This window comes from Alistipes sp. AM16-43, assembly GCF_003435745.1.
GTDB lineage: Bacteria > Bacteroidota > Bacteroidia > Bacteroidales > Rikenellaceae > Alistipes > Alistipes onderdonkii.
On record NZ_QTUQ01000003.1, the window covers coordinates 397,617 to 512,959 of the forward strand.

Sequence of the window (115,343 nt, forward strand, 5' to 3'; positions counted from 1 at the left end):
CCTCTCGCTCGTGGCGCGGGCATTGACCTATGGCGAGCAGATTCCCTATTCGGGGCCCGTATACGAGGGTTACCGCATCGAGGGGAACACGATCCGTATCGACTTTTCGCACACGGACAAGGGGCTCAAGACCTCCGACGGCGGCCCCGTCAGGGGGTTCTATATCGCCGGCCCCGACCATAAGTTCCATGCCGCCAGGGCCGTTATCGAAGGCAGTACGGTCGTCGTCTCTTCGGACGGGGTACGCTTCCCCGTCGGGGTGCGCTATGCCTGGGCCAACAACCCGGTCTGCAACCTCTGTAACGGCGCCGGGCTTCCGGCCGGGCCGTTCCGCACCGACGACTGGACGGACGGCGCGAAACGCTATTAGGGAACCGTCCGTCGCCGCTTCCGGGCCGGATCCGGCCATTTGGGCGGCAAACTGCGCGGACGGAACCTACGCGGGGTCATGGCAGGGCGCGCCCTGCCATGACTTTCCCGTCTGGTAGCGGGGCGGATCATCCGCCCCGGCTTCCCGCTTTTTTCGGGAAACGGCCTGCCGATTGATTTTACGGTTCCGTATAAAAACATATCTTTGTGACAACATGCGAAGCGTTATGTCGAAAAAGTTGATTCTCCTGTTGCTGGCGGCGGTTTGGGTTGCCGCGCCTTCCGCCGTGGCCTCCCTCAAGTACGATACGCTGACCAGCGCGGACGGGTTGTCGAACAGTTCGGTCAACTGCATCTATCAGGATTCGACCCTGATGATGTGGTTCGGGACATGGGACGGCCTGAATGCCTACAACGGTTACGGCTTCAGGACTTACAAGTTCGCGCCGGACAATGCGAATACGATTTCGAACAACGTCATCCGCAACATCGTCGAGGAGGCGAAGGGCATCCTCTGGGTCGCCACCGACTACGGGATCAACCGCATCGACGTGAAAAACGACCGCATCGAACGCTTCTACCCCGGCTACGAGGACAACGGCCCCACGGCCGAGCAGGTGTTCTCGGTCGCGGCCGCGGCCGACGGCACCATCTTCTGTGCCGCCACGGGATGGGGCATCGCCTGCTACGACAAGGTGCTGGGCCGGCTTTCGGCGCTCAATGTCCCGCAGTTCAACTCTTCGGAGGTGCGTGCCGTTTACTACGGCGGGCAGAACACCCTGCTGCTGCATACCGTGCAGGAGGAGCTGGTTCGGATCCGTTACGAACTGTCCGCGACGGGAAGCATGGAGGTGCGGGAAAAGGCCGGGCTCTTCCCCGAAGGGGGTGTCAAGGCGGTGTTCGACAGCCGGACGGCGCTCTACCTGGTTACGGCGGATGCGGAAATTTACCGCTACGAGCGCCGCGACGGGGAGCTGGCTGCAGTGGGCAAATTCCCCCCCCCGGGTCGTGAGGTGCGCGCTATCGCCCAATATGGCGACGATTACCTGCTGGTAGCGACCGGGACGCCGGACATGTATGTCTGCGACATGCCCGGGCGGACGTTCCGCCGGATGTCGCAAATGCCCGGCATCAACATCCTTTCGTTTTGCTACGGCAGTCAGGACATCCTGTGGGTCGGCAGCGACGGGCAGGGCGTCTTCCAGGTATACAACGACGGCATCCAGTTCGACAAGGTTCCCAACAGCCGGATTTTCGGCGACAGGAACTGCCCCGTGCGCGCCTTCTGCGAGGACAGCCGCGGGAACGTCTATGTCGCCACGAAAGGCAACGGGATCGGCATGTTGCGTCCCGACGGGAGCCGGGGCGCGGTCTGCGACGTATCCGGGGGACTGGGTAATAATTCCGTCTACGCCCTCGCCGGGGGATTCGGCGACGACCTGTTCGTCGGCCACGATGGCGCCGGGCTCGATGTGCTTTCGTGTGCCACGGGGCGCATCTCGTCCATCAAGCCCGTCCCGGGCACCTATTTCGGTTCGGTGTATGCGATTTACCGCGATCCGTCGGACGGCTGCGTGTGGCTCGGGACGAACGGCTACGGGCTGATCGGGCTGCAGCTGGCCGAGGCGGGCGGGCATTACGAAATCAGACGGCAGCGGGTCTATGTCAACGACAAGAAGGACACCACCTCGCTGAGCAACAATACGGTGTTCGCGATCGTCCCGGCCGGCGGCGGAAAACTGTGGGTCGGAACGCGCGGCGGCGGGTTGAACCTCTTCGATACCCGCAGCGGCAAGTTTACCCATTACACGACCTCCTCGGGCGATTATCCGATCAGCAGCAACGACATCCTGTCGCTCTACGCCGGGCGCGACTCGACGCTCTGGATCGGGACGAGCTACGGTCTGAACCGGCTTAGCCCCACCGCAGAGGGACGGGGCGGTTTCCGCTGGTATATCGAAAAGGACGGGCTGCCGAACAACACCATCCACGGTATCCTGGAGGACGACTCGGGCAACCTTTGGCTCAGTACCAACAAGGGGCTGGCGCAGCTGAACCCTGCCGACAACCGGATAATCAGCTATTACAACAACGAGGAGTTGCAGAGCAACGAATTTTCCGACGGTGCCTATTACCGTTCGCGCGACGGCAGGATGTACTTCGGCGGCGTGGCCGGGTTCAACCGGTTCGATCCCCGCGACATCCGCGTGCGGACGTACGCCCCGGCCGTGCAGCTCAACGATTTCCTGATCAAGCAGACGCCCGTGCCCGGATTCCGTGCCGACCGCGAGATCGTCCTGTCGCACAGCGAAAACTTTTTCAGCATCCAGTTCTCTGCGCTGGAATACATCCGCAACGGCAACTGCGAATACGCCTACATCCTCAAGGGGTTCAACGACGACTGGGTGGAGATCGGCACCGACAACACGGCGGTGTTCACCAACGTGCCGCCCGGGGCCTATGAATTCTGCGTGCGATGTACCAACGGCGACAAAATCTGGAGCGACAATACCGCTTCGCTGCATATCCGGGTGCGTCCGCCGTGGTGGAACACGGTGTGGGCCTATATGGTCTACCTGCTGCTCTCGTTCGTGGTGCTGTACGTCGTCTGGTTCGTGGTCAACGACCGGATCGAGCAGCGGCGCAGGCTGCTGATGGAGTCGATGAGCCGGCAGCAGCAGAGCGACAACTACGAGGCGAAACTCCGCTTTTTCACCAGCATCGCCCACGAGTTCTGCACCCCCTTGACGCTGATCTACGGGTCGGGCGAGCAGCTGCTCGACAGTTACAGCCTCGCGCCCGACGTCGCCAAGCATGTCCGCATCGTGAAGAACAACGCGGCGCGCATGCAGCGCCTGATCGGCGAGTTGATGGAGTTCCGGCGGGTCGAGACCGGGCATTACACGCCCCGCTACGTCATGGTCAACGTCACGGAGCTGATTTCGACCATTGCCGACAATTTCAACGAAGTCAACGAGCAGCGGCGCATCGACCTGCGCATCGACTTCCCGGCGCAGGAGGTCATCCTCGTGAGCGACCAGGGGGCGCTGGAGAAGATCCTCTACAACCTGGTTTCCAATGCCTATAAATATACGCCCGCAGGCGGATACATCAGCATCGGGTTGCGGGTGGAGGCCGGCCGTACGACCGTGAGGGTCAGGAATTCGGGCAAGGGTATCAAGCCCGAGGACATCGGCAACGTCTTCAACCGCTTCGAGATACTCGACAATTTCGAACGGCAGGCCAACGAGGGCAAGGTCATGCGCAACGGCATCGGGCTGGCGCTCGCCAAGAGCCTGGCCGGCATGCTGTCGGGAAATATTACGGTGAGCAGCAACCCCGGCGAATATACCACCTTCACCCTGTCGCTGCCCGAGGTGAGCCGCGACCTGGTGACCGAACCCGAACAGAAGAGCGTGCCCGATTATCCGCTGCCCGACGTCGAGGACATGCGGACGGGGCAGGCCCGAGAGTCGCGTGCCGCGGGGGCCTCGATCCTGGTGGTGGACGACGAAAAGCAGATCCGCGACCTGATCGCCGAGATACTCTCCGACGAATATTCCGTCATCCAGGCCGCCGACGGGACGGAGGCCATCGAGATCCTCAAACACAAGCGCCCCGACCTGATTATCAGCGATGTCAGCATGCCGAACGTGGACGGGCTCGAATTGCTCAAATACCTCAAGGGCAACGAGATCACCAAATATATTCCGTTCGTGTTCCTCTCCTTCAAGAGCGACGTCGAACAGGAAATCCGCGGCTACGAACTGGGCGGCGACGCCTATATCTCCAAGCCGTTCCACCCCAAGCACCTGCTGGCCGTCGTGCATCAGATACTCAACAACCGCCTCTCGCTGAGGGATTACTACAATTCCGTGATCTCCTCGTCGGACGTCTACGAGGGGAATACGATTGACGCCGACGACAAGAAGTTCATCGTACAGCTGGCCGGGATTATCGAGCAGAACATGACCGACGAGAACCTGTCGCTGAATTTCCTGTGCGACAAGATGTGCGTGAGCCGCATGAGCCTCTACCGCAAGATCCGTGAGATCACGCAGATGACGCCGAGCGAATATATCCGCTCGGTGAAGATCAGCCATGCGACGCATCTGCTCCGGACGACCAACATGACCATCCAGGAAATCATGTTCTGCTCGGGTTTCAACAACAAGTCCTACTTCTACCGCGAGTTCGCCAAAATATACCACATGTCGCCTAGGGAGATGCGCGAAAAAGAGCGCTGAGCGGGCAAAAGTGCCGTTTCCCGGCGTGAAGATACGTTTCGGTTACAATAGTATACCTTGCAACGCCCCCGCGGGCTTAATTTTGCAAGGCAATACTAAACTACTGACATGAAAGAAACAACCGTCTCGACCTCGGGCAACGGCATTCTCGGCAGGGCTTTCTCGGAAATCCGGCATTTCGGAACCTATCCGTTCAACATGCGGATACTCCTGCTGACGAACATGCTGTATGCGTTCGTCCTCCCCGTCGTGGAACTTTTTGTCGGCACTTACATCATGCGCAACAGTTCGGAGCTGGCGTATGTGGTGGGCTACCAGCTGGCCGTCTACACGGGCATTCCGCTCACCTTCCTGGTGAACGGCTTTCTCATGCGCCGCATCCGGATTTCGCACCTCTATTCGTTCGGGATGCTGCTGAGCGGTGTTTCGATGGCCGTGATGATGTCGCTCGAAACGCTCGACCTGGCCGGGATCGTCGTGGCGGGACTTATCATGGGGCTATCGTACGGCTTTTTCTGGGCCAACCGCGATTTTCTCGCCCTGAATTCCACCGACGACGGCAACCGCAACTATTACTACGGTCTGGAAAGTTTCTTCAACACCGTCGCCGGCGTCGTCGTGCCCGGTATGATCGGGGCGTTCCTGGGCGCCACGGCCGACCACAACTGGCTCGGGGGAAATATCAACCTGGCCTATAAACTGGTGACCCTCTTCGTTTTCGCGCTTACGATCATCGCTTCGGCCGTCGTATTCCGCGGCAGGTTCTCCAATCCCCCGAAGGAGCGGTTCATCTATCTGCGCTTCGATGTGCTGTGGAACAAGATGATGCGCCTTGCCGTCCTGAAGGGGATCGCCCAGGGATACATCGTCACGGCGCCGTCGATGCTGGTCATGACGCTCGTCGGGAACGAATCCACGCTCGGGACGCTGCAATCGGTCAGCGCCATCGTCTCGGCCGTGCTGCTCTACCTGCTGGGGCGCTTCGCTTCGGCCAGGCACCGGGTGCTGATCTTCTCCTCGGGCCTGCTGCTCTTCGCACTGGGCGGGGCGTTCAATGCCGTGCTCTATTCGGCAACGGGCGCGATCGTATTCATGCTGTGCCTGGTGATGGGGCGTCCGCTGATGGATCTGGGCTATTTCCCGATCCAGCTGCGGGTCATCGACTACGTGAGCCGGAAGGAGAACCGCAACTCCTACGCCTATATTTTCGTCCACGAATTCGCCCTTTACCTCGGCCGTTTCTTCGGGTGCGGGCTGTTCATCGTCCTGACGATCTGCCTGTCGGATACCTTTGCGATCCGCTATGCGCTGCTCATCATCGGGATCATCCAGCTCGTCTCGATCGGCATCTCCCGGAACATCATCCGGGCGCTCGACAGGGCCGAGGCGGAATAGAATACCCGGCTCGGGGGCAAGAGGGACAGCCCCGGGCCGGGACGATGCGCGGAGGGGCTCCGCCGCTGCCGGAGGGTACAGGCCCGGCCTGTGCCCCCGGGTATGGGGCCCCGCCCGTATCGGGAATGCTGCCGCCGTGTGCGGCCATGTTTACCTTGCCTTGAAAAATCGACCGATATGGATAGGAGACAACTCATGCAGGGTGCCGGCGGCCTGTTGCTGGCCGGGGCACCTTCCGGCAGGGGAAGTCCGGGAGCAGGTGGCGATGAATATCGACTGGTTCCCGACGCTGCTCGACCTGTGCGGGCTGGATGCCTCGGGGATCGACATGGACGGGGCGAGCATCGTGCCGCTGATCCGCGACGGGGCAGCAGCTTCGCCACACGACGTGCTGCATTTCGATTTCGAGAAGCAGTGGGCCGTGCGCCGGGGCGACTGGAAGCTGATCTGCAATGCGATCGACGTGTTGCCCAACGACAGGAACAAGACACTCGAAGGGCTGTACCTGACCAACCTGAAGATCGACCACACCGAATCGGAGAACCTGATCGACAGGTTCCCCGAAAAGGCGCAGGATCTGCTCGCGCTGCGCAGGGCCTACGAGGCTTCGCTGGGGAAGGACAAGGAGTAAATCCCGCCCCGCCCTCGGTCGTGGGGCGGATGCATGCCGCCACCGGGAGCATCCGGATAAAACAAGGGGAGGCCGCATCGGCCTCCCCTTCACTTGTTTGCAGCCAGCCCCGATCAGTTCGGACGCAGTACGACCTTGCGCGTCTGCGGCTTGTTGATCTCGTAGATGGTCTCCACGAGCAGTTCCATCTGCTGCGCGCGTGCCTCGCGGACATGCGGGAGCATGAGTTTGGCGTAGTTTTCGCGGTGGATCTGGAGCCAGATGTTCTTTCCTTTTTCCGCGTCGAGCACGCTCACGGCATGTGCGTCGTTGGCGTCGAGCAGCCCCTTGTTCTGAAAGAAATCGTACTGCACCCAGGCGTAGTCGCGGAAGTTGCGTTCGATTTCCCAGCGGTATTCGTTCAGGTGCATCACCTCCATGGCCTGCCGGTACTGCGGCGTTTGCAGCTCGGCGAGGTTGATGCCTTCGCCCAGTTGTTTGCCGCTCCAGGTGCCGATCCGCTCGCCGTCGATGTAAAGCGTGTAGTCGCCTTTCAGCCCCTTGACGGTCAGCATTTCGCGGTTCATCTCCTCGATGAAGGGAACCAGCTTCGTGGCCTCGGCCTGGCTGCGCTTGGATCCCATCCCGTGCGTCAGGGTGTCGAGCGGGTAGGGCAGGGCTTCGGCCAGGTAGTCGAACGAGATTTCGCGGCCGTTCCTGCGCAGGCCGGTGATCTCGCAGTTGCCGGCCTTGAGAACCTTCGCTTTTGCAGCGTCGATTTGCACGTCGGCCACCTCCCTGCCGGCAAAACCCTGTGCCTTGAGGTAGAGGTAGGCCATCACCATGTGCCCGTCGTTGTCCGGGTGGATGCGGTCGCCCATCGACAGCGAGAACGAAGGTTGTCCGGCCTGCACGCGCCGGCCGATTTCGACCATCGGGGCGCTGAAATCCACGAACTCCCAGCCGTTGGCTGCGGCCGACTCCTTCTGGAACCCGACGACGCGATCCATCACGGCGTTCTTGCCCCGGAGCGGGGCGTTGTTCTCGATTTGGGCCGTTTCGTCGTAGGGCGAACCCCCGAGCATCACGACCCGCACGCCGTCGAGGGTTTGCAGGCGCTTCTCCATCTTCTTGAAGTTGTCGTAGCACTCCCGGTATTTCTTTTCTCCGAATGCCTCGGCATCGTCGCCGTTGTATTCCATGTAGCCCGTGTCGTTCATGCCGAAGGTCACGGTCAGCACCGTGGGGCGTTTGCTGAGAACGTCGCCGTCCAGGCGCTTGTACATGTCGCCTGCGGTTTCGCCGCCGATGCCGGCGTTCATCACCCGCAGATCCATGTACGGGAAGCGGGTCATGTAATAGAGCCAGATGTAGGAGTGGTAGTGGCCGCCGTCGGTGATGCTGTTGCCGAGGAATACGGCGCGGTCGCCGTCCTTGAACGGCGCTACGGTCTGCGCCGCGGCGGAGGCGCACATGCAGAGCGCCGCCGCAAGGGATAGAAGGATTTTTTTCATGGTTATGCGGTTTGTTGTGTTTTGGTGAGCCGATTTATTCGTACGAGGGCGGCAGTTGTGTCCGGCCCCAGTTCCCGGACGGTTTGGCCGAGGTCGTATATTCCAGCGTCGCACCGTTGCGGAGCGCATCCCAGCCGATCCATGTGCTGTCGTAGGGTTTTCCGTCGAGTTTGAGCGCCGTGGTGTAGATTTGTTTCTCCGAGCCCCCGGTGATGGTGATGTCGCCGTGCTTGAGGTGGATGACCACCTTGTCGAAGACCGGGGTGCTGAGCGTGAAGCCGCCTACGCCGGGGATCATGGGGTAGAGCCCCGTGCATGCGAAGACGTACCAGGCTCCCATCGTGCCCAGGTCGTCGTTGCCCGGCAGCCCGTCGGGAGCGCTCGTGTACTGCTCGTTGAGGATGCGGTTGATGACCTTCGAGGTCTTGTCCGGCCGTCCGAGCCAGTTGTAGACCCACGGGATATGGAAGCTCGGCTCGTTGCCCGAGGCGAACCATGGGTCGTTGTACCCCGCGTCGAGGCGCACGAAGAATTCGTCGAGCCGCTTTTCGGCCGCGGCCTTGCCGCCCATCGTTTCGATCAGCCCCGCCAGGTCGTAGGGCACCATCCAGAAATAGTTTTTATAGGTCGATTCGCGCCAGTCTTCGCCGAGCGGTTTCCACGACCCGTCGGCATTGCGCGACTGCAGCCAGCCGGTCTGGGGGTTGTAGAGGTTTTTCCACGAGCGGGCGTAGTGGAAATAGCGCCAGCTGGCGAATTCGTCGCCGCAGGCGTGCAGCGCGAACTGCCCGATGGCGAAGTCCGACGAGGTGTATTCGAGCTGCTCCGAAGCGTTGTAGTACCCCTTTTCGAGGTATTGCTTCAAGCCCGGGCGCTCCTCCACGTCCTGCGATTTGGCACCCGGCACCTCGGCGTTCCTGCGCATGATCTGGAACAGCGGGAAGGGGTCGTAGTCCTGTGCGCCGAACGCCCAGGCGTTTGCGATCAGGATCGGTGTGGGGTCGCCCTGCATGATGCCGGTCTCAATGTTGGCCATCACCCAGCGGGGAAAGGCACCGCCCGACTGCTCGGCGAAATGCTGGTGCGAGAGTACTACGTCGGACGCCACGTCGGGGGCCAGCATCGAGAGCAGCTGGATCTGCGTGCGGTAGGTATCCCAGTTGCTGAACGAGGTGTACTGCTTCGAACGGCTTCGGTGCACCCGGAAATCGGCGCCCATGTACTCGCCGTTCACGTCGCTGCATACGTTGGGGTGGATCAATACGCGGTAGAGGTGCGTGTAGAACTGGGTCGTGCGGTCGGGGTTGGTACCTTCGGCCTCGATCAGCCCCAGGTAGTCGTTCCACCTCCGTTCGGCGGCGTGCTGCACGGCCGCGAAATCCCACCCGGCGTTTTCGGCCGCGAGGTTTGCGCGGGCGTTCTCCACCGAGACGTACGAAACGCCGATCTTGTACTGTACGTTGCGGTTCTCGGTGAGGTCGAACGTGAAGTAGACGCCCGATTCGCTCCCCTCGGCGAAACGTCCGCCGGGGGTGAGCCGATCCTCTTTCCAGATGCCCGTCGTGACGGCCCGCGCGTCGAACTCGGCGACGAAGTAGACCTTGTACGGGGTGCGTACGCCGCAGAAGCTGCCGCCTTCGGCGTAGCCCTCGCAGCTGTTGGGGCCGGTGATGACGACGGCGGCCTGTTCGATCGGCGTGGCGGCGATGCCCGCGCCGATGATCACGGTGCCGAACGTCTCTCCCGCGGGGTATTCATAGTGGGCCATGCCCGTGCGCTCGGTGACGGTGAGCCGCGCCTTGACCGCCTCCTGCACGGTGGCTTCGTAGTAGCCGGCATGGCCCTGTTCGCCGCAGATGCCGACCCGGTAGTCGAGGATGTTTTCGGGCGAAGAGTCGAGTTTCCCCGTTACGGGGAAGGTCGGGAAATTACCCATGTGGCTGCACCCGCCGCCGCTCAACTGGTTGATGACGAACCCGCCCCGCTTGGCGAAATAGGTCGGCGTGAACTGTACCATGCCGAACGGGTAGGTCGCCCCGGGATAGAGGTAACCCGAGGTCAGACCGACGCCCCTGGTGCCGATCAGCGTGTTGACCTTGTGCGCGTAGCCGTCGCTTTGCTGCCCGCAGGCGCTGCCGGCCCCGAGTAAGAGGGCCGCCAGCGACAGGGATATTGTTTTCAGGGATTTGAACATGTCCTTCTGAATTTCGGTCGTCGATCGGTTCATTCGGGTCTGGAAAGCGAGAAGGGAGCCGCATCCTTGCCTGTGCCGCGCTCCTTGTTGGGCTCGGGGCCCATTACCAGGCGCATGACGCCGCCGTCGGCGATGTCCTTGTAGGTGATGTAATTCTTGTCGAGCGGCTTGCCGTTGAGCGTCGCGGACTGTATATAGACGTTCTGCTGCGAGTTGCCGTCGGCCTCGATGACGAACTTCCGGCCGTCCTCCATCGTGATGGTCGCCTTGCGGAACACGGGGCTGCCCAACACGTACTGGTCGGTACCGGGGCAGACGCTGTAAATGCCCAGCGAACTCAAAATATACCACGAGGACATGCCGCCCTGGTCTTCGTCGCCCGGGTATCCGCGCTCCGAGGAGTTGTAGAGCCGCCCGGTGATCTGCCGCGACCAGTATTGGGTCTTCCACGGCTGGCCGGCGTAGCTGTACAGGTAGATCATATGCTGGATGGGCTGGTTGCCGTGGGCGTACTGCCCCATATTGGCCAGTTCCATCTCCTTCATCTCGTGGATCATGCCGCCGTAGGTGCCCGGACGGATGACGTTCGGCACGGTGAATACCGAGTCGATCTTGGCGGTGAACGCCTCGTCGCTGCCGTAGAGGTTGATGAGCCCCTGCACGTCGTGGAATACCGACCAGTTGTAGTGCCAGGCGTTGCCTTCGCAGTAGGGGCCGCCCCACTCGTAGGGGTCGAAGGGTGCGACCCAGCTGCCGTCCTTGAGGCGGCCGCGCATGAAGCCCGACTCCTTGTCGAAGACGTTGCGGTAGTTATACATCACACGCGAGAAGATCTCCTCGTAGAACTTGTTGCCGGTCATGCGCGCCAGCTGGTAGCCGCAGAAATCGTCGTAGGCGTATTCGAGCGTCTGTGCCGTCGAGCCCATCGACTCGGGGTAGGAGACGTATCCCAGCTGCCAGTACTCCTTCCATCCCGCGCGGCCGTTGGCTCCGCCCCACGGGCCTTTGTTCATCGCCTCCTTGGCGTAGGCTTCCAGCGCCTTTTGGGGGTCGAACGTGCGGATGCCTTTGGCCCATGCGTCGGTCAGCAGCGAAATGGCGTGGTTGCCGATCATGCCGCCCGTCTCGCCGGGCGCCGACCACGATGGCAGCCAGCCGCACTGCTCCTGTGCCGCCAGCAGGGCGTTCATGTAGCGTCCTTGCATCGTCGGGTGCAGGATGTTGGTCAGCGGGAACTGCGAACGGAACGTATCCCAGAAACCGTTGTCGGTATACATGTAGCCGGCGTGTACCTTGCCGTCGTAGGGGCTGTAATAGTAGGGGTTGCCCTCGGCGTCGCGTTCGTAGAACTTGCGCGAGAAGAGGTTGGCGCGGAACAGGCACGAATAGAAGGTGCGGATCTCCTCGTCGGTGCCGCCTTCGACTGCGATGCGGCCCAGCAGGGCGTTCCACGTCTCGGCGCCGCGCTTTCGGGTCGCTTCGAGGTTCTTGTCGGCGCCCAGTTCGCGGTCGAGCGTGAGCAGCGCCTGCTCGGGGCTGATGTAGGACGAGGCGGCCTTGGCCTGCACTTTGGTGCCGGCCTTGAAGCGCACGTAGGCCCCGTAGCCCTTGCCCTCGCCCTCGGTCATGCCCGGGAAGCGTTCGTCATGCTCGTTCTCCCAGAGCCCGTACTCCTCGAACGGCCGGTCGAACTGGATGACGAAATAGTTGCGGAAGGTCTCCGGGTGGTTGACGAAACGCTGGTTGTTCACCCACCCCGAAATCTGCCGTTTGGCGGGGTCGATCTTCATTCCGCTCATGGCGAAATAGCCGTCCAGCACCAGGTAGGCGTCGCCTTTCCGGGGGTAGGTGAAGCGCAGGTGCACGCCGCGCGTGGTGGGTGCCATTTCGGTGGTGATGCCGTTGTCGAGCGTCACCCGGTAATAGTGCGGTTTGGCGATCTCGTTGGCGTGGCTGAATTTCGACGCACGCGCGTCCTCGTTTACGACCAGCTCCCCGACCTCGGGCATGAGCGAATAGACCGCATAGTCGCTCATCCACGGGCTGCACTGGTGCGCCTGTTGGAATCCGCGGATCTTGTCGACCGAGTACTGGTATTTCCAGCCTTCGCCGTTGGGGCCGGTCTGTGCGCTCCAGGTGTGCATCCCGTAGGGCATGCCGGTCGTAGCGTAGGTGTTGCCGTAGCTCAGTTCGAATTTCGAGTCGGTGCCCTGCAGCGTGTTCACGTATTGCACGTAGGCCTGTTTCTGTGCGAAGGCGGCCGGCAGCGAGCAGAGGCCGAAGAGGCCTGCCGCGGCGATCCGCCTGAGCGATGACCGCAGCCGGCTGCGGTCTTTGTTGACGGTGTTTTCCATAGGTTTGTCGTCTGTTATTAATGATATGATTAGGTTCGTCCTGTTGTTGCCTATATGCCCCACCGGGTGTTGGGGGTGTCGCCCATGTAGAGTTCGAGCGTCCCTCCGGCCGCAATGTCGGCGAAGTCGAGGTGCGATGCTGTGTGCTCCCTGCCGTTGAGCACCGCCCGCTGTATGTAGACGTTCGAGGGGCTGTTCCCGTGCGCCACGACGGTGAATGTCCCGCCCGGTGCGTAGGCCGGGTCGAGGCGCAGTTCGATGCGGTCGAAGACGGGGCTGGTGATCTCCATCCGCGTGTCGCCCGGGCAGGCGGGATGCAGGCCCGCGGCCGCAAGCACGTACCAGGCCGACATCTGTCCGGCGTCCTCGTTGCCCACGATCCCCTCGACCTTGTCGGCGTAGGCCTTTTCGCAGATATGGCGCGTCCATTTCTGGGTCTGCCACGGCTGCCCGAGCCGGTTGAAGAGGAACGGCACGAGGTGGACGGGTTCGTTGGCGTGGTTGTAGTAGTCGTTCCAGAGCATGTCCGACGGGGTTTTGTCGAAGAACTCGGTGAGGTCGCGCAGCACGGCTTCGCGCCCGCCCATCAGCTCGACCATGCCCTCGACGTCGTGCGGCACGAACCACCCCTGCTGATAGGGGTTCGACTCGATGCAGCCGTACCACTCGGTGGTGCGGGCGTTCTCGGGCCACGGCTCCCACCCTCCGTCGGCGCGGCGCGGGCGGAACCACCCCTTCTCCCGGTCGAAGATATTGCGGTAGGCCTGCCCTTTGGCGGCGTACAGGGCGGCGTCTTCCCGCTTGCCCAACTGCTCGGCCAGGCGCGAGATGCACCAGTCGGCATAGGCGTATTCGAGCGTGTGCGAAATGCACAGTTCCGAGGGGGTGTAGCCCAGCGGGTCGTTGCCGAAACGCTTCGAGGAGTTCACGGCATAGCGGTAGGCCTTCTCGACGTCGTAGCTGCGGATGCCCTTGGCATAGGCGTCGGCCAGTACCGACAGCGCCGGGTTGCCCAGCATGCAGCCCGAGTAGGCGTTGACGATCTCCCAGCGCTCGAAATAGTGGCGCCCGCTCTCGTCGGCCATCGTGACGAGCGAGTTCACCAGGTCGCTGACCAGTTGCGGGTTGATGATGGTCTGCAACGGCATCTGGCTGCGGAACACGTCCCAGCCGCTGAAGATCGTGCGTTTGGTGAACCTGCCTCCCGTGGTATGGATTCTGCCGTCCGCCCCCGGGTAGCGCCCGTCGGCGTCGGTGTAGATGCGGGGGTCGATCATCGTGTGGTAGAGCGCCGTGTAGAAGATCGTCTTTTGCCGGTCACTGCCCCCGTCGATGCGGATGCGCGCCAGTTCCCGGTTCCACAGCTCGCGCGCCTCGCGGGCAACCTGGTCGAACGCCTTGCCGGCGATCTCGGCCTCGAAATTCTTTCGGGCGCCCTCCATGTCGACGAACGAGATGCCCGCACGAAGGATGACCTGCTCGTCCTGCCGCGTCCCGAATTCGGTGTAGAAGCCGATGTGCCTGCCTTCGATGCGGTCGATGCCCGTGACGACGGGCGCCGCGGCTACGCGCTGCAGGTAGGGGACGCTGACCACCTCGTCGCGCTTGCGTACCCAGTCGTCGGGGATGTCGGCGCTCCAGAACCCGTAGTTTTCCATCGGCTTGTCCACCTGTGCGTAGAAATAGACCGTATAGTCGGCCTGTCCTTCGCCGTTGCCCCAGCCGCCCGTGGCGGGGGTGCATTTCATCCACCCGGCGATGGTGTGCTTGTCCACCACCTCGATGTATTGCCGCTCGGCCGTGCCGCCGACGCGGCGCGCCAGGTCGATCTGGATGCGCGACTGTTCGCCCTCGGGAAAGGTGAAGCGCAGGATGCCGCAGTGCGGGGTGGCCGAACTTTCGGCACGGATGCCGTAGTCGGTCAGCAGGGCGCTGTAATACCCCGCGCGCGCGGTTTCCGTGGCCTTGTCGTAGCGGGAGCGGTAACCCCCGATCGAGCCGTCCTCCCTGCCCGCGATCTTTTGCAGCGGGCCGGTCGTCGGCATGACCAGCAGGTTGCCCAGGTCGCCGAACCAGCCCACTCCGCTCATCTGCGTGAAGGCGAACCCTTCGATGGTCGTGTGCTCGTAGCTGTACCCGGGGCTGTTGTCCCCGCCCGTGATGGTGTTGGGGCTGACCTGCACCATGCCGTAGGGCGTCGTCGCCCCGGGGAAGGTCTTGCCCAGCCCGTGGTAGACGCCCGCGGCGCTCGTGCTGGTGCTCGCCCCGATGAAGGGGTTCACGTAGTCGGCCGGCGAAAAGCTGCCCGTGTCGCCCTGCGCGGCCGTGGAGCAGCCGGTGAGCCCCATGGACGGGCAGCATAATAAGAGGAAGAGTAAGGTCTTGGGAATGTTGCGGTAGTGCATGGCTTGGTCTTATTTTGTCAGTCGAAGGGTTTTCAGTCCGAAGCGGGGCATCGCCACCTCGATTTCCGATACGCCGCCCCGCTTGCGGATGGCGCAGGCGGCCGTCGCGTTCCCGTTCAGGTCGGTCTGCTCGACCTTCGAAAGCGGGAAGGCGAACCTGATTTTCTGCGGGGTGCCGTCGCCGTCGGCGTTGAACAGGCGCACGACGATCTGCTCTTCGTCGAGGTAGGCGGCCGATATTTCATAGCCCGTACCTGTCGCGTCGATCAGCGAGGCTTCGTCAGCGGCGGCCTGCGCCGCAAACGTGCAGAGCAGCGGTTCGTTCCAGCGCCGGTTCTCCTCCTGGATGCCTGCGGCGTCCCATGCCCTGCGGTGGGGTACGACGGCGAACCGGATGTGCGTCGGGCCGTCGATGGGGTAGTCGCGCCCCCAGAGCCCGTTGCCGGAGTATTGCACCGTAAGTCCCAGCGGGGCGTCTGCGCCGTAGGAATAGGAGGTCGTGTGGTCGGAGAGGAGCGCCAAGCCGTAGCCGCCGTCCCGCTCCGCGAGGTCTACCCAGTGCAGGATGACGTTGTGCTTGATGTTGTCCCAGGTGGTGAAGTGGGTGTTTTCCAGCGTGCTTTTGCAGACGTCGAAAGGTGCGTCCTTATACAGCGCGGGGGCGTCGAGGGCGACCGGGAAGAGGATGTTGAGGTTGAAACGGTCGTCGTAGAATGCCCTGTGGTTGTTGTTGAAGCCGTCCTTCTGGCGGAATGCCCCGATGCCGACATTGTGCTGCCAGTCGATCTTCAGGTCGAAACCGATCTTCCGTTCGCCCTTGCGGAGCGTGATCGTCTGCGTGAAGGGGTGCGTGTCGATCCGGCCGCTGATGCGGACGCTCTTTTCCAGCTCGTTGTCGCAGAGTACGGTCACGGTGGCCGGGGACTGTGCCGAGGAGTGGAACTGCCCCTGGTCGTAGAAGAATCCCCGCAACTCGCCGAATGCGAACCGGTGCTGCGGGTCGGCGAATTCCTTCCCGCCCTCCTTTTTTGCGACGAGGCTCGTGATGGTGCCTCCCCGTGCAGGGTCGATTACGATCCGGTACATGTCGTTCTCGAGGATGTATTCGTCCGCCCCTATCTGGCGGGGTGCGGCCGCGGCCGCGTTGCCGGATGTCTTTTTTACAGTGTAGGTCGTGTAACCGAATGCCGGGACGGAGGCTTCGAACAGGAGCCGCCGCCCGCCCGCCGTCGGGACGATGGCGTGCGGAACCCGTTTGCCTTTGGCATTTGTCACTGCCAGCTCCCCGTCGCCGAGGCCTTCGGGCAGCGTCGCCGACACCGTTTCGCGGCGGGGGCTGCCGAGCGTGTTGCAGACGCGCAGGTAGGTTGTCTGGCCGTCGCCGCCCGGTGCCGCGAAGCTTTGCAGCGCCTCGGCGATCACCCCGTCGCACAGCGAGTCGGTGGCGGCCGTCCAGCGGCGGATGTGCTGCGCCCATGTCCCCTGCCTGTTGAGCCCGTTGTAAGGTACGATCCACGAGTCGTGGTGCTGGGCGAGCATCAGCGTCCGCCAGCCCTCGTCGAGAGTCGCCTGCCCGTAGCGGTGGCCGTTCACGAGGTTGGCGATGACCCCCGCCTTTTCGGCCATGACAAGCTTGTTCTCCGATTCGCGCACCTGCTGCGCGATGCGCTGCAAGACCTGGCTGCCCCACATGAGGCTTACGCGGACATCTTCCTGCGGCATGCGGTAGTCGTCGGAACTCTTGCCGTCGGTTACCCGTTCGAAATACTCCCGCCACGTGACATAGATCGAGTTGTTGCGGATGCTGTCGCCCGACCCGATCCAGGGGCCGTATTTCCATCCCGCATCCTGGTAGCACATCCCCACGGGGTGGGCGATGCCGTATGCGATGCAGGCGTCGAGGTACTCCTTCTCATTGCCCCATGCCGTGGTCTGCCATACCGAGTTTTTCTGGAGCTCTTCGCAGGCGTGGCGCGGCGAAGTGAGGATCGAACTGCCGTCGGGGCCGACCCAGTTGACCAGTTCGCCGCCGTAGGGCGCCGTGTACCCGCCCCAGCAGGTATTCGGACATTTCAGGGAGGCGTATTTGAACCCGTAGAGTTTCAGGATTTGCGGCAGGCAGCTGGTGAAGCACGGCTCCTCGACGGAGTAGGTGACGAACTCCACGTCGGGGAAATGACTGCGGATCTTCCGCATGCCGTATCCGAACTGCCGGATGATGCTTTCGCCCGAGATGTTGTAGCAGTAGGGCTGGGCATAGGACGGGTTGGTGAATTCGACGCGCCTGTCGGCGGCGATCGCCTTGAAGCGGGCGTAGTCGGCCGGCGTACGCACCTCGACGGTGTCCCACGTCTCGGGTTCGATCTCCAGCCCGATCCTCCATTCGGGATGCGCGGCCATCTGGTCGGTGATGAAGCGGGTTTTCCAGGCGACCGGGTAGTGGCCGTAGACGCCCCCGTGGTATCCGTCGACGAAATAAACCCGTTGCTGGGAGCGGACGGGGGTGCCCGATGCGAGCAGGAGCAGGGCCAGGCACAGCGCCGTTATGACTTTCGGCTTCCGGCGGTACGATGTGCCGTGCCGCATATCCCCTGTCCTTCCGAAAATCGTCCGGGCTGCCTTGCACACGGATGCAAACCCGTTGTAAAATGAGTCCATGGTCGTATTTAAGTTTGGTTTGTAGGTTTCGGAACATTGCGTAATTCCACTTTTACAAAGTAACTTAATAAAAATGTAACCCGGGATTATATCCCGGGTATGTTAGAGGTAAAGTAAATATACTTTTTTGGAAAGATGCTTATAAACAGCGGTTTATGTGTTCGGATCCCGGCCGTTTTGGTAAACCGGATTGAAATCCGCCGGTCGGCATTCTGCCGTGGTTTTTGTCCGGTTTTGTGCCCGGGATGCTGCCCCGGCCTGTTTGTGGCCCGTTTGTGGCGTGTTGTTTTCTTTTGTTAATTTGTATGTTTGCCGCAATAGTGCGGACAACGTGGCCACACCTTGTTCGGTAAAAGCAAGCGGCAAAGATGATTTTTGCCGCTTTGTCCGGATGTCGTAAATCTAATTTTTGGATAACTGTTATTTCTATTGTTCGGGTTTGAGGGGCAGGGCGGTTTCGTTTATTGGGCTATTTTCTGTTTGTAGTAGTCGAATTGTTTCCGGCAAACATTTTCCACAACGTCGCGGAGCAGTTCGACTTTCGGCATAAGCGCGTCGATATCCTCTTTGGTGACGACGAAATCATCGGTATACCGGGCTTCGACGTAAGCGCTTCTTAAAAGTTCGAACAGGCGTTTTTCTTCCGGTGTGTCGCGGAGAAAGACTTTTGCCAATTCCATTGTGTAAATCTTGCATTTCTCAATCAGAAATTCAAGGTCATGTTCCTTATGACCCTAAAGAGCGAATACCAACGGGATAGTCTTTATAAAATATTCAGTCGCTTGGTGCAACATAAAAGAGGTCATTGGATAAGTTTTTCGATCATACGCAATTTTAGTATGGAATAAAAAATCCGTTGCACTCGCAAATTTCTTGTCGTAATACTTTTGCGCCTTTTTCTCAATCTCGCAAAAATTCAGTTCGCGCGGAGTGGCTAACTGATTCCCCCGAATCGTAAAGTACAACACCCTGTGTGAGAATATCCGCATAAAAATAATGGCCCTCCGAAAGCGCGTTGTTTAACTTTACAATTCCTTGCAAACTTTAAGGAATTATCACAACTCGGCATAGCCGACGGACATAACTATAAAGGGTAAACAACTCTTTATACCATCGAAAACTTGGAGACTTCTTCGGAAGATGTTTAGCGCGGTATAATGGTTGTCAGTCCTTGTTATGTCCTGCTTGCTTTTTGCGAGCAGGACGACAAGGGCGCAGGACAGCTTCCGCGCAATGGTTTCTCCAAGACCTTCGATGGAAAGTTGACACCGCGCCCCTTTTTTATGCCTGTCCGGGGCGCAAAATCCAGCTTCAAATTCATCCCCTGAATTTATGGAAACCCGTGGCGTCCTGCCGTCCTTGCGTACTGTCGCCGCACCTGCGGATTGCATCCGCCCCCAAACCGGGAGCGGACGGAATCGGTATGTTCCGGCGGCAAGCGCCTGCCGTGGTTCGGTGGTAAACAGGTATGCGCGCGCACCTGCGGGAGCAGCCGGGCGAGATGGATTGACTTGGCATGGTTTTTATCCGGCTGTTCTTTTTTCCGGTCTATTCAGCCAATTCCACGATTATAACCGAAATGTTATATCTTTACGCCGTCATTCAGCAAACGGCAAGGTACGTTTATTGCGTTCCTGTGAATTGATACGCCCAAAATTGTTACGCCCATTCGTCGAATTTCATAAGGCAATATTTTGGGTAGGGGGATGGGATCCGTACTCCCACCCCCGTTTTTCGAATCTTTTCCGCCCATCATATAAACTGTCCCCGCGTGCCGGCAAGGAAACTGTGGCTGATGTAGCCGCCGTATGGTCGCATGCGGCGGAGCATTCGCATGTCCCCGCGTTCGTTCGACCCTTCGTTACCGGGCGAAGTTTTCGATTGTCGCCGCGCGGGTCATGGGGGCAGTTTGTCCGTCCGGTTGGGCTATGACGGGTTCTTCTGCACTATTGCAGGCTGTAAATGTAAATGTGTATGCCGCTGCTGCGACAACATACACGTTATCATTGTCTTTTTCATGGCTGTTGTTTGTTTCGGATGAAAAACCGCGCACCACTTTCGCGGTGCGCGGACACTTTAATCACAACCTATTTCTTCTCATTTCGCGTAAAACATTAATTGCCATAGTCTTTCGAGTAGGTCTTTCCGGTGTGCGAAACGGTTTCCCCGAAAGCCTGGGCTGCCGCGTTAAACGACGAAAGGCGATAGGACGACATGGGCAGGTTGAAGAACGCGACACCGCGTGCATTGGCGTTCTTGGCCGCCGTCGTATAGGTCTTGATCTGGTTGTCCGACATCGGGCCGGTCAGGTTTACGAACAGGGGCAGGTATTGACCTTTTGCGAACGACGAATTGAACCCATAGCCGTTCAGCGAACCCTGGCAGCCCCAATCGAGATGGCTGATAGCCGTGGACGAGAGCGTACCGGTGTTACCCCAATCGAACACGCTGATCGACTTGTTGGTCTTGCCTGCCAGCGCGATAATCATGTTGCTGTACGAAGTGCTGTTAGCATAGGGATAGCCGCGGGTTCCATACTCCGCCCACTCGTCGTCAAAATCGTAGCCGTCTACGATATTGTCGTAGGCAACCAGATCATCCGTGTAAGTACCGATTTGTGCTGCGGTGAGATTTGCAAAGCCGGCACCGGTGTGGTCGCCGAGGTTGCCCATGATGACCTTGATACCTTTTGCCTGGAGCGGCGCGATGTACTTGGCGGGATTTGCGAGGATTGCGGCGTTGTTCGGGTTGTTGTAGTTGTGAACATTGCCCGATGCGTCGCCGCGGATGTTGGATGCGAAGAGAATGACGTGCGTAAAGAACGGAGTGCCGTCCGACAGGAGATATTCTCCTGCGTTGAGCGGATTGACGTCGTTTACTTCGACGTAAACAACGCGGTAGAAGTTGCCGAGCGTTGCCGCGCGGGTCATCGGGCCGGCCTGATCGGTCGGGTCGTTTGCGATGGGTTCCTCGGTCTGCTGGCACGAGGTCATCACCAATGCGGATGCAGCGAACAAGGTGCAGGCTGCAAATAAGAATTGCTTTCTCATAAAAATTAGTTTTTGTTAATAGTTTGGTTAAGATGTGAAGAATATAGGTTGAGTTAAAGTGGTTTTTACCAGTCTTTAGTGAAATTGCCGTAATTTCGATCATCCCAGGTTACGTTTATCAGTAGTATCATTCCGTCGTATTCCCAATCCCAATCGGTAACTGCGTCTGCCACTATATTGAAAGCACTTTTGGGGCCTTCTTCGTATCCTGCCGAGTTTGTCGGCATATCCCAGAATGCGAATACGTTCCCCGATTGGGTTTCGCGGTAGAGGGATTTAATAAGGGAAGTTAAAATGGGGTTTAGTTGTGCGCTTTCCTGCGTATTATTCGTTTTCAGCAGCGCGCCGCCGTATTTGGATTGCTCCAGCCCGGCGATGGGTTTGAGTTCCGCGCCGTCGGCATAGGCATCTACGACCTTATCGAAAATTCCCGACCAGGCATAGTCGATGTATTTTCCGGCTTCGATGCCGTCGTGTGCCGTAGCGAGCAGGTCGGTGCTCTCCGCGTCGCAGGCCACGGTGACGAGTTTGTCGTCGCCCAATGCTTCCTTTGTCGCCTTTATCAGTTTGGCGTAGGATGCGGGATTTACACCGGACATACCGTCTTTGCCGTAGGACGCTTCGATGTCGAAGTAGTTTACGCCGTCCAACTTATATGTTTCCACCACATATTTAAGCTGGAAAACAAAATCAGTGATCTGCTCGTCGGTCATATTACAGAATCCAAGTCCCGTATTTCCGCCTGTGATGCAAATAAGCACCTTACGACTGCTTTTCTGCAAGGGCATGAGGTATTTGTCGCGGTTGCTCAAGACGTATTGCAGATCCGGTCCGATGTCGAGCATGGCCCGTCGTGTCGTCTTGTCGAATTTTAGCGCCGCGGGGCGGAGTACTTCGATATCGATCCACGTTTGGGTTATCGTATTGAAATCGGGGTCAAATGTTTCTGCATAAAATTTGGTTCCCATCAGCGGGTTCATTTCCTCGGTATTGACATATCCCACGATTTTGAAAGCATAGGCATCGAGCTGCGTTTCGGGTACGATCTCCCCGACCAGGATCCGGTAGTAGATTACCTGGTCTTTTTCGGACGGGGACATGTCGTTATTGGCAACGGTCGCCCGCAGGGGCAGCAGATAGGCGCCTTTTTCGACCCCTTCGCGGCTCAACGTGACGGTAAGAGCAGGAGAGGTTTTCTCTCCTCTCTTGACCGTCAGCGTTTTGCCTCCTTCGAAAGTCACATTTTCCAACGGAAACAGCGTCAGTTTTGCGTCACCTTGTTTGTCTTTGTTGTATTCGTCCACAAGCGTTGCGTCCGCATCGACCGTAACCGTTACGTCTGCGGCTGCGGGCTGGGTCAGTTGGTAGAACACGGCGTCTGTGGTCGTCTGTTCTTCGCTGAGTTTGAGTGCCGAAATCTGATCGGGCGTTTTTTCCCGGCGCAGCACTCCGCCGACGTTTGCAAGGTCGTCCTTGCCGGGAATATCCCCGGCCGTGCGGGTAAAGTCCTCGGCGTCGCACGCGGCCATCGCTGCGAGCGTAAGGCAAAGTGCCGAAGTGCGCAGCAGACCTGTTATTTTATTCATGTTTTTCATAGTTCAAGATTTACGGTTTATTCTTGCTTGTTGAGCTGCGGAATTTCCACCGAGGTATTCCATTTCAGATCGGTATGCGCTACGGCATCGTTTCCGTACTGCGACCAGTCTTTGATGATGTTTCCCGACCCCTCGTTGAATTTCCAATAAGCGCGTAATTCGGGCTTCTCGGCCGGGTTTTCCACGTCGTACATGTCGCGCCAGATGTCGGCCTGCGTACGTGCGACGGACCATATGCGCACCTCTGAAATATCGCCGCAGAGCTGGCGGAAAGCGTCGTAGCTGTACCCGATGAAGAACTGCCGGGCGTCCGTTTCCGGATCGGGGTCTATGGCCCGCAGTCCGAGGTTTATGACCTTTACGGTCGGCGCTACCTGCGTCTGGCTTTGGAGTTGTCCGTTTACGTAGATGCAGGCGATACCGGTTTCCAGGTCGTATGTGAAAGCGACATGATACCACTCCTCGAGCGACAGAAGTTTACCCTTGTTCTTTTCGGGGAATTTGCCCAGGCTTACGCCCGATCCGTCTACCTGGAGCTGGTCGGCATAGAAATTCGTGTCGCCGATACGCAGCAGCAGGTGTTGTTCCACACCCATGATCGTAGAGAGCTTTTCTTCGATGTAGGACGAGGTGGGACCTGCATAGTGGAAGTCGTGGACGCGGACGATGGCTTCATAGGTCACGGCTGTCAATCCGTTTACGCAGTCGGCGGTTCCGGCTTTGTCGAACGCGGGCACGTCTATCCAGTTGTCGGTGAGTACGGCGGCGGTCGTGATGGCCGAAGAACGGCGCACAAGATAATAGACGGTTTGGGAACCGGAGAGGGTCGAAAGTCCTCCCCCCGCAGAAACGATAGTTACCGGAAGCAACTGTGTTGCATCTATATCGAGCTGGTCGAGGTTCTTAAAATGGATGGTCAGAGGTTCCGATACGGATTTCCCGGCTTCTACGGTTGCCGTCCGTTCGGGGAACTCGTAGTAACTTTCATCGAGTACCGCATATTTCGTGTCGTGTTTGGCGTTGTAGGTGGCCGCGAGCGACGGGTCGATGCCAAATGTCACCTCGATATTCTCTTTTGCCGGGGAGATCAGCACGGCGGAGAGTTCGCGGTCGAGCTGCGTAACGGTCTTTTTAAAAGTTACGTTGTTGTCGCTCGACGTTTCGGCTACGTCGATGTATGCTGCGTTGTCGAACGGGTAACGGTTTTCATAATCCGATTCACACCCGGCCAGCAGGATAAAGGCAGCCGATACAAAATACAGATATGTTCTTCTCAATTTCATAAGGCGCATTATTTAGGGTTTGCCGGATTCAGCAGGCCGATGGCATGCTTGGTCTGTTTGTAATTTATGTAAGCGTCGTAGTAATCGTCCCCGATGTTGTAAATACCCAGCCCGGCTAACGGCCCCATTGTAATTACGCTTTTGGCGGCTTCGGCGATTGCGGGTTGCTGCACAAGGTTTTCATCCGTGAGTTTCCCGCCCGGCTCGGCCGTGATGATGATTTTTTCGAGCGCAATGCCGGCATAATCGGTCGCGTATGCAAGCTGGCTGCGGATATTGAACGTATTGACGGCATCCGTAGTCGTGAGTACGAAATAGGTGATGGCGTCGTGGCTCTCCTTTGCGATAAAGAGCGGGTTACCCTCCGTCATGAGGATTTTGCCGGTCAGGGACGACAGTTTGCTGACAATCGTTGCAGCGGCTTGGGTCGCCGCGGCATCCATAGCGCCGCCGTAACGTACCGTTACGCCGTCGAACTTATACCGGTTTACGTCCTCGATCACCTTGTCGAGATATGTTCCCAGCGCTGCGGCGTCCGTAGATTCCGCGAGTGTGTTGTAATCTACGGTATAGAGTATTTTCGTGCCCTTGGCCTGCGCCTGGGGTATATCCTCGATGTCGTATTCGGTCAGGTTGCCGGCGTTTTCAAGTGCCACGATGTCGAGTGAATCGGGCAGTGAGCGCAGAAATGCCTTTTCCGAACCCGGTACGGCCGGGGCATTTGCCAGGCTTGCGTATACGATGTAGTGTTCGCTTGCCTTATACGCTTTGAGGGCTGCCAGATATGCGGCGTACTGCGCCGGATCTTGCTGGTCGGGTTTTATGATCTGCTGGTCTATCGGCTCGATGTCCGTGTCGCAGGCTGTGAAACAATAGGCCGCGGGAATGAGCAGCGCCAGAATCAGGTATTTTATAGTCTGTTTCATAGCTTCGGATTAATTTAAGGGTTTGCAGTCCCACCATGTGCGCGTGCCGCCGTTGTCGGGGCCGCCGAGCGAAGTTATCGCCGCTTCGACATTTGTGCGGTTCTCGGAATATTCCTCGGACGGGTAGGGAAGTCTGCGCATGCCGTACTTGGAGTTCACCGTTCCGCCGGATTTATTGTCTTTGGCCGGCATCAGTTTCGGATAGCCCGTGCGCCGGTATTCCGCCCACGCTTCATTTCCGAGCGGGAAAATCGCAATCCATTTCTGGGTGATGATGCGTTCGAGGTTTTCTTCGAACTGTGCATCTTCTTTCCATTTGATCGTGATGCGGCTTTGCGGTAATGCGGTGTTGTTTTCGATAACGCCGAGAGGGTCGGTGTATGCTTCGGGGACGTTCGCTTCGTCGGCGATGTAATCCTCCGCACCGGCTACGCCGCGTTCCTCGAATGAAAGCCGTATGCCTTGTTCATAGAAATTCTGTGCCGATACCGCACTTCCCCAGCGCAGTTCATATTCGGAGCGCAGGAACGCGATTTCCGCGGCGTTCATCCATAAGATAGGGTCGGTGTCGGTAATGAGCATCGAGGAGCATGCCGTTACGGCCTTGGACTTGTTGGCCGGTGTCGTGCCGATGCGCAGGCCGTAATAGCCTTTCACGGCGGCATCGCCCTCTCCGACGGTTCCCTGTGTGAACATCTTTGTCCGGCGCGGGTCTTTGTAGCCGTTCATGTAGCAGAGGATGTCGGCTCCGATGGCGTGATCCTGCCAACTGTTCCAAAGCAATGCCGTGCGGTTGAGTTCGGGCTGAAGCTTCGCGTTGTCGGCATTCTCGGTGATGACCCCGGCGGCGATGGCTTCCGCGGCTTTGGCCTTTGCGGTCTGCTCGTCGATATAGGAAAGGCGCATCGCCATACGCAGTTTAAGCGAATTGGCGTATTTGATCCACTTTTTAAGGTCGCCGTTGTAAACCTGGTCGTATTCGCCGAAGGCTTCCGTACTCAAATCCCGGTTGCGCTCCAGCGCTTCCAGCGCGGCGTCCAGTTCTTTGAACATCTGCGTATATGCTTCCTGTTGCGTGTCATAGGGGACGGTCAGGCGTTCTTTTTTGTCCTCTACGATCTTGGAGTAGGGTATCGAGCCGTAAGCGTCGGCCAGGCGGTTCATAATCGCCACGCGCAGGACGTTGGCCAGGGCTACCGCCACTTCGTCGTCGGTTTTGTTGATGATGCCGCGGTAGGCGGGGTAAGTTTCGGTGATGACATCCACGAACGGCGCTTTGAGCCAGTCGGCGGTGGGATTGAACGTTGAGAATTTCGTTTCCCAGCTGTCTACCGTCGCTTCGACATAGCCGCCGTAGCTGCCGCCTTCGAGTGCTTCGACAAATTGGTATAGGTGTTCTTCCGAGGGGATCACCATATTTTGCAGTTTGGTGAGTTTCGACCCCACGAGGTAGTTGTCGCGTTCCAGTTCGTCGTCTGTCGCTTCGTTCGGATTACGGTTGTAATCTTCGAAGTTGTCAAGGCATCCCGTCGATGCGCTTACTACTGCGATAAGAGCAACGGCACGAATTATTGTCTTTATTTTGTTCATAGCCGTTAGAATTTAATGTTAATATTGAATCCCAGGTTACGTGTCGAGGGCATCATGAAATAGTCCATTCCCTGATAGAAATTGTTTGTCGATGCCACGGCTTCGGGGTCGAACGGCGCTTTACAATACATCATCCACAAGTTGCGGCCTACGAACGATACGGTGATCGAACATATGTTGTGCAGCCATTTGCGGGGAATCGTGTACCCCAGCGAAAGTTCCTGGAGCCGGACGTTGGTTGCCGAGTAGGTGTAATACTGGGGTATTCCGCCCTGCGACGCTATGGCCGTATACCAGGTTTCCGGGTTTACCAGGCTGCGGCCGTTTACCAAAGCACCTCCGGCATCGCGCGCGGCAGCCGTTGCTTCGGACACGCCGAATAGATCCATGTTGGCTTGCGTGAGTGAATTGACGATGCCGCCGATGCGTGCCGTCACGAGGAATCCGAGGTTCAGGTTTTTCCACGATACGCTGTTGCGCCATGCGAGGTTATAGTCCGGGAATACGGAACCGAGTTTCATGTCGGGCAGGTTGTCCTCTACGACGACGTTGCCACCCTCGTCGATCTCGATGTTGCCTTTGTCGTCGCGCCGCAGGTCGGTCGTGGAATAAAGGTCGCCCATCGAACCGCCCTCTTTGAGAATAAATTTCGCACGCCCCAGTTTACTGATCTGGAGTCTGTTCATGGTGATCGTTTCCTCGGTGATCGGGTTGTACCACTCCTTGCAAAGTTCGATGATCTTGTTTTTGTTCCAGGAGAAAGTAAACTGCGAGTTCCAATTCCAGTTTTTCCATTGGTGGTCGTATCCCAGGCTTGCCTCGACACCCGTATTGCGCACGTGGCCGGTCTGAATATAGATATCCGAGTAGCCGGACGATGCGGACAGATTCGGATTGAAAGTCTGGTTATAGGTGTCGGCGCGATACCACGATGCCGAGAGTGTGAATCCATGCAGGAACCGGGCGTCGAAACCTAATTCCCAGGTTTTCGTCCGCTCCGGGTAAAGCTGCCCGATAGGGTAGTTCGATTTGTCGTCCCAGCCGGAAATGGTGTCGTCGTAAGGGTGTGTGGCGATTGTCAGTTCCCGCGGAAAGGGGTTTGCTACCGAAGCCCACGAAGCACGGATTTTCAGGTAGTTGAACTTCTCCGGGAAATTGAATGTACTGCTGGGCAGCCACGATACGCCGACCGAGGGGTAGAAAAACGACTTTTGGGGTGAGTTGGCAAGTTGCGACGCCCAGTCGTTACGTCCGGTCGTCGTTACGAACAGTTGCGACTTCCAGCCCAGTTCCAGGGAGTAGAAAAACGACTGCGTTTGTTCGTGCCAGCCGGTTTTCGGCGTTTTCTTCTGGCTCTTGTCGAGGTTCACGACATTGAAGATGTTGGGAGCGCCGGCAATGGGGCCATATACCGAGAGTTCGTCGAAGCGGTTGTCTTTGATCGACGCGCCGATATGTGCGTCGAGCGAGAATTTCTCTTTGAACGTCTTGCTGAGGTTGAGCATTACGTCGCCGTAGGTCTGTCGTTCTTCGCCGCGGGTTTCGGTATATTTACCTTTTTTGCTGTTCTCCAGCAGCGTGGGGTTCGATGTGGCGTACAGTTTTTCCGTATATAAACTGTTGGTGTTATCGACGCGGATACGTCCTGCGACGTTCATCCAGTCGGTGATTTTATAGGTAATGCCGCCTGTGAACATATAGCGCTTACGGCTGTTTTCGCGGGGGTTGCGGTAGGCGATCCAATAGGGATTCTGCATGCGCAGGTCGCCGCCCTCGCCCTGCGGCCAGAACTGTTCATAGATTTTGCGTGCGGGGTTCCAGCGCTCGAATGCCTTTACGAGCGAAAAATCATCGCCGCGGGGAAAGAGATAAGCCGATACGAGCGGGTTTGAGTACACGCCCTGGTTTATCATGTTGCGGTCTTTCTGGATGATGTAGCTGCCGCTTACGTCCAGTGTCAAACGGTCGTTCAGCAGGTTCGACGTGTTGCGGAATGTAAAGTTATAACGATTGTACTTGTTGTTGGGGATCAGTCCTTTGGAGTTTACCGCTGCGGTCGAGAAATAGATTTGGTTTTTCTCCGTACCCCCGGACAGTGTTACGGAGTTCGTCAGGATGTGACCTGTCTGCAGGAAATCTTCGGGCGAGTAGTTGTAACGTGCCGCCTGGTTGAGCGGTGCGCCCCAGCTGTGGATCGTCGAACCGCTGGCTTTGCCTTTACGCCCCGTGCCGTAGCGGGTCTGAAAGTCCGGCAGGCGCAGCGGGTTCATAAATTCCGTGTTACTCGAAACCTGTATCTGTGTTGCTCCGGCCTTACCTTTCTTGGTGGTAATGAGCATTGCACCGTTCGCGGCGTCGGAACCGTACAATGCCGCGGCTGCGGCTCCGGTCATAACGGATATGGATTCGATGTCGTCGGGGTTCATGTCGGCGATGGATTCCGTTGTGCCGCGTGATCCGAATTCCATGCTGCCATCGCTGGTGAAGTTGTGCATGGGAATACCGTCGATTACATAAAGTACGTTCGAGGTCTGCATAATCGACTTCATACCGCGCATAATGACTTTGGCCGAACCGCCCACACCGGACGAACTGGTGTTGATAACGGCTCCGGCGACTTTACCTGCGAGGCTGTTCACGAAGTTTGCGGATTTCACGGTCGTCACGGCTTCGGACTTCACTTGCTGCACGGTGTAGGCCAGCGCCTTTTCCGAGCGTTTGATACCCAGGGCCGTGATCACCACGTCTTCAATCTGCTCGGCTGCTTCGTTGAGTGTTATGGTAAAAAAGGTTTGTGTGCCGATTTTTACTGTTACGGGGTCGTAGCCGATGAAATTGATATACAATTCGGCGGTTTCCACAGGTGCGGGGACTTGGAGCGAGAAAGCGCCGTCAAGTCCGGAACTTTCGCCGATGGTCGTTCCCTTTACGACCACCGATGCCCCGACAACGGGTGTCCCTTTGGTGTCGCGCACGACACCGCTGACCTTTGTGGAACCGTTGTTTGCGGTTTTCTTGTCCGGGGCTGCGGAAAGATAAATGTTCTGCTGGTAGATTTTGTACTCGGTATCCGTTCCGGCGACCATTGCCTGCAAAGCGGTATCGAGCGGTTTATCGGCGACATTGATACTGATGGTTCTGTTAATGTCTACGCCTTTATTTACGATGAAGAAATAGCTGGTCTGTTTTTCTATTTCATTCATAACCTGCTCCATGCGAACATTGTCCATCTGCAATGTTACTTTCGCGGTCTGGGCATACGCTCCCCATGCGGAGAACGTGGAGCAAATCATGAATAGAAAAGTAAACCAGCATTTAATTTGCTGAATAAATTTATTATTCATAGATTTGTAGATTAGTGGTTGTTAGATTGGTTCAAATTCTATTAGCCGCTATGCCTGCGGGTGGTTGCTACACCTGCGGGCTTTTTTTGCGACTTTGAAAATTCATAGTCTTATCTCATAGGCATTGTAGGTTTTTGTTAGATAATCTCGTCATAGTTATTTTATGTGGATTACATTGTTTTCGTCTTTCTCATATTGGAACGGGGTTATTTTCTGCAAGGCCCTTAGCGCATAGTCCAGCCCCATATTGACGGGGATTTTTCCGCGGATGACGTCGATCTGCGGAAGTTCGGCCGTTTGGATCTGGATTTTCACACCGTATGTTTTCTCCATTTTGGCGATGATGTCGGCAAACGGGTGTCCAACGAGATTCAGAATACCCTCCGTCCATAAATAGTCGTCCGTATTCTCAATCCTGGTCAATACCAGACGATTCCCGTTTAGGCATACCTTTTCGTTCGGGTCTAATATAATCTGGTCGCCGCTTGCCAGTTTGTTGGTTACTTTGACTTTTCCCCTCAATAATGCAGTCGTGAAGTCGTGTGTCAGTTCGTCTGCCGTTACATTGAATTTCGTACCCAGCACTTCCACGTCGCAGGCGAAAGTTTCCACGATGAAGGGACGGGCGGCATCATGCTCTACGTTGAACATGGCCTCGCCGGAGAGTTTCACACGGCGATTCCTATTGAACCGTATCGGATATTCCAGTTTTGCCCCGCTGTTCAGGCAAACGCTGGTTCCGTCCTGGAGTGTAATGTCTATACGTTGTCCTGCCGGTGCGGCAACGGACAGATATTGTTTTGCGGTATCTTCGATAATGACGGTTCTGGAAGCGTACCAACTGCCAGCGACCAATAGTAATACTGCGGCAGCCTGGGTACAGATACGAATAAAGCGCTGGCGATACCATTTCAGGCGTCTGGTCGGCAGCTGCAGATGGGGGTGGTGCGGATAAGGGACATTTGCGATAAGTGCGTCCTGCATAGACCATAATGCATTTAGTTCTTTCTGGTTGTTGGGGTCGGCATCGAGCCAGTCTACAATCGTTTTTTCTTCCTGCTCGGAAGTTTGGCCGTTTATGTACTTATATAATAATTCTTTGTCCATTTTTTTACATAGTGTGGCGAGTGCATTATGAATTTGGGCAGCCCGCAGCGAATCCATAATTTTTCCCTTGGTAATTTTTCCCGATAACGAAATTATGCTTTGTCTGTTTACGATTATATGGTGCGTGGGCGCACGACATTTACATCGAAAAAGTGCGTTTTTCGTTAAATAAATTTTCTTAAAAAAATGGTAATTTTTTTAATTATCGTATAACGCTGGAATACAGGACGATAATTAAAATGATGAGATAGTCGTTCAGTGCGATTCGCATGATGGCCAAAGCCCGTTGGATATTGGCTGTGACGTTGCGCACATTGATTCCTGTAATTTCGGCGATTTCTTGGTAAGTCTTGCCCTCGAAGCGGTTGTAAAGGAAGATTTGCCGCATGGGTTCGGGCATTTTGTTGATCTGGCTTTCGATGATGGATTTTATTTCCGCCGTAAAGGATGCTTCGGGGTTGGTACTTTCCAAAACGGTGATTTTGGCTTTGATGCTGCGGTAAGCCGTCGTATGTATTTGTTGCTGGATTTTGAGTCTGTTTTTCTGGTTGCGCAGCCATTCAAGACAGCCATGTTTCACGGATCCTAAAATATATGCCTGGATAGTCGTAGTAATATTCAGCTTGTCCTTGTTTTCCCAAAAATAAAGGAAGCTGTCGGTAACGATGTCCTCCGCGGCCATATTGTTGCGGATGTATGACCGGGCGATAATGATAAAACGAGGCTTATACTCGGAGTATAATCGTTCGAAATCTTCGAGCGTGATATGTTTATCCAGTTCTGACATGCGTGTAGATTGATTCAAAGGTAAACTTTTTTATCAAAATTCAAAAATTTATAGAATGTCTGTTGATATTGGGCGATGTGAAATACCGGGCTTATTCTTTCATGCGGAACGAACCGGAGAAAAGGATGAGGTCAAATCATATCGTTATGGACAATTTCGGTCAGACGCGGTAATTGCAGATCGAGTCCGAAAGTGAAACATAAAAAAAGCACATGAATGAGTAAGGCATCAAGGGAGATTATAAAACATTATAAGAAGAAGTGTGCGAGGAAAAAATCAATAAAATTCAGGCAAGTTCGTGTTAATGAGATTGAAATGATCTCGCTGGCTTTTTATTACTCTCGTGCAAGACAGCAAACAAAAAAAGACAACTGATTGATCATCAATTGTCTTTTTCTTTTAGTTGTGCCCAGGACAAGACTCGAACTTGCACGAACGTAATTGTTCACTACCCCCTCAAAGTAGCGTGTCTACCAATTTCACCACCTGGGCATTGTACGTATCCTTTCGGATTTCGGGTGTGCAAATATAGGGCATAAATTTTAATCCGCCAAATTTTTTCTCCATGTAATATGGATTATTCTTCCGGCAGCGGCGTCGTGGCGACGCAAACCGCCGTGCTCTACCTGCCGCGGGGGCGGTGTCGATGTCTGCGCAGGTGCCTGTGCTTGGTGGTAAAGGCGGCGGAAGCGGTTGGGGCGGAGACCTTAGCGGGTTCATTTGCCAGGCCGATACGGCGGCGGAGCTGTGGCCGAGGTCGTGGCGGAACCGCCGGGCGTGTGTTACGTGCGCCGGTGCCAGGTTAAGAAAAGAGGGGCTGTCTAACAAGTCCCGAAAATCGAAAATCACCCCTGTCAGAATAAACTCCGGCAGGGGTGAAATCGTTAAAATTGGACTTGTTAGACAGCCCCCTCGATTTAGGACGGTCTTCCGTTACTCCTCCGAAGCCGGCAGGAATACGATCATGCCGCTCGGGCGGTTCGATAAGTCGGGCAATGTGATGTCCGTTGCCGGACGTACACCCGGCGCGGTGCTGCGCGTGCCCGATACGCTTACCGATTTCTGTCCCGTGATCTGGCTCAGGGCCGCTGCCAGCATCGGCTCGCTCCGGTCGCCGTAATCTTTCAATTCCCCGTCCCATTCCTCGCACGCGGTGTCGACCGCCAGTCCGTTCTTGTCGACGGTCACCTGCTTGGCGTTGTAGCCCTGGAACGATATCGGGGCCAGTTCGTAGCTGTAATTGCCTACGGTGAATTTGCTGACCTCCATGCCGACGTTCTTGCCGTTGGTCTTTTCGCCGATGAGCTTCACCGTGAAGCCGTCCAACCCGCGCAGCGTATTGATGACGGCTTCGCTCGACGAGGCCGTGTTGCCCGTGACGAGCACGTACAGCCGGGTCATGTTCAGCGCATAATTCCGCAGGTCGACGCCATAATAGTCGCCGTAATAGAATTCGTCGAAGAATTTTTTGGACGCCGAGTCGTATTCCTTGCCGGTCTCCTTCGCCGTTTTTTCGACCGTGGCCATGCGGCTGTCGTTGTACCGGTAATATTCGTAGACCTTGCCCTGGCAGGCCGCGCCGGCGATGCAGGTGGAAAGCATGTTCGACGTGATGACGTGCCCGCCGCCGTTGTTGCGCAGGTCGAGCACCATGTCGGTAATGTTCCCGTCCTTGAGTTTCTTGACGGCCGCGAGCAGTTCGTCGTCATAGGCCGCGTCGAAACTGTCGTAGACCAGGTAGCCGATCCTATGCGCACCGGAGGCGATCACTTCGCTGTGGATTACCGGATTGGGGTATATTTCGCGTGCCGTGAGCGATACGGGCTGCGCGCCCTGCTTGTTTTCGGTGAGCTTGACCGTGCTTGCGCCTCCCGGGGCTATTAACGTGCCGTAGACCGAATTCAGGTTCGCGGCCGTGATGGCCGCGCCGTTGTACTGGGCGAAGAACGTGCCCCGCCGGAACCCTGCTTCCGATGCCGGGGAGTCCGGGTAGACCGACGTGACGACCAGCCCGTATTCTCCCGTAGGTTGGTTGTTGCCGTCCACAAACCTCACGCCCATCAGGCCCGCGATGCCGAAGCCGTACTCCTTCTCCTTTACGACCCCGTGGCTTACGCCGCGCGTCGTCCCGGCGACGGCCTTCGTGAGGGGCGTCCGCAGCAGGTAGGAGTAAACCGAGTAGCTGCCGTTGCTCTGCCGTTTTTTGTCGAGGTCGTTGGTCGTCATCTCCAGCAGCGTGCGTTTCAGGAAATTGTCGCTGGAACTGATGTAATCCAGCGAGAGGTCGCGCGACATCTGCCGGTATTCGCCGTTCCACAGGTAGTAATACTCCAGGATCTTGTCTACCTGTTTGTTGAGCTCGGTGTCTGCGCCCGTGCCGCCGCTGCTGCTCCCGAGCTGGGTGATGGCGAACTGCGCCGCCCTCGCGTAGCCGCTCACCTGTACGGTGATGTTCGCGCTGCGCGTGCTGCCGGTCTCGTTGGCTTCGACGGTGATGTTGAGCTGCCGGTCGCTGCCCTTGTCGCCCGACGAGGTGAGTATCTTGCACCATTCCGGCTTGTCGCTCTGCGCCACCCAGTTGGCGGAGGCCTTGAACGTGTATTTCTTGGTCGTGCGGTCGGCGCCCACCGTTTCCGATGCTTTCCACGACGAGCCGGTTATGCCCGTCGTGTCGTTGTTTTTCGTGTCGTCATCGCCGCAGGATACTGCTGCCATGCCGAACAGGAGGACGGCGAACCATGTGTAGAGGATTGTTTTCATAGAGGCTGATTTTGTTATGCGGGCTAAATATAGTGTTTTTTTCGTGAATTGCTCCTATTTGCGGCGGCTGAAATCCATTTCGCCGAACAGGTATCCCGCCCCGCCGATGCGGTCGATGACGAACAGCACGTATCGGACGTCGACGGCGATGTTGCGGCAGATCGTTTCGTCGAACGCCACGTCGCTCATCGTCGAGCGCCATGTGCGGTCGAAATTCAGCCCCACCAGTTCGCCCCGGCCGTTGATGATCGGCGAACCGGAGTTGCCGCCCGTCGTGTGGTTGGTGGCCAGGAAGCAGACGGGTACCGTCCTGCGGCCGTCGATCGTCGTCGCCCAGCGTCCGTAGTCCTTCGTGGCATAGAGCTCGCGCAGCGCCTGCGGGATGTCGTAGTCGTAAATCTCGGGGTTGTCCTTGGCGATGATGCCGTCGAGGGTGGTCTGGGGCTTGTGGTATTCGCCGTCGGCATATTCGTAGCCCCCGACATGGCCGTAGGCCACGCGCAGCGTGAGGTTGGCGTCGGGGTAGAAGGCCCGCAGGGTGTCCCACTCGCGCAGCCCCTTGATGTAGGTCGTGTAGAGTTCGTTGAGGCGTCCGCTGTTGAGGTTGCGCAGCGACTTGGTTCCCAGCATCCAGCCGATGTGGCCGAGCATGCGTTCGGTGTCCTTGTGTAGGGCGTGCACCGCCGTGGTGTCGGCGCCCTCCCGCCACAGCGTGTCGAATACCTCGCCGGCATAGGCTTCGGGCGACCCGCTGGCGGCGACGCCGGCCAGGAATGCCGGAATCTGGTACTGCACGGGGCAGCGGCGGGCATACTGGCCGAAAAGCCATTCGAAGAGCGCCCGTTCCGTCTGCTCGCGCCGTGCGAAGGCGGCTTCGGCACGCTCCTCGGGGGTGTAGCGCTCGGGCAGCGCGCCGAGCGTTTCGCGTGTGATCTCGCGGGCGAAATAGGCGTCCGCGATGCGGGCGTATTCGGCTTTGAGGTCGGCGACGACGCTGCGGTATTCGGGTTTGTCCTGCGCCCAGGCGGCGAATTCCTGCTCATAGGCGCGTTTCGAGGCCACGGTGCCCAGGCGGCCGATGCCCAGCGCCTCGCCCTGCCATTTCTTCCATGCGTTGGCGATCGAGGCGTGTTTGGCGGCGTAATGGATGCGCAGCGCCGGGTCGCTCTCCTGTGCCGCGGAGATGATGTCGAGGCGCCCCGTGCGGATGGCGATCTTGGCCGGGTCGGAGCGCTCGGCGATGTAAGCCACGGCGTCCGAGAGGATGTACTCCTGCGTATTGCCGGGGAAGCCGTAGATCATCGTGAAATCCCCCTCTTCGACCCCGGCGGTCGAGATGGTGAAATGCCGCTTGGGGCGGTAGGGAACATTCTCGGGCGAGTAGGCGGCGGGCTTGTTGTCCTTGCCGGCGTAGATGCGGAAGAGCGAGAAGTCGCCCGTGTGGCGGGGCCATATCCAGTTGTCGGTGTCGCCGCCGAACTTGCCGATCGACGAGGGCGGCGCGCCGACCAGGCGTACGTCGTCGAACTGCTCGTAGATGAACAGAAACTGCTGGTTGCCGTAGTACATCTGCTCGACCGAGGCCTTGTAGCCCTTGCCTTCGGCCTCGGCCCGGCGGATGATTTCGGCCTTCGTTTCGCCCGCAGCGATGCGGTCGGTGACCTCTTCCATGCGGACGAGGAAGCGTACGTTGAGCTCCTTGTTGGGCAGTTCCTCCCGGCGCGACATGGCCCAGAAGCCGTTGGTCAGGTAGTCGTGTTCGACGCTCGAATGCGCCTGTATGGCGTCGTAGCCGCAGTGGTGGTTGGTGAGCAGCAGCCCTTCGGACGAAATCAGTTCGCCCGTGCAGCCGCCGTTGAACAGCACCACGGCGTCCTTCATCGAGGCTTTGTTGATCGAGTAGATGTCTTCGGCCGTGAGGCGGAATCCTTTGGCGCGCATGTCGTCGATGCGCTGCGAGATGAGGCTCGGGAGCCACATGCCCTCGTCGGCGGAGGCTGCCAGCGCGAGGAGCGTACAGAACAGGGTAAGTAGCGTGCGTTTCATTTATTTGAGGAATTTGTCGAGTTCGGTGTATACTTTCTGGATCGGGAGCCCCATGACATTGTAGAACGAGCCGTTGATCTTTTCGATGGCGGCGTAGCCGATCCACTCCTGGATGCCGTACGAGCCGGCCTTGTCGTAGGGACGGCAGGCGTCGAGGTAATAGGCGATCTCCTCGTCCGCGAGCGGGCGGAACCACACGCTGCTCTTGGCGGCGAAGGTGTGCGTCCGCCCGGGGGTGCGCAGCGTGACGCCCGAGACCACCGTGTGCCGGCGCCCCGAAAGGCGGCGGAGCATCTGCGTGGCCTCTTCGCGGCCGAGGGGCTTGCCGAGCACCTCGCCGTCGGAGACCACTACCGTGTCGGCCGTCAGCAGGATTTCGTTCGGGGCCAGCGCCGCCGGGTAGGCTTCGCTCTTGAGCCGCGAGAGGTAGAGCGGCACCTCTTCGCCGGGCATGCCGGCGGGGTAGACCTCCTCGCATTCGTATTTGGGGGCGAGTTCGTACGGGAGCCCGCAGCCCGTCATCAGTTCCCGCCGGCGCGGCGACTGCGATGCCAGCAGCAGGCGGTAAGGTTTGAGTTTGTCTTTGAGCAACATGGTTATAGCGTGTTTTTAGTTTTCATGTGTCTTTGTTCCCGTTCCGTTCCCGGGTCAGCGGATGTCGAAATTGAGCAGTTCGCGGCCTTCGAGCACGGCGCGCAGGTTGTCGCCCGGGCGTACGGGCCCCACGCCGGCCGGCGTGCCCGTGTAGAGCAGGTCGCCCATGCGCAGCGTCATGTACTGCGACACCGAGGCGATGATCCGGTCGACAGAGAAGAGCATCCCGGACGTGTCGCCCCGCTGGCGCGTCTGCCCGTTCACCTCCAGCGTGAAGTGCAGGGACTGCACGTCGCCGCCCAGCTCCTGCAAAGATACGAATTGGGGCGAGAGGGCCGCCGAGCGGTCGAATGCCTTGCAGCGCTCCCACGGCAGCCCTTCGGCGATGGCCTGCCGTTGCAGGTCGCGGGCCGTGAAGTCGATACCCAGGCCCACCTGGTCGTAATAGCGGTGCGCGAAACGTTCGGCGATGCCCTTGCCTACGCGGTTGATGCGTACGACCAGCTCGCATTCGTAGTGCACCTCCTGCGAGAAGGCGGGGATGTAGAACGGGTCGTTGTTGCGCAGCAGCGCCGTGTCGGGCTTGAGGAACCAGGCAGGCTCCGGCGGGCACGCCGTGCCGCCGCCGGCCAGGCGGCCGAGCTCCTCGGCGTGTGCGGCGTAGTTGCGTGCTATGCAGATGATTTTCATGGTGTTGTCTGTCGTTACTTTCAGTTGTGGTCGTACCGTTGTGCCCGAACGAGCATCCAAACGACGTAAGGCAGCAGGTAAATTACGTAAATCACTGCCAGCGTGTCCGTCAGGCCGGTCAGTTCCAGGACGACCGTAAATAGGATCCATAAAGCTCCCATAATCACGAGGTGGCGCCGCATGAACGAAGACAAGCCCCCGATGTCGACGTTTTTCTTCTTTGCGGGCGGCATGGTGTTGTAGCCCGCGATCAGCATCGGGAACCGCTTTACCAGCAGGCCGACGACGATCAGCAGAGGGCCGCCGAGCAGGAGTATCGTGAAATCGTCCATAACTTTTGGTTATTTCGTTTCCGGTGCGCGCAATTCCGCGACCATCCGGGCGGCGAAACGGTCGCTGGCGCCCGGCCCCCCGATAACCGTACGTAATTCGGCGAAGTCGGCGAGCATCCGTCCGCGTTTCTCCCCGCCTGCGACGATCGCCCGCAGCTCGCGTTCGGCGCGCGTGGTGTCGAGGTCGGACTGGATGACCTCGGCGACCGCCTCGCGCCCGAGGTTGAGGTTCACGAGCGACACCCAGGGTACTTTCAGTACATAGGGCCGGAGCCTGACCTGGAACCAGAGCGTGCGGTAGACCACCACTTCGGGGATGCCCAGCAACGCCGTTTCGAGCGTTGCCGTCCCGGACGTTACCACGGCGGCTTCGGCCGCGGCGAGCGTCTCGTAGGTCTGGTCGCAGACGTAACGGATGCCGCTGCCGGCCATATACTGTTCGTAGAGCGCGCGGTCGAGCCATGCTACGCCCGCCACGACGAACTGGTGCTCCGGGAATTTGCGCGACAGGTCGGCCATCAGCGGCAGGTTGTCGCGGATCTCGCCCCGGCGGCTGCCGGCCAGCAGGGCGATGATCGGCCTGCGGTCGAGCCCGTGCCGGCGGCGGAACTCGTCGGGCGAGGGGAGCGAGGTGCGCCGGGCCTCGATGGCGTCTACGAGCGGGTTGCCTTCGAAAATCGGTTCGACGCCGTGCCTGGGGAAGTAGCCGCATTCGAAGGGGAAGATGACGAACAGCCTGTCGACCCAGCGGCGGATGGCCTTCACGCGCCACTCGCGCCATGCCCAGACCTTCGGGGCGATGTAATAGAAGGTGCGGATGCCGTGCTCTTTGGCCCAGCGCGCCATCTTCATGTTGAAGCCGGGGTAGTCGACCAGGATCAGCACGTCGGGGGCGAATGCCGCGACGTCGGCCCGGCATTCGCGCATCTGCCGTTTGATCGTCCGCAGGTTTTTCAGCACCTGCACGATGCCGAAGAATGAGGTTTCGCGGTAGTGCTTGGCCAGGTTCGCCTCGCCGCCCGCCGCGGCCATCAGGTCGCCGCCCCAGAAGCGCAGCCGTGCTTCGGGATCGGCTTTGAGGAGTCCTTTTATCAGGTTCGAGCCGTGCAGGTCGCCCGAGGGCTCGCCGGCGATGAGGTAGTATTTCATTGCGTTGCGTTTAGCGGTAGGGTTTGTAATTCAGCGGGGGTATCCAGGAATCCGAGCAGGGTGTCGCACTGCGGGATGCCGTAGCCCGTTTCGAGGTCGGGCGCTGCGCTGCGGGTGCCCGAAGCGTGCAGCAGGCGGATCAGCTCGCGGCGTTTCATCGGCCTGTACCCCATGAGGGCGGCACACAGCCCCGTGACCACGGGCGTCGAGAACGACGTGCCGTTCGGGGAGTCGTACACCACCAGGTCGGGCTTGACGGGGTGCGGGTAGTAGCCGGTGCCGCTCTTGCCCGAACGTCCCGTGCCTTCGGAGTCGGCCGCGCCGACCGTGACGGCCTCGGCGACATCCCCGGGGAACGAGATGTGGCGCCATTTGTTTTTCCCCTCGTTGCCGGCGCTTTGTACGACGACCATGCGCGGGTGCGCATCGAGCAGGCTGTCGAGAAAACGCGAGCAGAGTGCCGTGCGGCCGTCGAGCATCTGCGGCGTATAGCCGTCGAAATCGTCGAATACGGTATAGCCCAGCGAGATGTTGACCACGTCGACCTGCCGTTGTGCGAGCCAGGCCAGGGCCCGGCACAGGCGGCGTTCGTCCTCGCGCGGCTCGCCGTGCTCGAGGTCGGATTTCACCAGGTAGTAGTCGGCTTTGCAGGCCAGCCCCAGCAGGGTGTCGTTGGAGAAGCCCCCGATGTTCCGTGTGACCCGGGTGCCGTGGTCGCAGTCGTCGCGGAAGAATCCCGTCGTGTCGCCGTCCGTCAGGTCGAGGTAGTCCGCGACCCGGAGACGGCGCGTGAAACGGTCGTCGCGCAGCCCGCCGAAACCGGCGTCGACCACCCCGATGCGGATGCCCTCGCCCCGGGGTGCGAGCGAATCGAACCGCGGCCCCATCATCTGCCCGATGGCATGCGAATAGGTGTGCGCGTAGCAGGAAGTATAGCTGCGCCTGATCTCCCGTACGATGTCGTAGATGCCGTAGGCGGCGAGCAGCAGGACGGCACCCCAGACGATGAGCGAAGTCTTCCGTTTCATGGCGTTCGTTTATTCGCCGAGCAGGTCGGGCCGCAGCTGCCGGGTGCGTTCGAGGGACTGTTCGTCCTGCCACCGGGCGATCTGGGCGAAGTTGCCCGAGAGCAGCACGTCGGGAACCCTCCAGCCGCGGAACTCGGCCGGGCGCGTGTAGACCGGCGGCGCCAGCAGGTTGTCCTGGAACGAGTCGGTGAGCGCCGAGGCTTCGTCGCCGATGGCGCCCGGGATGATGCGCACGACCGAGTCGGCGATGATGCAGGCCGCCAGTTCGCCGCCCGTGAGCACGTAGTCGCCGATCGAGATTTCGCGCGTGACGAGGTGTTCGCGGATGCGGTGGTCGATGCCCTTGTAGTGGCCGCAGAGGATGATGATGTTTTCGAGCGTCGAGAGGCGGTTGGCCTCGTGCTGGTCGTAGCGTATGCCGTCGGGCGAGGTGTAGATGATCTCGTCGTAGTGCCTCTCGGACTGGAGTTTCTCGACCAGCTCGAAAACCGGTTCGCACTTCAGAACCATGCCCGCCTCGCCGCCGAAGGGGTAGTCGTCGGTGGTCTTGCGGCGGTCGTGGGCGTAGTCGTGGAGGTTGTGGACGACGATCCGGACGAGCCCCTTCTCCTGCGCACGGTGCAGGATCGACTCGTTGAGGGGCGAGGTCAGCAGTTCGGGTACGACGGTGAGGATGTCAATGCGCATGTCTGAATATGATGTCTTTGGTCGTGTTGGGTGCAAGGGGTATTTCGCGGCCCCGGTCGAGGGTGAAGCCCGCGTAGCCGAGCGCCGTGAAGAGCGCGACGATCTGCGGGCGGTTTTCGCCGCCGGTCTCGATCAGCACCGTGGGGCGGAAGCGTTCGAGCAGCGGGCGCAGTTCGTTCATCACCACGACCTCGTACCCCTCGATGTCGCACTTGATGAAATCGAGGCGTTCCAGGCCGGCGAAGAGTTCGCTGCCCCGGCGCATCCGGGCCGGGAACTCCGCGGCGGCGGACGTGCCGCCGTCGTTTACGAAGTTCTGCCCCGTGCCGAAGTAGCCCGTCGCGCGCGCCGAATCGTTGGCCATCGTAACGGCCTTGTCCTCGGTGCCGAGGGCGTAGGGGAGGATCTCCACGTTGGGGCAGCGGCGCAGGTTGCGGCGCAGCACGGAGAGGATCGGCGGCACGGGCTCCACGGCGTAGACCCTGCCCGCGCCGCCCGCCAGGCGGGAGAGCGTACGGGCGTAGTAGCCGAGGTTGGCGCCGATGTCGATGGCCGTGTCGCCCGCGTGCACGAGCTGCGGCAGGTGGTAGACGTATTCCGTGGCAGGGGCGTAGCGCCCGATGCCGAGCCGCTGCCAGAGGAAGAACATGCGGCTTACGGCGCGCAGGTATCCTTCGAGCGGCAGGGTTTTATAGAGGATTTTATGGATCAGTGTCTTCAAGGTCGGTTCCGGGTTTTATTGTTTTAATCGTTGTTCGATCCAGTTGCGGTTTTCGAGGCCCAACCGGGTTTCGGCGAGGTCGAGGAAAGCCGGGGTGTCTGCGATGCGGGCCCGGATCACAGCCGCCAGGAAGTCGAAGAAGGGTTCCTCGCCCACCCGGACGAGCAGGTCGGCCAACAGGACAGATCCCTTCTCGTAAAGTGCGGTGTGCGCTTCGCGGTCGGCCCGGTCGATCCCCCAGATCGGACGGATGCGGCGCGTCTTTTCGCGGTACATTTCGACGCGCTCGGCGTAGGCCTCTTCGCCGCGGGCGTGTCGCAGGTATTGCAGGGCGCTGAATTCGGCGAAAGATTCGTTCAGCCAGTCATGCCAGGATTCGACAGGGGCTTTGTTCCACCAGAAATGGCTGATTTCATGGGCGGTATTTCTGAGTATATATTCGTTGAAAGACCCGGAATTGAGCGTAATGAAGTTTTTGCGGCTGTAACCGCCCGAAGTGCCGGAGGCTGAAAGCGAGAACTTTATATAGGTATTTTCCTCTCCCGCGATCTTGTAAAGCCGCCGGAAGAATTTCAAGGCGTCGTAGCTGCAGTTCAGCGCCGATTCGGCGTCGGCATCCGGAAAATTCGTGTAGATGAATTCTATGGTGGTGCCGTTGTCGCTCATGCGGCGGGTTTTCAGCACGGGCGAGGCCAGGATGACATTGTCGAAACCCTCCCAGGGCTGATCCATCTCCCACATGCCGTCGTCCGTGCGGGAAATAATACCCGATCCGCTCACCGTATAGCCGTCGGTAATGCCGATCCGCAGGTGCGAGCGATCCGCCGAGGTGCCGTTGCAGACGGGATACCATCCCGTATAGTAACCGATCTCGATCCAGCGGTCGTTGAACGATTTTGCGGGGCCCTGCACCTCGTGCATGTCGAGCGTGTAGCGGGTGCCGATGCGGCAACGGTCGGGGCTCCCGGCCGGCCGGTAAAGGGTCAGGGCGCGTCCGTCGGGAATGAACCGGATGGGTGCGGGGGCGAGCGTATCGAAACGGTAGACCGCTTCATGGCCGTCGCAGCGCATCGTGTCGATACGGGCGTGGCGCCACAGCACCAGTGCGATCGAGTCGCTGCCGAGGAAATTGACGTCGAACGACCCGCCGACCGTGACCCGCCTCTCCGGCACGTCGATCCGCACGGTCAGGTCGTAGCAGGCCACGCGCGGGGAATCCTGCGCCCGGAGTGCCGGGGCGGGGAGCAGGCAGGCTGAAAGACAGGTGATCGCAATACGCAGTTTCATGGCGGGCTAATCCTTATAGTTCACTTCCTCGTTCAACACTTCGACGATGAAGGGGTTGTAGAGCACTTCGTGGCCGATGGTCGACTCAGGCCCGTGGCCGGGGTAGACGTGCACCTCGTCGCCCAGCGGGAGCAGGATGTCGAGGATCGAGCGCATGATCCACGAATAGTCGCCTCCGGGCAGGTCGGTGCGCCCGATCGACTCGCGGAAGAGCGTGTCGCCCGTGAAGAGCGATTTGGACTGCGGTTCGTAGAGCGCGACATGGCCGGGCGTATGGCCGGGCGTGCGGAGCACGCGCAGGACGGTGTGCCCGAAACGGATTTCGGGCGTCGTGTCGAGGTCGGTGTCCACCGAGGGCATCTCGCCGACGGGCACGCCGAAGATGCTGCCGCTCGTCGAGGCGTTGTCCAGCAGGAAGGCGTCCTTGAGCGACATGGCGAACGGGATGCCGTAGCGTTTTTTGAGGTGGGCGACGCCCAGCGTGTGGTCGAAGTGGCCGTGGGTGTTGGCCGCCAGGACGGGTCGGAGCCCGTGTTCGGCGATGAAATTGTCGAGCGCGGCGTCCTCGCGCGGGTTGCTGTTGCCGGCGTCGATGACGACGGCTTCGAGCGTGTCGTCCCAGACGACATAGGTGTTTTCCTGGATAGGATTGAATTGCAGGCAGGCTATTTTCATGGTGCTGGCGTTTTTTTGCGGTTCCTGTTTCCGGAAAGACAGTGCGGGCCGGATGCCGGCTGTCTGCCTGTCTGAGCGGAGTATATTTCCTGCAAATATAGTGCTTTTTGCGGGATTTTACCTATCTTTATGACCCGAATAAACTCTCTTGGGATGAAACGATTGGTTACTTTGTTCTTCGTGCTGGCCGTGTGCGGCACGGGGGCGGTGGCGCAGGAAGGCGCCTATAAGACGGTGAAGGACATTGCCTACCGCGATGCCGCGGGCGATGGGAACATCGACACGATGTGCCGGCTGGATATTTATTATCCGGTCGGAAAAACCGGCTTTTCGACCGTGGTGTGGTACCACGGCGGCGGGCTGACGGGCGGACGGCGCGAGATCCCCGAGGCATTGAAAGACAAGGGTCTGGCCGTGGTGGGCGTGGAGTACCGCCTCTCGCCGGCGGTGAAGGTCGCCGACTGTGTCGACGATGCGGCCGCAGCGGCGGCATGGGTGGTGAAGCACATCGCCTCGTACGGCGGCGACCCCGGGCGGGTGTTCGTGGCCGGGCATTCGGCAGGGGGTTACCTCACGTCGATGATCGGGCTGGACAAGCGCTGGCTGGAGCCTTACGGCATCGACCCCGATACGGCGTTCGTGGCGCTGATCCCCTACAGCGGGCAGGTGGTGACGCATTTCGAACGGCGCCGTGAACTGGGGCTGCCCGATACGCAGCCGCTGGTGGACGACATGGCGCCGCTGAGCTACGTGCGCCCTGACTGCCGCCCGATCCTGATCCTCTCGGGCGACCGCGAGCGGGAGATGCTGGGGCGTTACGAGGAGAACGCCTACTTCTGGCGCATGATGCGCGTGGCGGGGCATCCCGACGTGCGGATCTGCGAGTTTGACGGCTTCGACCACGGTAACATGCCGCAGGCCGGGCATTTCGTCGCGGTGCGTTATATCCGGGAAATGGAGCGGAGAATGGATCGGTAGTTGTGGGGAGGACGGGTATGAAAATGAACAGATATACGCTTTGCATGGCTGCGGCAGCCTTGTTCGCCGCGTTGGCGCTCACGGGGTGTTCGCTGCTGAAGGTGGCCGTGGCGACGGGGGATCCGCTGTCGAAGGAGGAGATGAATATCCGCACCATGACGCGCGGTTTCTATTACGACATGGCTTCGGAGGTGTCGCGTACGGCCGACTCGATCGCCGCTGCGGCGCCCGACATCGCGACGCGTGTGGCAGCCGTGAGGTGGAAGATACGTGCCACGCGGGCCGGGGTTTCGGCCGCCATGCAGGGTATTCCCGACGTGGCGCTGGCCGACATGTGGATACTCTGCCGGCGCATGGACGAAGGTTTTGCGGCTGCGCCCGACTCGCTGCTGTTCGGGGCGCAGAGCGACCTGGCACGCGATGCCGCCGCACGGCTCGACCGCCGGGCGGCACGCCTGGCGCGGCAGGTGCTGGCGGTCGACCGCTACGGCCTGATGGAACGGTTCGTGGCGGATTATGTACGCGAGAACCCCGCCGACGGGGAGATGGAGGGTTCGAATACGACCCTCGCATGGATCGAATTCCTGCGTGCGAACGGCATCGAGCATGCCTATGCCACGGGGTCGATCGCCGAAGTGCTGGCCGACGTCAACGACCGCGTAAGCGGTCAGACGCAGCAGCTGGCCAACAGCGTCGGCTGGTCGAAGGATCTGATCGCGATGCAGTTGCAGCAGGACAGTATGCGCCTGGAGGTGGGGGCCCGCCTCGACTCGCTGGAACGCAATTTCACCCGGATCGTGGTCGTCGCGGAGCACCTGCCCGAAATTTCGGACAAGGTGCTGGAGGAGCTCAACAAGCAGGTTACGCAGCTGATATATACGATGAATTACAGCCTCGACAACGCCTTCGCCAACTTCGACCGCCAGCGCGACGAGTTGCAGCGGTATGTGACCGCCGAGCGGCAGGCGCTGGTCGACCAGCTGCGCGAGTCGGCCGACGGCGTGGTGCAGAGGACGCTCGACGCCGTGCCGGGACTGGTCGGCAAGGTGCTGCTGTATGTGGTGCTGGCGCTCGTGGTGCTCATCGGCGGGCCGTTCGCCCTGGGGTTCTGGCTGGGCGGCGTGCGCGAGCGGGGACGAAGGAAGAGGGAAAAGGGCGCGTGACGGCATATTGCAAGCGGGGCTTGCATCTGCGCTCGGCTTGCACTATCTTTGCCTCAAAAGGAATTTCGGCTTAGACAGGCGGCGCCTCGGCATATTGCAAGCGGGGCTTGCATCTGCGCTCGGCTTGCACTATCTTTGCGGCAAAATCAGGATTATGGCCCGAAAAAAAGCAAATTACCCCCTCGTCGAGGGGCTCGAAATAACGACGCTCGCCGCCGAAGGCAAGGCGATGGGACGCTGGAACGACGTGGTGGTGTTCGTGCCGCTGACCGTGCCGGGCGACGTGGTGGATGTGCAGATACGCTCCAAACGCCGCCGGTTCATGGAGGGGTTCGTCGTCCGCTATGTGAAGAAATCGCCCCTGCGCGCCGAGGCCTTCTGTGAGCATTTCGGCGTCTGCGGCGGCTGCAAGTGGCAGAACCTTCCCTACGAGGAGCAACTGCGCTTCAAGACCGGGCAGGTGCGCGACCAGCTGGCCCGCATCGGCAAGATCGCCCTGCCCGAAATCGCCCCGTGCCTGGGGTCTGCCCGGACGCAGTTCTACCGCAACAAACTCGAGTTCACCTTCGCCGACCGCCGCTGGCTGACGCGCGAGGAGGTCGAGGGCGGTGCGGACATCGGCGCTGCGCCCGCGCTGGGGTTCCATATCCCCGGCATGTTCGACAAGGTGCTCGACATCCGCAAATGCTGGCTGCAGCCCGACCCGTCGAACGACATCCGGATGGAGACCAAACGTTTCTGCGTCGAGAACGGCTATACGTTCCACAATGCCCGCGAGCATACGGGGCTGATGCGTAACATGATCGTCCGCACGGCCTCGACGGGCGAAGTGATGGTGACCGTGGTCTTCGGTGCGGACGACCGCGAACGGATCGCGGCGCTGCTCGACCATCTGGCGGCCGTGTTCCCGCAGATCACCTCGCTGTGCTACATCGTCAACACGAAGCTCAACGATTCGGTGGGCGACCTCGATCCGGTGTGCTACAAGGGCAAAGACCATATCGTCGAGGAGATGGAGGGGCTGCGTTTCAAGGTGGGCCCCAAGTCGTTCTACCAGACCAATTCCGAACAGGCCTACGAGCTCTACAAGGTGGCGCGCGAGTTCGCAGACCTGAAACCCGAAGACGTGCTCTACGACCTTTATACCGGTACGGGCACCATCGCCAATTTCTGCGCCGCGCACTGCCGCCGCGTAGTGGGCATCGAGTATGTGCCTGAGGCGATCGCCGACGCGAAAATCAATTCCGAAATCAACGGCATCGGCAATACGGCTTTCTATGCGGGCGACATGAAGCAGGTGCTCTGCGACGAATTCGTGGCTGCCAACGGCCGCCCCGACGTCGTCATCCTCGACCCGCCGCGTGCGGGCGTCGACGAACCGGTCATCGGGGTGATCCTGCGTGCCGCGCCCGAGCGGATCGTCTACGTGAGCTGCAACCCGGCTACGCAGGCGCGCGACCTGGCGCTGCTCGACGCCGATTATCGCGTCGAGGCTGTGCAGCCCGTGGACATGTTTCCCCATACGCACCATGTCGAGAACGTGGTAAAGCTGGTGAGGAGGTGACCCGGAAGCCGCTCCCGGGATCTTTTTCGTCCGGGCGGAGAAACCGAGATGGCAATAAAAGCAGGCGTGCGGCGTTTTTATTAATGCCGCGCAGGGAGCCGCGTCCGGAAAAACAGACCGGGGCGATGCAGTATCCTGCGGTTTTGGCGTTTTATTTGCAAGACAGTTACCTAAAAAAACGGAAAACATGAAAAAACTGATTTTAATTGCGGCGGTAGCGCTGATGGCGCTTCCCGCGGCGGCACAGGTGCAGGAGGCATTCCCCAGCTATATTCAGGTCAACGGGCGCGCCGAGAAGGAGATCACGCCCGACGAGTTCTACCTCTCGGTCATCATCAACGAACGCGACTCGAAAGGCAAGATTTCGGTCGAGAGCCAGCAGCGCGACATGATCGCGGCGCTCAAGCGGCTCGGTGTGAACGTCGAGAAGCAGCTCAAGGTGGCAAACCTGTCGAGCGAGTTCTTCAAGAAGAACACGTCGGTGGCGACGGCCAAGTACCAGTTGCAGCTGGGGTCGGCGGCCGAGGTCTCGAAGGTGTGGCAGGCGTTGGACAACCTGGGGATTTCGAATGTCTCGATCCTGAAGGTGTCGCATTCGAAGATCGACCAGTATAAGGAACAGGTGCGTGTGGAGGCCATGCAGAATGCCAAGCAGAGCGCGCAGACGCTGGCCCAGGCCATCGGGCAGAGTGTTGGCAAATGCTTCTACATCTACGATTCGAACAACAACGTGATGCCTGTCTTTTACGACAACATGGCCGTGATGCGCAGCGCCAAGGCGGCTGGTATGGCCGAGGATGCCGCAGCGGACGAGCCGCTCGACTTCAAGACGATCAAGCTGCAGTACAACGTCCAGGCGAAATTCGTGCTGGAATAGCCGTCCGGCAGCGTATGTCGAAGAGGGTGTCCCCGAGGGGCATCCTCTTCGTCGTCCCCGGAGATGCACTCCGCGGCGGGAAAAACACCCCGGTTGTTGGACGATTGCGAAATTTATATTATCTTTGTTTACTTTGCCCCTAAAAACAGGAGGAGTTATGGAAAAGCAGTTCTGTTTCAACTATGAGCATTATGCGGCCCTCGAAGGGCTTCCGGATGCCGACCGCAAACTGGTCGCGGAGGCCCAGCGGGCCACGGAGAACGCCCACGCACCCTATTCGCATTTCCAGGTCGGGGCGGCGGCGCGCCTGCGTAGCGGGAAGATCCTCTACGGAAGCAATTTCGAGAGCGAGGTCTATCCGGCGGGGCTTTGCGCCGAACGTTCGCTGATGTTCTACGCGCAGGCCAATTATGCCGACGACCCGATCGAGACGCTGGCCATCGCTTCGAATCCCTCCGCGCGCGAGTGCTACCCCTGCGGCCAGTGCCGGCAGGTGATGGTCGACGTCGAACGCCGCCAGGGCTCGCCCATGCGGGTCATCATGAGCGGAAACGGTACGGCCACCGTCGTGGATACGGCGGCACGGCTGCTGCCCTTCACGTTCGTGCTGTGAGAGGGAACCGTCAGACTCAATACCCCGAACATGTTTACACCGGAAGATATTCTCTACGAAGACAACCACCTGCTGGTGGTCAACAAACACTGCGGAGACTTGGTGCAGCCCGACCCGTCGGGCGGGAGTGCCCTCGAAGACCAGATCAAAGCCTTTATCAAACGCCGCGGTGCGAAGCCCGGCGAGGTATTCCTCGGCGTGGTGCACCGGATCGACCGTCCGGTGAGCGGCGCGGTGCTCTTCGCCAAGACCTCGAAGGCCCTCACGCGGCTCAACGAGATGATCCGCGAAGGACGCATCCGTAAGATATACTGGGCGCTGACCGAGCAGGCTCCCGATCCGCTGAGCGGCGAATTGTGCCACTACATCCTGCGTGACGGACGTGCCAACCGTTCGCGCGCCTGCGATGCGCCGAAGGCCGACGCCAAGCAGGCGCGGCTGCGCTATGCGACGCTGGGCGCGGGGACGCACTATACGCTCGTGGAGGTGGAGCTGCTGACGGGGCGCCACCACCAGATACGCGCCCAGCTGTCGAAGATCGGGTGCCCGATCCGCGGCGACCTGAAATACGGCGCCCGGCGTTCGCTGCCCGGGGGCGGCATTTCGCTCCACTCGCGGAGCGTCGAATTCGAGCATCCCGTGCGCCATGAGCCCGTGGCGGTCACGGCGCCCGTGCCTGCGGACGACAACCTGTGGGCTTATTTCGAAAACCGTTGACTGCCCGGGATATGCGCATACTGATACAACGAGTGAAGAACGCTTCCGTCACGATCGGCGGCCAGCTGCGGTCGCAGATCGGGGCAGGGCTGCTGGTACTGCTCGGCGTGGGTGCGGACGATACGGACGAGGATGCCGAGTACCTGGCGGGCAAGCTCGTCCGCCTGCGGATCTTCGACGACGCACAGGGGGTGATGAACCTCGATGTGAGGCAGGCCGGCGGCCAGGTGCTGGTCGTGAGCCAGTTCACCCTGCTGGCCTCGACGCGCAAGGGTAACCGACCGTCCTATATCAAGGCGGCGCCCGAGGCGGTTTCGCGCCCGATGTACGAACGCTTCGCGGCGCGTGTCGCGGAGCTCCTGGGGCGGGAGGTGATGACGGGCGAATTCGGCGCCGACATGCAGGTGGCGCTGGTGAACGACGGCCCGGTAACCATCTGGATCGATTCGAAAATGAGGGATTGTTAACCAAAAAATAGCATGAAGAGATTTTTAGTAGTTTTGTGTGCGGGGATGGCGGCGTTTTTCGCCTCCTGCAACGACGAGGAGACCGGAAAGGAGAACAAATGGTTCTTCGCGCCCGAGGCCGGGGTCTCGGGGACGACCGTGGAGGTGTCGTGCCGGACGAAATTCGGCGACGGCGTGCTTTCCTCGGCGCAGGCGGGATTCGCCTATGCGCCGATCCGCTCCGACAATACGGGGAGTTTCACGGAGACGACCGACGTGACGGTCGACGGGCAGGTGATGTCCTGCCGCCTGACGGGGCTCGATGCCGAGACGTCGTACCTGATCTACGCCTTTGTGGACATGGGGAGCGGAGGCCGGATGCAGAGCAAGCCGGTCGTCGTCAAAACAGGGGTAGACCCGGTGTTGCCGGACGATCCGAGGTTCGGGGTGCCGGAGTGTTCGCAGGTGACGGCCTCTTCAGCGACCGTCTCCTGCACGTTCGACTATACGGGCGGCAAAGAGGTATCCGAGGCTTATTTCCTCTACGGGACGGCGACGTCGGACGACGGGCAGCTCGTGGCGGTCACGACCGAACCCGGCGCCAAGAGCGCCACGCTCACGGGCCTGAGCGCTTCGACGAAGTATAAATTCCGGCTGTGCGTCGTGGTCGGCGGGGAGACCTTCGGAAGCACCGTCGGGACGTTCGCCACATCCGCGGCCGGCGGCGGGGATGGCAGGACGAAATACGCGGGCTGGGCGGAGCTGCCGGTAGAGGCGGAAAACGGCGATTATCATTATGCCTACCATATTTGCCCCGATTTTAAAGTCGACGGGCATGAGGCCCGGAACTTTACGGTATGTTACAGTGCCGAGCACCACAGTCCGGTATGGGTGGCGGCGCCTGTCCATAATTGTTATGTCGGCAGTTCGGGCAACCGCAATTACGGCCCCGATCCGGTTATCCCGTCCTCTATCCAGCCTTCGGGCTCGAAGGCTTCGATGGGCTCGCCCTACAACCGCGGACATATGCTGGGCAACCACGAGCGTTCGCGGACGAGCGGCATGAACAAGCAGGTGTCGTATTACACCAATATCGCGGCGCAGCACGGCTCGACGTTCAACACCGGTGACGGTGCGTGGAACAATCTCGAGGACAAGATCGACGACTACTGGTGCGCCGATACGCTCTATGTGGTGGTCGGGGCTTATTATGACAAGTGGACGGATTCCTACGGGAACAGCGCCCCGCAGCGCAGCACGAGCTTCGGGAACATCACCACCGATGTGCCGACGATGTTCTATACGCTTTGCCTGCGCACCAAGAAGGGGAATACGAATAAATCCGTAATGAACTGTGCCGCCGATGAATTGCAGTGTGCGGCTTTCGTGATGAGCCATGCCATGGGGAAAGGGCACGATCCGCAGGCCGGGGACATGCGGTCGGTGAAGGAGATCGAAGAGCTTACCGGGTTTACCTTCTTCGCCAACGTGCCCAATGCGCCGAAGGATACCTATAACGCTTCCGACTGGGGGTTATAGGCATGTATGCGTGGGGCGACCACAGGCGGTTTAACTCCTATTCGGGGTATTTCCGCCGCACGTTCGGCGGGCGGGTGCAGAAAATCTCGGTCGATGCCGGGTTCACGTGTCCCAACCGCGACGGGAAGATAAGCGAGGGAGGATGTACGTTCTGTAATAACGGGGCGTTCACTCCCTCGTACTGCATCCCGGCCAAAAGCATCGGACAGCAGATCGCCGAGGGGATCGAATTCCACGGCAGGCGCTACCGTGCGGCGTCGCGCTACCTGGTTTATTTCCAGTCTTTTTCGAATACCTACGCCCCGCTCGAACGGCTCAGGGCGCTCTACGGCGAGGCGCTCGCATATCCCGGCGTGGCGGGTATCGTCATCGGGACGCGCCCCGACTGCGTGGACGCCGAGAAGCTCGATTATCTGGCGGAGATAGCGCGTGACCGTTACGTGGCGGTCGAATTCGGCATCGAATCGACCTGCGACGAGACGCTGCGCGCCGTGAACCGCGGCCACGACTTCGCCTGCGCCCGCCGTGCCGTGGAGATGGCTGCCGAAAGGGGGCTGCACGTGGGGGCGCATTTCATCCTCGGGCTGCCGGGCGAGACCGATGAAATGCTGTTGGAGCAGGTCGCAACGATCAATTCGCTGCCGCTCACGACGGTGAAATTCCACCAGTTGCAGGTTTTCCGCGGCACGCCGATGGCCGCCCAGTACGATGCCGACCCCCGCAGGTTCCGTTTCTGGGAGGTCGGCCAGTACATCGACCTGTTCGTCGAGATACTGCGGCGGCTGAGGCCCGACCTGGTCGTCGAACGCTTTGCCAGCGAGGCGCCGCCCCGCTACCATTACGGCCGCAACTGGGGATTGATCCGCAACGAAACCCTGCTGGCGATGCTCGAAAAAAGATTGGAGGAGCGCGGTGCATACCAAGGCGAAATTTTTATACCTTTGTGCTCGAATCACTAATACCCGTCGCTATGAAACCCATCACTATGGAGCAGGTGCTGAAAACCTTCAAGGAGTACTTCCTGATGACGGTCGGCATGATGCTGTACTCTTTTGCATGGATCGGATGCATCATGCCCGCCGACGGTACCGGAGGCGGTGCCACGGGCCTTTCGCGCGTGCTGTGCCATGCCGTGGAACATTGGGCCGGCATAAGTATCCAGATCGGTACGATGGCTTTCCTGATCAATGGCGTGCTGCTGCTCGTGGCGGGGTTCATCATCGGATGGAACTTCGGCGTGAAGACCGTGTTCTGCGTCTGCGTCATATCGTTGGGGCTGAATTTCTGGCAGTCGGTGCTGCCCGAGGGGGATTTCCTCCATCTGGAACGGATCCTTTCGGTGATCCTGGGCGGCATCCTGGCGGGTATCGGCGTGGCGATATGCTTCATGCAGGGCGGCTCGACGGGCGGCACGGACATCGCCGCCATGATTATCAACAAGTACCGCACGATCAGCTACGGCAAGATCGTCATCTATTCGGACTTCGTGATCATCGGCTCGTCGATGCTCGTGGGGTTCCATATCGACACGGTGATCTACGGCTACGTGATGACCGCGGTCTTCGGCTATACGGTCGACATGATCATGGCCGGGAACCAGCAGTCGAGCCAGGTATTCATCGTCACGCACGACTATGAGAAGATGGCGCAGGCCATCGTCGACAATATCCACCGCGGCGTGACGCTCATCGACTCGCAGGGGTGGTACACCAAAAAGGAGTCGAAGATCGTGATGGTGGTCTGCCGCAAGCGCGAGACCACGATGATCCTCAAGTTCGTGAAGACGATCGACCCCGAAGCCTTCATGACCGTGGGATCGGTGATGGGCGTCTACGGCAAGGGGTTTCAAGCCATCAGTAAACCCTGATGCCCCTCTATGCCGATATAGTCCTGCCGCTGGCGCAGCCCGCCTATACGTTCGCAGTGCCCGAAGGGATGCATGTCGAGGCGGGGCAGGCCGTGGCCGTACAGTTCGGCGCCCGCAAATTCTACACGGGGATCGTGTGGCGCGTGCATGACCGCCGCCCCCCGTTCAAAACCGTCAAATCCATACAGCGCGTCCTGTACGGCGCACCCCTGCTCTCGGCGCAGCAAATGGCCTTCTGGGAGTGGGTCGCGGCGTACTACATGTGCACGCCGGGTGAGGTGATGCGCGTGGGGTTGCCGTCGCTGATGAAGCCTTCGGGCGACACGGAGGAGGAGTTCACCGAAGAGGAGTTCCGCCCCCGTACGGAGTGCTACGTGGCCCTGGCGCCCGGGCTGCACGACGAAGGACGGCTGCACGAAGCCTTCGAGAAGCTCGAAAGGCGTGCGCCCAGGCAGTACGAAGCGCTCCTCGAACTGGCCTCGGCCGGGGACGGGGAGCGGATCCCGACGGGCGAGGTGGCACGGCGCCTGCTGCGGGCCGACTATGCCGTGCTGCATGCCCTCGAACGCAAGGGGTACATCGTCTCGGCGGAGCGCGAACGCTCCGTCGAGCGCGGCGGATCGGCATTCCGCCTGCCGGAGCTGACCCCGGCGCAGCTCGCGGCGCTGGAGTCGCTGCGGGGGCAGTTCGCCCGGAAGCCCGCGGCGTTGCTGCACGGCATTACGGGGTCGGGCAAGACCGAGGTATACATACACCTGATCGCCGAAGTGCTGGCGCGGGGCGGCGACGTGCTGCTGCTGGTGCCCGAGATCGCCCTCACGGCGCAGTTGATCGAACGCATGGAGCGCATTTTCGGCAGCCGTGTGACCCCTTACCACTCGAAACTTACGAACCGCCGCCGCACGGAGACCTACCTGCGCCTGAACCGCTCCCAGGGGGGTGAGTTCGTGGTCGGCGTGCGCTCGTCGATATTCCTGCCGCTCAAGCGGCTGCAGCTGGTCGTCGTCGACGAGGAGCACGATGCCAGTTACAAGCAGGCCGACCCTGCGCCGCGTTACAACGCGCGCGACTGCGCCGTGGTGATGGCGCGGCTGTGGGGCGGGCGGACGCTGCTGGGAAGCGCCACGCCTTCGCTCGAGACATGGGTCAATGCCGGAAGCGGAAAGTACGGGCTCGCCTCCCTGACGGAGCGGTACGGGGATGCCCGGCCGCCCGAAATATTCGTTTCGGATACGATCCGCGCCGCCAAACGCGGCGAACGGCATGCGCATTTCAACAAGTTGTTGCTCGACAAGATGGAAGCGGCGCTCGGGCGGGGCGAGCAGGTGATGCTGTTCCAGAACCGCCGCGGGTTCGCGCCCTATGTCGAGTGTTCGGAGTGCGGGTGGACGGCACGCTGTCCGCACTGCAACGTGACGCTCACCTACCACAAGGGAGGCGGGAAGCTCGTCTGCCATTACTGCGGCTATACGGCCCCCGTGCCGGCGAAGTGCCCGTCGTGCAAGGTGACGGACGTGGTTCCGCGCGGCTTCGGCACCGAAAAGGTCGAGGAGGAGATCGCACGGCTGTTCCCCGCGGCGCGCGTGGCGCGGCTCGACCGCGACAGCGTGACTTCGGAGCGGGCGTTCAACGCCATCATCGCCGACTTCGAGGCTCGCAAGACCGACATCCTGGTCGGAACGCAGATGATTACCAAGGGGTTCGATTTCGGCGGCGTGTCGCTCGTGGGTATCCTCAATGCCGACAATCTGCTGAACAACCCCGATTTCAGGGCCGCGGAGCGGGCGTTTCAGCTGATGATGCAGGTCGCCGGCCGCGCAGGCCGCCGTTCGGACGGCGGGGAGGTGGTGATCCAGACTTCGGAGCCGGGGCATCCCGTGATCCGGCAGGTCGCCGCGAGCGATTACGACGGCATGGCGCGGGCGCAGCTCGCCGAGCGCGAAGCCTTCTTTTACCCGCCTTACGCGCGGCTTACGTTGCTGACGCTGCGCCACCGCGACGTCGCCCTGCTGCGGCGCGGCATTACGGAGCTGGCGGCGCGCCTGCGCGGCCGTTTCGGCCGCCGCGTACTGGGGCCGATGACGCCCCCCGTTGACCGCATTCGCGGCGAATACCTTGCCGGGCTGCTGCTCAAGGTCGAAAGCGGCGCCTCGTCGGCGCGCGCCCGGGAGTTGCTGGGGGCGGAGCTGAAGGCTTTTTCGGAGGATCCCGAGTTCAGGAATATTACCGTCGTCGTCAATGTCGATCCTCAGTAGCCTGTTGCGTGACGTGGCGGCGCTCTTTTTTCCGCCTCGCTGCCCTGTGTGCGGCCGGATGCTGGCGCAGGGCGAGCACACGGTCTGTACGCTGTGCCGGGCGACGGCACCCCTGACGGGGTTTTGGCGCCAGGCCGACAACCCCGTGCTGGGGCGGTGCCGCGACATGCTGCCCGTGGAGCGGGCGTCGGGGCTGCTCTACTATGTCCACGGCAGCGGGTGGCGGGAGTTGATCCGGGGGTTCAAGTACCGCGGGGCATGGCGCACGGCGCGGGCGATGGGCGAGTGGTACGGTCGCTGCCTGAAGGAAAGCGGATTGTACGACGACGTGGAGGTGGTCGTGCCCCTGCCGCTACATCCCGTCAAGCGCTGCCGCCGCGGGTACAACCAGTCCGAATACATTGCCGAAGGGATTGCCGCGCAGCTGGGCGTGGAGGTCGACCGCCGCAGCGTGCGCCGGAAACGCAATACGGAGAGCCAGGCCCTCAAGGCGCGCCGAGACCGGGCCCGCAATGTCGAGGATGCGTTCGCCGTCGTCCGTCCCGGGCGGCTTGCGGGGCGGCACGTCCTGCTGGTGGACGACGTGTTCACCACGGGCAGCACGATGCTTTCGTGCGCCGGGGAGATTCTGCGCTCGGCGCCCGGTTGCCGCATCAGCATCGCCGCGCTCGCCGTCTCGCGGCACGCTCTGGGCGAGAAGGGGTAGGGTGCGGAAATTATTTTTCAACGGGCCGGACGTTTCCGCAGGGGCGGTGCCGGGCCGAAACTATGTTGTAAACATAGTTTTCGGCAGAATATCCCCCGGCGGGGTTTTGAATTCTCCCGGCTTATTGCTACTTTTGGCCTTTGAACGAAAGCGTATATCATGGCAAAAGATTATAACCCCTCCCGGCGCAACAGGGAGGCATTCGAGGCGCTCACCGAGACCCCGGGGAACGTACCCCCGCAGGCGGTCGAACTGGAGGAGGCCGTACTCGGCGCGCTGATGCTCGAAAAGGACAGCATCATCGCCGTGCAGGAGTATGTGACGCCCGATGCGTTCTACACGGAGGAGCACCGCACGATCTATAAGGCGATCGAGGAGCTGTCGATGGAGCTCAAACCGATCGACCTCTATACCGTGACCGAGCGGCTGAAAGGCAAGAAGGAGCTCAAGAAGGTGGGCGGGGCGTCGTACCTGGCGCAGCTCACGCAGAAGGTAGGCTCGGCGGCCAACGTCGAGTTCCATGCCAAGATCATCGCCCAGAAATACGTGCAGCGCGAGCTGATACGCTCGGCGACCGAGATACAGAAACGCTCGTACGACGAATCGACCGATGTGACGGAGCTGATCGGGTATGCCGAAGGCGAGATATTCAAGGTCGCCGAGGGGCATGTGAAGCGTTCGGTGCAGGTGTCGAAGGATATCCTGGCGCGGGCGCTGATGCAGATCGAGGAGGCGTCGAAAAACACGAGCGCCTTCAACGGCGTTCCGTCGGGTTTCATGGCCATAGACCGTGTGACGCTGGGCTGGCAGCTCTCCGATTTGATCATCATCGCCGCCCGCCCTTCGATGGGTAAGACGGCCTTCGTGCTCTCTATGGCGCGCAATATGGCCGTAGATCACGAGCAGGGTGTGGCGTTCTTCTCGCTCGAAATGTCTTCGGTGCAGCTGATGATGCGTCTGATCATCGCCGAGACGGGACTCAACGGCAACGACGTGAAATCGGGCCGTCTGACGCCCGAGCAATGGCGCCACCTGGAGTCGGCGACCAAACCGCTGGGTGCGGCGCCTCTGTTCATCGACGATACGCCGGCGCTTTCGGTCTTCGAGTTCCGCTCGAAGGCACGCCGCCTGAAGATACACAACGACATCAAGATCATCATCATCGACTACCTGCAGCTGATGACCGGCAACCAGGATTCGAAGGGGAACCGCGAGCAGGAGGTGGCCTTCATTTCGCGTACGCTCAAGGCCATCGCCAAGGAGCTGAACGTGCCGGTGATCGCCCTGTCGCAGCTGAGCCGTGCCACGGAGATGCGCGGTGGGTCGAAGCGCCCGCAGCTCTCCGACCTGCGTGAGTCGGGCGCCATCGAGCAGGACGCCGACATCGTGGCGTTCATCCACCGTCCGGAGTATTACGGCATCAACCAGGACGAAAACGGAATGCCTACGGCCGGCATGGCCGAAATCATCATCGCCAAGCACCGTAACGGCGCTGTGTGCGACGTGAACCTGCGCTTCCTGAAGGAACAGGCGCGTTTCGCCGACATGGACGACTCGATGCTGCCGCCCGCGCAGGCTTCGGACAGTCAGCAGGCCTACGACGATTACGCCAGCGGTTCGAACGGCGCCACGGGGGCATCCGCCGCGCTGGGTTCGGGGATCGGCGGCGGGGAGTTCGATCTGACGCCCCGGGCGCTGGACGAAGAGGCGCCGTTCTGAGTGGCGGCGCGATGCGGCCGAAAGGGAGCCCCTGCCACGCCGGAAGACGGGCGGGGATTATGTGAAACGAACTGATAAATTTCCGATATATGTTTGTCCGGACTTATGCGGGTGCGATCGTGGGGATCGACGCCGTGGCGGTGACCGTCGAGGTCAACATCGCGGGCGGCGGGCTCGGCATGTACCTGGTGGGACTGCCGGACAATGCCGTCAAGGAGAGCGAGCAGCGCATACGTGCGGCGTTCGAGAACTCGGGGGAGCGGATGTCCGGCCGCAAGGTGGTCGTGAGCCTCGCCCCGGCCGACCTGCGCAAGGAAGGCGCTTCGTTCGACCTGCCGATCGCCGTGGGGATACTCGCGGCGATGGGGCGCGTGGATGCCGGGGCGCTCGGCGGGACGATGTTCGCGGGCGAGCTGTCGCTTGACGGGACGCTGAAACCCGTGCGGGGCGTGCTGCCGATGGCCGTGCGGGCCCGCGACGAAGGGTTGCGGAGGCTGGTGCTGCCGGCGGACAATGCCCGGGAGGCGGCCGTGGTGGAGGGTATCGACGTGCTGGGCGCCGGGAGCCTGAAGGAGGTGATGGCGCTGCTGAACGGCGAGGCGGAGATCGTGCCCGCCGTGCCCGGGGCGGCGGAGCCGTTCGAAGTCGCCGCGGGGCGATACGAGGAGGATTTCGCAGACGTGAAGGGACAGGCGCTCGCCAAGCGGGCGCTGGAGATCGCTGCGGCGGGAGGGCACAACGTGCTGATGATCGGCGCACCGGGTTCGGGAAAGACGATGCTGGCGCGGCGTATGCCGACGATCCTGCCGCCGTTGTCGCCCGGGGAGGCGCTGGAGACGACCAAGATACACTCCGTGGCCGGGAAGGCCGGGGTTGCCGGCGGGCTGATGGCGCGCAGGCCTTACAGGGCTCCGCACCACACCATCTCGCAGGTGGCGCTGATCGGCGGCGGGCAGTCGCCGCGGCCGGGCGAGGTGTCGCTGGCGCACAACGGGGTGCTGTTTCTCGACGAACTGCCCGAGTTCGGGCGCAGTGTGCTGGAGGTGTTGCGACAGCCGTTGGAAGAGAAGAAAATAACCGTGTCGCGGGCCAAATACAGCGTGGAATACCCGGCGAACTTTACGCTCGTGGCGGCGATGAACCCCTGTCCGTGCGGGTATTACAACCACCCGGCCCGGGAGTGCGTCTGCTCGCCGGGGTCGGTGCACCGCTACATGAGCCGGATTTCAGGGCCGCTGATGGACAGGATCGACATGCATGTCGAGGTGACGCCCGTCAGTGCGGCGGAGCTTTCGGCGGCGGCGCCCGGGGAGTCCAGCGCTGCGATTCGTGCGCGGGTCGTGCGGGCGCGGGAGGTGCAGGCCGCGCGGTTCCGCTGTGCGCAGGGGGTGCATACCAATGCGATGATGAATGCGGCCATGCTGCGCGAATACTGCCGCCCGGATGCCGCTTCGGCGGCGTTGCTGGAGCGGGCGATGGAACGGCTGAACCTTTCGGCGCGGGCTTACGACCGTATTCTGAAGGTGGCGCGTACGATCGCCGACCTGGCGGGGCGCGACACGGTCGCGGCGGCCGACGTGGCCGAGGCGATCAATTACCGGTCGCTGGATCGGGGTAACTGGGGACGGTGATGAAAAAATGGCTGAAGACAATGGCATGGGCGGCGGCCGCCGGGGCGGTGCTGGCTACCGTGGCGGTATCCGCCGCCGGGTATGCCGTGCAGCGGGCGACAGACGGCCGGGTATACGCCTCGCCCGGGGAGGTGCCCGCCAACCGGGCGGGGTTGCTGCTCGGGACTTCGCGGACGGTGCGTTCGGGACGTCCGAATGCGTATTTCTACAACCGGGTCGATGCGGCCGCTGCACTGTATCATGCCGGCAAAGTGGAGTACTTGGTCATCAGCGGCGACAACGGCCGCAAGGGTTACAACGAGCCGCAGGACATGAAGGAGGCGCTCGTCGGGCGGGGCGTGCCGGCGGAGGCGATATACCTCGACTATGCCGGGTTCCGGACGTACGATTCGGTCGTCCGCATGGAAAAGATATTCGGGCAGGAGAGCTTCACGGTAATCTCGCAGGAGTTCCATAACCGCCGTGCGGTTTACATCGCGCAGGCGTTGGGGCTCGATGCCGTAGGGTACAATGCCGCAGACGTGGCGGCGTACGCTGGCATGAAGACCAGGCTCCGGGAAAAGCTGGCGCGGGTCAGGATGTTCATGGATTTATGGACGGGAAAAACCCCGAAATTCCTCGGGGAACCCGTCGAAATAGGAAAATAACGGGATATGAAGAAGATCATACTTTCGGGCGGCGGAACGGGCGGACATATCTATCCGGCCGTAGCGGTGGCCGAGGCGCTCAAGCGGCGGTTCGGCGGCGATGTGGAACTGTTGTTCGTCGGCGCCGAGGGCAAAATGGAGATGGAAAAGGTGCCGGCGCTGGGCTACCGCATCGTGGGCCTGCCGATTGCGGGGTTGCAGCGGCGCATGGACTGGCACAACCTCGCGGTGCCGCTGAAGGTGCTCCGGAGCATCCGGATGGCGAAAAAGACCATCCGCGATTTCGGGGCCGATGCGGTGGTGGGCTTCGGGGGCTACGCCAGCGCTCCGGTGTTGTGGTCCGCACAGCAATTGGGGGTACCGACCGTGATCCAGGAGCAGAACTCCTACGCGGGGCTGACGAACAAGATCCTGGCCCGGAGGGCGAAGCGGATCTGCGTCGCCTATGAGGGCATGGATCGGTTCTTCGCGCCCGGTAAGATCACGATGACGGGCAACCCCCTGCGGGGCCGTTTCTCGAAAGAGGGTGCCGACCGCGGCGAGGCGTTGGCCTATTACGGCTTTAGGGCGGAGCTCCCGGTGGTGCTGGTAGTGGGCGGGTCGCTCGGGACGCGGTCGCTCAACGAGATGATGAAGGCGTGGATACTCTCGCTCGGGGGCGCCGACGCCCCGGTGCAGGTAATCTGGCAGACGGGGAAATACTACGAGCGCGAGATGCAGGCTTTTCTGGCGGCGCACCCGACGGGGAATATCTGGCAGGGAGCTTTCATCGACCGCATGGACTACGCCTATGCGGCGGCCGACCTGGTCGTGTCGCGCAGCGGCGCCGGAACGGTCTCGGAGCTGTGCCTGGTGGCCAGGCCCGTGTTGTTCGTGCCTTCGCCCAACGTGGCCGAGGATCACCAGACGAAGAACGCCCGGGCGCTGGAGGCCAAGGGGGCTGCGGTGGTGGTGCCCGATGCCGAGGCCCGCACGCGGGCGATGGCGCGGGCGATGGAGCTGCTCGCCGACGGAGAGGCGCTGCGCAGGATGAGCGAAAACCTCGAGAAGCTGGCGCGACCCGATGCGGCGGAGCGGATCGTGGATGAAATCGAAAAGGTAATGAAGTGACCGCACGGCCGTGAAGCCGCAGGGCGCAGGCGGCACCTGTCTTCACGGGACGGGCTGCGCGTGTCCGACGGGCGGCGGAGGCGGTGTGAAAATCAAGAATTGAGCAGATGGAGTTTCAAAAAGTATATTTTCTGGGTATCGGCGGCATCGGCATGAGCGCCCTGGCCCGCTATTTCCTGCACGAGGGGAAAAAGGTGGCCGGCTACGACCGTACGCCTTCGCACCTGACGGACGAGTTGTCGGCCGAGGGGGCGGCGATCCATTTCGAGGACGACGTGCGGCTGGTCCCCGCGGAGTTCCTCGACCCGGCGGCGACGATGGTGGTTTATACCCCGGCCGTGCCGCAGGAGCACGGCGAGTACTGCTATTTCGCCGACCACGGGTTCCGTATCGAGAAGCGCTCGCAGATGTTGGGGCACCTTGCCGAAGGCAAGTACGTGATGGCTGTGGCGGGGACGCACGGCAAGACTACGACGTCGACGCTCGTGGCATGGCTCAACCGCGCCCTGACGGGTGGCGGCAGTGCCTTTCTGGGCGGTATCTCGAAGAATTTCGGCGGCAACCTGGTGCTGGACGGCTGCGGGGTGCAGGGGATGCGCCCGCCCGCGGGGGAGGGATGCGCCGCTGCCGGATCCCGCCTTTCGGGCGGGCGGCTGGCCGTCGAGGCCGACGAGTTCGACCGTTCGTTCCTGCGGCTCTATCCCGATGTGGCGGTGGTCACGTCGGCCGACGCGGATCACCTCGACATTTACGGGACGCACGAGGCGGTGAAGGAGGCTTTCGCGCAGTTCGTGCGGCAGATACGCCCCGGCGGGTTCCTCGTCATCAAGCAAGGGACGGACATCGTGGTGGACAATCCGCAGATTACGGTGTACCGCTATTCGTACGACGTGCCGTGCGACTTCTATGCCCGTAACGTGCAGTTGCTCGAGGGAGGCCATTACCGATATGATATCGTAGTGCCGGGCGGTGTGGTCGAAGGCTGCACGCTGGGCATTCCGGGCTGGGTCAACATCGAAAATTCGGTGGCGGCCGTGGCCTCGGTATGGTGCGCGGCCAGGGCCGAAGGGGTTGCGTTGGATGCGGACGCCCTGCGCGGGGCGCTGGCGTCGTTCTCGGGCGTGAAGCGCCGTTTCGAATTCTATGTCAACACCCCCAGGCAGGTCTACATGGACGATTACGCGCACCATCCGCGCGAACTGGCGGCGACGCTGACCTCCGTGCGGAAGATGTTCCCGGGACGGCGCATTACGGCGCTGTTCCAGCCCCACCTCTACACCCGCACGCGCGACCTTTACGAAGAGTTCGCCGAGTCGCTGTCGCATGCCGACGAGGTGGTGCTGCTGCCGATCTACCCGGCGCGCGAGGAGCCGATCCCCGGCGTCACGTCGGAGCTCATCGCCCGGCGCGTGGCCGTGCCGTGCCGCATCGTCGGCAGGGAAGCGCTGGCCGATACGGTCGCGGCGATGGATACGGACGTGGTGGTGAGCTTCGGGGCGGGCAATATCGACGCCTGCTGCGGGGCGCTGGCCGAAAAACTCGGAGCGAAAAGCTGACGTGCGATGAACCGCTACCTCCGATACGCATTGCTGGCCCTTTTGTGGGGCGCTGTGGCCGCATATATCCTCTATGCGGGCACCACGGCGCAGCGTCTGCGTGCCGCGAGGACGGTCTGCAAGGTCGAGATCGAGGTTGTCGACAGCTCGTCGATGGGCTATCTGGTGTCGGGGCGCATGGTGCGCGGGTGGATTGCGCACAGCGGGATCAAGACGAAAGGCACGGCAGTTGATAAGGTGCCTTTGACGCAGATCGAAGAGATGATCGCCAGGAACGGGTTCGTGGAGCGGGTGGACGCCTATGTCTCCTATGACGGGGTGCTGCACGTGGATATCAGCCAGCGAAGGCCGCTCGTGCGGCTGCTGGTGAACGGCGTGGATTCGTACGTCACGGCGGAGGGCTATGTCTTCGCCGCGCCGCGGGCATCGTCGCTTTACGTGCCGGTCGTGACGGGCAGCTACCGCCCGCCGTTTCCTGCGGCGTATGAGGGCCCCGTGCGGGCGCATATCGACACCGAATCGGCGAAAGTGGACAAACGCATCGCGGAGCTGGAGCGGGAGAAGTACCCGCTTTACAGGCGCGAACTGCAGAACGACCGCAACCTGTCGGCGCTGCGCCGTATGCGGGTCAAGAAACAGTGGTGGCGGCTGGAAAGCTCGGCCGAGTACGACAAACGGGTCGGCGAACTGCGCCGCCACAAGGTCGAAATGCGCCGCAAATACCGCTACGAGGCGCGTATGATTCAGGAGGGGATTGACCGTATCGCTCGGCAGCAGGAGGCCGAGCGGCTGAAACAAAAAAAGTTGGAGAAAAGCTACGAAGATTTCATGAAACTCCTTACCTTTGTAGAGTTCGTCGAAGAGGACGATTTCTGGAGGTCGGAAGTGGTGCAGATTGCGGCTCGGACGACCCCCAGCGGAGCGTTGGAGGTGGAGCTGGTGCCGCGGAGCGGACGCCACACCATTCTTTTCGGGCGCATCGAGCAGGTGGAGCGTAAGTTCGACAAGTTGCTGCGGTTCTACCGCAACGGGTTGCAGAACATCGGCTGGGATGCGTACAGGACGATAGATATCAGATACAAGGATCAGGTGGTTTGCAAGAAATAAAAAGGAAATATACCGTGGAAAGAAAGAATTATACCGTTGCCGTCGACCTGGGCTCGTCGAACGTCGTGGTGGCTGTCGGCGAGAAGGCCGCCGAAGGGCAGATGGAGGTGGCGTCGATCGTGTCGAAGCCCGTCGAGGGGGTCAACGCGGGCAAGATCGAGAATATCGAACTGGTGAGCCGCGCCATCCGCGAAGCCATGTCCGAAGCCGAAGAGCAGCTGGGGATCCGGATCACGGAGGCCTATGCCGGTATTTCGGGTGATTTCGTGCGCTGTGCGCGCCATACGGATCATGTTTTCGTCTACGATCCCCAGAACGGCGTCAACCAGAAGGACGTCGACGCGCTGTTCGACCGCATGCGGAACGTGCAGGCGCCCGACGACGAGACCATCATGGAGCGTGTGCCCCAGAACTATGTGGTCGACGACAACCAGGAGGTCAAGAACCCCGTGGGGTCGTTCGGCAAGAAACTCTCGTCGACGTTCAATTTCATCCTTTGCCTGCGCACGCCGATGCAGCGGCTCGACATGGCGCTCAAGCGGCTCGGCATAAAGATGCTGGGCGTGACGTCGAACGCCATCGCCACGGCCGAGGCCGTGTTGCTGCCCGACGAGAAGGAGGAGGGCGTCGCGGTGGTCGACATCGGCGGCGGCGTGACGGATGTGGCGGTTTATTACCGCAACGTGGTGCGTTACATCGCCACGATCCCGATGGGGGCCATGGCCATCAACCGCGACATCCGCACGATGAGCGTGCCCGAGAAACATGTGGAAAGCCTCAAACAGAAATACGGTTCGGCGGTGGCCGACCTGGCCCCGGAGGACAAGCTGATCCGCGTCAACGGCCGCACGGCCCGCGAGGCGAAGGATATCCTGCTGCGCAACCTGGCGACGGTGATCGAAGCCCGTGCCACGGACATTGCGGAGTTCGTATTGCAGGAGATCCGGGATTCGGGGTATGCCGGCAAGCTGGCCTACGGCATTGTCCTGACGGGAGGTTCGGCCAAGCTGAAGGATGTGGACGAGTTGTTCCGCCGCGTGACGGGCATGGACGTGCGCATCGCATCGGCCGAGACCGGCGTTGCGGAGGAGTCGAAGGAGAAGGTCGCAGACCCGGCCTATGCCACGGCGGTCGGTATTTTGCTCAAGGGCGCCGAGCAGGGTGCCTGCGCGGTGATCGAGCGTCCGGCCTCGCCGGCGTCCCGGCCTGCGGAACCCCGCCCGGGATTCCAGCCCCAGCAGCCCCAGGCCGCACCCGAGTTCCGCCATACGCCGCGGTTCCAGCAGCCCGCACAGGGGCCGGCTTCCGCGGCGGCACAGCCTGCGTCCGATGAGGATGCCGCGGCAAGGGGGCAGGAGCGGGAAGATGAGCAGCTGAAGGCCCCCGTGATCGAACCCAAGCGCAAGCGCGACTGGGGGTCGATCTTCCAGAAGACCTTCGACAAGATCAACAAGAGCTTTACGGCCGCCGAGGACGAGGAGATCTGATGCTGAGGGCTGCAACCGGTTCTTTAGGCGGCCGGGCGTGAGGAGGATTTGCGGGTGTTAGCCCCGCGTGGGAATTAATCAGAAGAAAGGAGTAAAGAGATATGACAGACGAATTGATGTCGGAAATCAAAGCCCCGAAAACGGACGGGTCGATCATTATGGTGGTCGGTGTCGGCGGTGCCGGCGGGAATGCCGTGAACCATATGTGGAACCTGGGTATACGGGGCGTGACGTTCATGGTTTGCAATACCGACCAGCAGGCGTTGGATAAGAGCCCCGTGGAGCTGAAGATACGCCTCGGCGCCGAGGGCCTCGGTGCGGGGAACGACCCGGAGAACGGCCGCCGTGCCGCAGTCGAGTCGCTGCCCGAAATCCGCCAGCACCTCGAAGAGGCCGGGACTCGGATGCTGTTCATCACGGCCGGCATGGGCGGCGGTACGGGTACGGGCGCTTCGCCCGTCATCGCCAAGCTGGCCAAGGAGATGGGGCTGCTGACTGTGGCGATCGTCACCTCGCCGCTGGCCGTCGAGGGTAAGATCCGCTACGAACAGGCTTTCCGCGGGATCGAGGAACTGCGCCAGAATGTCGATTCGCTGCTGATTATCAACAATGAGAATATTCTCGAAATATACGGGCGCCTGTCGCTCAAGCAGGCGTTCGGCAAGGCCGACGACATTCTGTGTTCGGCGGCGAAGGGCATCGCCGAGATCATCACGGTCGAAAGCGACCTGGTGAACGTCGACTTCGCCGATGTGTCGAAGGTGATGCGCGACAGCGGCCGCGCGCATATGGCCGTGGCTACGGCCGAAGGAGACAACCGCGCCGAGACGGCGGCCGAGGCTTCGCTGCGTTCGCCGCTCCTGGATCACAACCTGATCTCGGGTGCGAAGAATATCCTGCTGAACATCTCGGTGTCGAACGCCGACTCGCTGATGTACGAGGAGGTGGTGCGCATCCTGGAGTATATCCAGGCCCATGCCAGCGTGCAGGACGACAACGGCGTGATACACAACGCCAATATCATTTGGGGTACGAGCGAGAAGCCCCAGCTGGGCAACGCCATCGAACTGGTGGTGGTGGCCACGGGGTTCTCGGGCGATGCGTCCGTCGACGTGATGAAGCAGATCATCCCCCCGGCACGTATCACGGAACCGGTGAAGGAGCCCGTGGCTCCCGTGCTGGAGCCGATCAAGCCCGTTGCGCCGCCGCAGCGGCCGCCCGAGCAGGTGATGCTCGGCGCCAAGTCGACCCGCTACAACAACATCGAACTGCTGCTGGCCAAACCGGCCTACCAGTCGCGCAACTCGAAGTTCATCGTGCAGATGCCCGGCGGACGCAAGGAGGTGCTGCGCGAGGAGTCCGAAAACAGCCAGCAGGCTGCCGATTCGCAGGGCGGATCGCTTTTTGACTAACTAAATCCGCGCAAGTTTGGAGAGTACCGCTTCATGGATCGCATTCAACGGGTTTTCGGGCCATATCGCCGTGCTGTGCGCGGTGACGTTGGGACTGCTGTGCGTTTCAGCGCTCGTATCGGGGGCTGAAACTTCGTTTTTCTCCCTGTCGCATAAGGATATCCGCCGCCTGCAGACGCGCACGACCGCTTCGGCGGAGGCGGTGTTGCACTTGCTGACGAATGTCGACGTGCTGCTGGCGACGATTCTGGTGGTCAACAACCTGGTGAATATCTGCATCGTCATCCTCGTGTCGGGTATCATCGACTCGGTTTTTACGTTCCTGCGTTTCGAGTTCCTGTTCAAGACCGTACTGGTGACTTTCCTGCTGCTGCTGTTCGGCGAGATACTGCCCAAAGTATTGGCGCAGACCATGCCGGTGCGTTTCGCGCAGTTCGCGGCACGGCCGCTCAGGGTGTTGCGGTGGATTTTCTATCCGCTCTCCTACATCCTGGTGCGCACGAGCAGCCGCATCAGCGAAAAGGCGGCGCACAAGAGCGAGATTTCGCTCGACGAACTGGCCGACGCCGTGGATATGACCCAGAGTTCGAGCCCCGAGGAGCATGTGATGCTGTCGGGGATCGTCAACTTCGTGAATACCGAGGTGCAGGAGATCATGAAACCCCGCGTGGACATTACGGCGCTCTCGGTGACGGACGATTACGAGACCGTCAAGCAGACGATCATCCGGTCGGGTTTTTCGCGTATCCCGGTATACGAAGAGGATATCGACAATATCAGGGGGACGCTCTATGTCAAGGATCTGCTCCCCTATATCAACCACGGCAACGAATTCGGCTGGCAGCAGCTGGTGCGCAAGCCCTATTTCGTGCCCGAGCATAAGAAGATCAACGACCTGCTGGGCGACTTCCAGTCGAACAAGGTGCACATGGCGATCGTCGTCGACGAGTACGGTTCGACGCTGGGGCTGGTGTCGCTGGAAGATATCATCGAGGAGATCGTGGGCGAGATTTCGGACGAAAGCGATGCCGACGAGAGTTTCTTCACGCGTCTCGACGAGAAGAGTTACCTCTTCGACGGCAAGAGCCACCTGGGCGATTTCGAACGGGTGCTGGGGATCGACGAGGAGACCTTTGCCGACGTGAAGGGCGATGCCGAGACTCTCGCCGGGCTGATGCTCGAACTCAAACGCGACTTCCCCCGCAAGGGCGATCTCTTTACGTCGCACGACATCCGTTTCACGGTGCAGGAGATGGACGGGCACCGTGTCGATAAAATCCGTGTGGACTTACCGTAAACGATGGGAAAGGCACTCTTCATAGAGCCGCCGATGGACGAGGCCGGGGTAGCCGGGTGGGTGACATCCGACGAATTGGCCGAGGCCCGGCGTTTTGTGCGGGAGGGCCGGCGCCGGGAATACCTCACGTGGCGGGCCGTCGTCCGCCGGGAACTGGGTGCGGATGTGCGGATTGCCTACGATGCCGCCGGGGCTCCGGTCGTCGACAGGGACGGGGTATACGTCGGGGTTTCGCACTGCAGGGGGCGTGTGGCCGTCTGTCTGTCCGATATCCCCTGCGCGGTCGACATCGAGCCCGAGACGCGGGATTTCAGCCGTGCCGCGCCGCGTTACATGTCCCCCTCCGAGCAGGCGCTGTCCGGCGATCCGCTGCTGCCTGCCGCCGTCTGGTGCGCGAAGGAGGCGCTTTATAAATATGCCCGGCGTCCGGGGCTGGACTTGTTGCACGACCTGCGGGTGGAGGCGGTGGATTTCGCGGCCGGAACCGTTGCCGGGCGCATCGGCAGCGGGGAGACGATCCGGCTCACGCTGCATCGTGCCGACGGGTTTATCGCGGTATATATAGTGTAGTTCCCGTGGGGATTACTGAAAGCCCCTCGGTTGTCGGGGAGGCTTTCCCTTGTTGCGATACCGGTCGTCGGGGCGGGGATTGTCGGTATGGGGCTCTTAGAAGGCTTCGGAGGCCGTGAAGAGGAAGGCCGAGGAACGTTTGCGATCCCACGGCAGGTTTTGGTTGCCGTAGACGCCCCAGCCGTAGTCGAGGCGGATGTTCATCCGGTTCTTGAACTCGAACCGGTAGCCGCAGCCGAAGCTGTAAAGGGTGTTGTCCCAGCGGAATTTGTCGGTGCCCCAGACCTGTCCGCCGCCGATCCAGGCCACGATGCCGTGGCGGCGGTAGATTTTCTGGCGCAGCTCGATCTGCGTCTCGACAAGTCTTTTGTCGCGGTAGCGCCCTTCGTAGTAGCCGCGCATGCGTTCCATGCCGCCCATCTTGGCGTACATGTGCCACGACGGGGTGCCGGCCGTGAAGTCGGCGTAGAGGTCGTAGGCGAAGATGGCGCCTTTCCAGAGTTTTTGGTAGAAGTCGAAGGTCAGGGTGAAGCGTCCGAAGCTGCGGCGCGTATTGCCCAGCCATTCGGGATACCACTTGGCTTCGGCCTTGATGAAGATGCCCTTCGAGGCGTTGAACGTCACGTCGCGCGTGTCGTATTGGGCGAAGAGGCCGAGGCTGGTGTTGAAGGCGTCGGGGTTGTCGCCCGATTCGGTAATGTAGTTCGAGAAGGGATCCTGCTTGGCCGGGTCGTAGCGCCCCTGCTGCCAGAGGGTGTAGAGTTCGCCCATCCTGCCGCCCGGAACCGGTTTCCCGGCCTCTGCGTCGGCCTTGATGTCGTTCATATAGGCGACCATGCCCGTGTCTTTGTACTTCGCCCCGGTGTAGTCGATGCCCCCGCTGACGCCGATATAAAAACGTCCGGCGAGCGCCGTGCAGTAGGAGATGCGGAAGATGCCCATCGTGGTGGTGAGTTCCTGTGCATAGCCCTCTGCGCCGGCATTGTAGCCCACGCCGTAGAATGCACCCGGAAAGTAGACGAAGGCCCCGGCGTAGCTCAGGCGTTGTTTGTTGTGGTTGAAGATGTTGTCGCCCGAGAAGCGGAGCAGGACGAATTTTTCGGTCGTGAAGTTGCCGTAAACCGAGATGTTCGACGGGGCGGTCACGGAGTCCGTGCGATCTATCCGGTAAAGCCCCGCTACGAGGAATCCGATTCCGAAGCCGACATCCGACGAGTAGTTCGGGCCGGGGGCGATGCTCCAGTCGATTTTCTTTTCGAACGTACGGTCGATGTTCGAACGGCTGTAATAGTCGATGATGCGGCGTATGAAGCCTTTGCGTTGGGCGGGCGATGTGAGGGCTGCGGTGTCGGCGGGTTGTTTGGGGGAGCGGGCTGCGGCGCTTCCGATCTGGGACAGGGCTTCCTCGGTCGAGGGAAAGGAATCCATGTCCTTGTCGGGTTGCTGCCCTACGGCGGTATATGCTATCAGCAGCATGCAGACCGTTAAAATGGTTCTGTATCCCTTTTTCATTGATTGTTCGGTGAAAGGCGATCCAAAGATAGGAATTATTTTCCGTATGCGCAAAACGGCGGGCGGATGCCCGGGATGGACGCGGCTTTCCGGGATAAATGTTTATCTTTGCTGTAGCAACCCTCCCGTGTGCGGCTTTGCAGGCGGGGAGTCGGGTGCCTCTTTTACTGAATTTGACGATGCAGATAACCAGACCAGTCCCGGCCGCCGATCCCGTGGAATATACCGATGGTAGGGCGTTGACCGAAGGCGAAGAGATTGCCGGAGGCATTTTCCGCGGCATTGTTTTCCCGCACCTCGACCGGGAACATGTCTGGGTGCAGTCGTGTCTTTTCGCAGGCTGCCTTTTCCCGGCGTGCGTGTTGCGCGGATCGCATTTCACGGATGTGACCTTCCGGAACTGCGACCTGTCGAACGCCGACCTGACGGGGTGCAGTTTCCAGCGGGTGGAGTTCCTGGATTGCAAGCTCACGGGGACGAACCTCTCCGAAGCGACGATGCAGCATGTGGCCTTCGAGCGCTGCAAGGCGGAGTTCGCCAATTTCGCGCTGGGGCGCTTGCGTTTCGTGGCGCACAGTCAGGGAGTCATGCGGGGAGCCGTGTTCGACGAGTGCCGCCTGGAGAAGGTCTCCTTTTCGCGCTGCGACCTGACGCAGGGTGAATTCCGCGGCACGCGCCTGCGCGGGCTTTCGTTCGCGGATTCCGACATCCGGGGAATACGTGTCGGCGAGGTCGATTCGTTTGAATTAAAGGGTTTGAAGATCAATGCATTGCAGGCGGTTGACCTGGTGCGGCTGCTGGGGGTAGAGGTGGAGGAATAAGGGTTTATTCAAAAAATTTACATATTTCTTAAAAAATCTTAATAAAATATTTGGAAGTTTGCTTTTGCCGTAGTACTTTTGCCTCGTCTTAAATGATAAAATATTTTAAGAATTATTTAAAATTATTTAGTATGAAAGCAAGGATCAATGAGTGGTTACGCACCGCCCTGATTATGTTGGGAGAGAGCATCAAACTGCGCGAGATGTAATATCTCCCTTTTATTTTCGGAAAAGAGTTAAAACTTCGATATACGAAAGCGGCCCGACTGTCAAAGTCGGGCCGCTTTTCATTTCGGGCTCCCAGCTGTCAAGCGGCTGAGGCTTCTCAGGGGCGGTCGTTGCGCCCGGGTTATTTGATGCCCAGTTTCCTGGCGATCTCCTTGGGCAGGGCGTGCTTGTTGACCATGACCGAGGTCGTCTTGTAGGCGACGAACGGGCGCGAGAAATACCAGAATCCGTCGTAGGGCGGACGTACGTCCCATGAATTCTGCACCTTGTAGTAGCGGTTGCCTGCCTGGTCGGTGGCCGTACCCATGATGACCATGCCGTGGTCGTCGGTGGTTTCGTAGTTGTCGAAAGCCACCTGACGCATCTCCTGGGTGATGGCGAGCTCCTTGCCCGGCTTGTCGAACTTGTAGAGTGCGTCATCCTTCTCCTTCTGCGTCAGTTTTCCCCAGCGCTCGGCTTCGGTGCCGCCCATGCCTTCGAGGTCGGCGGCCGGTACGATACCGATCGCTTTGGTGCGGCTGAATCCCTTTTCGCTTACGTCGGTGCCCCACGCGACGGGATACCCGTTTTCCAGTGCGTTGTCCACGACGGCCATCATTTCGTCGAGCGGAAGGTTGTAGACCGTGCCCCACATCCAGTTATCGGGCACTTCGATGATGAATTGCGTATAGAAGGGGTGGTGTGTGAACGAACTGATGTCGATATAGTCGTCGATGTCGATCGGCAGCGAGGCGGCGAACGTCTGGGGCGTGTATTCCTTGCCCTGATAGGTGAAAGTCTCGGGCATCGGGCCGAAATATTCGTCCAGAATGGCGTTGAAACCCCGTTTCCAAGCCGTCGAGAGCGGCTTGTTCGAAGATTTGGTGCTGGCCTCCATCACTGCGTCGAGGTAGGCTTTCAGCACGCGCGAGAGTTCGTGGAAATCGGCTTTCTCGGTGCCGTAGTTGAAGCCCGGGTAGGCTTCGAACGGGACGATGCCGTAGTTGCGGATGCCTTCCGTCACGTCGCGCGAGGCCCCGCCTTCGGCGAAGTTGATCTCGCCGTGCATGCGGATGTATTTCACGGCTTTCTCCATGAACGTATGGCGGACGATCCACATTTCGGAGAGGTGCACGGGGGCGCCTCCCGCACGCAGGATTTCCCCTTCGAGGAACGAAAGGGTCGAGTAGCACCAGCAGGTGCCGCTACGGCTCTGATCCTTGACCGGGGTCATGGGGATCAGTTTGACGTCGGTGAACCGGTAGCCTTCGGCGGCGGTCGTGTCGGGTGTCTGTGCCGCAGCCGCAAGTGCGGCGCAGAAGGCAACGAGGGTCAGCAGGAGTTTCTTCATTGCTTTAGGGTTTAGGTTGTGGGTGTTGCTATTTTTTCGAGTCGGCGACGATCTTCAGACAGTCGTCGAGCGTGAGCTCTTCGGGTTTGCTGCCCTTGGGCAAGCGGTAGTTCTTGCCCTTGTAGGCGATGTAGGCCCCGTAACGGCCGTTCTTGACCAGCATGTCGGGCTCTTCGGGGAAGCTCCGCAGCGGAGTGTTGGCCGCGGCGGCCGCAGCCTTCTGGGCATGGACGATCTCCACGGCCCGCTCGTAGGTAAGCGTGTAGGGGTCGTCGCCCTTCTGCAGCGATGCGAACGATTTGCCGTGGCGCACGTAGGGCCCGTATTTGCCGATGCCCACCGAGAGCTCTTCGCCGTCGAGCTGGCCCAGGTCGCGGGGCAGCGCGAAGAGCGCCAACGCCTCCTCGAGCGTGATCGACTCGATCAGCTGGCCCTTTTTGAGCGAGGCGAAGCGGCCTTTCTGCCCCTCCTCGCCTTCGATCTCGACCATCGGGCCGTAGCGGCCGATGCGTGCCTTGACGATATGCCCCGTCTTGGGGTCGTTGCCCAGGATGCGTGCCTGGCTCTTCTTGTCGGTCTGCGTGCCGATGGCCGTGTCGACCATCTGGTGGAAGGGGCCGTAGAAATCGTGGATCATCTTCACCCACGTGATGTCGCCGTCGGCGATGCGGTCGAATTCCTTTTCGACGCTGGCCGTGAAGTTATAGTCCATGATCGGCTTGAACTGCGTTTCGAGGTAGTCGTTGACGACCATGCCGATGTCCGTCGGCGAAAGGCGGTTCTTCTCCTTGCCGTAGCTTTCCGAGAGGTTTTTCGTGGCGAGCTTGTCGCCCGTGAGGGTCATTTGCACGTAGTTGCGTTTCTGCCCCTCCCTGTTTTGCTTGACCACGTAGCCGCGGTTGATGATCGTCGTGATGGTCGGCGCGTAGGTCGAAGGACGTCCGATGCCCAGCTCCTCGAGGCGCTTGACGAGCGAAGCCTCGTTGTAGCGTGCCGGGGCCTGCGTGAAGCGTTCCGTGGCGGTGATCTGCGTCGAAAGCAGCTCGTCGCCCTGTGCCATTTTGGGGAGCAGCCCTTCGCCGCTTTCGGCGGCCTGGTCGTCGTCCGTGGATTCGGAGTAGAGGCGCAGGAAGCCGTCGAAGCGGACGACTTCGCCTGTGGCGACGAATTGCTGCGATGAGCCCGACATGTCGATCACAATGGTTGTGCGGTCGAGTTCGGCGCAGACCATCTGCGAGGCTACGGTGCGCTTCCAGATCAGGTCGTAGAGTTTCTTTTCGGCCGGGGTGCCCTCGATCGACTGCCGGTCAATATACGACGGGCGGATGGCTTCGTGCGCCTCCTGGGCACCCTTGGTCTTGGTCTTGTAGTTATGCCACGACGAATATTTTTCGCCGTAGAGTCTGGTGATCTCCTCTTTGCACTGGGCCAGTGCCTGTTGCGAGAGGTTTACCGAGTCGGTACGCATGTAGGTGATGAGACCCTGCTCGTAGAGGTGCTGGGCGACGGACATCGTCTGCGAAACGGACATGCCCAGCTTGCGGCCCGCCTCCTGCTGGAGCGTCGAGGTCGTGAAGGGCGGTGCCGGGAAACGCTGTGCGGGTTTCTCTTCGGCTTTCGACACGGTGAAAGTGGCGCCGATGCAACTGCGGAGGAATGCCTCGGCCTCGGCCTGCGTTTCGAAGCGCGACGGGAGTTCGGCCTTGAAGAGGGTCTTTTCGGGGTCGTTGGCCGCGTAGAACTGTGCCACGACGCGGAAATAGGGTGCCGAGCGGAAGGCGATGATCTCGCGCTCGCGCTCGACGATCAGCCGTACGGCGACGCTCTGCACGCGGCCGGCCGAAAGCGACGGCCGCACTTTCTTCCACAGCACGGGCGAAAGCTCGAAGCCGACCAGGCGGTCGAGGATACGGCGTGCCTGCTGTGCGTTGACCAGATCCATGTTGACCGTGCGGGGGTTCTCGATGGCTTCGAGGATCGCCCGCTTGGTGATTTCGTGGAAGACGATGCGCTTGGTCTGGTCGACGGGGAGCCCCAACACTTCGGTCAGGTGCCATGCGATGGCTTCTCCTTCGCGGTCTTCATCGGACGCCAGCCATACGGTCTTGCTCTTGGCCAGCTTGGTCAGTTCGTCCACCACTTTCTTCTTGTCGCCCGGGATTTCATAGACGGGCCTGAACTCGTCGTCGATATTGATACCCAGGTCTTTTTTCGACAGGTCGCGGATGTGTCCGAAACTCGACTTGACGATATAGTCCTTGCCGAGGAACTTCTCGATGGTTTTGGCCTTGGCGGGGGACTCGACGATTACTAAATTTTCCTGCATGCGTTCTTTATGGCTTTTCTGAAATGCGAAAACCTAAGCATGAGTACTTAGGTTTCGCATTCCGTGCTGTTGATCCTTTATTTGACCAGGGTATAGGCGATGTCGATCTTGATCGGGGCATCCTCCTTGGTCAGCGATCCGTCCGAAGGCGTCATACCCTGCATCACACTGTAATTCTGGGTGTAGAGGCCGTATGCCTCGGGCCCCATGTACATAGTCCTGGTTTTGATTCTCTCGGCGATCTCTTCCCACGGGGCGTTCTCGCCCAGCTCCTTCACGGCCTCCTGGTAGTAGTTCCACATGCTCTGCACGTGACCCGTGATGTCCATCACGTAGCAGCCCCGGCTGCGGTTGATGTAACCGCCGTAGGTCAGCGTCGTGCTGTAGGTCTTCTCGTAGGCATAGGCGTAGTCGGTGATGCCCGAGAGCTTTTTGTAATTGGTATAGAGGCCCAGGCGGCTCTGCGAGGCGTCCATCTGCTCGATCATGTGCTTCACGTCGGTCAGGTTCTGCCAGTCGTAGTTGCTGCCCGCGAAATAGACCGACATCCGGGCCTGGTTGATGGCCAGGGTATTGAACTCCTTGGCGGAAGCGGCGTTCTCGTCCTTGATGATCTGCGCCAGCTGCCTGAAGAACTCCTCGGTGAAGGTCATTTCCGTTACGACGCCGCCCATGCCCTCGACGTAGACCTGCTTGCTGAGGGGGCGGTTCTCGTTGGTTTCGACCGCATCCGCGATGTCGAACCTCTGCGGAGAGGTGGCTTTCGAGTAGTCGTGGCGGATGGTGTTGACCGACACGTTGCCGTAGTCGACCGAAGAGTCGTAGAAAATGTAGGGGATCGAGAGCGTGTCGGCGATCAGCGTAGGGTCGCTCTCCAGGCGGTTACGCCCGTAGATCGCAAAGCCCGAAGCGTCGAGCGACGTGGCGTAGATGTTGCCCTTGTTGGGGGTCGTCTGGTCGACGGCCGGGACGATGTAGAGCCCCTTGAATTCGGCGACCCACTGCTCGAGGCTGTCGAGGCTGTAAATCGAATAGTCGCCCTTGTACGTGCCCTCCTGAAGCATCAGGCGGTTGATGAATTCCCGTCCCTTCTGGGTCGGTTTCATGGTGGCGTACGTGGTGGCGGGACCCGTCTTCTCTCCGTCGGGGAAGGTGAACGTGAAGAGCACCTCGTTGCCTACGGCGCCCGCCTTGACGGGGTCGAAATTGAGGTAGAAGGTCGTGTCGCGTTCCGACTTTCCGCTTTCGACGGGTTTCTCGGTCAGGTATTTGTTGCTGACGACCTCGTATACGTTGTAGAGCTGCGGGGTAAGCGTGTCGCTCCCGTAGCTGGAGATGGAAAGCAGGATGATCGCCGAGTCGAGGATCGGGCGGAACCCGAAATATCCCGAATCGATTTCATAGGGGATGTATTGCGTGAGGAACCCTGCCGTGCGCAGTCCGAACGTGTCGCTGAGCATCGAACCCATGTACCCGTAGCTGAGGTTCGACGTGATGAGCGAGTCGGTCTGGTAAAGCCGCGTCTCGACATAGCGCCTGGGGTTGAGATCCCCCTTCAGCGTCAGGGCGCCGAAGGTCTCGTAACCCGCTTTCATCTGCTGGTTGTCCGGCACGAGGTTCGACCCCAGTGTGTCGTCGACCTTGGTGCAGCCCGCGAATGTCATCGCAGCGACGGCCGTCATGACGGCGGCGGCGCGGAGCAAACGGCGGAAATTATTGAATCGCTTCATAGAATCGGTTGTAATTATCGAAAAAGTCCGCTGCCTCGGGCGACTGGTATTCGAGCATCGGCTTCCCGCTCGCACGGGCGATTTCCAATACCCTGGGGTCGGCATCTGCGGAAGCTGCGACCACACCGTCGGCATATTCCATAACGAAGCGGCAGAGGTTTTCGTATGACGGGACGTCGAGAATTGAGAGATTTTTATCCTTGACCCCCTCGCCGGCGATCTTCGCGGCGAAGCCCTTGTCCAGTTCCCCGGGGAAGCCGTCGGCATAGAACGAAACGACGATTTTCACGTCGCGGAAAATCGGGTCGTCGGCGAAAATGCGCTTCAGGTAGACCGGGATCACTCCCGAGAACCAGCCGTGGCAATGGACTACGGTCGGCGTCCAGCGCAGTTTCTTGACCGTCTCCAGCACGCCGCGGGCGAAAAAGATGGCCCGTTCGTCGTTGTCGGGGAATTCCGCACCTTCGCTGTCGGTCAGCACGGCCTTGCGCGAGAAATAGTCGTCGTTGTCGATGAAATAGATCTGCACGCGCGCCGCGGGGATCGAGGCCACCTTGATGATGAGCTGGTGGTCGTTGTCGTCGATGATGAGGTTCATGCCCGAAAGACGTATTACCTCGTGGAGCTGGTGCCGGCGTTCGTTGATACAGCCGTAACGCGGCATGAAGGTACGGATTTCGTTCCCACGCTCCTGCATCGCCTGCGTGAGAGCGCGGCAAAGTCCGGAAGCCTCCGTCTCTGGAAGATAGGGTGTAATCTCCTGACAGACGTACAGAATCTTATTTGCCATGGTTCGAGTATTTGATCTTTCGAGGTCTATTGTGCAAAGATAGTGAAAAAATCTTAAAGAATGAGCATCGCGTCGCCGTAAGTGCCGAATCGGTACCCTTCTTCCTTGGCTATCTTATAGGCGTTCATGATCGTTTCGTAGCCGCCGAACGCCGCAACCATCATCAGCTGGGTGGAGTAAGGCAGGTGGAAATTGGTCACCATGGCGTCGGCCACCGTGAACTCGTAGGGCGCGAAGATGAACTTGTTCGTCCATCCTTCCATCGGCTTGATCATGCCGTTGGTCGAGACCGCCGTTTCGAGGGTGCGCATGACGGTCGTGCCGATGGCTGCGACCTTGTGCCCGTTGCGCTTGGCTTCGTTCACCGTCCCGGCAGCCTCTTCGGTCACGAAGAACTGTTCGGAGTCCATCTTGTGCTTCGAGAGGTCTTCGACGTCGACCGTACGGAAGTTGCCCAGTCCGACGTGCAGCGTGACGAACGCACGGTCGATGCCCTTGATCTCCATGCGCTTCATCAGGTGCTTCGAGAAGTGCATGCCGGCCGTCGGGGCGGCAACGGCGCCTTCGTGCTCGGCGAAGATCGTCTGGTAGCGCTCGGCGTCCCCGGGTTCGACCTTGTCGCGCACCCATTTGGGCAGCGGTGTCTCGCCCAGGCTGAAAAGCGTCTGCTTGAACTCCTCGTAGGAGCCGTCGAACAGGAAGCGCAGCGTGCGCCCGCGCGAGGTCGTATTGTCGATCACCTCGGCCACCAGCAGGTCGTCGTCGCCGAAGTAGAGTTTGTTGCCGATGCGGATCTTGCGGGCCGGGTCGACCAGCACGTCCCAGAGCCGCAGTTCGCGGTTCAGTTCGCGCAGCAGGAAAATCTCGATCTCGGCACCCGTCTTCTCCTTGTTGCCGTAGAGGCGTGCCGGGAAGACTTTGGTGTCGTTGAATACGAAGAGGTCTTTTTCGTCGAAGTATTCGATGATGTCTTTGAAAATACGGTGTTCGATAGTGCCTTTGGCGCGGTCGATAACCATCAGGCGCGAATCGTCCCGGTTTTCCGTCGGGTGTTTCGCCAGCATTTCGGGGGCGAAATCATACCCGTATTGCGATAATTTCATAAGTGGAATACTCTATTTTACGTTCGAAATAAACAACACAGATTAATTTCTATACGCAAAAAAGCCTATTTTGTTTCAAGTTCCTGCAATTTTTTTAGAAAATCATCGAGGCTGTGGGCGTTTTCGACCCTGAAGCCGCCGCTGCGCGTCCGGCAAAGGGAAGTCAGGTGCGCGCCGCTTTCGAGCGCCTGCCCGATTTCGTGGGCCAGCGAACGGATGTAGGTGCCCTTGCTGCAACGCACGCGGATGCGGATGCGCGGCAGGTCGTATTCCAGGAGCTCCATTTCGTAGATGTGGACGAGCGCCTTGCGCATTTCGACCTCCTCGCCCGCGCGCGCCAGTTCGTAGGCGCGCATGCCGTCGATCTTTTTGGCCGAATAGACCGGCGGCGACTGGAGGCGTTCGCCCGAGAGTGCGGCGAGGGCCTCGAGTACCTTCCCGCGCGTGATGTGCTGTGTGGGGAAGGTCGCGTCGACGGGGTGTTCGAGGTCGTAGCTGGGGGTCGTGGCACCCAGCATGACGTCGGCCACGTACTCCTTCTCCTCGGCCTGCAGGGCGTCGACCATCTTGGTGGCGCGGCCGATGCAGACCAAAAGGACGCCCGTGGCCAGCGGGTCGAGCGTGCCCGCGTGGCCGACCTTGATCTTGCGGTAGCCGAGCCTGCGGAGCGCGGACTTGATCTTGCGTACGACGTCGGTGGACGTCCAGCTCAGGGGCTTGTCGATGACGGCGATGTAGCCCTCTTCGAAGTTGAGGCCCCGCAGGTCGAGTGTCTCCTTCATCAGCAGAAATAGCTTAGGATGGATACCAGGCCGGCCAGCGCGCAGTAGAGCGAGAACCAGATGAGCTTGCCCCGCTTGACGATCTCGATCATGAATTTGCAGGCCAGGCACCCCGTGACGAACGAGGCTGCGAACCCGGCGGCGAGCGTGCCCGTGGCGATGCCGGCCGTGAGGTCGCCGCTTGCGGCTTCGAGCAGCGTTTCACCCAGGATCGGCGCCAGCACCATCAGGAACGAGAATTGTGCCACGGCGGCCTTTTTGTTGCCCAGCAGCAACCCGGTGGCGATGGTCGTCCCCGAACGCGAAAGGCCCGGCATGGCGGCGCAGGCCTGCGCCAGGCCGATGATCAGGGCGTCGCGGTAGGAGATGGTCTCCTTCTGGCGCGGCTTGGCGTAGTAGGCGAAGGCCAGCAGCGTCGCGGTAAGCAGCAGCATGGCGCCCACGATTACCAGGATGTAGGGGGCGTCGAGCATGGCGTTGATCCGGTCTTTGAAGAGGAAGCCGATGACCCCGATGGGGATCATCGAAAGTACGAGCTTCAGCACGTAGGCCTGCTCGGCGTTGAAGCGGCGCGAAAAGAGCCCCTTCAGGAGGCGCCAGACCTCGCTCCAGAGCACCACGATGGTGCTCAGTACGGTGGCGGCGTGGAGCGCCACGTCGAACGTGAGGTTTTCTTCCAGTTCCACGCCGAGCAGCTCCTTGGCGATCTGCAGGTGGCCGCTGCTTGACACGGGCAGGAATTCCGTAATGCCCTGCACGATACCGAGCAGGATGGCTTGTAAGGTGTCCATAACTGATTTAAGCGGGTATATCTCCTGTGCCGTCGCGCCGCACCGGGGGCCCCGGTGCGGGGGCGCGCCGTGCCTCGGCCGGAACGGGCCGCCGGAGGCCGGGCGCCGGGACGGCCGTGCGGATTATTTTTTGAAGCGTTTCATGATGGCGTAGATCTCGATGACGAAACCGCCGATGACCAGGATCGGGGCCAGCGTGATGCGGCGCCACGAGAACATGGCGTAGTTGAATTCGTCGGGCGAATCGCTGCCGCCGCCGGCCATCAGCACGAAGCCCAGGAGGATGACGGCGAACCCGACGGCCAGCAGGATGTAGTTGCGGCGGGTCAGGGGCATACGGGGATTTTCCTGTTCCGGAGGGGTGTTATTGGCTTTTTTCATTTAATAAAGGTATATCTTGTTCGACTTCATGTTGATGAATTTGTTCAGCGCGAGGATCGTGAAAAGCCCCGAGATTACGATGCCCCCGGCAATCATCGCGCCGAGGATGATGGCGACCTTGCCCGCCTCGGCGATCGTCAGCAGTTCGGGGACGGCTTCGTTGAGCCCGTAGACCGAAAGCCCGAACAGCAGCGAGGCTCCCAGTCCGGCCAGGATGCCCTGCGTGATGCTGCTGCCGAGGAAGGGCTTCATGATGAACCACTTGGTGGCGCCGACGAGTTTCATGGTATTGATCAGGTAGCGCTTCGAGAAGATGGCCAGCCGGATGGTGTTGCCCAGCAGGATCAGCGATATGACGAGCAGCGCCCCGCCGAAGAGCACCAGCACAAGCCGGATTTTGCCTACCGTGGCGTGCAGCCGTTCGGCCATCAGCGCCGGGTAGCTCACCCGTTCGACCCCCGCGATCTCAGAGATGCCGGCGATGAAACCGTCGAGCAGCTCCTTGTCGGCCGAGGCGGCCGTGAGGGTCAGCTCGAACGAGTCGAGCAGCGGGTTTTCGTCCAGGATTTCCTCGAATTCGCTGGCGAACATCTTGCGGAACTCGGCGTCCTCGATCTTCTCCTCTTTGCCGACGTAGGCGATCGTCGCCACGAGGTCTTCGGCCGTGAGCTGCCGGTTGACTGCGTCCTTCTGTTCGTCCGAAAGCCCGTTTTCCAGCTCCACGGTCACGGCGATGCTCTCCTGCAGGGTGTCGGCGACCTTCATCGCCGCGACCATCAGGTAGCCCACCGAGCCCAGCAGGAACAACACGAGGGTGATGCTCACCGTCGATACGATGTAGGAGTTGCGGACTTTCCGCTTCAGTCGCTTGTCGTCTTTCATAGCCGAAATGCTTTTTCGACGGCTCTTTTCCGTCGTCCGATTCATTCACGGCGTTTCGCCGTGTTTATAAGTCTGACCCACCCCTAAATCCCCGCCTCGGCGGGGGCTTGTTTTGGCGGGATTCGTATGTTATTCGTCCGGATTATTCTCTTTCCTCTTTTGTCGAATCCAATAAACAATTGCAGCGGCAGCTCCGAGCAGGATCACGAGCGACGAGATGAGCGTCACGGCTTCGGCCGCCTTCCAGCCCGGGGCGCGGAATTTCCATTCGACGGTATGTTGCCCGGCAGGCAGCCTCATGGCGCGGAGCACGTAGTCGGCCCGGAAACAGGGGGCTTCCGCGCCGTCGACGTAGGCCGTCCAGCCGTAGGGATAGAAGATCTCGGAGAATACCGCCACGCTCTCTGCGGGGGCGGTGTATTCGTACTTGAGGTAGTTGGGACGGTATTCCGTGAGGGCGATGGTGCGTACGGCTGCTGTGTCGGCGGGGGACACCGTCCAGCCTTGCGTGTACGGCTGGTCTTTTTCTGCGATTACGGCGGTTCGTTTCAGGTCGGTTTCCCCGAGCAGGTCGATCTCCTGTTGCGGGCTTTCCGCCACGGCGACCGCGTCGACGAACCATGCGGCGCCGTTGGCCGTCGGGCGGAGCACCGCTTCGGGCTGTCCGCCGTCGCCCGGCACGATCAGGTAGCGCGTGTTGAGCATGTCCAGAACGGCGTCGTTGCGGTAGCTCAGGTAGCGGTCGATCAGATCCTGGTAACGGGCCAGCTTGGCGCCGTGGTAGCCGCCTACGGAACGGTGGAAATAGGAGGTCGTAGCGTCCTGGAAGGGGCTGACCGTGAGGTTGAAGACGCGGAACCCCGGCTCCTTGTCGGCCATGATCGCCTTGTCGGCGGCCGTGGCCGTGACCTGGTGCTGGCGCGCCGAAATGAAGTTGTCGTGCGAAATGAACCGCAGGTCGACCGGCACCAGGTCGAGCAGCATCACGGCGGCGAGCAGTGCCGTGAGCACGTATTTGTTGATCCGGCGCAGGGCGAACAGTGCCACGCCGCCCGCTGCGAGCAGGATCATCAGCAGCGAGCGCCATGCGTCGGCCTGCATCATGGAGGCGCGTTCGGCAGCCATGGCATTGCCCGTGGCGATGCCCATTTCGGCATCCATGCCGCGCTGGAGGTAATCCTGCATGTTGTTGGCCTCGAACAACTGGCGGAACTGTTCGGTCATCATCCCGGTGCTTTCCGCGCGGCCGAAATCGAAGAACGCGCTGCCGGCGACGGCCAGCAACAAACAGAGCCCGCCCGTGACGCCCGCGGCCCATGCCAGCGCCCGCAACAGCCTCTGGCGCGGGATCTCCCCGCGCCACAGCCGCATGAGTGCCAGTGCTCCCAGCAGCGGCACGGCCCATTGGACGACGACGAGCGCCATCGAGACGGTGCGGAACTTATTGTAGCCGGGCAGCAGGTCGAAGGCCAGTTGGGTGAACCACATTAGGTTGCGTCCCCATGCCAGCAGGAGCATCAGCACCGAGACGGCGACGATCCACCATTTGTTGCGTCCGCGTGCCAGGGCGATGCCCAGCGCTGCGAGGAAAATGGCCGCGGCGCCCAGGTAGGTCGGGCCGCCGGTGTAGGGCTGGCTGCCCCAGTAGGCCGGCAGCTGCTGTGCGGCGCCGCGCAGCCCGTATTCGTTCAGTACGGCAGCCACCTCGCCGTCGGGCGAGAAGGTCGTGCCCGATTCGCGCCCCATGAAGTCGGGGATCAGCAGGTTCAGGCTCTCCGTGCGTCCGTAGCTCCAGGCCGTGGCGTAGTCGAGCGCCAGCCCGTTCTGCGAAGTCTCGGAGGTCGAGGCCAGCTCGGAGCCGCCGCGCATGGTTTCCTTCGAGTGGCTGGCGGTGTACCACAGGGGCGAGAAATTCGACCCTGCGGCGAGTATGCCTGCGGCGGCGAGTACCGCCGTGCGTTTCCAGAAGTCCCCGAGGTGTTTCTCCCTGAAGGCCGCGATCCCCTCGCTGATCCAGAAGGCGGCCATGGCCAGGAGGAAATAGTAGGTGATCTGCGGGTGGTTGGCGCCGATTTCAAGCGACGCCGTGAGCGCCGTGAGCGCACCGCCCGCCCACATGTTTCCCCGCAGGGTCATCCACGCACCGCCCATCATCAGCGGGGCATAGACCAGCGCCCACATCTTGGTGATGTGCCCGGCGCCTATGATCAGCAGGAAATAGGTCGAGAGCCCGTAGGCCAGCGCCGGGACGATGCCGACCCAGGGGTCGACGCCGAAGACGAGCAGCATCAGCCACATGGCAGTCATGGCGAAGAAGAGGAAGGCCGCGGGCGTGTCGATGAGTTTCACGACCTGTCCCACGGTGCGCTTGACGATCTGCGCGGGGTAGGCCACGTTGATCAAAAAGGCGGGCATGCCGCCGAACATGCCGCCCGTCCACTGGGGGTCTTCGCCCGTGGCCGCGCGCATGTCGCTGATGTCCTTGGCCATGCCTTCGTACTGCACCACGTCGTGCTGGGGCAGTACTTCGCCGCGGAATTGCGGGGCGAAATAGGCCGCGCTCACCACGAAGAAGACGACGAGCGCCGCCGCTGCCGGCGCCAGCCGGCGTATGATCGTTTTCGAAAAATCCATTTTCCCTGTCGTTAACCGTTGCCAAGGATAGTGCAGGGCGGGAGAAGTGCCGAATTTGTTCGGGCATTCCCGGGCTGCAGCCTGTCCCGGTGAAAGATCCAAGTTTCGCAAAGGTACGAAAAAACATTTACTTGACGAGTCGCGATTGCGAAAAATCACTATCTTTGCCAAAGATATGCGGCGACCCGGTGTGCGGGATGTCCGGATTATCCGGGCCCGTCCCGGGCGATGTTGCGTCCGTTGCCGCTGGGTTAAGTTTGTTTTATGATTACACTCGATACGATCCGCAAACCTGTGACTGCGGAACTGGAGGCGTTCGACGGGTTCGTCGACCGTCAGTTTACGGCCGAAGGGGAATTGCTTGCCGACATGCTGCGTTATGCGCTTTCCTCGCGCGGGAAGGGCATACGTCCGCTGTTGGTGATGCTGTCGGCGGCGATGAACTCCCCGGTGGAGGGTGCGGCCAAAGGGCGGAGGGTGCATCTGGCCGCGATGCTCGTGGAGATGATCCACGTGGCGTCGCTGATCCACGACGACGTGATCGACGAGTCGGATACGCGGCGGGGCCGCCCGTCGGCCAATGCCCGCTGGCAGTCGCACAAGGCGGTGATACTGGGCGACTTCATCCTTGCGAGGAACATGAATATCGGCCTTTCGAGCGGCCAGTTCGACCTGGTGACGCATGTATGCGGTTCGATGGCGGCGTTGTGCGAGGGCGAGGTGTTGCAGAGCGAGTGTGCCGAGAAGCACACCATGACGCGCCAGGCGTACCTCGACATTATTTATAAAAAGACCGCATGCCTGATCGGGGTCAGCGCATCGGCCGGGGCGATGGCCGTGGGTGCCCCGCGCGAGAAGGTGGCGCTGATGCGCCGTTTCGGCGAGGCGATCGGCATGGCGTTCCAGATACAGGACGACATCCTCGACTACATGCGTACGGCGCATACGGGCAAACCCGCCAACAACGACCTGCGCGAGGGGAAGATCACCCTGCCGCTGTTAGCGGTGCTGGACAAGGCGACTCCCGAACGCCGTGCCGAGTTGCTCGGGCGGCTGGCCGGCTGCCGCGAGGAGGAGGAATCGGTGGAGTATTTGCAGAATACGGTCGAGAACGAGGGCGGGCTGGCTTTTGCCGCCGAAGTGATGCGCAGCTACGTAGCGCGGGCCGTCGAGATGCTCTCCGAATACGAGCCCTCGGAGTACCGTACGGCGCTCGTTAACCTTTGCGCCTACATCGCCGAGAGGGACAGATAACCGCGAAACTCATTAACCTAAATTCAGATAAAATCGTATGGAACAGAAAAAAAATTACACGCTGCCCATCATCATGATGTTCTTGCTCTTCGCAATGATCTCATTCGTGACGGGGCTTTCGAATCCGCTGGGCGTAATTGTCAAGAACCAGTTCGCCGTGGCGAACTGGATGTCGCAGCTGGGCAATTTCGCCAACTTCATCGCCTATGCGGTGATGGGGATTCCGGCCGGTATGATGCTCAAGCGCATCGGCTACAAGAAGACGGCGCTTGCGGCCGTGGCAATCGGTTTCGTCGGCGTGGGTATCCAGTATCTTTCGGGCGAAGCGGGCAGTTTCCCGATTTACCTGATCGGCGCATTCGTCTCGGGCTTCTCGATGTGTATGCTCAACACCGTCGTCAACCCGATGCTCAATACGCTCGGCGGCGGCGGCAAGAAGGGTAACCAGCTGATCCAGTTCGGCGGTTCGCTCAACTCGATTTCCGCGACCATCGTTCCTGTGCTGGTGGGTTACCTGATGGGTAATGCGGCCAACGCCACGATCAGCGACGCGGCTCCCGCACTGTGGATCGCAATGGGCATCTTCGCCGTGGTATTCGTCGTGCTCTACATGGTCAACATTCCCGAGCCGTTCGCCATCCAGGAGAAAAAGGCCGAGGTCAAGGACAAGCACAGCGCCCTTTCGTTCCGTCACTTCCTGCTGGGAACGATCGCCATCTTTATTTATGTAGGTGTCGAGGTCGGTATTCCCAACTTCATGAACCTGTTCCTTACGGCGGCACCCGACGCTTCGACGAGCGGCGTGGGCATGGCAGCGGCTGCGGCCGGTTCGCTGGTGGGTACCTACTGGTTCCTGATGATGTGCGGCCGTCTGCTGGGCGGCCTGCTGGGCGGTAAGATTTCGAGCAAGGTGCAGCTTTCGTTCGTCGCCTCGCTGGCGCTGATCTTCGTGCTGGTGGGCATCTTCGCCCCGACGGACGTGATGGGTGCGATGCCCGTGTTCACCGGAACCGGGTTCGGAATGGTGGAAGTGCCCGTCGGCGTGATCTTCTTCACCCTTTGCGGCCTCTGCACCTCGGTGATGTGGGGCACGATCTTCAACCTCGCGGTCGAAGGCCTTGGCAAGTATACCTCGATGGGTTCGGGTATCTTCATGGTGATGGTTTGCGGCGGCGGTATCCTCCCGCTGATCCAGGGCGGCGTGGCCGACTTCGCAGGTTACCTCTCGAGCTACTGGGTGGTTGTCGCAGGTCTGGCCTACATGCTCTTCTACGCGCTGGTAGGTTCGAAGAACGTCAACAAGGACATTCCGGTCGAAGAGTAATCCGCAGAACCGGTTGCGAGTTACGGGAAACCCGGCGTTCCGAGAACGCCGGGTTTCTTGCGGCATCTTGGCAGCGGCACTTCATGGCGGGATGCCCAATATTTCGGGGTTCCGCTCGTTGCCTTTACCGGTTTTGCCGGATCGTGCGGCAAAAAGGGCCTGCGCCGGGAGGAGATTCCGGGGCGGCGGGCCTGTAAGCGCGGGCGGCAGGCTGGCACGGGCTGCGGCCGGGGCGGAATTCCGGGCCGGAACTTCTGTTGCTGTTGAAACAGGCCGTCGAAGATGGCCGCCTGTACAGGCCGTTACTCGGGGCGGCGGGAGTTTTCGGGGGCGGGCACAAAAAAACAGGAAGGGGAACCTTCCTGTTTTTTCTTGCTGACGGCCCGGACTATTTCTTGTCCGCGCTGGTCATGCGCTTCTCCTTGATACGGGCCTTCTTGCCGGTCAGGTCGCGCAGGTAGTAGATGCGTGCACGACGTACGACACCGATCTTGTTGACCTCGATCTTGTCGATGTGGGGCGAATAGAGGGGGAAGATACGCTCGACACCCACGCCGTTCGAAACCTTGCGGATCGTGAACATCTTGGTCTTGCCCGAACCCTTGATCTGGATAACTACGCCGCGGAAACTCTGTACGCGCTCCTTGTTACCCTCGATGATTTTGTAGGATACGGTGATCGTGTCACCGGCCTTGAACGACGGTACATCGGCATCCGTCTTTGCCCACATCTGCTCGTTGACGAGCTTGATGATTGCGTCTTTGTTCATTGTTGCAACAAATTTAATGTGTTTCGCACCCAACATTCCCGCTGCGCCCGCCGTACCATACGGATACCCTGATCCGTAATTCCGCGTTCCCGGCATGCCGGACGGGCTGTGCCGTCCTTGTGTCCCCGCAACTGCGTAGCGCCCAATGAAAGAGGTTGATATACGCCCCGTAAGGGACTGCAAATATACGAAGTTTTTTTCATTCGGTGCAAGTGCGGCATGAAAATATCTTCCGTGAGCGTGATTTATTGTTATCTTTGCAGGTAAAATACCGACTATGAAAGAAGAAAAACTGATACTCGTAACCAATGACGACGGGTACGATTCGAAGGGGCTGGCGGCGGCCGTCGAGGTCGCGCGGGCCTTCGGCCGCGTGGTGGTCGTGGCACCCGAGACGACACAGAGCGGCATGAGCCAGGCCATCACCATGTACAATCCCCTCTACCTGCGCTGCGTGCGGAAGGAGGAAGGGCTGGAAGTGTATTCCTTTTCCGGTACGCCGGTCGACTGCGTGAAGATGGCCTTCGACTACCTGTTGCGCGACGAGCGCGTCGACCTGGTGATTTCGGGCATCAACCACGGTTCCAATTCGGCCGTGAACGTGCTCTACTCGGGGACGATGGGGGCGGCTATCGAAGGCAGTTTCTACGATTGCCCGTCGGTCGGGCTGTCGCTCGACGACCACGGCGCAGACGCCGATTTCGAGGCGGCGGTGGTCTACGGGAAGCGGATCGTGCGCAGCGTCCTGGAAAAGAAGGTCGAACTCCCGTTGTGCCTCAATGTGAACGTCCCCGTAGGCAAGCCCGGCGAACTGCACGGCATCCGCCTCTGCCGCCAGAACCGCGGGTTCTGGCGCGAGGAGTTTTACCGCCACGAAGACCCGCGGGGCCGTGCGTATTTCTGGCTCACGGGCGATTTCGTCAACGGCGAGCCCGGGGCGGAGGATACCGACGAGTGGGCGCTCGCGCACGGCTATGTTTCGGTCGTGCCGGTGCAGGTCGACCTGACGGATTACCGCCAGCTCGCGGCCCTTGCCAATGTGTTGGAATAATACTATATTTGTAAAAAATCGGGACGCCTATGTTGATTAAGATCCTGCTTGTCATCGCCATCCTCATCCAGACGGTCGCGACGGCATATGCCCTCAAACTGGTGCGGGCTACCAAGTACAATTCGGTGTGGATTCTCTTCATCGTGGGGTTTTCGCTGCTCTCGGTCGAGCGGTTCGTGCAGTTGCTGATGGCCAGCGGGCAGTATGTCCCCCGGTGGTGGTTCGCCTACCTGGGGATCGTGATCTCGATCTGCCTGTCGATCGGCGTGATGTACGCCCACAAGCTCTTCAAGTACATCGGCAGGCTTAACCGCCAGCGGCAATTGCTCAACAAACGCATCCTCACGGCCGTGCTCCGCACCGAGGAAAAGGCGCGTTCGCGCTTCTCGAAGGAACTGCACGACGGGCTGGGGCCGCTGCTCTCGTCGGCGAGGATGTCGCTTTCGGCGCTGGCACGCGACGAACGCAGCCCCGAGCAGAAGGAGATCATCGACAATACGACCTATGTGATCGACGAGGCGATCCGTTCGCTGCGCGAGATTTCGAACAACCTTTCGCCCCACGTGCTCAATGACTTCGGGCTGGCGCGGGGCGTGCAGAACTTCATCGACAAGAGCGCCGCGATGCACGACGTGAAAATCCGCTTCACGACCAACCTCCGTTCGGAGCGGTTCGATACGGACGTCGAGGTGATCCTCTACCGGGTGATCTGCGAGCTGATCAACAACTCGCTCAAGCATGCCGGCTGTTCGTCGATCAACCTTTCGCTGTCGCAGAACGGGACGGAACTGGCGCTGGACTATACGGACGACGGGCGGGGGTTCAACCCACAGGCCATGATGGACTGCGGCATGGGGCTTTCGAACATCTCGTCGCGCATCAATTCGCTGGGCGGCGTGTTCGACATTGCCAGTGCCAAAGGCCGGGGGATGCGCGCCGCGATCCGTGTCAATACGCAGGAGGAGCAGGCATCGCAGAGGCTCCGCCGCCGCAAACGCAAATGATATGGAACGCACGATCGTACTTGTAGACGACCATTCGCTTTTCCGCAACGGGCTCAGGGGGCTGCTGGAGCATTGCGCCGGGTGCCGCGTGGTGGGCGAGGCGGCCAGCGGCGAGGAGTTCCTCGCCATGCTGCCGGAGTTGGAGGCCGACATCGTTTTCATGGATTTCGCCATGCCCGGTATCGACGGCGCGCAGACCACCGAGCGGGCGCTGGCGCGGTGTCCCGAGCTGAGGATCATTACCCTTTCGATGTTCGGCGAGGAGAGCTACTATACGCGCATGGTGCAGGCCGGGGCTCGGGGTTTCCTGCTCAAGGACTCGGACATCGGCGACGTGGTCGAGGCCATCGACACGGTGATGGCCGGGGGCAGCTATTTCAGCCCGCAGCTCCTGTCGTCGCTCGCGGGGCGTATGCGTACGCGCGAGGATGCCCCCGACGAGGAGCTTTCGGCCCGCGAGCGCGAAATCCTGGTGGCCGTATGCCGCGGCCTGTCGAACCAGGAGATCGCCGACGAACTGTTCATCTCGAAACGTACGGTCGACAAGCACCGCGCCAACATCCTCGAAAAGACCGGCTGTAAAAACACCGCCAGCCTGGTCGTCTATGCCATCCGCAAGGGGATCGTGGAGATCTGACACCTAACCTAAACCCCATACCGATGAAAAAAATCCTTTGCCTTGTCGTGTGCGCCGTGTTTGCCGCGGCGCTGCCCGCCCGTGCGCAGTCGGACGAATACCGCGATGCGGTCGCCGAGATGATGGAGCTGACCGGGGCGCTCCGGAATGCCGATGTGGTCATGACCCAGATGGTCGGGTACCTCAAAACCTCCGCCCCGTCGGTTTCGGAAGCCGTCTGGGAGAAGATAATCTCGAAATTCAATGAGAAGATGCGCGCCCGCATGGTCGATATCTATGTGCCGATCTATTCCAAATACCTGACGCTCGCCGATCTGCGTGAACTGAATGCCCTTTACGCCACGCCGGTCATGCGCAAGGCGGTCGGTGCGACCCCTGCGATCATGCAGGAGGGCATGTCCGCCGGTGCGGCGCTGGGACAGGAGATCATGACCGAATTGCAGCGGGAACTGCAGGCCGGAGGATACGAATAGCCGCCTGCCGCGTCGGAAATTTACAGCAGCGGCGAAAAGACGCGCATAAGCGATTCCGCGACGCGGCGGGTGCGCGGGCGGGTGAACCATTCGCCCGGGGTGACGGTGTGGCAGTGTGTCAGGTCGTCTTCGAATACGGCGGCCATGCGGCTTGCGAATTCGCGGTCGTAGACGAAGGCGTTGATCTCGAAATTGTGCTCGAAGCTGCGGAAATCCATGTTCGCGGAGCCGATCACCGAGAGCATGTCGTCGATGATCAGCAACTTGGAATGCAGGAACCCCGGTTTGTAGAACGAGATTTTCACCCCCGCCTTCATCATGTCGTCCAGGTAGGAGTGGGTCGCAAGGTCGACGACTTTCGAGTCGGAACGGGCCGGGAGCATCAGGTGTACATCGATGCCTGCGAGCGCCGCTTCCTGAAGCGCCGTGTTGAGTACCTCCGAGGGCAGGTAGTAGGGGGTCTGGATCCAGATCCGCTGCCGGGCGCGGGCGATGGCGTAACTGTCGGCCTGCAACAGGGCGCGCCACTTGCCGAATGGGCCGCTGGGGGCGATTTGCAGGATGTCGTCGGTAAAATGCCCGACAGGCGGGTAGTACTCCGGCCCCGAAATATGCGTTTTCGTAGTCGCCGACCAGTCGCTCAGGAACGAGGCCTGGAGTCCGGCGGCGCCGCTTCCTTCGATCCGGAAGTGGGTGTCGCGCCATGTGCCCCATTGCGTGCCGCGGACGTAGCGGTCGGCGATGTTCATGCCGCCGATGAACCCGACGCGGCCGTCTATCACGACGATCTTGCGGTGGTTGCGGTAATTGACCTTGCTGGTGAAGAGCGGGAATTTGACGTGCAGGAAGGCGTATACTTCGATCCCGGCGTCGCGCATCCCTTTGAAAAAGGAGTTCTTGGCACCCCGGCTGCCTACGTCGTCGTAGAGGATGCGTACCCGGACGCCTTCGCGCGCCTTTGCGACCAGGGCGTCCCGCAGGCGGCAACCCGTCTGGTCGTCGTTGAGGATGTAATACTGGATATGGATGTGGTGCCGTGCGCGGGCGATCTCCTCCATCAGCGCTTCCATCTTCGACCGTCCGTCGGTATAGACGGCGATGCGGCTGCCGTAGAGCGGTACGGAGTGCAGCGTATTGAGCAGCAGTGAGGCGAGCGGCCGGTAACGGGGCGGGATGCCGGGGCCTTCGGGGTGTTCGGGCTCTTCGAGCTGCATGGTGATGCGCTTGCGCGTGCGGCGCGAAATGATGCGCTGCTTGGAGAGGTTCTGCCCGAAGAAGAAATAGAAGACCAGCCCGACCACGGGGGCCAGTACCAGCACGACGATCCACGGCAGGGTCTTCAGCGGATTCCGGTTTTCGGTGATGATGACCAGAATGATGCCGAGGATCGTGACCGAGTATACGACCAGGAAGAAGTATGTCAGTATTTGTTGCATGCGGGTTTCTTCTTCGGTGCGTGCCGCTGCCGGGCGGGCTCTATTGCCGCTGCTCTTCCTGCGGGGCTTCCGCGGCGGGGAATTTTACCAGGTAGAGCAGGTGCTCCACGCCGCGCATGTAGTTGCGTTTGGGGTTTTTGGGCGAGTAGATGTAGCAGTCGAGCGTGAAGACGCGGTTGGTCGCCGTGTCGACGGTCGTGTAGCTTACGAACGGGCCGCCCATGAAATCGCCGTGCACGTCCCAGAAGCCGCGCATCTCGCACCAGAGGCGCCCCTCCATGCGGAACATGCGGAAATCGGGCGCGAAGGCGTCGGAGGTGGTCATGTATGAACCGTCCGACGGGCCGGGAATGCGGGCGGCGAACTTGTTGCGGGCGGCGAGCAGTGCCCCGGGCGAAAGCGACTCCTTGCCCTCGTAGGGGTAAGAGTAGATGAAGAAGCCCTGGCTGGCCGTGGGGTATTCGTAGCGCGCCCACAGGAAATCGGGTTCGTTCGCGGCAAGCGCATAGCCTTTCGGCACGTTCATCTCGACCCCGAAGTTTTTCAGAATGGCGTCGTGTATGCCCTTTTCGTTGAATTTCTCCGCGTATTTGATGGCGCGGTCGCGTTCGGCGTTTTCGAGGGCGAGGACGATATTCCCGCGGTTGGCCGAGAGGAACGCCGTGATCGACTTGTCGCTGGGCCCCATGAGCGTCATCACGATCTGGGGCTCGGACGTCACGTCGTACTGGACGGCGACGCTGGACTCGGTGAGCGTGGGGTCTTTGAGTACCTTGAGGATGTTGCGGTGGTCGGCGACCATGCCCGTGAACCCGCGTTCGGTGACGCGCAGCACGTCGAACAACGGCTCGGTTTGGTTGAGGTAGGGGATCGGTGCCGTGAATATCGCGCGCAGCGTATCGCCCACCTCGCCCGTCCACTCCTGCTGCGGGCAGACGACGATCAGTTCGTAGGGGGCGCCTTGTGCGGTTTTGAGCCGCGAATCGGTCAGTGTCCTGAATGCCTTGCAACCTGCCATCGTTGCGACGACGGCCGCGGCCAGCGCGATACGGAAGATAGTTTTCATAGCCGGTCTGGAATTGAATCTACTACAAATATAGTTATATTTTTCGGAAAAGCGCGGAATTTCACTATTTTTGCCTGGAATAAGCAGCCATGCGTTTAAAACCACCGAAAATAATCCGGCGCCTGATGCCGGATCTGATCTGGGAGATCGACGACCAGGACGGCGTGTTCCTCACCTTCGACGACGGCCCCACGCCCGGCGTCACGGAGTGGATACTCTCCACGCTGGACAAGTACGATGCCAAAGCCACGTTCTTCGTGCTGGGCAAGAATGTCGAAATGTACCCTGACCTTTACCAGCGCATCCTTGATGCCGGGCACAGGGTCGGCAACCACACCTACTCGCACCAGAAGGGATGGGGGATGAGCCTCGAACGCTACACGGAGGATGTGGATTTTGCCAACGATCTGGTTCACAGCGAACTGTTCCGGCCTCCGTATGCACGGATCACCCCGGCGCAGGCGCGTTTCCTGGGGCAGCGCTACAAGCTGGTGATGTGGGACATCATCTCGCGCGACTACAACCGCAAGCTCTCGCCCCGCACCTGCCTGCGGAACGTGACCAAATACCTTGCCCCGGGGGCCATCGTGGTGTTCCACGACAGCGAAAAGGCGTTCCGCAACATGCGTTACGCCCTGCCCCGCACGCTGGAGAAGATCCGGCAGATGGGGCTCAAATGCAAAGCCATCGAATTCTGACATGAGGTTCGTAGTCGCCATAACCGCCGCCAGCGGCGCCATCTATGCCCGCCTGACGATAGAACGGCTGCTCGCCTCGCCGTGCGTGTCGGAGATCGCGCTCGTGTGCAGCCGCCACGCCCGCGAGGTGATGGCGCACGAGGGGGTGTCGCTGCCCGTAGACGGACGCATCCGTGAGTATGCGAACGACGACATGTTCGCCCCTCCGGCGAGCGGCTCGGCGCGTTACGACGGCATGGCGGTCGTGCCGTCGACGGTAGGTACCGTGGGGCGTGTGGCCGCCGGTACGGCGCAGAGCCTGATCGAGCGGGCCGCCGACGTGATGCTCAAGGAGCGGCGCCGGCTGGTGTTCGTCGTACGCGAAACGCCCCTGTCGCTCATACACCTGCGCAACATGGCGGCGCTGACCGAGGCCGGGGCGGTGATTCTGCCCGCATCGCCGTCGTTCTATGCCGCGCCGCAGGGCATCGAGGAGCTGTGCGGTACGGTCGCTGACCGCGCCGCAGCATTGCTCGGGGTCGATATACCGCGCTATGAATGGGGGAAATAGGATATTCCGGATTTTTTTCATAACTTTGCGCCCACGAAAAAATCAATTCAAAACAATACCTTATGGCAACTACAGCTGACATCAAGATCGGTATGTGCATCGAAATGGATGGCAAGACCTTTCAAATCGTGGATTTCCAGCATGTGAAGCCGGGCAAAGGCCCCGCTTTCGTACGAACCAAACTCAAGAACCTCGAATCGGGCCGCGTGCTGGACAATACGTTCTCGGCAGGGGCGAAGATCGAACCCGTACGCGTGGAACGCCGTCCCTACCAGTTCACCTACGAGGATGACCTGGGGGCGCATTTCATGCACACCGAGACTTTCGAAGAGATCAACATCGACAAGAACCTGATCACCAACTACGACCTGATGGCCGACGGCCAGATCGTGGAGGTGATGTTCCACACCGAGAAGGAGACCGTGCTTTCGGCCGAGCTTCCCCCGATCGTGGACATGGAGGTGACCTATACCGAGCCGGGCATCAAGGGCGACACCGCTTCGACCAACTCGCTCAAACCCGCTACGGTCAACACCGGTGCGACGGTGCGCGTTCCACTGTTCATCAACACGGGCGACAAGATTCGCGTCGACACCCGCACCCGCGAGTATTACGAGCGCATCAAGTAAGCCGGCAGCGTTCCGGCAGGGGCTGTCAAACAAGTCCCGAAAATCGAAAATCACCCCTGTCAGAATAAGCTTTGGCAGGGGTGAAATCGTTGAAATCAGATTTGTCAGACAGCCCCTTTTGTCCGGGGCGGATCGGACGGTGCGCCCGTTATTCGAATTCGGACATCACGCGCTCCATCTTCCGGCGGATTTGGGCGGTGCAGAGGTTGCCGATGCTGCCTTCGTGGGTGTGGTGCACCTCGCGCGTCGGATGGTACTCACCGCGCTGTACGGCCATCCCCACCTGCTTGTAGGCTTCGCGGAACGGGACGCCTGCGAGTACGAGGCGGTTGACGTCCTCGACCGTGAAAAGGTAGTCGTATTTCCGCTCGTCGAGGATGTCGGTGTTGACCTTCAGGTGCGCGAGCATGAAGTCGCACATCGAGAGGGTGCGTTTGATTTCGGTCGTCGCCGGGAACAGGATGTCCTTGAGCAGCTGCATGTCGCGGTGGTAGCCGACGGGAAGGTTCGCCGTGAGCAGGGCGATCTCGTTCGGTACGGATTGCAGGCGGTTGCAGCGTCCGCGCATGATCTCGAAGACGTCGGGGTTCTTCTTGTGGGGCATGATGCTCGACCCCGTGGTGAGGTTGTCGGGCAGCGATACGAAGCCGAAGTTTTGGCTCATGAACAGGCAGACGTCCATCGCCAGGCGGCCGATGGTCGCAGCGACGGCCGCGATGGCGTTGGCGGCGGCGCGTTCGCTTTTGCCGCGGCTCATCTGTGCCGCCACGACGTTGTAGTGCAGCGCTTCGAAACCCAACAGGCGCGTGGTCATCTCACGGTCGAGCGGGAACGACGAGCCGTACCCGGCGGCTGAGCCGAGGGGGTTCTGGTTGGCGATGTGCCATGCCGCGGCGATGAGCCGCATGTCGTCCACCAGCGTTTCGGCGTAGGCGCCGAACCACAGGCCGAACGACGAAGGCATGGCGATCTGAAGGTGGGTGTATCCCGGCATCAATACCTCTTTGTACTGCTCGCTGAGCGTTTGCAGGCGGTCGAAGACCGTTTTTACGGCTTCGGCGGTCTGACGCAGTTCGTCGCGCAGGAACAGTTTGAGGTCGACCAGCACCTGGTCGTTGCGCGAGCGGCCCGAGTGGATTTTCTTGCCGGCGTCGCCCAGGCGGCGGGTGAGCATCAGCTCCACCTGCGAGTGGACATCCTCGGTGCCGGGTTCGATTTCGAAGCGCCCGGCCTCGATCTCGGCGGCGATCTCTTTCAGTCCCGCCGTCAGCTTTTCCAGTTCGCCGGCCGTCAGCAGCCCGATCGTTTCGAGCATGGCGATATGCGCCAGCGAGCCCTGGACGTCGTAGCGCGCCAGCCGCATGTCCAGTTCGCGGTCGTTGCCGACGGTATACTCCTCGATCATCTTGTCGGGCTCGAAGCCCTTGTCCCAAAGTTTCGTTGCCATATTGTGTATATTCGTTTCTCTCTTTGTTCCGGCTCCCTATTGCCGTCGGCCGTCGGCTTGCGGCGGTGCGCCGCGTTTGCCGGGCTGCCATCTGCCTCGGAGGGGGCTCTTTCGCAGCGGGGTTGCAGCCTCCTGCCGCGGGCATCAGAGGGTTTCAGCCAGTTGTGTTATGAATTTTTCGTAAATTCCGATGCCCTCTTCGATCTCCGAAAGCAACACGAATTCGTCGGCCGTGTGCGAGCGCGAGGATTGCCCCGGCCCCATCTTGAGCGACGGGAAGGGCATCAGCGCCATGTCCGACGTGGTGGGCGATACGTAGCTTTCGCGTCCCGTGGCGGCGGCCGCCCGTGCGAGCGGATGGGCGGCGTCGAGCGCCGAGGCACGGATGCGTGTCGAGCGGGGCGTCACCTCGCTGCGCAGTGCCCGACGCAGGATTTCGACCGTTTCCTCGTTGGTGTAGGCGTCCGTGGTGCGGACGTCGGCCACGAAACGGCAGGTGTCGGGAACGACGTTATGCTGCGTGCCGGCCGCGATCTGCGTCACGGCGATGCCGATGGGGCCCAGCAGGTCGGAGCAGCGGTCGAAGCGGAAAGTACGCAGGCGGGCGATGTCGTCGAGTGCGATATAGAGCGCGTTGACGCCCTCGTTGCGGGCCGCATGGCCGCTTTTGCCGCGGGCTTCGCAGTCGAGGACGACCAGCCCCCGTTCGCCGACGGCGGCCTGCATCCCCGTGGGCTCGCCCACGATTGCCATGTCGATCCGTCCCAGCTGCGGCAGCAGGGCGCGCATACCGTGCTCGCCCATGCACTCCTCTTCGGCCGAAAGCGCCAGCAGGAGGTTGAACGGCAGGGGGCGTGTGCGCAGCGTCAGGAAGGTCTGCGTGAGGCTCACCGCCGAAGCCCCGGCGTCGTTGCTCCCCAGGCCGTAGAGGCGGTCGCCTTCGACGGTCGGGGCATACGGGTCACGGGTGTAGCTGGATACGGGGCGTACCGTGTCGTGGTGGGAGTTCAGGAGCAGCGTCGGGCGCGCCGGGTCGAAGCCTGCGGAGCGGGCGAAGACGTTGTTGTGCAGTCTTTCGGGTGCCGCGCCGTGTTCCGCCAGGTAGGCGAAGATGAGGCCGGCCGTGCGGCTTTCGTCGCGCGACGGGGAGGGCGTTGCGATCAGCGTCCTGAGCAGGTCGATGGCTTCCTTGGTTTTTGCATCCATGTCGTTTGTGAGCTGGCTGTCCGTTCCCCTGTGGCCGTGCGGCCACAGGGATCGGGCGTATTACCTGATTACCGTTCCGGTGTCGTTCAGCAGGTTCTCCGAGTGTTTGATCGTGACGCTCCGCACGCCGTTGGCAACGGCTTTCAGCGCGTTCTCGACCTTGGGGATCATCCCTTTGCTGACGATGCCGCCGGCTTTGAGCGCGGCGTACGATTCGGCCGTGATTTCGCGGATGAGCGTCGTCTCGTCCTCCGGGTCGCGCAGCACGCCGCTTTTTTCGAAGCAGAAAACCAGCTCCGTGGGGGCGATCCGGGCGGCACCGAGTGCCACGGACGAAGCCACGCTGTCGGCGTTGCAGTTGAGCAGCGTGCCCTGCCCGTCGTGCATGATGGCGCAGAATACAGGCGTGACACCTGCCCCGAGAAGTTCCCCGAGCAGCGTGTGGTTGACACTTTCGATGTCGCCCACGAAGCCGTAGTCGATCGGTTCGGGTGCGCGGCGGCGTGCCATGACGGCGTTGCCGTCGGCGCCCGATAGCCCGAGTGCATTGCATCCGGCGGCCTGGAGCCCGGCCACGAGCTGTTTGTTGACCAGCCCGGCGTAGACCATCGTCACGATGTCGAGCGTGCCCTTGTCGGTGATGCGGCGCCCGTCGACCATCTGCACCTGCAGTTCGAGTTTCTGGGCGAGGCGCGTGGCGAGCTTGCCGCCTCCGTGGACGAGGATCTTCGCCCCGGGCAGCGAGGCGAAGTCCGCGAGGAAGCCTTTCAGGGCCGCGGGGTCGTCGATGACGTTGCCCCCGATCTTTACTACCGTGATTTTTTCCATCACTTCGACCCCTCCAGCAACCGTTTGAGTACTACCTGTGCCGAGATCTCGCGGTTGGCGGCCTCGGGGATCACCAGCGAGCGCGGCGATTCGATCACTTCGTCCGTGACGATCATGTTGCGCCGCACGGGCAGGCAGTGCATGAAATAGGCGTCGTGGGTGAGCGCCATCTTTTCGGCGTCCACCGTCCAGCTCCGGTCGCGGCTGAGTACCTTTCCGTAATCGGGGTCGGCGTAGGCCGCCCAGTTCTTGGCATAGACGAAATCCGCCCCTTCGAGTGCCTTGCGCTGGTCGTATTCGACGCGGGCGTTGCCGACGAACTGCGGGGCGAGCTCGTAGCCTTCGGGATGGGTGATGACGAAGTCGTAGCCGGCGGCGTTCATCCACTCGGCGAACGAGTTGGGCACGGCCTGAGGCAGGGCGTTGGGGTGCGGTGCCCAGGTCATCACGACCTTCGGGCGCTCCGTGGTCTTGTACTCCTCGATGGTAATCAGGTCGGCGAAGCTTTGCAGCGGATGCCGCGTGGCGGCCTCCATCGAGAATACGGGGCGGCCCGAGTAGCGGATGAACTGTTCCAGTACGCGTTCCTCGTAGTCTTCGGCCTTGTCGTGGAAGCGGGCGAACGACCGTACGCCGATCACGTCGCAGTACGATCCCATGACGGGGATGGCTTCGAGCAGGTGTTCGGCCTTGTCGCCGTCCATCACCACGCCGCGCTCGGTTTCGAGCCTCCAGGCGCCTTGGTTGACGTCCAATACCATGACGTTCATGCCGAGGTTCATCGCTGCCTTCTGCGTCGAGAGCCGCGTGCGGAGGCTCGAATTGAAGAACAGCATCAGCAGGGTTTTGTTGCGGCCGAGCCCCGTGAACTGGAACCGGTCGCGCTTGATCTCCATGGCTTCGGCGACGGCTGTCGTCAGGTCGCCGATGTCTGCTACACAGGTGAATTTTTTCATCGTACGAGTTCTTTGAATGCGTTGAGGAAGCGGTCGGCCAGTTCGCGTGTCAGGCAGAGCGCGGGCAGCAGCCGCACGGTCGAGGCGCCGGCGCCGCCCGTGAAGATGTGTTTTTCGAAGAGCAGCCGTTTGCGGAACTCCGACCCCGAGCCGTCGAGTTCGATGCCGATCATCAGTCCGCGGCCGCGGACTTCTTTCAGCCCGCCGATCTTATGCAGTTCGCCGAGCAGGTATTCGCCGACCGTGGCGGCGTTCTCGACGAGCCCGTCGCGCTCCATCACGTCGAGCACGGCGATGGCCGCTGCGCAGGCGAGGTGGTTGCCGCCGAAGGTGGTGCCCAGCAGCCCGGGGCGCGCCTCGAAATGGGGCGCGATCAGCACGCCGCCGATCGGGAAGCCGTTGCCCATGCCTTTGGCCGTGGTGATCAGGTCGGGGCGGATGCCGGCTGCCTGGTGGGCGAAGAAGCGACCCGTGCGTCCGTAGCCCGACTGTATCTCGTCGAGGATAAGCTGCGTGCCGGTTTCGCTCGCCGCCGTGCGCAGTCCGCGCAGGAAGTCGTCCGCGGGGCAGTGGATGCCGGCCACGCCCTGAATGCCTTCGATGATGACGGCTGCGAACTCGCCCGTGGCGAGTTTCGCGCGCGCGGCAGCGAGGTCGTTCAGCGGCACGAATTCCACGTTGGCCGTGCGGTTGAAGGGGGCCGAAATCGCGGGGTTGTCCGTCGCGGCGACGGCGCCCGAGGTGCGGCCGTGGAACGCCTTGGAAAAGGCCAGCACCTTCGTGCGGCCGGTGTGGAACGAAGCCAGTTTCAGGGCGTTCTCGTTCGCCTCGGCTCCCGAGTTGCAGAGGAAGAGGCTGTAATCGTCGTAGCCCGATGCGCGGCCCAGTTTTTCGGCCAGGGTGGTCTGGAGCGAGTTCTCGACCGAGTTGGAATAGAACCCCAGCCGTGCGGCCTGCTCCGAGAGGGCCCGTACATAGTCGGGCTGGGCATGGCCGATCGAGATGACGGCATGGCCGCCGTAGAGGTCGAGGTATTCGGTGCCTGCCGCGTCGTAGACGAAGCAGCCCTTGCCCCGGACGGGCTCTACGGGATATAAGGAATATACGTTGAATAGTGTCATTGTGTAAAGTTTTTATCCGCATGTCGTTCTCTGCGGGGCGGCAGGAAGGCTGCGCTAAAACGGGCGCCTTCGCGGGCTTGCGGGCAAACCGCCCCCCCCCGCTTTTTTTGACGCTCGGCCTTTATCCCGCCGGGTTCCCTCCTCGAACGGCAACGCGGAATTGCCTGTCGTTTTTTGCCGCAAAAAGGCGGCTTTGGATGCAAGGCGCTTTTTAAAAGGCGCTTGCCTTCAGTCGCAACCCAGTGGTTTCGTCGAGCCCGAACATCAGGTTCATGTTCTGCACGGCCTGTCCCGAAGCGCCTTTGAGCAGGTTGTCGATCACCGAGACGATGTGCAGCTTGTCGTCGTATTTCGATACGCCCACGAGCGCCTTGTTGGTGTTGACGACCTGTTTTAGGTCGATGCTGCGCGTCGTGGCGTGCGTGAAGGCTGCCGCGGCGTAATAGTCGGCGTAGAGCTTGCGTGCGGCCTCTTCGTCGAGCGGACAGGCGGTGTAGACGCTTGCCAGGATGCCCCGCGTGAAATCGCCGCGCATCGGCACGAAGTTCACCGCCTGGTCGAACGAGGGCTCCAGCTGCCGCAGGTTGCGTCCGATTTCCACGAGGTGCTGGTGCGTGAAGGCTTTGTAGACCGAGATGTTGTCCGAACGCCAGCTGAAATGGGTTGTGGCCGAGGGCTTCACCCCCGCGCCCGTCGAGCCGGTCACGGCCGTCACATGCACCTCGTCCGTCAATAGTCCCGCCGCTGCGAGCGGGAGCAGTGCCAGCTGGATCGCCGTGGCGAAGCAGCCCGGGTTGGCGACGCGCTGTGCCGTGCGGATACGGTCGCGGTTCAGCTCGGGGAGCCCGTAGACGAACCCGCCGCTCTCGTCGCGGAAATCCTGCGCCAGGTCGATGATCTTCACGCCTGCGGGCACCGTGTTCGCCTCCATCCATTTGCGGCTCTCGCCGTGTGCCGAACAGAGGAACAGCACGTCGATGGCTCCCAGGTCGTAAGCGTCGCTGAAACGCATTTCGGTGTCGCCCTCCAGTCCCCCGTGTACGTCGGCGAGGCGGTTGCCCGCGTTGCTCGTGCTGTGGACGAAGACGATTCGGGCCTGCGGGTGGGCGAGCAGCAGGCGGATCAGTTCGCCGGCGGTGTACCCGGCGCCTCCGATGATGCCGGCCCGGATCATTTCTTGTTGCGTTTCTGGACGTTGTGGTAAATCTTGATCTGGTTGCCGAGGATCTTCGTGAAGCCCTTCACGTCGTCGGCCGTCCAGGCCTTGTTGACCTCGCCGTATTCGCCGAAGTCGGTCTTCATCAGGTCGAAGGTCGAATCGACGCCCACGAGCGTGTAGCTGTACGGACGCAGGATCAGCTCGACCGTACCCGTGACGTTGCGCTGCGAGGAGGCGAGCATCGCTTCGATGTCGCGCATCACCGGTTCGAGGTATTGCGCCTCGTGCAGGAACATGCCGTACCAGTTGGCGACCTGCTCTTTCCAGTAGATCTGCCATTTGGTCTGGGTGTGTTTCTCAAGCATCCTGTGTGCGGCGATGATGAGCATCGGGGCGGCGGCCTCGAAGCCTACGCGGCCCTTGATGCCGATGATCGTGTCGCCGATGTGCATGTCGCGGCCGATGCCGAATTTCGAACCGATGGCCTCGACGGCGCGGATGGCCTCGACCTTGTCGGCGTAGGGCTTGCCGTTCACGGCGGCGATCTCACCCTCGTGGAAGGTGATCTTCAGACGCTCCTCGGCGTGGGCCGTAACCTGGCTCGGGTAGGCCTCCTCGGGCAGCGTCTGCTCCGAGCGGAGCGTCTCCTTGCCGCCGATCGACGTGCCCCAGAGCCCCTTGTTGATCGAGTATTCCATCTTCTTGAAGTCGGCCTCGAAGCCGTGCTCGCGGAGGTAGTTGATCTCGTATTCGCGCGTCAGGGTCATGTCGCGCGTCGGGGTGATGATCTCGATTTCGGGAGCAAGCACCTGGAACGTCAGGTCGAAGCGCACCTGGTCGTTGCCGGCGCCCGTCGAGCCGTGGGCCACGCAGTCGGCGCCGACCGACTTGGCGTATTCGATGATGGCGATGGCCTGGAAAATACGCTCCGAGCTGACCGAAATGGGGTAGGTGCCGTTGCGCAGGATGTCGCCGTAGATCATGTATTTGATGCTCTTTTCGTAGTATTCCTGCTCGATGTCGAGCGTGGCGTGCTTCACGGCGCCCAGCGCCAGGGCGCGTTTTTCGATGTTCGCAAGCTCCTCCTTCGAGAAGCCGCCCGTGTTGGCGATGGCGGTATAGACATCGTACCCTTTATCCTCGGAGAGGTATTTCACGCAGAACGAGGTGTCGAGACCTCCGCTGAATGCCAGAACTACTTTTTGCTTTCCCATTTTCTTATATCGTTTTGTTTATTTCAGGTGGAACAATTTTTTGAACTTGTTTTTGAAGAACATGATGTAGGGCGCCATGCGCGACTGTACCTGCGGGGGTTCCTTGGCAGGGTCGTAGAGCATACCCGTGCAGAGGCACATGCGCCGGTTGTTGCGTTGCAGGATGTCGTAGTTGCAGCAGCCCTGGCAACCCCGCCAGAACTCCTCGTCCTCGGTGAGTTCGGAGAAGGTCACCGGCGTGTAGCCCATGCGCGAATTGAGTTTCATCACGGGCAGCGACGTCGTAATACTGAATAACTTGGCGTACGGGAATCGTCGTCGGGCCAGCTCGAATGTTCGTCGCTTGATCTGCTCCGCGAGTCCCATATGGCGGTACTCCGGGTCGACGATAAGCCCCGAGGTCGCGACGAAATCGCCGTGTCCCCAACACTCGATGTAGCTGAAACCGATAAGTTTCTCACCGTCCAGCGCCACGACGGCCTTGCCACCGGTCATTTTTGCGGCGATGTATTCGGGCGAACGCTTGGCGATGCCCGTGCCACGCTGCAACGCCGACTCGTAGATCAGATCGCAGATACGCTGGGCGTAATGCGCGTGTGACGGGTCGGCAAATACGACGCTGATAGAGTTGTTATTCATTTACTTTTATGTGGGTAAAATTGTGGTGTGAATCAGTTGTTGATACGGAAGGCACGCTGCACGCCCTTGATCCGCATGATGGAGTGAATGAGCGTGTCCACGACGCCCGCGCCGGGCACCTCGACGCTCACCGTGCCCCCGATGCACCCGTTGGCGAGCGATGAGAAGTTGATCGAGCGGATGTTGAGTTTCAGGTCGCGGCTGATGACCTCGGTGATGTGGTTGGCCATGCCCGTCGTGTCGGCCGCCACGATGCGGATCGAGACGCGGAAGGCACCCTCGGCCGTCGAACGCCAGCGCGCTTCGATAACCCGGTAGGGGTAGTTCTCGCGCATGCGCTTGGCATTGGGGCAGTCGTTGCGGTGGATCGTGATGCCCGAGTTGATCGTCACGAACCCGAATACGTCGTCGCCCTTGATCGGGTTACAGCATTTGGCCAGTTTGTACTGGATCTTCGAGATGTCGTCGTCGATCACCAGCGCGTCCTGCGGCGCGGTGCTCTCCCTGACGTTGTGCACCTTGTTGCGCTCGGCTTCGGCCGCGGCGGCACGGCGCTGTTCGTCGGCTTCGCCCGAGATATGGCGGGCGAGGATCTCCTTGATCGTGCCCAGGTCGACTTTCTGCGTGGCGATCAGTGCGTAGACTTCCGTGCCGGTGCGGACTTTGAAGTATTTGACCAGGTAGGCCACCGCCTCGTCGATGGTCAGCGTGAATTTCCAGTTCTTGAGCTTGCGTTCGAGCTCTTCGCGCCCCATGCGCGTATGTTTGGCCTGTTCTTCGCGCAGGTAGGACTTGATCTTGTTGCGGGCCTTCGACGTGACCACGAAGTTGAGCCAGTCGGATTTGGGCGTCTGGTTCTTCTGGGTCAGGATTTCGACGATGTCGCCGTTGTGGAGCTGTTCGCGGATCGAGACCGCCCGGTTGTTGACCTTGCCCCCCACGCACGTGGAACCCAGCGAGGTGTGGATGTCGAACGCGAAGTCCAGGAGCGAAGCCCCTTCGGGCAGTTTCCGCAGGTCGCCGTTGGGCGTGAAGACGAAGATCTCGCCCGAGGCCGGCTTGGCGTCGAAGCGCTGCGCCAGCGAATGCGTGGTGTCCTCTAACAGTTCGCGCAGGCGTCCCAGCCACATTTCGCTGGTCTGGGCTCCCTGGTTGACCCCCTTGTAGCGCCAGTGCGCCGCGATGCCGCGTTCGGCCACGGCGTCCATGCGTTCGGTGCGGATCTGCACCTCGACCCACCGGCCGCCGGCCGACACGGTGGTGTGCAGCGATTCGTACCCGTTGGATTTCGGGATCGAGATCCAGTCGCGCATGCGGTTGGGGTTGGGCGTGTAGAAATCCGTGACGATGGAATAGGCCGTCCAGCACTGCTGTTTCTCCTGCTCCTTGTCGCAGTCGATGATGATGCGGATGGCGAAGATGTCGTAGACCCCTTCGAACGGGACGTTCTGCTTGTGCATCTTCGTCCAGATCGAGAAAATCGACTTGGTGCGGCTCTTGATGTGGTATTTGATGCCCAGCTTGCCGAGCCTCTCCTCGATGGGCACCAGGAACCGCGCGATGAAGGCCCTGCGCTCCTCGGCGCTCTCTTCGAGCTTGGTGACGATATGTTCGTAGTCCTTGGGTTCGAGGTATTTCAGCGCGATGTCCTCCAGTTCGCTCTTGAGGCTGTAAAGGCCCAGTTTATGAGCGATCTGGGCGTAGAGGTTCATCGACTCCCAGCTCTTCTTGCGCCATTTTTCACGCGGGAACATTTCGAGCGAGCGCATCACTTCGAGCCGGTCGGCCAGCTTGATGAGAATCACGCGCGGGTCTTCCGAATAGGAAACCAGCAGGTCGCGGAAATTGTCGGCCTGTTCCTTGGCGACCTTGAGCCGCAGTTCCGAGATGTTCGCGAGGCCCATCGTGATGCCCACGACCTGTTCGCCGAAGCGGTCGCGGATGTCGGCGGTCAGGGCGAGGAACTCTTCGGCGGGGAGCCGCTTGTGGGCCAGGCGCACCACGTCGTGCAGGATGGCCGAGACCGTGGAGTTGCGGCCGAGGCCCACTTCCGAGATCACGACCATAGCCACGGCTACGGCATGGTCGAGCAGCGGCGTGCCGTCATAGCGGCACAGGCCCGTGAGCTTCCCGTCGGCGTAGACGAGCGCCTCGTCGACGAGGGCCCGGGTCTGCTCCGAGAAGTTCGCGCGCACGAGCGTGCGGAGATTTTCGTACCGTGAAAAGTCCATTTTTACCTAACCGCTTAACCTTGCTGGCAAAGATATGAAAAAATTTCATAAATTTGACACGTCAGACCAATACACAGCGTTATGGCAAATAAAAAGGATGTTTATGTTCCGACCGTGGGCGAGGAGATCGCCAATACGGTTACGCACGGGGTGATGTCGCTCGTGGCCCTCGTGGCGCTCCCGTTTGCCGCCGTGTGGGCCTACGTGCATGACCCCAACCCGGTTACGGCATCGGTTTCGGTGAGCATTTTCGTGATCTCGATCTTCCTGATGTTCCTTGCCTCGACGCTCTACCATTCGATGAACCCGGCCTCGAAGCACAAGGCCGTTTTCCATATCCTCGACCATATCTTCATCTATGTGGCGATCGCCGGCAGTTACACCCCGATCGCCTTATCGGTCATCGGCGGCTGGCAGGGGATATTCATCACCATCCTGCAGTGGGCGATGGTGCTGTTCGGCATCTTTTACAAGTCGCTGTCGCGCAACTCGATCCCGGCCATCAGCCTGACGATTTACCTGGTGATGGGATGGACGATCGTCTTGTTCCTGCCGCTTTTCGTGCGGCAGGCCTCGACGGCGTTGCTGGTGCTGATCGCCGCGGGCGGCGTACTCTACACGCTCGGCGCCTGGTTCTATGCCCGGCAGGGGTTTCGCTACCACCACATGGTATGGCACCTGCTGATCAACCTTGCGGTCGTGGCGCATTTCATCGGGATCGTGTTTTTCCTCTACTGACGGGGCCCGCATTGCCGTGCGTTTCGGCCTAAGCAGGGAACCCCGGAAAATATTCCGGACACCTCGGACACTTCAGACACCCCGGGCGTCCCAGGCTGCCGGGCGCGGCTGCGGGCACCGTGTCCGGTTGCCGGGTCAGTGCTTATAGACGGCGTAGATGTGATCCGCGGGCAGGGCGTACAGTTTCCGCTCTGCGTCGGTGAAACTCGCGGCGTAGTCGATATCTGCGGCTTCGAAGCCCGCGGCGCGCAGCCGGTCTGTGTAGTCCGCGCCGTAGATGCGGCGGTGGTCGTATTGCCCGAAGATGCGCGTGCGCTCATCGGGGTCGGTGATCGTGTCATCCTCGAAGGTCTGTTCGTAATCCGCCTCCACGGGCGAGAGCAGGATGCCCCAGCCGCCGGGTTTGAGGATGCGGTAGAGTTCGCCGAGCGCCTTGCGGTCGTCGGCGACGTGTTCGAGCAGGTGGTTGCAGAGGATGACGTCGACCGAATCATCGGCCAGCGGGATTTGCTGTACGTCGAAATGCAGGTCGGCCAGCGGGCTTTCGAGGTCGGCCGTGACGTATTGTCCCGGATGCCCCGCAAAATGGGGTTTCAGGTGGCGCATGATGCAGACCTCGGGCGCGATGTGGAGCGTGCGGGGATAGCATTTGAGCAGGTCAGTCTCGCGCGTGAGGTAGAGCCACAGCAGCCGGTGGCGTTCCAGCGACAGGCATTTGGGACAGAGCGCATTGGCGCGTGTATGTACGTAGCCGTAGGGCAGGAATTTCCGGTATTTGGCTCCGCATACGGGGCACTCGGCGCCGCGTCCCCTGTAAAACAGGCCCGCCATCGGCACGGCCCAGCCCGCGATGCGTTGCAGGAGCGGCCGCGGCACGTGGTTAAGCGTCCATTTGATCAGTTTCTTCATCGTCATTCCAGAATCTTCGATACCTCCTCTTCGGCCTTGTGCAGGCGCGCCTTGCAGCTTGCGATCAGCTCCGTGGCGCGTTTAACCTCGGCGGCGAGGCTGTCCACATCCATCTCTTCGCTGCGGAAGCGGGCGAGGATTTTCTCGATCTCGGCGATCGCCTCGGCGTAGGCCGGTTCTTTTTTCTTTGCCATATCTCTCGTGGTTTAACAACTGTTTCTCATTGTGTCCTTACCGTGCAGCCTTAGTTCCCTGCCCGAACAGGATTTCGCGGTAGCGGGCGATGTCCAGCCCGTCGTCGAACTTGCGGGCGAAAAGCGGGGAATTCCCCCCCCCTCGACTTGAGCACGGACAGTTGAGACAAGTCGCTTGTGGACAATGTTTTCGGGTGTGCCCCGGGGTGCGACCAGTCGGCATGGACAAGCGAATAATTCGCGTTGTACCCGGCAAACGGGGAGTCGCCGAGCAGCGTATGAAAAAATAGTTCATCGGCTGCATGGCTGTACCGAAATGCAGGGATAAACTCCGGGTGTGCAGCGAGGTAATCGAAGATGAAATCGCGCATACGATCCGTAATCGCAATCCACTGGCTGCCTTTCTTCAGCGGCGGGAGCCGGTCGAAAAAAGGGTTGTCCGCACGCATGGTACATTTCATGGCGATCCGCAGCAAGCGGCGGGCGAAGGTCGATTTGTCGGGGCAGAACCTTCTCCGGCGTACTCGGTCGGCCTCTTCGGGGGTGATGGACGGATTGGCCGAAATGAACTGCCGTCCCCGGGCATAGGCTTCCCGGAGTACCGTATGTATCGTTTCGGCAGGGTATAACGGCAGGGTGTCGCCCGAAATCAGGACGACGTAACGGAAACCCCCGTCGCGTGTCGCCGAGAAAAGCCGGAGTGTACTTTCTACCATGCCGAATCCGCCCCAGTAGACTTTCGTACGCGGTTCGACGAAACAAACGCGCCCGGTCTTGCCGAGTGCGGCAAAGGCTCCGATGTCCGCCTTGCCGTCCACATGGATGAACAGCCCGTTGCCGGGTGCATCGAGCTGGTGCACGAGTTCCGCCAGCACGGGCGTGTACTTGTGGCACAGCACGCAGAACGCGATCCGGAAAGGGGTGTCCTCTTTCATGGCGGGGTCATTTCGTTTCGGTGTATTGAACGGTGCCCTCGATGCGGCCGTCGGCGACCTCGATGTCGAGTGTGTCGCCTTTTCCGACTTGTGCGGCGGAGAAAACGGCTTTGCCGTCCGTGCGGACGATGGCGAAGCCCAGCCGCAGGATACGCTCCGGGGAGCGTCCGGCGACCAGTTCGGCCGCATTGCCGAGCCGGGACGTCTGGCGTGCGAGGAAATTCCCGGCACTGGCCGCGAGGGTTTCGCGCATCTGCTCCAGGGCCATTCCCCGTTGTCTGAGCAGCCCCTTGGCATGGAAGAGCAGGTGGCTGGACAGCTCCTGAAGCCGCAGTTCCTGTGTCCGCGAGGAGACCAGTACGTTGTCGCGCAGTTGCAGGGCGGCGTTGTCGAGCCATGCGTCGATCGTGTCCATCCGCTCCACCAGCCACCCGGCCACCGCCGTCGGGGTTTTGAGCGCCGTATGCGCCACCATGTCCGCCACGCTCGTGTCCTTGTCATGGCCGATACCCGTCAGCACCGGCAGCGGGAACTGCGCCACGTGGGTGCAGAGCCGGTAGGCATTGAAGCAGTTGAGGTCGCTGGCCGAACCGCCGCCGCGGATGATGACCACGGCGTCGAACTCCTCCATGCGGTCGGCCACGGCGCACAGCGCCGCGACGATCGATTCCTCGGCCGCCGCACCCTGCATGAACGCATCGAAGAGCGTGAGACGGAACCGGTAGGGGCTTTTGCCGATCTCCTTGCAGAAATCCTGGTAGCCGGCGGCATTGGCGCTCGAAACGATGGCTATGCGCTGTACGACGGCGGGCATCCCGACCTCGCGGTTCATGTCCCACACGCCCTCCTTGCGCAGACAGTCGATGGTCTGCTGCCGCTGCCGCTGCATGTCGCCCAGCGTGTAGGCAGGGTCGATGTCGGTGATCTGGAGCGAGAATCCGTAGAGTTCGTGGTAGTTGACGGCGACTTTGGCCAGGATCTTGATCCCTGCGGCGAGCCGCTGCCCGGTTTCGGCCTCGAAATAGCCCGCGATGCGGGAGTAGGCCGTGCGCCAGATCACGGCGCGCGACTGTGCCAGCGGCACGCCGTTATCGCCCCCTTTCTCGACGAGTTCCAGGTAGCAGTGCCCCGAATAGTTGACTTTGACCTCGGAGATCTCGGCGCTCACCCAGACGGGCAAGGCAAAACGCTCGTGGAGGGTCTCCTTCACGAGCCGTTGTAATTCCGACAGGGTGATATGGACGTGCGGCAGCATGGGTCAGCGCCAAACCAGTTCTACGGGACGGGGCATCCGCTTGCCCTTGGGGAGCTGGATGTGCAGCACCCCTTCGCTTGCGACGGCGACGCCGTTTTTCTGCGCCGGGTGCCAGTGCGGGGCTTCGGAGAGTGCCTTCAGCACGCGCCGCTTGAGGCGGTTGTCCGTCGATTCGAGCTCCTGCGCCAGGACGGCCTTGCCTTCGGGAGTTACGGTGTAGCGCAGTATGATGCGGGCTGCCGGTTCGTCGTCGTCCCATTTGACCTGCCCGGCGATGTACTCGTCGAAGGTCGTGCCGGCCTCGAAGACTGCGGGTTTGTCGTAGCGGAGCGAGATGAGTATTACCCCGTTGGCGGCTTTCTCCCCGTAGCGGGCGATGGTTTCCTCGTCGGCCGGCAGGGATTCGATATTTTCGATGTCGTCGGGCGGGATCGATTCGATCTCTTCGGTTTCGACGCCGTTGACGATATACAGGGGACGCTGCGCCACGGCGGAGAGTGTCGCGGCGAAGAGTGCGGATAGGAGCAGGATGTATCTTTTCATGCGGTGCTTTTTCCCGGTAAACGCATTCCCGGCGGGGAATATTGCCCGCCGCAGTATGTCCGGAGCGTATGCGGGATGATGCGAAGATAACGGTTTTGGTGCGGAATGCCAAATTTTTTTCCGGCGATATGTTGCCGCGGCCAGCCGGGCGATCGTGTCCGGCGGGAGGGGCGAATGACCTTCCCGGCGGGGTTCCCGGTGCTCTTCCCGTCGCAGCTCCCGATGCGGGTTCCGGTCGTGGGGCAGGTGCGATGCGGGTTACAGGATTTCCTCCCACATGAAGCGGACGACGTCGGCGCAGCCGTTGGCCTTGAAGCGAACGCCTTCCTTTTCGAGCAATTCCCGTTGCTGCGGCCAGCCGGGGGCGGTGCGCCCGGCGCTGTTGACCACGCGGTGGCAGGGGAGCCCTGCCGGGGCGGAGACCATGGCGCGGCCTACGCGGCGGGCGTGGCCGGGCATGCCGATCAGCCGGGCGATCTGCTTGTAGGAAACGATCTTCCCGGCGGGGATTTGCGCCACGACGGCGTATACCTCGTCGTCGAATGCCCGGCCTGTCAGTTTGTCGGTTTGCAATGTTTTTCGGTCGATAGCGGTTTGCGGCGGATCCCCCTGTCCAAGCCCGTTGGCCATGGAAGGCAGGGGTTGCCCCGGTGCAGCCGACCCGGACGGAGGCAGTACGCATGCGGGGATGGGGGCTCCCATGGGGACGGTTTTTACAACTCGCTTTCCTTCAGGCGCTCGGCGTTCTCCGCCACGATCAGGTGGTCGATCACGTCCTGTATGTCGCCGTCCATGAAGGCCGAGAGGTTGTAGATCGTATAGTTGATGCGGTGGTCGGTGATACGTCCCTGCGGATAGTTGTAGGTGCGGATCTTGGCCGAGCGGTCGCCCGTCGAGACCATCGTCTTGCGCTTCGAGGCGATCTCGTCGAGGTATTTCGAGTATTCGAGGTTGAACACGCGCGTACGCAACTCTTCGAAGGCCTTGTCGAAGTTCTTGAGCTGTGATTTCTGATCCTGGCACTGTACGACGATGCCCGTGGGGATGTGCGTCAGGCGGATGGCCGAATAGGTCGTGTTGACCGACTGTCCGCCCGGCCCCGAGGCACAGAAGATATCCTTGCGGATGTCGTTCATCGAGATCTCGACGTCGAATTCCTCGGCTTCGGGCAGTACGGCCACCGAGGCGGCCGACGTGTGGACGCGGCCCTGCGTCTCGGTCTGTGGCACGCGCTGTACGCGGTGTACGCCCGATTCGTATTTGAGCGTGCCGTAGACGTTCTGCCCCGTGACTTTGAGGACGACCTCCTTGTAGCCTCCCGCGGCACCGTCCGAGAACGATGTCATTTCGTAGCGCCAGCCCTTCGACTCGATGTATTTGGTATACATGCGCAGCAGGTCGCCGGCGAAGATGGCCGCCTCGTCGCCGCCCGTGCCGCCGCGGATCTCCATGATGGCGTTCTTCGAGTCCTGCGGGTCTTTGGGGATCAGCAGCAGTTTGATCTGCTCTTCCATCTGCTCGATGGCCGGCTCCAGTTCGGTGATCTCGCCGCGAGCCATTTCGCGCATCTCCTCGTCCTTGTCGTTGGAGAGGATGTCCTTGGCTTCGGCCAGGTTGGCCAGCGCCGTGCGGTAACGTTCCGAGGTTTCGATGATCGGCTCCAGCTCCTTGTACTCCTTGTTGAGCTGCACGAACTGTTTGACGTCGGCGATGACTTCGGGGTCGGTGAGTTTCTGCCCCGTCTCCTCGTATTTGAGTTTCAGGCCGTCGAGACGGCTCAAAATGCTGTTGTCTGCCATAAATCCTTATTTTGCCGGCAAAGATACGCAATAATCGTCAAACGGCAATGCGCGGTCTGAAAAAACGGGGTTACGCTTCTCCGTGGGGAGATTATTGCCCCGCAGGCCAATCCGACTCCCGGCGGGAACGAACCTGTTGGCCGAATTCCCGGACGGCTGCCTGCACTACGGCTTCCGCGAGTTCCCTCCCTCCGCTTTTGCGGCTTGTAACCGGCCGTATCCCGACATCCACGCTGCCGGGTAGGCCGTGCTGCCGCAGAAGCACGGAAGCAGGATTCTATGCTTCGTTCAGCTTTTTCAGCCAGTCCAGCGTTGCCTGTTGCCAATGCTCCTTGTATTCGAAGTGGTCGCGGATGCTCCAGCCGTGCCCGCCGGTGGGGTAGATGTGCATCGAGGCTTTCACGCCGTGCTCCTTGAGGGCGTTGTAATAGAGGGTGCTGTTGACGGGCGGCACCGTACGGTCGTCGTCCGAAAGCAGCAGCAGCGTCGGCGGGGTATGTGCCGTCACGCGGTTCTGGAGCGAATACCACGTGTCGCTCTCCGCATTGCGCCCGTCGCCCAGCAGGGCGTTGAACGACCCCTGGTGCCCTTTGCCCTTTTCGGCCGTGATGACCGGGTAGAAAAGGATCGAGAAGGCGGGCTTGGTCTCGGCCAGCGTCGAGGCCGAGGCCGCGAGGTGCCCGCCTGCCGAGCTGCCCACGATGCCGACCTTGCCGGCCGTGAACCCGGTGGCGCCCGCTTCGAGCCCCATCATGATGCGCAGCGCCTGTTCGACGTCCTCCAGCGGCACCTCGGGGTGGCCGTTGGGCATCCGGTATTTGAGTACGGCGGCCGTGATGCCGTTGGCGGCGAACCACTTGGCCATGTCGTAACCTTCGTAGTCGATGCACAGTTTCACGTAGCCCCCGCCCGGGCAGATCACGACGGCCTGCCCCGTCGCTTTTGCGGGGTCGGCCGGGAAGATGTAGAGCACGGCCTGCGAAACGTCGGCAATCCGGTTCGGCTCGGGTTCCCGTTCGGGCGTGGCGATGCCGTTGCTGTGGGGCGCCGTCGTGTTGTCCCAGATTTTCAGCGTCGCAGCTTGTCCGTAGTCCTGTGCGGCCGCCGTGCCTGCGGCGAGCAGGAGAGCGGCGAGCAGTGTGTGTGGTCGTCTCATGGTCTTATCGTTTTTGTCCCCGCAGGGCGGGGCGGGTTGTCCGGGAATGCGGGCGCGGATTCGACCGCATCCGCCGTGTCGGGGGCGTCGGTGGCGCCTTGCGCCGGGGTGCGTCAGATCACGATGTTGATGATCTTGCCCGGGACGACGATGACTTTCTTCGGGGCCTTGCCTTCGAGCCATTTCTGCGCCTCGGGCTGCGTCACGACGTCGGCCTGGATCTGGGCGGGCGTCATCGACGTGGCGTATTCTTTCTTGAAACGGAGTTTGCCGTTGACCGAAACCGGGTATTCGAAGGCGCTCTGCGCGAGGTGTTTCTCATCGTAGGCGGGGTAGCTTGCCGTGCAGACCGAGGTCGTGTGTCCCAGCGCTTCCCACAGTTCCTCGGCGATATGCGGAGCGAAGGGTGCCAGCAGGACGGTCAGCGGCTCGAGCACCTCGCGCTTGTTGCATTCGCCCAATTCGTTGAGGCAGATCATGAAGGCGGCGACGGAGGTGTTGAACGAGAAGTTCTCGATGTCCTCGCTGACCTTCTTGATCGTTTTGTGCAGCGTGCGAAGCTCCTTTTCGGTCGCCTTTTCGTCGGTGAGCACCAGCTTGCCGTCGTGGTCGTAGAACAGGCGCCAGAAACGGCGCAGGAACTTGTAGACACCGTCGATGCCGTTCGTGTCCCAGGGTTTGGACTGTTCGAGCGGGCCGAGGAACATTTCGTACATGCGCAGCGTGTCGGCGCCGTAGTTGTCGACGATGTAGTCGGGGTTCACGACGTTGTAGAACGACTTGGACATCTTTTCGATGGCCCAGCCGCAGACGTACCTGCCGTCCTCGAGGATGAATTCGGCGTCCTTGTATTCGGGCATCCAGGCGCGGAAGGCGTCCAGGTCGAGGATGTCGTTGCGGACGATGTTCACGTCGACATAGAGCGCCTGGGTCTGGTACTGGTCTTTCAGGCCGAGCGACACGAATTTGTTGGTGCCGACGATGCGGTAGACGAAATTCGAGCGCCCCTGGATCATGCCCTGGTTGACGAGTTTGCGGAACGGCTCCTCTTCGCAGACGACGCCCAGGTCGTAGAGGAACATGTTCCAGAACCGCGAGTACATGAGGTGTCCCGTGGCGTGCTCGATGCCGCCCACGTAGAGGTCGACGTTGCGCCAGTATTCGTCGGCTTCACGGCCGACGAGCGCCTCGTCGTTGTGCGGATCCATGTAACGCAGGTAGTAGGCCGACGACCCAGCGAATCCGGGCATGGTCGACAGCTCGTAGGGATAGCCCTCCGGCGTCGCCCAATTCGTGGCGCGCGCCAGCGGCGGCTCGCCCTGTTCGGTGGGGCCGAAGTCGGCGATGGGCGGCAGCTCGAGCGGCAGTTTGTCCTCGGCGAGCGGGCAGGCCACGTCGCCCCGGTAATAGATCGGGAACGGCTCGCCCCAGTAGCGCTGGCGCGAGAAGATGGCGTCGCGCAGGCGGTAGTTGATGCGTTTGCGGCCCAATCCGCGCCGCTCGATTTGGTCGAACATGATCCCGATCGCCTCCTTTACATCCTTGCCGTCGAGGAAATCTGAGTTGATTACTTTGCCCGATTTGGCGTCGTACGACTCCTGTGAAATGTCGCCGCCTTCGACTACCGGGACGATCTCCAGTCCGAAATGGCGGGCGAAGGCGTAGTCGCGCGAGTCGTGCGCCGGGACGGCCATGATGGCCCCCGTCCCGTAGCCGGCCAGCACGTAGTCCGAGATGTAGATCGGGATGGCCTTGCCGGTGAAGGGATTGATGGCGTAAGATCCTGTCGCCACGCCGCTTACGCGTTTGGTCTCGGCGATGCGCTCACGCTCGGAGCGTTTCTTGGCCTGGCAGATGTACTCCTCGACGGCCGCCTTGTTGTCGGGCGTGGTCAGTTCGCCCACCCACTCGTGTTCGGGGGCGATGACCATGAACGTCACGCCGAAGATCGTGTCGGGGCGGGTGGTGAATATTTCGAGTTTGCGCGCCGAATCCTTTATGTCGAAGAAGACCTGGGCTCCCTCCGAACGGCCGATCCAGTTGCGCTGGATCTCCTTCAGGGAGTCGCTCCAGGCGAGCCTGTCCAGCCCGTCGAGCATGCGCTGGGCGTAGGCCGTCACGCGCAGGAGCCACTGTTTCATCCGTTTCTGTTCG

94 protein-coding genes and 1 tRNA gene (2 of these 95 cut by a window edge) are annotated in these 115,343 nt (G+C 60.7%); 37 read left to right on the forward strand and 58 right to left on the reverse strand.

The window, feature by feature from the left end:
* The 4 genes from DW189_RS07540 to DW189_RS14770 all read left to right on the forward strand — a co-directional run.
* Window positions 1-370, forward strand: the end of a protein-coding gene (locus DW189_RS07540; RefSeq protein WP_117507364.1) for a sialate O-acetylesterase. 1,610 nt of this gene lie to the left of the window's left edge; the window shows 370 of its 1,980 coding nt (coding positions 1,611-1,980); its start codon lies off the left edge, out of view; it ends in the stop codon at window positions 368-370.
* 226 nt (window positions 371-596) lie between these two features.
* Window positions 597-4,616 carry a two-component regulator propeller domain-containing protein gene (locus DW189_RS07545; protein ID WP_181969297.1) on the forward strand — a complete coding sequence of 1,340 codons (4,020 nt, stop codon included), beginning with the start codon at window positions 597-599 and terminating at the stop codon, window positions 4,614-4,616.
* Window positions 4,617-4,724: 108 nt separating this feature from the next.
* Window positions 4,725-6,011, forward strand: a complete 1,287-nt coding sequence (locus DW189_RS07550; RefSeq protein WP_117507366.1) for an MFS transporter — start codon at window positions 4,725-4,727, stop codon at window positions 6,009-6,011.
* The gene (locus DW189_RS14770; protein WP_338022867.1) at window positions 5,920-6,642 is read left to right on the forward strand and encodes a sulfatase/phosphatase domain-containing protein; all 723 of its coding nucleotides are present in this window, start codon (window positions 5,920-5,922) and stop codon (window positions 6,640-6,642) included. The genes DW189_RS07550 and DW189_RS14770 overlap by 92 nt, the downstream gene beginning before the upstream one ends.
* A 113-nt stretch (window positions 6,643-6,755) precedes the next feature.
* Here DW189_RS14770 and DW189_RS07560 read toward each other — a convergent pair whose 3' ends face one another.
* The 26 genes from DW189_RS07560 to DW189_RS07695 all read right to left on the reverse strand — a co-directional run bounded on the left by DW189_RS07560 (window position 6,756) and on the right by DW189_RS07695 (window position 43,397).
* The gene (locus DW189_RS07560; protein ID WP_220398828.1) at window positions 6,756-8,135 is read right to left on the reverse strand and encodes an SGNH/GDSL hydrolase family protein; all 1,380 of its coding nucleotides are present in this window, start codon (window positions 8,133-8,135) and stop codon (window positions 6,756-6,758) included.
* A 34-nt stretch (window positions 8,136-8,169) separates the two neighbouring features.
* Window positions 8,170-10,329, reverse strand: coding sequence for a GH92 family glycosyl hydrolase (locus DW189_RS07565; protein WP_117507368.1), 2,160 nt, complete (start codon window positions 10,327-10,329; stop codon window positions 8,170-8,172).
* A gap of 29 nt (window positions 10,330-10,358) precedes the next feature.
* Window positions 10,359-12,683, reverse strand: a complete 2,325-nt coding sequence (locus tag DW189_RS07570; protein WP_232045689.1) for a GH92 family glycosyl hydrolase — start codon at window positions 12,681-12,683, stop codon at window positions 10,359-10,361.
* A gap of 50 nt (window positions 12,684-12,733) precedes the next feature.
* Entirely contained in the window at window positions 12,734-15,073 is a 2,340-nt protein-coding gene (locus DW189_RS07575) for a GH92 family glycosyl hydrolase (RefSeq protein ID WP_390613234.1), read from the reverse strand.
* A gap of 24 nt (window positions 15,074-15,097) precedes the next feature.
* Window positions 15,098-17,746 (reverse strand): glycoside hydrolase family 38 C-terminal domain-containing protein, encoded by a 2,649-nt coding sequence (locus tag DW189_RS07580; protein ID WP_117507370.1) that lies wholly within the window; start codon window positions 17,744-17,746, stop codon window positions 15,098-15,100.
* A gap of 461 nt (window positions 17,747-18,207) precedes the next feature.
* Window positions 18,208-18,426, reverse strand: a complete 219-nt coding sequence (locus DW189_RS14615; protein WP_232045688.1) for a HEPN domain-containing protein — start codon at window positions 18,424-18,426, stop codon at window positions 18,208-18,210.
* A gap of 1,434 nt (window positions 18,427-19,860) precedes the next feature.
* On the reverse strand, window positions 19,861-20,796 hold the full coding sequence (locus DW189_RS07600) for a glycosyl hydrolase family 18 (protein ID WP_232045685.1): 936 nt from the start codon (window positions 20,794-20,796) through the stop codon (window positions 19,861-19,863).
* A gap of 65 nt (window positions 20,797-20,861) precedes the next feature.
* On the reverse strand, window positions 20,862-22,382 hold the full coding sequence (locus tag DW189_RS07605) for a BT_3987 domain-containing protein (protein WP_232044655.1): 1,521 nt from the start codon (window positions 22,380-22,382) through the stop codon (window positions 20,862-20,864).
* Between the two features lie 26 nt (window positions 22,383-22,408).
* Window positions 22,409-23,674, reverse strand: a complete 1,266-nt coding sequence (locus DW189_RS07610) for a DUF1735 and LamG domain-containing protein (RefSeq protein ID WP_022331666.1) — start codon at window positions 23,672-23,674, stop codon at window positions 22,409-22,411.
* A gap of 8 nt (window positions 23,675-23,682) precedes the next feature.
* Window positions 23,683-24,600, reverse strand: coding sequence for a glycoside hydrolase family 18 (locus DW189_RS07615; protein WP_117507373.1), 918 nt, complete (start codon window positions 24,598-24,600; stop codon window positions 23,683-23,685).
* A 9-nt stretch (window positions 24,601-24,609) separates the two neighbouring features.
* Entirely contained in the window at window positions 24,610-26,190 is a 1,581-nt protein-coding gene (locus DW189_RS07620; RefSeq protein ID WP_117507374.1) for a SusD/RagB family nutrient-binding outer membrane lipoprotein, read from the reverse strand.
* Window positions 26,191-26,195: 5 nt separating this feature from the next.
* Complete coding sequence (locus DW189_RS07625) at window positions 26,196-29,534, reverse strand: SusC/RagA family TonB-linked outer membrane protein (protein ID WP_055201579.1); 3,339 nt, start codon at window positions 29,532-29,534, stop codon at window positions 26,196-26,198.
* Window positions 29,535-29,690: 156 nt separating this feature from the next.
* Entirely contained in the window at window positions 29,691-30,698 is a 1,008-nt protein-coding gene (locus DW189_RS07630) for a FecR family protein (protein ID WP_232045684.1), read from the reverse strand.
* A gap of 145 nt (window positions 30,699-30,843) precedes the next feature.
* On the reverse strand, window positions 30,844-31,428 hold the full coding sequence (locus DW189_RS07635) for an RNA polymerase sigma-70 factor (protein WP_022331671.1): 585 nt from the start codon (window positions 31,426-31,428) through the stop codon (window positions 30,844-30,846).
* Window positions 31,429-31,834: 406 nt separating this feature from the next.
* Window positions 31,835-31,920: transfer RNA gene (locus tag DW189_RS07640), tRNA-Leu, on the reverse strand.
* A 441-nt stretch (window positions 31,921-32,361) separates the two neighbouring features.
* Window positions 32,362-34,188, reverse strand: coding sequence for a S41 family peptidase (locus tag DW189_RS07645; RefSeq protein WP_117507376.1), 1,827 nt, complete (start codon window positions 34,186-34,188; stop codon window positions 32,362-32,364).
* Window positions 34,189-34,242: 54 nt separating this feature from the next.
* A complete protein-coding gene (locus tag DW189_RS07650; RefSeq protein WP_117507377.1) occupies window positions 34,243-36,234 on the reverse strand; it encodes a S46 family peptidase in 1,992 nt (663 codons plus the stop codon).
* Window positions 36,235-36,828 (reverse strand): Maf family nucleotide pyrophosphatase, encoded by a 594-nt coding sequence (locus DW189_RS07655; RefSeq protein ID WP_117507378.1) that lies wholly within the window; start codon window positions 36,826-36,828, stop codon window positions 36,235-36,237. It lies immediately after the preceding gene.
* A gap of 54 nt (window positions 36,829-36,882) precedes the next feature.
* Entirely contained in the window at window positions 36,883-37,518 is a 636-nt protein-coding gene (locus DW189_RS07660) for a fumarylacetoacetate hydrolase family protein (protein ID WP_117507379.1), read from the reverse strand.
* A 20-nt stretch (window positions 37,519-37,538) separates the two neighbouring features.
* Window positions 37,539-37,850 (reverse strand): DUF3784 domain-containing protein, encoded by a 312-nt coding sequence (locus tag DW189_RS07665; RefSeq protein WP_117507380.1) that lies wholly within the window; start codon window positions 37,848-37,850, stop codon window positions 37,539-37,541.
* A gap of 9 nt (window positions 37,851-37,859) precedes the next feature.
* Complete coding sequence (gene lpxB, locus DW189_RS07670; protein ID WP_117507381.1) at window positions 37,860-38,999, reverse strand: lipid-A-disaccharide synthase; 1,140 nt, start codon at window positions 38,997-38,999, stop codon at window positions 37,860-37,862.
* Entirely contained in the window at window positions 38,996-40,027 is a 1,032-nt protein-coding gene (locus DW189_RS07675; RefSeq protein ID WP_117507382.1) for a S8 family serine peptidase, read from the reverse strand. The genes lpxB and DW189_RS07675 overlap by 4 nt, the downstream gene beginning before the upstream one ends.
* A gap of 9 nt (window positions 40,028-40,036) precedes the next feature.
* Window positions 40,037-40,714, reverse strand: a complete 678-nt coding sequence (gene trmD, locus DW189_RS07680) for a tRNA (guanosine(37)-N1)-methyltransferase TrmD (protein ID WP_018695795.1) — start codon at window positions 40,712-40,714, stop codon at window positions 40,037-40,039.
* Window positions 40,704-41,435 carry an FkbM family methyltransferase gene (locus DW189_RS07685; RefSeq protein WP_117507383.1) on the reverse strand — a complete coding sequence of 244 codons (732 nt, stop codon included), beginning with the start codon at window positions 41,433-41,435 and terminating at the stop codon, window positions 40,704-40,706. The genes trmD and DW189_RS07685 overlap by 11 nt, the downstream gene beginning before the upstream one ends.
* Before the next feature lie 15 nt (window positions 41,436-41,450).
* The gene (locus tag DW189_RS07690) at window positions 41,451-42,722 is read right to left on the reverse strand and encodes a M1 family aminopeptidase (RefSeq protein WP_117507384.1); all 1,272 of its coding nucleotides are present in this window, start codon (window positions 42,720-42,722) and stop codon (window positions 41,451-41,453) included.
* A 6-nt stretch (window positions 42,723-42,728) separates the two neighbouring features.
* Window positions 42,729-43,397 carry an MBL fold metallo-hydrolase gene (locus tag DW189_RS07695; protein WP_055201570.1) on the reverse strand — a complete coding sequence of 223 codons (669 nt, stop codon included), beginning with the start codon at window positions 43,395-43,397 and terminating at the stop codon, window positions 42,729-42,731.
* Between the two features lie 153 nt (window positions 43,398-43,550).
* Here DW189_RS07695 and DW189_RS07700 point away from each other — a divergent pair, with 153 nt between their 5' ends.
* From DW189_RS07700 to DW189_RS07805, 22 genes are all read left to right on the forward strand, one after another.
* The gene (locus tag DW189_RS07700; RefSeq protein WP_117507385.1) at window positions 43,551-44,375 is read left to right on the forward strand and encodes an alpha/beta hydrolase; all 825 of its coding nucleotides are present in this window, start codon (window positions 43,551-43,553) and stop codon (window positions 44,373-44,375) included.
* A 17-nt stretch (window positions 44,376-44,392) separates the two neighbouring features.
* Window positions 44,393-45,538: a hypothetical protein gene (locus DW189_RS07705; protein WP_259295436.1), complete on the forward strand. Its 1,146-nt coding sequence runs from the start codon at window positions 44,393-44,395 to the stop codon at window positions 45,536-45,538.
* A gap of 154 nt (window positions 45,539-45,692) precedes the next feature.
* Window positions 45,693-47,102 carry a 23S rRNA (uracil(1939)-C(5))-methyltransferase RlmD gene (rlmD, locus tag DW189_RS07710; RefSeq protein ID WP_022332380.1) on the forward strand — a complete coding sequence of 470 codons (1,410 nt, stop codon included), beginning with the start codon at window positions 45,693-45,695 and terminating at the stop codon, window positions 47,100-47,102.
* Window positions 47,103-47,289: 187 nt separating this feature from the next.
* Entirely contained in the window at window positions 47,290-47,979 is a 690-nt protein-coding gene (locus tag DW189_RS07715; protein WP_117507387.1) for an SIMPL domain-containing protein, read from the forward strand.
* Window positions 47,980-48,136: 157 nt separating this feature from the next.
* Window positions 48,137-48,592, forward strand: coding sequence for a cytidine deaminase (locus DW189_RS07720; protein WP_117507388.1), 456 nt, complete (start codon window positions 48,137-48,139; stop codon window positions 48,590-48,592).
* A gap of 30 nt (window positions 48,593-48,622) precedes the next feature.
* Window positions 48,623-49,309 (forward strand): RluA family pseudouridine synthase, encoded by a 687-nt coding sequence (locus tag DW189_RS07725; RefSeq protein WP_117507389.1) that lies wholly within the window; start codon window positions 48,623-48,625, stop codon window positions 49,307-49,309.
* An 11-nt stretch (window positions 49,310-49,320) separates the two neighbouring features.
* Window positions 49,321-49,776, forward strand: coding sequence for a D-aminoacyl-tRNA deacylase (dtd, locus tag DW189_RS07730; protein WP_117507390.1), 456 nt, complete (start codon window positions 49,321-49,323; stop codon window positions 49,774-49,776).
* A 12-nt stretch (window positions 49,777-49,788) separates the two neighbouring features.
* Complete coding sequence (locus DW189_RS07735) at window positions 49,789-51,294, forward strand: DNA/RNA non-specific endonuclease (protein WP_117507391.1); 1,506 nt, start codon at window positions 49,789-49,791, stop codon at window positions 51,292-51,294.
* Between the two features lie 2 nt (window positions 51,295-51,296).
* Entirely contained in the window at window positions 51,297-52,253 is a 957-nt protein-coding gene (locus DW189_RS07740; RefSeq protein WP_117507392.1) for a TIGR01212 family radical SAM protein, read from the forward strand.
* 11 nt (window positions 52,254-52,264) lie between these two features.
* Window positions 52,265-53,161 (forward strand): YitT family protein, encoded by an 897-nt coding sequence (locus DW189_RS07745; protein WP_026318497.1) that lies wholly within the window; start codon window positions 52,265-52,267, stop codon window positions 53,159-53,161.
* A complete protein-coding gene (gene priA, locus DW189_RS07750; protein ID WP_117507393.1) occupies window positions 53,161-55,416 on the forward strand; it encodes a primosomal protein N' in 2,256 nt (751 codons plus the stop codon). Before DW189_RS07745 ends, priA begins: the two co-directional genes overlap by 1 nt.
* Window positions 55,400-56,122 (forward strand): ComF family protein, encoded by a 723-nt coding sequence (locus DW189_RS07755; protein ID WP_022332078.1) that lies wholly within the window; start codon window positions 55,400-55,402, stop codon window positions 56,120-56,122. Before priA ends, DW189_RS07755 begins: the two co-directional genes overlap by 17 nt.
* 159 nt (window positions 56,123-56,281) lie before the next feature.
* On the forward strand, window positions 56,282-57,841 hold the full coding sequence (gene dnaB / locus DW189_RS07760; protein WP_117507394.1) for a replicative DNA helicase: 1,560 nt from the start codon (window positions 56,282-56,284) through the stop codon (window positions 57,839-57,841).
* Window positions 57,842-57,930: 89 nt separating this feature from the next.
* Window positions 57,931-59,472 (forward strand): YifB family Mg chelatase-like AAA ATPase, encoded by a 1,542-nt coding sequence (locus tag DW189_RS07765; protein WP_117507395.1) that lies wholly within the window; start codon window positions 57,931-57,933, stop codon window positions 59,470-59,472.
* On the forward strand, window positions 59,472-60,119 hold the full coding sequence (locus tag DW189_RS07770; protein ID WP_055201562.1) for a vancomycin high temperature exclusion protein: 648 nt from the start codon (window positions 59,472-59,474) through the stop codon (window positions 60,117-60,119). Before DW189_RS07765 ends, DW189_RS07770 begins: the two co-directional genes overlap by 1 nt.
* A gap of 6 nt (window positions 60,120-60,125) precedes the next feature.
* The gene (gene murG / locus DW189_RS07775) at window positions 60,126-61,229 is read left to right on the forward strand and encodes an undecaprenyldiphospho-muramoylpentapeptide beta-N-acetylglucosaminyltransferase (protein ID WP_117507396.1); all 1,104 of its coding nucleotides are present in this window, start codon (window positions 60,126-60,128) and stop codon (window positions 61,227-61,229) included.
* A gap of 107 nt (window positions 61,230-61,336) precedes the next feature.
* Window positions 61,337-62,785, forward strand: coding sequence for a UDP-N-acetylmuramate--L-alanine ligase (locus tag DW189_RS07780; RefSeq protein ID WP_117507397.1), 1,449 nt, complete (start codon window positions 61,337-61,339; stop codon window positions 62,783-62,785).
* A 6-nt stretch (window positions 62,786-62,791) separates the two neighbouring features.
* Window positions 62,792-63,892: a hypothetical protein gene (locus tag DW189_RS07785; RefSeq protein ID WP_117507398.1), complete on the forward strand. Its 1,101-nt coding sequence runs from the start codon at window positions 62,792-62,794 to the stop codon at window positions 63,890-63,892.
* A 14-nt stretch (window positions 63,893-63,906) separates the two neighbouring features.
* Window positions 63,907-65,379, forward strand: a complete 1,473-nt coding sequence (gene ftsA / locus DW189_RS07790) for a cell division protein FtsA (RefSeq protein ID WP_117507399.1) — start codon at window positions 63,907-63,909, stop codon at window positions 65,377-65,379.
* Window positions 65,380-65,480: 101 nt separating this feature from the next.
* Complete coding sequence (ftsZ, locus tag DW189_RS07795; RefSeq protein WP_018696531.1) at window positions 65,481-66,791, forward strand: cell division protein FtsZ; 1,311 nt, start codon at window positions 65,481-65,483, stop codon at window positions 66,789-66,791.
* Window positions 66,792-66,807: 16 nt separating this feature from the next.
* Window positions 66,808-68,088, forward strand: a complete 1,281-nt coding sequence (gene gldE, locus DW189_RS07800; protein WP_117507400.1) for a gliding motility-associated protein GldE — start codon at window positions 66,808-66,810, stop codon at window positions 68,086-68,088.
* Window positions 68,089-68,091: 3 nt separating this feature from the next.
* Window positions 68,092-68,658 carry a 4'-phosphopantetheinyl transferase family protein gene (locus tag DW189_RS07805; RefSeq protein WP_117507401.1) on the forward strand — a complete coding sequence of 189 codons (567 nt, stop codon included), beginning with the start codon at window positions 68,092-68,094 and terminating at the stop codon, window positions 68,656-68,658.
* A 96-nt stretch (window positions 68,659-68,754) separates the two neighbouring features.
* Here DW189_RS07805 and DW189_RS07810 read toward each other — a convergent pair whose 3' ends face one another.
* Window positions 68,755-70,170 carry a BamA/TamA family outer membrane protein gene (locus DW189_RS07810; protein ID WP_117507402.1) on the reverse strand — a complete coding sequence of 472 codons (1,416 nt, stop codon included), beginning with the start codon at window positions 70,168-70,170 and terminating at the stop codon, window positions 68,755-68,757.
* 179 nt (window positions 70,171-70,349) lie between these two features.
* Here DW189_RS07810 and DW189_RS07815 point away from each other — a divergent pair, with 179 nt between their 5' ends.
* Window positions 70,350-70,991 carry a pentapeptide repeat-containing protein gene (locus DW189_RS07815; protein WP_117507403.1) on the forward strand — a complete coding sequence of 214 codons (642 nt, stop codon included), beginning with the start codon at window positions 70,350-70,352 and terminating at the stop codon, window positions 70,989-70,991.
* Between the two features lie 349 nt (window positions 70,992-71,340).
* On the opposite strand, the gene DW189_RS07820 is transcribed toward DW189_RS07815, so the two are convergent.
* The 10 genes from DW189_RS07820 to DW189_RS07865 form a co-directional block, all read right to left on the reverse strand.
* Window positions 71,341-72,549, reverse strand: coding sequence for an aminopeptidase C (locus DW189_RS07820; protein WP_117507404.1), 1,209 nt, complete (start codon window positions 72,547-72,549; stop codon window positions 71,341-71,343).
* Window positions 72,550-72,577: 28 nt separating this feature from the next.
* The gene (gene topA / locus DW189_RS07825; RefSeq protein ID WP_117507405.1) at window positions 72,578-74,875 is read right to left on the reverse strand and encodes a type I DNA topoisomerase; all 2,298 of its coding nucleotides are present in this window, start codon (window positions 74,873-74,875) and stop codon (window positions 72,578-72,580) included.
* A 77-nt stretch (window positions 74,876-74,952) separates the two neighbouring features.
* Window positions 74,953-76,605: a DUF4270 family protein gene (locus DW189_RS07830; protein ID WP_117507406.1), complete on the reverse strand. Its 1,653-nt coding sequence runs from the start codon at window positions 76,603-76,605 to the stop codon at window positions 74,953-74,955.
* Entirely contained in the window at window positions 76,589-77,395 is an 807-nt protein-coding gene (locus DW189_RS07835; RefSeq protein ID WP_117507407.1) for a glycogen/starch synthase, read from the reverse strand. The genes DW189_RS07830 and DW189_RS07835 overlap by 17 nt, the downstream gene beginning before the upstream one ends.
* Before the next feature lie 53 nt (window positions 77,396-77,448).
* The gene (gene queA, locus DW189_RS07840) at window positions 77,449-78,498 is read right to left on the reverse strand and encodes a tRNA preQ1(34) S-adenosylmethionine ribosyltransferase-isomerase QueA (protein WP_117507408.1); all 1,050 of its coding nucleotides are present in this window, start codon (window positions 78,496-78,498) and stop codon (window positions 77,449-77,451) included.
* Between the two features lie 65 nt (window positions 78,499-78,563).
* Window positions 78,564-79,280: a tRNA pseudouridine(55) synthase TruB gene (gene truB, locus DW189_RS07845; RefSeq protein ID WP_117507409.1), complete on the reverse strand. Its 717-nt coding sequence runs from the start codon at window positions 79,278-79,280 to the stop codon at window positions 78,564-78,566.
* Entirely contained in the window at window positions 79,280-80,071 is a 792-nt protein-coding gene (locus DW189_RS07850; protein WP_018696519.1) for an undecaprenyl-diphosphate phosphatase, read from the reverse strand. The genes truB and DW189_RS07850 overlap by 1 nt, the downstream gene beginning before the upstream one ends.
* A gap of 123 nt (window positions 80,072-80,194) precedes the next feature.
* On the reverse strand, window positions 80,195-80,452 hold the full coding sequence (locus tag DW189_RS07855) for a DUF3098 domain-containing protein (RefSeq protein WP_117507410.1): 258 nt from the start codon (window positions 80,450-80,452) through the stop codon (window positions 80,195-80,197).
* Window positions 80,453-81,334: a cell division protein FtsX gene (locus DW189_RS07860; protein ID WP_117507411.1), complete on the reverse strand. Its 882-nt coding sequence runs from the start codon at window positions 81,332-81,334 to the stop codon at window positions 80,453-80,455.
* A gap of 129 nt (window positions 81,335-81,463) precedes the next feature.
* On the reverse strand, window positions 81,464-83,968 hold the full coding sequence (locus DW189_RS07865) for a YfhO family protein (protein ID WP_117507412.1): 2,505 nt from the start codon (window positions 83,966-83,968) through the stop codon (window positions 81,464-81,466).
* A 264-nt stretch (window positions 83,969-84,232) separates the two neighbouring features.
* On the opposite strand from DW189_RS07865, the gene DW189_RS07870 reads away from it, so the two are divergent.
* Entirely contained in the window at window positions 84,233-85,222 is a 990-nt protein-coding gene (locus DW189_RS07870) for a polyprenyl synthetase family protein (protein ID WP_022332097.1), read from the forward strand.
* Window positions 85,223-85,259: 37 nt separating this feature from the next.
* Entirely contained in the window at window positions 85,260-86,546 is a 1,287-nt protein-coding gene (locus tag DW189_RS07875) for an MFS transporter (protein ID WP_022332098.1), read from the forward strand.
* A gap of 388 nt (window positions 86,547-86,934) precedes the next feature.
* Here DW189_RS07875 and rplS read toward each other — a convergent pair whose 3' ends face one another.
* Window positions 86,935-87,315, reverse strand: coding sequence for a 50S ribosomal protein L19 (gene rplS, locus DW189_RS07880; RefSeq protein WP_018696513.1), 381 nt, complete (start codon window positions 87,313-87,315; stop codon window positions 86,935-86,937).
* Window positions 87,316-87,592: 277 nt separating this feature from the next.
* Between rplS and surE the strand changes: the two genes are divergently transcribed.
* The 4 genes from surE to DW189_RS07900 are packed head-to-tail and all read left to right on the forward strand — an operon-like array spanning window position 87,593 to window position 90,480.
* Window positions 87,593-88,366, forward strand: a complete 774-nt coding sequence (gene surE / locus DW189_RS07885) for a 5'/3'-nucleotidase SurE (protein WP_018696512.1) — start codon at window positions 87,593-87,595, stop codon at window positions 88,364-88,366.
* A 29-nt stretch (window positions 88,367-88,395) separates the two neighbouring features.
* A complete protein-coding gene (locus DW189_RS07890) occupies window positions 88,396-89,370 on the forward strand; it encodes a sensor histidine kinase (RefSeq protein WP_117507413.1) in 975 nt (324 codons plus the stop codon).
* 1 nt (window position 89,371) lies between these two features.
* Window positions 89,372-90,007: a response regulator transcription factor gene (locus DW189_RS07895; protein WP_022332100.1), complete on the forward strand. Its 636-nt coding sequence runs from the start codon at window positions 89,372-89,374 to the stop codon at window positions 90,005-90,007.
* A gap of 23 nt (window positions 90,008-90,030) precedes the next feature.
* Window positions 90,031-90,480 (forward strand): DUF2059 domain-containing protein, encoded by a 450-nt coding sequence (locus DW189_RS07900; protein WP_070099860.1) that lies wholly within the window; start codon window positions 90,031-90,033, stop codon window positions 90,478-90,480.
* A gap of 20 nt (window positions 90,481-90,500) precedes the next feature.
* Here the strand turns inward: DW189_RS07900 and cls are convergent, their stop codons facing one another.
* Both cls and DW189_RS07910 read right to left on the reverse strand, forming a co-directional pair.
* A complete protein-coding gene (gene cls / locus DW189_RS07905) occupies window positions 90,501-91,916 on the reverse strand; it encodes a cardiolipin synthase (protein WP_117507414.1) in 1,416 nt (471 codons plus the stop codon).
* A gap of 40 nt (window positions 91,917-91,956) precedes the next feature.
* The gene (locus DW189_RS07910) at window positions 91,957-92,982 is read right to left on the reverse strand and encodes a DUF4837 family protein (protein ID WP_055204962.1); all 1,026 of its coding nucleotides are present in this window, start codon (window positions 92,980-92,982) and stop codon (window positions 91,957-91,959) included.
* Between the two features lie 125 nt (window positions 92,983-93,107).
* Between DW189_RS07910 and DW189_RS07915 the strand changes: the two genes are divergently transcribed.
* The 3 genes from DW189_RS07915 (at window position 93,108) to efp (ending at window position 94,859) form a co-directional block, all read left to right on the forward strand.
* Window positions 93,108-93,680, forward strand: coding sequence for a polysaccharide deacetylase family protein (locus DW189_RS07915; protein ID WP_018696506.1), 573 nt, complete (start codon window positions 93,108-93,110; stop codon window positions 93,678-93,680).
* A gap of 1 nt (window position 93,681) precedes the next feature.
* Window positions 93,682-94,230: a UbiX family flavin prenyltransferase gene (locus DW189_RS07920; protein ID WP_117507415.1), complete on the forward strand. Its 549-nt coding sequence runs from the start codon at window positions 93,682-93,684 to the stop codon at window positions 94,228-94,230.
* 62 nt (window positions 94,231-94,292) lie between these two features.
* Window positions 94,293-94,859 carry an elongation factor P gene (efp, locus tag DW189_RS07925; RefSeq protein ID WP_018696504.1) on the forward strand — a complete coding sequence of 189 codons (567 nt, stop codon included), beginning with the start codon at window positions 94,293-94,295 and terminating at the stop codon, window positions 94,857-94,859.
* A gap of 148 nt (window positions 94,860-95,007) precedes the next feature.
* Here the strand turns inward: efp and argH are convergent, their stop codons facing one another.
* From argH to DW189_RS07970, 9 genes are all read right to left on the reverse strand, one after another.
* On the reverse strand, window positions 95,008-96,306 hold the full coding sequence (gene argH / locus DW189_RS07930) for an argininosuccinate lyase (RefSeq protein ID WP_117507416.1): 1,299 nt from the start codon (window positions 96,304-96,306) through the stop codon (window positions 95,008-95,010).
* Window positions 96,307-96,450: 144 nt separating this feature from the next.
* Entirely contained in the window at window positions 96,451-97,512 is a 1,062-nt protein-coding gene (locus DW189_RS07935) for a M20 family metallo-hydrolase (RefSeq protein ID WP_117507417.1), read from the reverse strand.
* Between the two features lie 60 nt (window positions 97,513-97,572).
* On the reverse strand, window positions 97,573-98,340 hold the full coding sequence (gene argB, locus DW189_RS07940; protein WP_117507419.1) for an acetylglutamate kinase: 768 nt from the start codon (window positions 98,338-98,340) through the stop codon (window positions 97,573-97,575).
* Complete coding sequence (locus tag DW189_RS07945) at window positions 98,340-99,296, reverse strand: acetylornithine carbamoyltransferase (protein WP_055204952.1); 957 nt, start codon at window positions 99,294-99,296, stop codon at window positions 98,340-98,342. Before DW189_RS07945 ends, argB begins: the two co-directional genes overlap by 1 nt.
* The gene (locus DW189_RS07950) at window positions 99,293-100,417 is read right to left on the reverse strand and encodes an aspartate aminotransferase family protein (RefSeq protein ID WP_117507421.1); all 1,125 of its coding nucleotides are present in this window, start codon (window positions 100,415-100,417) and stop codon (window positions 99,293-99,295) included. The genes DW189_RS07945 and DW189_RS07950 overlap by 4 nt, the downstream gene beginning before the upstream one ends.
* A gap of 211 nt (window positions 100,418-100,628) precedes the next feature.
* Window positions 100,629-101,591: an N-acetyl-gamma-glutamyl-phosphate reductase gene (gene argC / locus DW189_RS07955; protein WP_117507423.1), complete on the reverse strand. Its 963-nt coding sequence runs from the start codon at window positions 101,589-101,591 to the stop codon at window positions 100,629-100,631.
* Entirely contained in the window at window positions 101,588-102,790 is a 1,203-nt protein-coding gene (argG, locus tag DW189_RS07960) for an argininosuccinate synthase (RefSeq protein WP_055203766.1), read from the reverse strand. The genes argC and argG overlap by 4 nt, the downstream gene beginning before the upstream one ends.
* 18 nt (window positions 102,791-102,808) lie before the next feature.
* A complete protein-coding gene (locus DW189_RS07965; protein ID WP_055211731.1) occupies window positions 102,809-103,429 on the reverse strand; it encodes a GNAT family N-acetyltransferase in 621 nt (206 codons plus the stop codon).
* 32 nt (window positions 103,430-103,461) lie between these two features.
* Window positions 103,462-105,660: a RelA/SpoT family protein gene (locus DW189_RS07970; protein ID WP_117507425.1), complete on the reverse strand. Its 2,199-nt coding sequence runs from the start codon at window positions 105,658-105,660 to the stop codon at window positions 103,462-103,464.
* An 81-nt stretch (window positions 105,661-105,741) separates the two neighbouring features.
* Here DW189_RS07970 and trhA point away from each other — a divergent pair, with 81 nt between their 5' ends.
* Window positions 105,742-106,398, forward strand: a complete 657-nt coding sequence (gene trhA / locus DW189_RS07975) for a PAQR family membrane homeostasis protein TrhA (protein WP_117507427.1) — start codon at window positions 105,742-105,744, stop codon at window positions 106,396-106,398.
* Between the two features lie 135 nt (window positions 106,399-106,533).
* On the opposite strand, the gene DW189_RS07980 is transcribed toward trhA, so the two are convergent.
* The 9 genes from DW189_RS07980 to leuS all read right to left on the reverse strand — a co-directional run.
* Window positions 106,534-107,307 carry a class I SAM-dependent methyltransferase gene (locus DW189_RS07980; RefSeq protein WP_026318485.1) on the reverse strand — a complete coding sequence of 258 codons (774 nt, stop codon included), beginning with the start codon at window positions 107,305-107,307 and terminating at the stop codon, window positions 106,534-106,536.
* A gap of 2 nt (window positions 107,308-107,309) precedes the next feature.
* Window positions 107,310-107,501, reverse strand: coding sequence for an exodeoxyribonuclease VII small subunit (gene xseB, locus DW189_RS07985; RefSeq protein ID WP_018696481.1), 192 nt, complete (start codon window positions 107,499-107,501; stop codon window positions 107,310-107,312).
* Between the two features lie 50 nt (window positions 107,502-107,551).
* Complete coding sequence (locus tag DW189_RS07990) at window positions 107,552-108,436, reverse strand: beta-1,6-N-acetylglucosaminyltransferase (RefSeq protein WP_117507429.1); 885 nt, start codon at window positions 108,434-108,436, stop codon at window positions 107,552-107,554.
* A gap of 7 nt (window positions 108,437-108,443) precedes the next feature.
* Entirely contained in the window at window positions 108,444-109,691 is a 1,248-nt protein-coding gene (gene xseA, locus DW189_RS07995; RefSeq protein WP_117507431.1) for an exodeoxyribonuclease VII large subunit, read from the reverse strand.
* 3 nt (window positions 109,692-109,694) lie between these two features.
* Entirely contained in the window at window positions 109,695-110,234 is a 540-nt protein-coding gene (locus DW189_RS08000; RefSeq protein ID WP_117507433.1) for a TonB-dependent receptor plug domain-containing protein, read from the reverse strand.
* A gap of 258 nt (window positions 110,235-110,492) precedes the next feature.
* A complete protein-coding gene (locus DW189_RS08005) occupies window positions 110,493-110,807 on the reverse strand; it encodes an MGMT family protein (protein ID WP_055211723.1) in 315 nt (104 codons plus the stop codon).
* A gap of 140 nt (window positions 110,808-110,947) precedes the next feature.
* The gene (gene prfA, locus DW189_RS08010) at window positions 110,948-112,033 is read right to left on the reverse strand and encodes a peptide chain release factor 1 (protein WP_018696477.1); all 1,086 of its coding nucleotides are present in this window, start codon (window positions 112,031-112,033) and stop codon (window positions 110,948-110,950) included.
* A 277-nt stretch (window positions 112,034-112,310) separates the two neighbouring features.
* Window positions 112,311-113,189 (reverse strand): alpha/beta hydrolase, encoded by an 879-nt coding sequence (locus tag DW189_RS08015; RefSeq protein WP_117507435.1) that lies wholly within the window; start codon window positions 113,187-113,189, stop codon window positions 112,311-112,313.
* Window positions 113,190-113,302: 113 nt separating this feature from the next.
* On the reverse strand, window positions 113,303-115,343 hold the 3' portion of the coding sequence (gene leuS / locus DW189_RS08020; RefSeq protein ID WP_117507437.1) for a leucine--tRNA ligase. It continues 716 nt past the right edge of the window; 2,041 of the gene's 2,757 nt are visible here — the last part of the coding sequence; the start codon falls outside the window, past its right edge — the gene reads right to left on this strand; it ends in the stop codon at window positions 113,303-113,305.

What these genes read in the sequence shown, in the direction of transcription:
- DW189_RS07545 (WP_181969297.1), top strand. Translation starts at nt 597, where the DNA reads ATGTCGAAAAAGTTGATTCTCCTGTTGCTGGCGGCGGTTTGGGTTGCC.
- DW189_RS07550 (WP_117507366.1), top strand. Translation starts at nt 4,725, where the DNA reads ATGAAAGAAACAACCGTCTCGACCTCGGGCAACGGCATTCTCGGCAGG.
- DW189_RS14770 (WP_338022867.1), top strand. Translation starts at nt 5,920, where the DNA reads ATGCGCTGCTCATCATCGGGATCATCCAGCTCGTCTCGATCGGCATCT.
- DW189_RS07560 (WP_220398828.1), bottom strand. Translation starts at nt 8,135, where the DNA reads ATGAAAAAAATCCTTCTATCCCTTGCGGCGGCGCTCTGCATGTGCGCC.
- DW189_RS07565 (WP_117507368.1), bottom strand. Translation starts at nt 10,329, where the DNA reads ATGTTCAAATCCCTGAAAACAATATCCCTGTCGCTGGCGGCCCTCTTA.
- DW189_RS07570 (WP_232045689.1), bottom strand. Translation starts at nt 12,683, where the DNA reads ATGGAAAACACCGTCAACAAAGACCGCAGCCGGCTGCGGTCATCGCTC.
- DW189_RS07580 (WP_117507370.1), bottom strand. Translation starts at nt 17,746, where the DNA reads ATGGACTCATTTTACAACGGGTTTGCATCCGTGTGCAAGGCAGCCCGG.
- DW189_RS14615 (WP_232045688.1), bottom strand. Translation starts at nt 18,426, where the DNA reads ATGGAATTGGCAAAAGTCTTTCTCCGCGACACACCGGAAGAAAAACGC.
- DW189_RS07600 (WP_232045685.1), bottom strand. Translation starts at nt 20,796, where the DNA reads ATGAGAAAGCAATTCTTATTTGCAGCCTGCACCTTGTTCGCTGCATCC.
- DW189_RS07605 (WP_232044655.1), bottom strand. Translation starts at nt 22,382, where the DNA reads ATGAATAAAATAACAGGTCTGCTGCGCACTTCGGCACTTTGCCTTACG.
- DW189_RS07610 (WP_022331666.1), bottom strand. Translation starts at nt 23,674, where the DNA reads ATGAAATTGAGAAGAACATATCTGTATTTTGTATCGGCTGCCTTTATC.
- DW189_RS07615 (WP_117507373.1), bottom strand. Translation starts at nt 24,600, where the DNA reads ATGAAACAGACTATAAAATACCTGATTCTGGCGCTGCTCATTCCCGCG.
- DW189_RS07620 (WP_117507374.1), bottom strand. Translation starts at nt 26,190, where the DNA reads ATGAACAAAATAAAGACAATAATTCGTGCCGTTGCTCTTATCGCAGTA.
- DW189_RS07625 (WP_055201579.1), bottom strand. Translation starts at nt 29,534, where the DNA reads ATGAATAATAAATTTATTCAGCAAATTAAATGCTGGTTTACTTTTCTA.
- DW189_RS07630 (WP_232045684.1), bottom strand. Translation starts at nt 30,698, where the DNA reads ATGGATTCGCTGCGGGCTGCCCAAATTCATAATGCACTCGCCACACTA.
- DW189_RS07635 (WP_022331671.1), bottom strand. Translation starts at nt 31,428, where the DNA reads ATGTCAGAACTGGATAAACATATCACGCTCGAAGATTTCGAACGATTA.
- DW189_RS07645 (WP_117507376.1), bottom strand. Translation starts at nt 34,188, where the DNA reads ATGAAAACAATCCTCTACACATGGTTCGCCGTCCTCCTGTTCGGCATG.
- DW189_RS07650 (WP_117507377.1), bottom strand. Translation starts at nt 36,234, where the DNA reads ATGAAACGCACGCTACTTACCCTGTTCTGTACGCTCCTCGCGCTGGCA.
- DW189_RS07655 (WP_117507378.1), bottom strand. Translation starts at nt 36,828, where the DNA reads ATGTTGCTCAAAGACAAACTCAAACCTTACCGCCTGCTGCTGGCATCG.
- DW189_RS07660 (WP_117507379.1), bottom strand. Translation starts at nt 37,518, where the DNA reads ATGAAAATCATCTGCATAGCACGCAACTACGCCGCACACGCCGAGGAG.
- DW189_RS07665 (WP_117507380.1), bottom strand. Translation starts at nt 37,850, where the DNA reads ATGGACGATTTCACGATACTCCTGCTCGGCGGCCCTCTGCTGATCGTC.
- lpxB (WP_117507381.1), bottom strand. Translation starts at nt 38,999, where the DNA reads ATGAAATACTACCTCATCGCCGGCGAGCCCTCGGGCGACCTGCACGGC.
- DW189_RS07675 (WP_117507382.1), bottom strand. Translation starts at nt 40,027, where the DNA reads ATGAAACGGAAGACTTCGCTCATCGTCTGGGGTGCCGTCCTGCTGCTC.
- trmD (WP_018695795.1), bottom strand. Translation starts at nt 40,714, where the DNA reads ATGCGCATTGACATCCTCACCGTCGTACCCGAACTGCTGACCTCGCCC.
- DW189_RS07690 (WP_117507384.1), bottom strand. Translation starts at nt 42,722, where the DNA reads ATGAAACTGCGTATTGCGATCACCTGTCTTTCAGCCTGCCTGCTCCCC.
- DW189_RS07695 (WP_055201570.1), bottom strand. Translation starts at nt 43,397, where the DNA reads ATGAAAATAGCCTGCCTGCAATTCAATCCTATCCAGGAAAACACCTAT.
- DW189_RS07700 (WP_117507385.1), top strand. Translation starts at nt 43,551, where the DNA reads ATGAAACGATTGGTTACTTTGTTCTTCGTGCTGGCCGTGTGCGGCACG.
- DW189_RS07705 (WP_259295436.1), top strand. Translation starts at nt 44,393, where the DNA reads ATGAAAATGAACAGATATACGCTTTGCATGGCTGCGGCAGCCTTGTTC.
- rlmD (WP_022332380.1), top strand. Translation starts at nt 45,693, where the DNA reads ATGGCCCGAAAAAAAGCAAATTACCCCCTCGTCGAGGGGCTCGAAATA.
- DW189_RS07715 (WP_117507387.1), top strand. Translation starts at nt 47,290, where the DNA reads ATGAAAAAACTGATTTTAATTGCGGCGGTAGCGCTGATGGCGCTTCCC.
- DW189_RS07720 (WP_117507388.1), top strand. Translation starts at nt 48,137, where the DNA reads ATGGAAAAGCAGTTCTGTTTCAACTATGAGCATTATGCGGCCCTCGAA.
- DW189_RS07725 (WP_117507389.1), top strand. Translation starts at nt 48,623, where the DNA reads ATGTTTACACCGGAAGATATTCTCTACGAAGACAACCACCTGCTGGTG.
- dtd (WP_117507390.1), top strand. Translation starts at nt 49,321, where the DNA reads ATGCGCATACTGATACAACGAGTGAAGAACGCTTCCGTCACGATCGGC.
- DW189_RS07735 (WP_117507391.1), top strand. Translation starts at nt 49,789, where the DNA reads ATGAAGAGATTTTTAGTAGTTTTGTGTGCGGGGATGGCGGCGTTTTTC.
- DW189_RS07740 (WP_117507392.1), top strand. Translation starts at nt 51,297, where the DNA reads ATGTATGCGTGGGGCGACCACAGGCGGTTTAACTCCTATTCGGGGTAT.
- DW189_RS07745 (WP_026318497.1), top strand. Translation starts at nt 52,265, where the DNA reads ATGAAACCCATCACTATGGAGCAGGTGCTGAAAACCTTCAAGGAGTAC.
- priA (WP_117507393.1), top strand. Translation starts at nt 53,161, where the DNA reads ATGCCCCTCTATGCCGATATAGTCCTGCCGCTGGCGCAGCCCGCCTAT.
- DW189_RS07755 (WP_022332078.1), top strand. Translation starts at nt 55,400, where the DNA reads ATGTCGATCCTCAGTAGCCTGTTGCGTGACGTGGCGGCGCTCTTTTTT.
- dnaB (WP_117507394.1), top strand. Translation starts at nt 56,282, where the DNA reads ATGGCAAAAGATTATAACCCCTCCCGGCGCAACAGGGAGGCATTCGAG.
- DW189_RS07765 (WP_117507395.1), top strand. Translation starts at nt 57,931, where the DNA reads ATGTTTGTCCGGACTTATGCGGGTGCGATCGTGGGGATCGACGCCGTG.
- DW189_RS07770 (WP_055201562.1), top strand. Translation starts at nt 59,472, where the DNA reads ATGAAAAAATGGCTGAAGACAATGGCATGGGCGGCGGCCGCCGGGGCG.
- murG (WP_117507396.1), top strand. Translation starts at nt 60,126, where the DNA reads ATGAAGAAGATCATACTTTCGGGCGGCGGAACGGGCGGACATATCTAT.
- DW189_RS07780 (WP_117507397.1), top strand. Translation starts at nt 61,337, where the DNA reads ATGGAGTTTCAAAAAGTATATTTTCTGGGTATCGGCGGCATCGGCATG.
- DW189_RS07785 (WP_117507398.1), top strand. Translation starts at nt 62,792, where the DNA reads ATGAACCGCTACCTCCGATACGCATTGCTGGCCCTTTTGTGGGGCGCT.
- ftsZ (WP_018696531.1), top strand. Translation starts at nt 65,481, where the DNA reads ATGACAGACGAATTGATGTCGGAAATCAAAGCCCCGAAAACGGACGGG.
- DW189_RS07805 (WP_117507401.1), top strand. Translation starts at nt 68,092, where the DNA reads ATGGGAAAGGCACTCTTCATAGAGCCGCCGATGGACGAGGCCGGGGTA.
- DW189_RS07810 (WP_117507402.1), bottom strand. Translation starts at nt 70,170, where the DNA reads ATGAAAAAGGGATACAGAACCATTTTAACGGTCTGCATGCTGCTGATA.
- DW189_RS07815 (WP_117507403.1), top strand. Translation starts at nt 70,350, where the DNA reads ATGCAGATAACCAGACCAGTCCCGGCCGCCGATCCCGTGGAATATACC.
- DW189_RS07820 (WP_117507404.1), bottom strand. Translation starts at nt 72,549, where the DNA reads ATGAAGAAACTCCTGCTGACCCTCGTTGCCTTCTGCGCCGCACTTGCG.
- topA (WP_117507405.1), bottom strand. Translation starts at nt 74,875, where the DNA reads ATGCAGGAAAATTTAGTAATCGTCGAGTCCCCCGCCAAGGCCAAAACC.
- DW189_RS07830 (WP_117507406.1), bottom strand. Translation starts at nt 76,605, where the DNA reads ATGAAGCGATTCAATAATTTCCGCCGTTTGCTCCGCGCCGCCGCCGTC.
- DW189_RS07835 (WP_117507407.1), bottom strand. Translation starts at nt 77,395, where the DNA reads ATGGCAAATAAGATTCTGTACGTCTGTCAGGAGATTACACCCTATCTT.
- queA (WP_117507408.1), bottom strand. Translation starts at nt 78,498, where the DNA reads ATGAAATTATCGCAATACGGGTATGATTTCGCCCCCGAAATGCTGGCG.
- truB (WP_117507409.1), bottom strand. Translation starts at nt 79,280, where the DNA reads ATGAAGGAGACACTCGACCTGCGGGGCCTCAACTTCGAAGAGGGCTAC.
- DW189_RS07850 (WP_018696519.1), bottom strand. Translation starts at nt 80,071, where the DNA reads ATGGACACCTTACAAGCCATCCTGCTCGGTATCGTGCAGGGCATTACG.
- DW189_RS07855 (WP_117507410.1), bottom strand. Translation starts at nt 80,452, where the DNA reads ATGAAAAAAGCCAATAACACCCCTCCGGAACAGGAAAATCCCCGTATG.
- DW189_RS07860 (WP_117507411.1), bottom strand. Translation starts at nt 81,334, where the DNA reads ATGAAAGACGACAAGCGACTGAAGCGGAAAGTCCGCAACTCCTACATC.
- DW189_RS07865 (WP_117507412.1), bottom strand. Translation starts at nt 83,968, where the DNA reads ATGGATTTTTCGAAAACGATCATACGCCGGCTGGCGCCGGCAGCGGCG.
- DW189_RS07870 (WP_022332097.1), top strand. Translation starts at nt 84,233, where the DNA reads ATGATTACACTCGATACGATCCGCAAACCTGTGACTGCGGAACTGGAG.
- DW189_RS07875 (WP_022332098.1), top strand. Translation starts at nt 85,260, where the DNA reads ATGGAACAGAAAAAAAATTACACGCTGCCCATCATCATGATGTTCTTG.
- rplS (WP_018696513.1), bottom strand. Translation starts at nt 87,315, where the DNA reads ATGAACAAAGACGCAATCATCAAGCTCGTCAACGAGCAGATGTGGGCA.
- surE (WP_018696512.1), top strand. Translation starts at nt 87,593, where the DNA reads ATGAAAGAAGAAAAACTGATACTCGTAACCAATGACGACGGGTACGAT.
- DW189_RS07890 (WP_117507413.1), top strand. Translation starts at nt 88,396, where the DNA reads ATGTTGATTAAGATCCTGCTTGTCATCGCCATCCTCATCCAGACGGTC.
- DW189_RS07895 (WP_022332100.1), top strand. Translation starts at nt 89,372, where the DNA reads ATGGAACGCACGATCGTACTTGTAGACGACCATTCGCTTTTCCGCAAC.
- DW189_RS07900 (WP_070099860.1), top strand. Translation starts at nt 90,031, where the DNA reads ATGAAAAAAATCCTTTGCCTTGTCGTGTGCGCCGTGTTTGCCGCGGCG.
- cls (WP_117507414.1), bottom strand. Translation starts at nt 91,916, where the DNA reads ATGCAACAAATACTGACATACTTCTTCCTGGTCGTATACTCGGTCACG.
- DW189_RS07910 (WP_055204962.1), bottom strand. Translation starts at nt 92,982, where the DNA reads ATGAAAACTATCTTCCGTATCGCGCTGGCCGCGGCCGTCGTCGCAACG.
- DW189_RS07915 (WP_018696506.1), top strand. Translation starts at nt 93,108, where the DNA reads ATGCCGGATCTGATCTGGGAGATCGACGACCAGGACGGCGTGTTCCTC.
- DW189_RS07920 (WP_117507415.1), top strand. Translation starts at nt 93,682, where the DNA reads ATGAGGTTCGTAGTCGCCATAACCGCCGCCAGCGGCGCCATCTATGCC.
- efp (WP_018696504.1), top strand. Translation starts at nt 94,293, where the DNA reads ATGGCAACTACAGCTGACATCAAGATCGGTATGTGCATCGAAATGGAT.
- argH (WP_117507416.1), bottom strand. Translation starts at nt 96,306, where the DNA reads ATGGCAACGAAACTTTGGGACAAGGGCTTCGAGCCCGACAAGATGATC.
- DW189_RS07935 (WP_117507417.1), bottom strand. Translation starts at nt 97,512, where the DNA reads ATGGATGCAAAAACCAAGGAAGCCATCGACCTGCTCAGGACGCTGATC.
- argB (WP_117507419.1), bottom strand. Translation starts at nt 98,340, where the DNA reads ATGGAAAAAATCACGGTAGTAAAGATCGGGGGCAACGTCATCGACGAC.
- DW189_RS07945 (WP_055204952.1), bottom strand. Translation starts at nt 99,296, where the DNA reads ATGAAAAAATTCACCTGTGTAGCAGACATCGGCGACCTGACGACAGCC.
- DW189_RS07950 (WP_117507421.1), bottom strand. Translation starts at nt 100,417, where the DNA reads ATGACACTATTCAACGTATATTCCTTATATCCCGTAGAGCCCGTCCGG.
- argC (WP_117507423.1), bottom strand. Translation starts at nt 101,591, where the DNA reads ATGATCCGGGCCGGCATCATCGGAGGCGCCGGGTACACCGCCGGCGAA.
- argG (WP_055203766.1), bottom strand. Translation starts at nt 102,790, where the DNA reads ATGGGAAAGCAAAAAGTAGTTCTGGCATTCAGCGGAGGTCTCGACACC.
- DW189_RS07965 (WP_055211731.1), bottom strand. Translation starts at nt 103,429, where the DNA reads ATGAATAACAACTCTATCAGCGTCGTATTTGCCGACCCGTCACACGCG.
- DW189_RS07970 (WP_117507425.1), bottom strand. Translation starts at nt 105,660, where the DNA reads ATGGACTTTTCACGGTACGAAAATCTCCGCACGCTCGTGCGCGCGAAC.
- trhA (WP_117507427.1), top strand. Translation starts at nt 105,742, where the DNA reads ATGGCAAATAAAAAGGATGTTTATGTTCCGACCGTGGGCGAGGAGATC.
- DW189_RS07980 (WP_026318485.1), bottom strand. Translation starts at nt 107,307, where the DNA reads ATGAAGAAACTGATCAAATGGACGCTTAACCACGTGCCGCGGCCGCTC.
- xseB (WP_018696481.1), bottom strand. Translation starts at nt 107,501, where the DNA reads ATGGCAAAGAAAAAAGAACCGGCCTACGCCGAGGCGATCGCCGAGATC.
- DW189_RS07990 (WP_117507429.1), bottom strand. Translation starts at nt 108,436, where the DNA reads ATGAAAGAGGACACCCCTTTCCGGATCGCGTTCTGCGTGCTGTGCCAC.
- xseA (WP_117507431.1), bottom strand. Translation starts at nt 109,691, where the DNA reads ATGCTGCCGCACGTCCATATCACCCTGTCGGAATTACAACGGCTCGTG.
- DW189_RS08000 (WP_117507433.1), bottom strand. Translation starts at nt 110,234, where the DNA reads ATGAAAAGATACATCCTGCTCCTATCCGCACTCTTCGCCGCGACACTC.
- prfA (WP_018696477.1), bottom strand. Translation starts at nt 112,033, where the DNA reads ATGGCAGACAACAGCATTTTGAGCCGTCTCGACGGCCTGAAACTCAAA.
- DW189_RS08015 (WP_117507435.1), bottom strand. Translation starts at nt 113,189, where the DNA reads ATGAGACGACCACACACACTGCTCGCCGCTCTCCTGCTCGCCGCAGGC.